Source organism: Planococcus sp. NCCP-2050, from assembly GCF_023708025.1.
In the GTDB taxonomy this organism is placed as follows: Bacteria; Bacillota; Bacilli; order Bacillales_A; family Planococcaceae; genus Planococcus.
In genome coordinates this window covers 115343-230685 of sequence record NZ_BRCX01000004.1, presented here as the reverse complement: position 1 = coordinate 230685, position 115343 = coordinate 115343, and the positions used below count along the sequence as shown (strand labels likewise).

Sequence of the window (115343 nt, the reverse complement as noted above, 5' to 3'; positions counted from 1 at the left end):
TAGGAGAAGAAAAAACCGAAATCCACGCATTTTATTCGCCTGGACATACGATCGGTTCGACTTCTTTCATCGTAGACGGCCAGTATTTAATGACGGGTGACATTCTGTTTATCGATTCCATTGGACGCCCGGACCTTGCAGGGCTTGCAGAAGATTGGGTGGGGGATTTAAGAGAATCCCTCTACAAGCGCTATCCGGAATTAGCGGACGAGTTAATCGTTCTTCCAGCTCATTTCATGATCATCGATGAGTTGAATGAAGACGGCAGCGTCTATAAAACATTGAGCACTTTGTTTAAAGAGAACCACGGATTGAATATAGAAGATGAACAAGCTTTCCGGAATATGGTGACCCGTCATCTGCCGCCGCAGCCGAATGCGTATCAGGAAATCCGCAAGACCAATATGGGAATCATTTCGCCGGCTGAAGAAGAGCAGCGGGAAATGGAAATCGGACCAAACCGCTGTGCTGTGCGGTAAACCATTGAACGAGGCAATAAAAAAATTGGAAAATGAAGGAGCGACTCACATGAATTCAGATAAAGTATTAGATGCAAAAGGCTTGGCATGCCCGATGCCGATTGTGAAAACAAGAAAAGAGATGAAAGAGCTGGCATCCGGTCAAATCTTAGAAATCCATGCAACGGATAAAGGGGCAAAAGCGGATATGGCAGCTTGGGCAAAATCAGGCGGCCATGACTTGCTCGAAGTCCAAGAAGAAGGCGGCTTGTTGAAATTCTGGATCAAAAAAGGCTAAAAGCTGAAGGGTATCGACTGATGCCCTTTTTCTTTTTGGCAAGGAGGAATTGGTATGAGTATAGATTTTATCATCGTCATTTTTTTCATCGGTTTTATTGGCTCGTTCATCTCTGGAATGGTCGGGATCGGGGGCTCGATCATCAAATACCCGATGCTGCTCTACATACCAGTGATGCTTGGCTATACGGCTTTCAGCGCCCATGAAGTATCCGGGATCAGCGCCATCCAAGTGTTTTTTGCGACGATCGCTGGAGTTTGGGCTTACCGGGGGAGCGGCTACATTAATAAGGCGCTGATCGCTTATATGGGGGGAGCCATTTTAGTCGGAAGTTTTATCGGCGGCTACGGCTCCACGCTATTGTCTGAACAAGCCATCAATATCGTTTATGCCATTTTGGCGACAATTGCCGTCATCATGATGTTCCTGCCCAAAAAAGGAGTCGACGACATTCCACTTGACCAAGTGGTGTTCCATAAAGGGCTTGCGGCTGGCCTTGCTTTGATCGTCGGAATTGCAGCGGGCATCGTCGGGGCAGCGGGTGCTTTTATCCTGGTGCCAATCATGCTTGTGGTGTTGAAAATACCGACGCGTATGACCATTGCGACTTCACTGGCGATTACCTTCATCTCGTCGATTGGCTCAACGGTGGGGAAAATTGTCACCGACCAGATTCTGTACGGACCGGCAGCCGTCATGATTGTGGCAAGCCTGATCGCCGCACCGCTTGGGGCGAAACTTGGACAGAAGATGAACACGAAATACCTGCAATGGATTTTGGCCTTGCTGATTTTAGGGACAGCGATCAAAATCTGGAGCGATATTCTCTAAAGGGCGCATGGCGTCGTGCGCATCAAAATTTGCTGGCCAGCGGCAAAGAAGCTATCCGTTTGTAGCAGTTTTTCATACCGTTGAAAATCATTTCTTCACATCTATCGTCAATTCTGCAAATGCTGTGAGCGAAGTAGATGATTGAGTCTACGTTAATGTACAAGAAGGCGTTCTTGTCTGTTGTGTCAATTATTTATTAATTACGCAGAATATTAGCTTGTTTGACAAATACAAAGGTTTTCATCAAATCGGGCCTTTTAAATATGCTATGATAAAGAAAGCGAAAAAGATGATGGAACAGCTATCATGCATAATAAATGGAGGTTTCCCGATGGACAATAATGATATTCTGATCAGGCTGCGCTACGCACTTGATATTAAAAATAATGATATGGTAAAAATTTTCAAAGAAGGCGGCATCGAGCTGTCGAAAGAAGACGTGCTGAAAGTATTGACGAAGACGCCGGAAAGCGAAGACGATGACATGGACAGCGTTTTGGATGCTTCTGAAAATGCTGACCATATCCGTGTCGACAACCGGATGTTGGAGTCCTTCTTGAACGGCTTGATTATCTTCAAACGGGGACGCCAAGAGCCGAAACCGGGGCAGCCAGCTGCGCCGCCAATGAGCAACGAGCCGGCAAACAATTTGCTGTTGAAGAAAGTGAAAATCGCTTTGCAATTGACGAGTGAAGACATGCTTGAACTGCTCGCACTTGCCGGCGTAACCGTTTCCAAAAGCGAGATGAGCGGCATTTTGCGAAAGCAAGGACATAAGAATTACAGCGTTTGCGGCGACCGCTATGCCCGCAACTTCCTAAAAGGGCTGGCAATCAAATATAGAAAATAATGCATGGATCCGCTTCTTAAATTGGAGGCGGATTTTTGATTTAGAGGATGGGAATTGGAGAGTTGGGAGTATTCGAGGTGAAGTTGGGAGTATTCATTCAGAAGTCGGGAGTATTCGAACGAAAGTCGAGCGTATTTCACAAGAAGTCGGGAGTAAACGAAAATGGTTTTCGGGCTGAAATCAAAAAGCTGGACAGCAAAAATGCCATCCAGCTTTCTTTTATTGCCACGGATAGGTTGCGAGCAGTTTGGCACTTAGTACCATGAAATCTTCCGCGGGCGATTGCTCTTTTTTCTCTGTCAACAAGTCGTTGCCAGCTGCAAAAAGCGCTTCTGTTGTAGGATAGGAGAGTGTGTTTTCAAGTTCGATGAACGTCACCGAGTTTTCGGTATAGCGGAACAGGAAATTTTGGTATTCGGTTTCGCTTGCCGCATGAAAGCTCGATGGAATGGTGTAGTCGATGTCGGCAGTGAGCACGCCGACGCGTTCATAGATAGCAAGCGGGCCAGCACTTTTCGCCAGATGCTGTTCTGCGCCTTCCACTAAGGCATTTGGATCTTTAGCAATCGAAGGGAAGAGGCGGTTCTCGAGCAACACGAAATAATTGCGTGGATCGTTGACATCAAGCAGGTATTTTTCGGACATACAGAAATTCCTCCTAAAAGCGGTGATTGACTCCCATGATAGCTGAAATGGGCCAAAAGGGAAACGAAGAGAAACTAAAACGGTTATTGTCTTTTTTAACAGAAAGTTCGTTTATTTCTGGTAAATCGCCTTGATTTTCCTTTCTAGACCAGTTACCCTTATAAAAAGCAAAATTGAATAAAGTGAATTCTTATCGAGAGAAGTCGAGGGACTGGCCCTATGACGCTTCAGCAACCAGCCGCAAGGTCAGGTGCTAAATCCAGCAGGCAAGCGATTGCCTGGGAGATGAAAAGGAACGAGTGTGAACTCATAAAGCCTTCTTTTTCATGGAGGGCTTTTTTTGTATATAGAGGAGGTTAAAATGATGGGGTTATTAGAAGAGTTGAAAACGAGAATTCTGACGGCGGACGGTGCGATGGGGACATTGCTGTATTCGTACGGCATCGAATATTGCAACGAGGAATTGAATTTGCAGCGGCCGGACATCATCGAAAGGATCCATGAAGAGTATATCCAGGCAGGTGCGGATATCATCCAAACGAACACCTACGGCGGAAATGCGCTGAAACTTGCGCGCTACGGGCTGGAGAGCCAAGTAAAGGAAATCAACGAAGCGGCGATTGCCATTGCAAAACGCGCTGTGGCACCGGGCGGGCAGTTTGTTTTCGGAACAATCGGCGGCATCCGCGGGATTCGGAAGAGTGATGCGACGCTTGAGGAAATTATCGCGATGGTGGACCAGCAATCTGGCTATCTCCTAAGCGGGGATCCGGATGCTTTATTGCTCGAGACCTATTATGATTTTGAGGAACTAGCAGCGACCGTTACCCATTTGCGGAAACGGACAGACGTGCCGCTCATTGCTCAAGTATCGATGCACGAACCGGGAATTTTACAGAACGGCATGGCGCTGAACGATGCCCTCCATCAACTCGAAGGACTTGGCGCCGACATTGTCGGCGTGAATTGCCGGTTAGGCCCTCACCATACCATTCAAGCACTGGAAGACGTAGTGCTGCCGAAGAAAGCCTTCCTCTCCGCTTATCCGAATGCAAGTTTATTGGATCTTGAAAATGGCCGCGTCGTCTACGAATCGGAAGCCGATTATTTCGGGCGCGCGGGACTGCTCTTAAGAGAAGAAGGAGCACGCCTTATCGGCGGTTGCTGCGGTACGACGCCGAAGCATATTGAAGCGTTGAAAAAACGCGTCGGCAATTTAAAGCCGAATACGGTAAAAGAAGTGGAGACGAAAAAACCGATCGTCATCCGGGAAGCGGAGTTATCCAATGAAGTGCCGCTCCATGAAAAAGCGAAGACGGAACGGACAATCATTGTGGAACTCGACACACCGAAGCATCTCGATGTCACTAAATTCCTGGAAGGGTCGAAGGCGTTGAATGCGGCAGGCGTGGACGCGGTCACCATGGCAGATAACTCACTTGCGTCTCCGCGTGTCAGCAATCTTGCCATGGGCTCGATCTTGAAACATCAGGAACAGATTCGCCCGCTTGCGCATATCACTTGCCGCGACCGGAATCTGATCGGTTTGCAATCGCATTTGATGGGATTGGACGCACTGGGCATCCGTGATATCCTGGCTGTAACGGGAGATCCGACAAAAGTGGGCGATTTCCCGGGAGCTACAAGCGTCTACGATGTCTCAAGCTTGGAATTGATCCAATTGATCAAAAAGCTCAACGAGGGGATTTCGTTTTCAGGGAAACCTCTGCAAAAGAAGGCGAACTTCTCGGTAGCTGCAGCATTCAATCCGAATGTACGGGTGCTTGACCGCGCAGTCGCAAGGCTTGAGAAGAAAATTGAAAGCGGAGCTGATTATTTTATTTCACAGCCGGTTTATACGAAAGAGAAAATCGTCGAAATCCATGAAGCGACGAAGCATCTGGAAACGCCGATTTTCCTTGGGGTCATGCCGCTGACAAGCATTCGCAGTGCAGAGTTTCTGCACAATGAAGTGCCGGGCATCAAACTGTCGGAAGAAGCGCTTGAGCGGATGCGGGCATGCGGCGAGGATAAGGAACGGGCAACCGCGGAAGGCATCCAAATTGCAAAAGAACTGATTGACACAGCGGCTGACTTGTTTAACGGAATCTATGTGATCACGCCGTTTTTCCGCTATGATATGTCAATTGAACTGATCCATTACATTCGGAAATTAGATCAACAGAAAGAGAGCGATCACAGCCATGTCCAAACAGCGAATTGAAGAACAGCTAGAAAAAAGAATTTTGATCATTGACGGAGCCATGGGGACGATGATCCAAAACGCCGACTTGTCTCCGGAAGATTTCGGGGGAGAAGAGTTCGACGGCTGCAATGAATACTTGAACATCGTAAAGCCGGAAGTCATCGAAGGCGTCCACGATGCGTATTTGCAAGCTGGCGCGGATATTCTCTGTACGAATACGTTCGGCGGAACGCCGGTCGTGCTGGATGAATACGGATTGGGCAAAAATGCGGCGGACATCAACCGGCGTGCCGTTGAAATTGCGAAGAAGAGTGCAGCGAAATTCGCGACGCCGGAATGGCCTCGGTTTGTCGCCGGAGCGATTGGGCCGACAACGAAAACCTTATCGGTGACAGGCGGCATCACATTCGATGAACTGAAAGAGAACTTCTACGTGCAGGCGAAAGCTTTAGTTGAAGGCGGCGCCGATTTGATTTTGCTGGAGACGAGCCAGGATATGCTGAATGTGAAAGCGGCGACGATCGGCATCAAGCAGGCATTTAAAGAAACGGGCGTTGAATTGCCGATCATGGTTTCCGGTACGATCGAACCGATGGGAACGACGCTTGCCGGGCAAAGCATTGAAGCGTTCTACATTTCCATTGAACACGTCAAACCGCTGTCGGTCGGCTTGAACTGTGCGACGGGTCCGGAATTTATGACGGACCACATCCGTTCGCTGGCAGAACTGTCGGACGGCTATGTCAGCTGCTATCCGAACGCCGGTTTGCCGGATGAAGAAGGGCATTACCACGAAACGCCGGAATCGTTGTCGAAAAAGCTGCGCGGCTTTGCAGAAAAAGGCTGGCTCAATGTCGTCGGCGGCTGCTGCGGGACGACGCCCGCCCATATCAAGGCGGTCAAAGAAGCGATGGAAGGGATAGCGCCGCGGAAACCGGAAGCCGTTTCGCATGGCCATGTCGTTTCCGGCATCGAACCGCTGCAATACGATGAAACGATGCGGCCGCTGTTTATCGGAGAGCGGACGAATGTCATCGGTTCCCGAAAGTTCAAGCGGCTGATTGTGGATGGCCAGTTCGAAGAAGCGGCAGAAATTGCGCGGGCACAAGTGAAGAACGGAGCACACGTTATCGACATCTGTCTCGCGAACCCGGACCGCGATGAACTGGAAGACATGGTGAATTTTATGCAGGAAGTCGTCAAGAAAGTGAAAGTTCCGCTTGTCATTGATTCGACGGACGAAGAAGTGATTGAAGCGGCGTTGAAATTTTCGCAAGGAAAAGCCATCATCAATTCGATCAATTTGGAAGATGGGTTGGAGCGTTTTGAGGCAGTGATGCCATTGGTGAAAAAATACGGAGCTTCGGTTGTGGTCGGAACCATCGACGAAAAAGGGATGGCAGTGACCCGTGAACGAAAGTTGGCCATTGCGGAACGCTCGTATGATTTATTGGTCAACGAATGGGGCTTGGCACCGGAAGACATCATTTTTGACCCGCTCGTCTTCCCGGTCGGAACCGGCGACCAGCAATACATCGGATCCGCGGTGGAAACGATTGAAGGCATCCGGCTGATCAAAGCGAAATTCCCGCGTACTTTGACGATTCTTGGCGTCAGCAATGTCTCATTCGGCTTGCCGCCGGTTGGCCGTGAAGTGTTGAACGCCGTGTACTTGTACCATTGCACCCAGGCCGGGCTCGATTATGCCATCGTCAACACGGAAAAACTGGAACGCTACGCGTCGATTCCGGAAAATGAAGTCCGCATGGCAAATGAGTTGCTGTTTACGACCACGGATGAAACCTTGGCTGACTTTACAGCATTCTACCGGGACAAGAAAAAAGAGAAGGCAGAAGACGATATCCCGAAAACAGTGGATGGACGGCTTGCCTATTACATTATCGAAGGAACAAAAGAAGGTTTGATTCCGGATCTTGAAAAAGCGCTGGATCTATACGACACGCCGCTTGATGTCATTAACGGGCCGTTGATGGAAGGGATGGCGGAAGTCGGGCGTTTGTTCAACGACAACCAATTGATCGTTGCGGAAGTGCTGCAAAGCGCCGGCGTTATGAAAGCGGCCGTTGCCTTCCTGGAAAAATATATGGAGAAAAAAGAGGATGACAGCGGCAAAGGCAAAATCGTTTTGGCAACCGTCAAAGGCGACGTGCACGATATCGGGAAAAACCTCGTTGAAATCATTTTGAGCAATAACGGGTTCAAAGTGGTCGATGTCGGCATCAAAGTGACGCCGGCCACGTTGATTGATGTCATCCGGAAAGAGAAGCCGGATATGGTGGGCTTGTCGGGTTTATTGGTCAAGTCGGCGAAACAGATGGTATTGACGGCCCAAGACTTTAAAGAAGCAGGCATTGATGTGCCGATTTTGGTCGGCGGCGCCGCCTTGTCGCGGCGCTTTACCGAAACGAAAATAGCGGCCGAATACGACGGGCCGGTCATTTACGCAAAAGATGCGATGCAGGGGCTCGACCTCGCCAATCGCTTGCAGAGCGGTGCGGGAAAAGCGGAATTGTTGAAAGAACTCGACGCCCAGCAGCAAAAACGGTTAGCTTCAGAGGCGGCCCGTGCGGCGAAGCCGGCCGTCGCAGTCGCGGAAAAGCCGGTCAAAACGGTGCGCGAAGACGTGCCGGTCTATGTGCCGCACGATCTGCGCCGGCATGTATGGAAAGATTATTCGGTGTCGCATTTGTATCCGTACGTCAATATGCGCACGTTGATCGGCCATCATCTCGGCTTGAAAGGCTTTAACGACAACACGTTGGCAAAAGGCGATCCGCGGGCAGTGGAGCTCCATGAACTGGCGACGGACTTTTTGCAATCCGGCTTGCTGAAGCCGTTCGGCATGTATCAATTTTTCCCGGCGCAATCGGACGGCGATGATGTCATCATTTACAGCCCGGCAGATGGGAAAACCGAAATTGAGCGCTTCACGTTCCCGCGCCAATCTTCTGCACCGTTTTTATGTTTGGCGGATTACTTGAAATCGGTCGACAGCGGCGAAATGGATTATGTCGCGTTCATGCAAGTGACAGCAGGGCACGGCGTACGAAATGAAGCGCAGCTTTTGAAAGAGCAAGGGAAGTTTCTTGAAAGCCATGCGCTGCAAGCGACCGCGCTGGAACTGGCCGAAGGCTTTGCAGAACGCATCCATCAGGAGATCCGCGACCAATGGGGCTTCCCGGATGCGACCGATTTCACGATGCGCGACCGTTTTGCCGCCAAATACCAGGGCCAGCGTTTTTCATTCGGCTATCCGGCATGTCCGAACCTGGAAGATCAGGCGAAATTATTCGGCTTGATCAAACCGGAAGACATCGGGGTCCAGTTGACGGAAGAATATATGATGGACCCAGAAGCTTCGGTGTCGGCGATTGTCTTTGCCCATCCGGACGCGCGTTATTTTGTAGTGGATTGAGTAAGTCGTTGAAGCGATGCGGCACGTGACAGGCGGAATTTCCGATTAAATGGAAAAAAGAGCGGCTCAGGATAGTCTGAGCCGCTCTTTTTACTGCATTTATTCGCGTTCTTTGTAAATAAAATAATCGAAATCTGCCGGCAATTGTTGGCCGGATGTATCTTGGCATTGCATGCCGACGAATGCGCCGGTAAAAAATCCGCCGCCTTGGATATAGTCATCAGACAGTTTATGCGAACCAAAGCGGATCGGAATCATGTGCCAGTCCTCTCCGTCGAACGAATAGGAATACTGATAAATGTCCGCATCGACATCGACGCGCATGTGCACGTATTCGACTTCATCCGGCACGACGATTTCGTCGCCTTGCAGCGGCTGGTCGTAGGCGAAATTATCGCAAACAGTCAAATCAAGGATGCGGCCTTTCTCTTCATGCCACGTAATTTGAAGAGCCGTCCAGTTTTCCGTGTTGTAATAGTTTACAAGGCCTGCTGCCTGCTGGAATGTATCGGGCTGGAATGCCACTTTCGTTTCCGCCGTAAAGTGGAAATGCTGCCAGCGTCTCGCGACAAAAGCTTGAGTAAATTTAGATGTCAACGACTCACGTCCGTGAATGCGCAAGTGGCCTGGATTTTCTTTCAGCGAAACGATTTCTTCGCCTAACGGAATGCGCAGCGTCTGGAAATGCGGGTTCAATGTTTCCGAATCGAAATCGTCTTTTTCCGGATAATCGCGATCCCACACCACTTCTTCGATGGCTGGCCCTTCGATTTGAAGTGAAGGTGCATTTCCGCCAACGACATATGGCCAATCGTTTTTCCATTCCACTCGCTGGATGGCTGTTTCGCGTCCAAGCGGGCAGTAGCCACGCGGGTCAAGCAAAGCTTGGCCTTTTCGGGAAAGCGGGCGCCCTGTCAAATGCACCAGGAACCATTCGTCCGTATGCGTTTGGACAATGGAAGCATGTCCCGATTTCTGCAGCGGATTTCTTGGCGAGAAGAAAGATGTGATCAACGGATTTTCCGGATGGACTTCATAAGGTCCGTGCAAATCTTTTGAACGGGCAATCGTAGCTTGGTGGTCATACTTCGTGCCGCCTTCAGCGGTCAATAAATAATAATATTCGCCGATTTTGTAAAGATGCGGCGCTTCAACTAATGCCACATCGGTTCCTTTGAAGATGATTTCGGATTTGCCGACTAATTTCTGTTCTTCAACGCTGTATTCCTGAAGCGCGATGCCGTAGAAATTATGATGGCCATGTCGGTGATCCCAATACATATTCACCAAGTATTTCTTGCCGGATTCATCGTGGAACAGGGAAGGGTCAAATCCCGAACTGTTCAAATAAATCGGTTCCGACCATTCGCCGTCAATCGTTTCGCAAGTGACGAGGTAGTTATGGCAATCTTTCCATTGGCCTTCTGTCACTTTTACATCTGTGAAAATCAGCCAGAACTTTCCGTCGCTGTATGAAAGGGCAGGTGCCCAGACGCCGCCGGAGTTCGGGTTGCCCATCATGTTCAATTGGCTAAGGCGGTTAAGCGGACGAGAGATCAAACGCCAGTTTTTCAAGTCCTTGGAATGGTAGATGCCGACACCTGGGAACCATTCAAAAGTGGAAACCGCGATGTAATAATCTTCTCCCACACGGCAAATGCTTGGATCCGGATTGAATCCAGTCAAAATCGGATTTTGGATAATAGCCATTTTTTCGTCACCCTTTTATGTAAGATTTTGTGGATATGCTGTAGAGGCGAAATAATGTAAGTGCTTTCAAAAACACGTGCCCAAACAGCAAAAACACAAAGATTTTTAAAATGATTTAAACGAAAATTAAAAATCTTCGGTTGTTATAAACGATCATACACTACTTAGTACGATTGGTAAACTAAGTGTGATGAAAGTTTATAACAACTTAAGAAAAAATGGCTTGCTGCGGCTGCATGCGGACACTCAAGAAATTCTCAATGGTAAAAGCAGCGACGCCAAGTGCTGTTGGCAGCGTATCAAGTTCCGAAAAGCCGATGATCAAATCGTTTTGCTGGAACCAAAGGGCTTGGTTTGCCACGCGTTCATTCAACGATTCGCTCAGCCAATTTTTGGCGGAAGCCATCCGGTTGCCGATCACCACTTGCTGCGGGTTAAAAGTGTTGACGATGTTGTTGATGCCGACGCCTAAATAATCGCCGCTTTTTTTGAAGAGGGCAATGGCTTCTTCGTTTCCAGATTCCGCAAGCTGGATCAAATGGGGCAAATCCAATTCTTCATCAGTGGAAGTAAATAAACCCGACTGCACCGCTGTATTGAGCAAAGCTTGTTCCGACGCGTATAATTCCCAGCATCCTTCATTTCCGCAGCGGCATTTTGGACCGTTTACTTGAATAGTCATGTGGCCAAGTTCGCCGGAAAATCCGTTAGACCCTTTATAGAGGGAACCGTTTAAGATCAAGCCGACGCCAATCCCGATGCCTGCGCTGACATAGATGATGTTTTCGCATTCCTGTCCCGCACCGAAACGCTTTTCGCCGTAAGCACCGGCATTCGCCTCGTTTTCGATAATGACGGGAAGCCCATACTTTTCTTCCAAGACCGATTTCAAGTCCAGGTTCCGCCACTTCAAGTTTGGCGCTAGCAAGATTTCTCCACTTTTATCAACGACTCCCGGTACACCGACGCCGATGCCAACTACGCCGTGAGGGCTTTCAGGTGCAGAAGCAATCAATGAATCAATGGTGGAAAACATTTTTTCTTTGATTTCTTCATAAGAAAGATTTTTAAAACTGCATTCTTTCTTCAATTGGATATTGCCGCTGAGATCCGTCAATACGCCAAGCAGGTAGTTGACGCCGATATCGATGCCGATTGCATAGCCGGCCAAATCGTTGAACAAAAGCATAACTGGTCGGCGGCCGCCGCTTGATTCGCCAGGGCCGGATTCATAGATCAATTGATCGTCCAGCAAATCGCTGACAAGGGAAGAAACGGTTCCTTTGTTTAGTCCGGTCTGGCTTGCGACAGCTGCCCGCGAAATCGGTGAATTGTTTTTGATCTTATCCAACACTAATGATTTATTGCCTTCTTTGACGACTTGATGGTTCCAGGTCTTAGTCACTTTTACATTCATCCTGCTCAGCTCTTTCTATCATTTTTAAGACTATTTTAACAGATACTTTGAAACGAAAGTAGTTTAATAAAAAACTTTGTTTAGCCACTAGACGAACATGGAAACCCTTGCTATAATGAAAACGCATACAACAATCTGAATATTGTTGTAATAGCACACAAAGTGGGGGGAAGAAAAAAATGAAAAGGAAGAAAACGCTTGCACTGCTATTGTCCGCTGCTATTTCATCGTTACTGCTAGTAGGGTGTTCAGATTCTGATGAGGCGTCATCGGGTTCAAGTAATGCAGACACTGAAATCAAATTTATGCACTTATGGCCAGAAGGTAGCTCCAAAAAGCATTATGACGTGGTAAACGATATTATTGCTGATTACGAAGCGGAAAACGAAGGCGTCAAAATAGATTTAGAAGTTTTAAGCAATGAGCAATACAAAGATAAATTGCGTGTCCTTTCAACATCAAAAGAATTGCCGGATGTAGGCCTTACATGGGCTGCTGGATTCCTTGAGCCTTATGTTGGCGGAAATATGTTCGCACCGTTGGATGATGTCATCGAGTCTGAACTATCAGATGCATTCGTACCAGGAACTGCCGAAGCCTATGCGCTTGACGGCACAACTTACGGATTGCCATTGGAATTGAACATTGTCAGCATTTATTACAATGAGAAGATGTTTAAGGATAACGGCATTGAAGTTCCAGAAACATACGAAGAATTGTTAGAAGCATCAAAAGCATTCCGTGACGAGGGCATTCAGCCGATTGCTCTAGGAAACAGAGATTCATGGACAGGTTCTATGTGGTATATGTACTTGGCTGACCGCATCGGCGGCGCTGATACATTGAACAAAGCAATCGACCGTTCAGGCAGCTTCGAAGATCCTGCCTTGATCGAAGCGGCTGCAGAAGTTCAAAACTTGGTAGACAGCGGGGCTTTTGTTGATGGATTCAACGGCCTTGCAGATGAAGAAGCGAAGAGCATGTTCATGAGCGAACAAGCGCCGATGTACATGATCGCAACTTGGGATCTTCCAAACTTCACAACAAATGAGGACGTTCCACAAGAATTCAGAGATTCTGTAAAATACATGAACTTCCCAACAGTTGACGGCCAAGGCGATATGAACAGCTTTGTCGGCGGCCCTGGAGTTGGCTTGTTCGTAGCAGAAGATTCAGATGTAAAAGAAGAAGCAAAAGACTTTTCTGCATACTTTGTTAAAGAGTGGGGCGAAAAAGCGGTTGAAGAAGCTGGCGTAATCCCAGCGACGAAAGTGGATGCTGCGTCAATGGATCTTCCACAAATGTATATCGATATCTTGGAAGAACTGAACCAAGCGAGCAACATCACAATGTTTGCGGATGTTCAATTGAGCCCGGAAGTGGCAACGGTCCACTTGGACGCAATTCAAGCGCTGTTCGGCAACGAAATGACGCCTGAAGAATTTGCGAAAGCCCACGAGGACGCTCTTTCGAAATAAAGAACGATAACAACGGTTTGCAAAGTTAGAGAAACAAGAAGGGGGCATATCCAGAATTCAGGATTGTCCCCTTCTACTTTATAAGATATGGGGTTGAATGTTATGAACAAAGTGATGTCCAATAAGCTTTATATCGCGTTCTATATTGCGCCCGCCTTTATATTGCTGATGGTCTTGATCTTTATCCCGCTGCTCCTGTCCGGCTACTACGGCTTGATGGACTGGGATGGAATCGGAGAAAAAACTTTTATTGGCCTGGACAATTATATAGAAGGAATCCAAGATAAACTATTTTGGAACAGTGCTCTGCATTCGTTCTTATTGGCCCTTTTCTCAGCATTAAGTTTAATCATCTATTTAGCTGTATCGATCATCCTGGCTTCAAAAATCAAAGGTGCGGACTTGCTTCGTAAAATCTACTTGATTCCGATGCTCTTGTCATCCGTTGCCATTGCCCAGTTGTGGGTAAAAGTCTACAACCCGTCAAACGGGATTTTGAATTCATTCCTTAGAACTATCGGAGTTGAAAATCCACCATCTTGGCTCGCAGATCCAAGCTTGGTTTTGTTTGCCATCTTCGTTCCGATCCTATGGCAATATGCAGGATTTTATATCCTGATTTACTATGCGGCATTGAAAAATATTCCGGAATCTTTGATTGAAGCTGCAAGAATTGATGGCGCGACGCCATTCCAGATCGCAATGCGCATCAAATTGCCATTGATCAAAGAAATCGTGAGTGTGACCATCGTCTTGGCGATTGTCGGTTCCTTGAAATACTTCGATTTGATTTATGTAATGACAGCCGGCGGACCGAACGGAGCCAGTGAAGTAATGGCTTCTTATATGTACAAATTGGCTTTCTCCAGCTATAACTTCGGCTACGGCAGTGCCATCGGATTCTTGTTGCTGATCATCACATTGATCGTTACGTTGATCATCCGCAAAGTAACCGAAACAAAAGAGAAGCTCGAATACTAAGAGGAGGTTTGTTTAATGAAACGCGTTGGATATTTCTTTCTTTACCTGGCTTTGATAGTAGTGGCATTATTTCAAATCCTCCCACTCATCTGGCTGTTCCTGTTCTCTTTGAAGAGCAACCAGGAAATCTTTGCAGGTTCACCGTTTTCTTTGCCGTCGGAGTTCAGATGGGAAAATTACCAGAAAGTCTGGGACGGGGGAATCGGCACTTATTTCTTCAATAGTGTGTGGATTACCATTGCAGCAATCGTCTTTACCGTGCTATTTGCAAGCATGGCGGCATTTGCATTGACGCGCATGAAGTGGAAACTAAGCGGCCTCGTGCTCGGGCTTTTCATGATTGGCTTGATGATTCCAATCCACTCAGCGTTGATCCCGCTCTACAGCATGTTCTTGAGCGTCGACATGATCGATAACCCGTGGTCAATTGTCATCACGTACACCGCGTATAATTTACCGATCACCTTAATGATCCTGCTCGGTTTCTATTACACCTTGCCGCACGAAGTCGAAGAAGCGGCAATCATCGATGGCTGTTCGATTCATCGTATGTTCTTCCGCATCATTTTGCCGATGACAACGCCGATCATGGCTACTACGGTCGTCATCAACATGATCTACAACTGGAACGAATTCGTTTTCGTCAACACCTTCATCAGCTCAGAGAAATACAAAACGCTGACAGTCGGGATCCAGAACTTCATCGGCCAATACATGACCGACTGGGGTGCAATCGGCGCGACGTTGATCATCAGCGTCTTGCCGATCATCATTGCCTTCATCTTCTTCAGCAATAAAGTTGTTGAAGGGATTTCATCAAGTGCGGTGAAGGGGTAAAAAGAAAAGCGGAAGCGCCTGGTCAGCTCCGACAGGCTTAAGGCAGAACACGAAGGGAATCCTGATTTCCGTAGTGGGCTGCCTTAAGACCCCGAGAAGCTGGCCATCGGAGTCTGGACACAAGAAAAGCTTCACCCAAGAGGAAAATCGATTTCCGCTTAGGTGAAGCTTTTTATTGTGGCAGCTCACTCGTGCTTTTCTCAGCTGTTTTATTGAAAGCGTTCAAAGAAATCCACATCGTGATGAAGGCATAGGAACTTGCGCCGAAGATGAACGCGAGTGCTGGCAATGCCTGCATGATCAGAAACAGCGGAACTAGGCAAAGCAGGATCAGCAAACTGTGAAGCGGATAGATCAGCATGATTAAAAATGCGTTTTTTAGCACTTGGGTGGCTTTGATATCAAAATGCACAAATGTCGGGAATAGATAAAACAGGAACAATAAAACCAAAAGCATGAAAGCGAACAAAGGAATCGATATCCAGGTTAGATGGGCAGCGTCTAAGGCTAACAAGTAGAAGACATCAGCGGCGATTAACGCGCCAAGCAGCCAAACAAACAGGCCCATCGCATTGCTTTTCACAAAATCTTTCCGGTAATAATCCCAAAACGTACGGAAAACGGGCACGTCCGTCTGGCCGCGCAGCCATTTTCGGCAAACGGAGAACATAGCTGTCGTAGCAGGGAACAGCCCTAAGATGACTGCGCCTGCTAATGTGAAAACAACCCACAATAAATTCAAATAGGCAAAACGGGTAATCCATTCGGTAATCTGGTAAACGGTATTTTTGGTGGAATTCATCTATGACCTTCCTTACATTCGATTTTATACAAAGCGACATCGATAAATAAAACTTACTTAAAAGCATACCTCAATTACTTGAATTGAACGAATAAATATTGCTGAAAAACTTCATAGATAAAAACTTTCACTTTTATTTTATTTAGAAAAGAGCGAAGCGATTTCATCATTGCCTGCAAATAGTCGAATCATTCTAAATAAAACTTTGTTTAACCAATAGACAAACTAATTGTAACTTGTTATAATATCAAATGAAAGCCTTTTCATTAAGGATAGACTCATTTAATTTTCAAATAAGCAGAACATCATACTTAGGAGGCAAAAAATTATGGCATATTTCGAGAACATTGACAAAATTAAATTTGAAGGTGCATCTTCAAAAAATCCATTCGCGTTTAAATTTTACAACCCGGAAGAAGTGATCGGCGGCAAGTCGATGGAAGAAATTCTTCGCTACGCGGTTTCTTACTGGCACACATTCACAATGGATGGATCTGATCCATTCGGCGCCGGTACAATGAACCGTCCATGGGATAAATTCAGCGGAATGGATTTGGCTAAAGCACGTGTAGATGCAAGTTTCGAATTCTATGAAAAAATGGACGTGCCATTCTTCTGCTTCCATGATATCGACATTGCACCAGAAGGCAGCAACTTAAGAGAATCGAACCAAAACTTAGACGTCATCGTTGCGATGATCAAAGATTACATGAAAGACAGCAAAGCGAAATTGCTTTGGAACACAGCCAATAACTTCACGCACCCGCGCTTTATCCACGGTGCTGCAACATCCAACCATGCAGACGTTTTCGCTTATTCAGCAGCTAAAGTGAAAAAAGGCTTGGAAATCGGTAAAGAACTTGGCGCCGAGAACTACGTGTTCTGGGGCGGCCGCGAAGGCTACGAAACATTATTGAACACAAACATGAAGCTTGAGCTTGATAACTTGGGCCGCTTCTACCATATGGCTGTTGATTACGCGAAAGAAATCGGCTTCGACGCACAATTCTTGATCGAGCCAAAACCAAAAGAGCCGACAACTCACCAGTACGACTATGATGTAGCGACTGGCCATGCATTTTTGCAAAGCTACGGTTTGGAAAATCACTTCAAATTCAATATTGAAGCAAACCACGCAACGCTTGCAGGCCATACATTCGAACACGAATTGCATTATGCACGCATCAACAACATGCTTGGATCCGTTGACGCGAACCAAGGCGATCCGCTTCTTGGATGGGATACAGATGAATTCCCGACAGATCTTTGGTCAACGACGCTTGCGATGTACGAAATCCTTAAAAATGGCGGACTTGGCAAAGGCGGCTTGAACTTTGATGCGAAAGTACGCCGTGGTTCATTCGAGCCTGAAGATTTGTTCCACGCACATATCGCGGGAATGGATGCATTTGCTGTTGGCTTGAAAGTTGCTCAGCAATTGATCGACGACAAAGTATTGGATTCCATCATGGAAGACCGCTACCAAACATACACAGAAGGAATCGGCCTCGACATCGTCGAAGGCAAAACAGATTTCCACAAATTAGAAGAGCATGCACTTGGCTTAACTGAAATCAAACAAACATCTGGCCGTCTTGAGCAGATCAAATCTACAATCAACCAGTACTTGCTGCAAGCTTTCGCTAAATAATAAGAGTCTGCTAACGCTAGGAGAGCTGTCGCTATGAAATATGTTATTGGAGTCGATCTTGGAACGAGTGCCGTGAAAATCCTGCTGGTCAACCAGAAAGGGGAAGTGGTGCACAGCGTTTCGAAATCGTATGCATTGATTCAAGAAAAAACAGGATACAGTGAGCAGAATCCGCACGACTGGGTGACTCAAACAACTTCCGGGTTGCTTGAGCTCCTCTCCGGTTTTGATGGAACTGCAGAAGACATTGAAGGCATCAGCTTCTCGGGGCAGATGCATGGCCTTGTGCTGCTTGACGAAAACAATGAAGTCTTGCGCCCGGCTATTTTATGGAACGATACAAGAACGACGGCTGAATGCCAGCAAATATACGATGTCGTAGGCAATGAACGACTGCTCGAAATTACGAAGAATCCGACGCTTGAAGGCTTCACGCTGCCGAAGATTCTTTGGGTCCAAAAGCACGAACCGGAAATTTTTGCGAAAGCGAAATCGTTCGTTTTGCCAAAAGATTATTTGCGCTTCAAGATGACCGGCAATTTGGAGATGGAATTCTCGGATGCTGCCGGCACTTTATTGCTCGATATCAGCAAAAAACAATGGAGTACAGAAATCTGTGAGCTTTTGAATATTGATCCAAACCTGTGCCCGCCGCTTATCTACTCGCATGACGAAGTGGGCACGGTCACGGCTGAATATGCAGAAGCTTCAGGGCTTGCACCGACCACCCGCGTTTTTGCTGGAGGTGCGGATAACGCATGCGGTGCAATCGGTTCCGGAATTCTGGAAGATGGCAAAACGCTTTGCAGTATCGGGACTTCCGGTGTTGTGTTATCTTATGAAGCAAGCAGCGACAAAGATTTTGGCGGCAAGGTCCATTACTTCAACCATTCGGCGCCGGACGTCTATTACACGATGGGTGTAACGCTTGCGGCCGGCTACAGTTTGACTTGGTTCAAGGAAACCTTTGCGGCGGATGAATCATTTGAAGATTTGCTTGCTGAAGTGGGTTCTGTTCCAGCTGGATCTAACGGTTTGCTGTTTACGCCGTATCTTGTCGGTGAACGCACACCTCATGCAGATGCGGCAATCCGTGCAAGTTTCATCGGGATGGATAGTTCCCATCGCCGAAAAGATTTTGCCCGGGCAGTATTGGAAGGCATTACATTCTCTTTAAATGAATCCATCGAGATTTTCCGCGAAAGCGGAAAAGAAATTGATACGATTGTGTCAATTGGCGGCGGGGCGCAGAACAAAGACTGGCTTCAAATGCAGGCAGATATTTTCAATGCGAAAATCGTCCGCCTGACAAGCGAACAAGGTCCGGGAATGGGTGCAGCCATGCTTGCTGCTTTCGGCAGTGGGTGGTTTGCTTCATTAAAAGAATGTGCGGATGTCTTCTTAAAAGAAGATTCGCAGTATGAACCGAATCCAGCGAATGTAGAAAGCTATCAAAAACTATTTTCTATTTATCAAGATATTTACGGACAAACAAAAGAGATGAACGAAAAGCTTTTGGCGTTCCGTAAATAGGCAATATAAATAAGAGTCTCAACTTTTGGGTTGGGGCTCTTCTTTGTAAGTATTTATAAAATAGAATGGGAGTGGCATAGATGGATTATCGGCAAATCGGCAAGACAGATTTAAAAGTGAGTGAACTTAGTTTTGGAACATGGGCAATTGGGGGCTCGTGGGGGAAGACGAATGACCAGGAATCGTTGAAAGCTTTGGAATATGCGATGGAGCAAGGCGTCAATTTCTTTGACACAGCTGACGTTTACGGCGATGGCCATAGCGAAGAGCTTCTTGCGAAAGCGACAAAAGGCAGACATGATGAAATCCATATCGCAACAAAATTCGGCCGCGCCGATGATTTTGCGGATCCAAAAAACTACACAATGGAAAGCGTCGCAGCATATTGCGAAAATAGCTTGAGACGTCTTGGGCGTGAACAAATTGACTTGTTCCAAATCCATTGTCCGGCTACCGATATTTTACGCGACGGCCGCGTGTTCGAAGTGTTGGACCGCTTAAAAGAACAAGGCAAAATCCGCTATTATGGCGTGAGTGTGGAAACGGTTGAAGAAGGGCTGATTTGCCTGGAAAACCCGAATGTCAGCAGTTTGCAGGTCATTTTTAATTTATTCCGCCAAAAGCCGATTGAGGAATTATTCCCGAAAGCGAAAGAGCAAGGTGTTGGAATTTTAGCGCGTGTGCCTTTAGCGAGCGGATTATTGACCGGGAAATTCAAAGTGGATGCCCAATTTGAACAAGACGATCACCGCAATTTCAACCGCAATGGCGATGCTTTCAATGTTGGGGAGACTTTTGCCGGACTGGAATTTGAAAAAGGGGTCGAATTGGCTGAAAATTTAAAATGGATTGCAGAAAATAGAGGAAATATGTCGCAAGCCGCGTTAAAATGGATATTAGAGCATGATGCTATTTCTTCTGTGATTCCTGGCTTTAAATCAGTTGCACAAGTGCAAGACAATCTGAAAGCAGTCGAGGCTGCACCTTATTCTGCAGAAGAAATGGACAAACTTGCAAGATTCTATAAAGAACAGGTGGCTTCTGAAATCAGAGGAGCATATTAAACAAAAGTAAGCGCTTTATCGGCTCGTACTGGAGCCTTTACACAATTTGGAGGGATGAAAATGGCTGGGTTAAACTTAGTGAATGTGAAAAAAGTCTACGATAAAGGGGTAGTGTCGGTTCAAGACTTTAATTTGGAGATCCGCGACAAGGAATTCTTGGTGCTCGTCGGACCGTCCGGCTGCGGGAAGTCCACGACTTTGCGTATGATTGCCGGGCTTGAAGACATCACGGAAGGCGATTTGTTCATTGGCGACAAGCGCGTCAACGACGTCTCGCCAAAAGACCGCGATATCGCGATGGTGTTCCAGAACTATGCGTTGTACCCTCATATGAACGTTTACGATAACATGGCGTTCAGCTTGAAATTGCGCAAACTGAAAAAAGCGGAAATCAAAGAACGCGTTGAGAACGCAGCGAAAATCTTGAACTTGGAAGATTATTTATACCGCAAACCAAAAGCCTTATCAGGTGGTCAGCGCCAGCGGGTAGCACTAGGCCGTGCAATCGTCCGAGATGCTGAAGTGTTCTTGATGGATGAGCCATTATCCAACTTGGATGCGAAGCTGCGTGTGCAAATGCGTGCGGAAATCCAGAAATTGCACCGCCGCTTGCAGACGACAACGGTTTACGTAACACACGACCAGACAGAAGCGATGACGATGGCGACTCGCCTTGTCGTTATGAAAGACGGTTTTATCCAGCAAGTCGGTACGCCGAAAGAAGTGTACGATTTGCCAAATAATATGTTTGTCGGCGGGTTTATCGGTTCGCCAGCCATGAACTTCTTCCACGGGAAATTGGAAGGCAACCAATTTGTCATGGGCGACCAGCGCTTATTGGTGCCAGAAGGCAAGCTTGCGGTATTGAAGGAAAATGGCTTTGGCGACAAAGAAGTGATCCTTGGCGTACGTCCGGAAGACATTCACGATGAGCCATTATTCCTTGACCACTCGCCGCACACGAAGATCAAAGCACCAATCGAAGTGGCGGAATTGATGGGCTCGGAAATCGTCTTGTATTCGCAAGTGAACGGCGAAAGCTTTGTGGCACGCGTCGATGCACGCTTCAACGTGGAAGCTGGCCAGACGATCGAAATGGCGATGGACTTGAACAAAGCCCATTTCTTCGATCCAGCAACAGAACTACGCATCAAATAATAAGCGATAGGCAAGAAGCGCAAAGCTGTCTTGAAATCCAAAGCCGCTACGGGACAGTCGATGCGCCCCTTAGCGGCTTTTTTAATGATTAAAAACCAAAGGAGATGATGGAATGGAAAAAATACGATGGGGCGTTTTAAGCACAGCAAATATTGGTAGAACCCAAGTCATACCGGCAATTTTCAGAGCGGAAAATGCGGAAATGTCCGCGATTTCGAGTAGAGGAGACCGTGTGTATGCTGCGGCAAGAGAGTTAGGGATTCCAAAAGCGTATGAGAGTTACGAAGCATTGTTGGATGATCCGGAAATTGACGCGGTGTATATCCCTCTGCCAAACAATCTACATAAAGAATGGGTCATCAAAGCGGCTGAAAAAGGCAAGCATGTGCTTTGCGAAAAACCGGCAGCGCTGTCGGCCCAAGAAGCGAAAGAAATGATTGAGGCATGTGAAGCGAATGGAGTGAAATTCATGGAAGCTTTCATGTATCAATTGCATCCGCAGCATGCCCGGGTAAAAGAAATCATTGCATCCGGCGAAATCGGCGATGTGAAGCTCATCAAATCCAGCCATTCGTTCTACTTGAACAACCGGGAAGCGGATATCCGGATGGATAAAGCGATGGGCGGCGGAAGCATTTATGATGTCGGTTCTTATTGCGTTCAAGTTATTCGCCATTTGACGGATTCAGAGCCTGTGAAAGTCCAAGCGATTGCCGAATTGGATGAGGCGACCGGAATCGATTTGACGTCGACGGTCTATATGAAAATGGACAATGGCGTCAAGGCGATGTTCGATTGCAGCTTTGATATGATCAACCGCAACGAGTATGAAGTCATCGGTACTGAAGGGAAGATCAAAGTGCCATTCGCTTTCCGCCCGGATATTAACGGGGGAATTGGAAAAGTCATTATCCAGAACAATGGCATGACCCGTGAAGAAAAGATTTACGGCGATATCTACCGGATGGAAATCGAGCAATTCTCACGGGCAATTCTAGACGGCGGGGAACCGGCCATCACGACAGAATCCACGCTAAAGAATATGGCCGTGTTAGATAAATGCTACGAATCGATCCAGAATACCTGAAACAAGGTGTTTTGGATTGAAAGTTCCCGCATGCTAAACTGGAATCATTAATTTAAAAAAGGCGGGACTGGCATGCTGGCATTGAATATTCTGGACTACTCACCAATCGATGAAGGAAAAATGGCGCGGGAAGCGCTGCTGGAGACAACAGAACTGGCACAGCTTGCAGAGCGCTCCGGCTACAGCCGGTTTTGGGTAGCGGAGCATCATAAAGTGGCATCGGTTGCCGGAAGTACACCGGAAATGCTGATGATGCATTTGGCGACTTCTACGTCGAAAATCCGGATCGGTTCGGGTGGTGTCATGCTTCCGCATTACAGCACTTATAAAGTGGCTGAAAATTTTCGTATGCTTGAAGCACTTCATCCGAACCGAATCGATCTTGGCATCGGTCGTTCGCGCAGTTACCAGGCAGTCAATAAAGCGCTGAATAGCATGCGTGAAAGAGCGGAGCCTTATGAAGAACAGCTAAACCAATTGAAAAACTATTTGGCCGATAAGAGTGAGTTGCCTGCGATGCCCATCACTGAAACAGCGCCCGAGTTGTGGCTGCTCGGAACAGCTGAAGGCAGCGCAGCCCTCGCGGCTGAAAAAGGCATGGCGTATTCCTATGCCCATTTTGCCCGGCCTTCTATCGATGGAGTGGAAATCATCGGGAAATACCGCAGCGAATTTAAAGCTTCACCGTTTTTGGTGCAGCCGAAAGTGATGATTGCTGTATTTGCTGTTGTTGCGGAAACAAAAGAACAAGCGGAAGAGATAGCAAAAGCCTTTGACCTTTGGCTTCTATTCGTCGAATCGAATACGCCTCCGCCTTATTATCCTTCGATCGAAACTGCTAAATTGCGGGGCTTCAGCACAAGGGAACAGCAAAAAGTACTGGAAAACCGCAAGCGTATGATTATTGGAAATGCTGATTTTGTGAAGGCAGAAATCGAAAGGATTGCGGAACTTTACAAGGCGGATGAAATTACCATTATCCCGAATGTGGCGGGAGCGGAAAATCGCATGAACGGCATTCGTTTATTGGCAGAAGCATTTGGATTGGCAAATGAATAAATTTTAAAGTTCTTTGAATCGCTGCGAAACTTTTCTGACTTCTTTTCGTATAAATTGATAACCTACGAAAAGCGAGGAGAATCGCGGATGAAAAAGAAAAGGGAAAAGAAAGACCGAACATGGGCATGGGAATTGATCGATTTAGCGGAATTGCTTTACCATGTTGTGCTCTTTATTCCGCGCACGGTTTTAAGAATTGCAAAAGATCTTTAAGCGAAAAGCTTCTGCCATCAACTTGGCAGAAGCTTTTTTGTTTTATAAATATGTAGAAAGAGTTAAATTGGATTATCCTAGTTTTAGGATTTTATAGAAGGGTAAAGAGAAGAGTGGCGAAAAAGATGCACGAAAGCAGCCAGCATTTTCATGGCTTTAACATTAGAAGATATTTTCAAAGATTCATCCAATACATTCTACCAATTGAAAAGAGGAGTGAAGGAAATGAAGACGGATTTTTCGAAAGTGTATATAAACGGCGAGTGGCGCGACGGTTCAAGCGACCAGATGATGGCGAATACAAATCCTTTCACTGGCGAGAATTTGATCGCGACGAAAGCAGCCAATAAAGACGATTTGGATGCGGCTTACAAGGCGGCAGCGGAAGCGCAAATCGAATGGGCGAAGGAATTGCCGCAGAACAAACGGGCGATTCTGGAGAAAACAGTGGAAGTCATGCAGGAAAACAAACAATTGATCATCGACTGGCTCGTAAAAGAAGCGGGCAGCACGGTCATTAAAGCGACAGTCGAATTCGGCGCAGCTTTGGATGTGGTGAAGCAGTCGATGGCTTATCCATTCCAGATGGAAGGGAAAATTTTGCCTTCCCAGCAGCCCGGAAAAGAAAACCGCATTTACCGCAACCCGATCGGCGTCATTGGGGTCATCAGCCCGTGGAATTTCCCGTTCCATTTAGCGATGCGGTCCATTGCACCGGCTCTTGCAACCGGAAATGGAGTCGTGGTGAAACCGGCAACGGATACACCGATTACCGGCGGTTTGATTTTCGCCAGCATTTTTGAAGCAGCTGGATTGCCGAAAGGACTATTGAATATCGTTGTCGGACGCGGCTCAGAAATCGGTGATGACGTTGTTAAGCACCCAATTCCGCGACTGATTTCCTTTACCGGCTCAACGGAAGTGGGTATGGGCATCGGAAAACTGGCAGGCGGCAATTTGAAGAAAACCGCTTTAGAACTGGGAGGCAATAACGTCTTTGTCGTACTGGATGATGCAGATATCGACCAAGCGGTGGATTCTGCGCTATTCGGCAAATTCTATCACCAAGGCCAGATCTGTATGGCTATCAACCGGATATTTGTCCATAAAGACAAATACGATGAATTCGCTGAGCTCTTTATCAAACATGCCGGAAAATTGAAATACGGCAATCCGGCAGAACAGGATACGAATGTCGGACCGCTGATCAACCGCAAGCAAGTCGACCGCATCTTGGAAGACTTGGAAGAGAGCGTCAAGCAAGGCGCAGAAATCCGCTTAGGCGGCAAGGCTGACGGCAACGTCCTTGAGCCGACGGTTGTCACTAACGTCACGAACGAAATGCCGCTCGCAGTCAATGAAATCTTTGGGCCGGTGGCAATCTTGATTCCGTTCGAAGACGACGACGATGCAGCGGAAATGGCCAATGCGCTGCCATACGGATTGAGCGGAGCTGTCCATTCTTCTAATTTAGAACACGGCGCAGCGTTTGCCCACAGAATCCATACGGGCATGATCCATGTCAATGACCAGCCGGTCAACGACGAATCGCATGTGCCATTCGGGGGAGAAAAGAACTCCGGGCTTGGCCGTTTCAACGGCGAATGGATCCTCGAAGAATTCACAACCTTAAAATGGATCTCCTTGCAGCATCAACGCCGGGACTACGGTCCGTTCATCAACCAATTGAAAGAATAAACGACAGGGACCTTTGCTTCGGCAGAGGTCCTTTTTTAGTTTCAGAAATAATACAACTAAATAGTTTAATAATATCTCCAAGAGGTGTATGAAATTCGGTAAAGAAGGAAGTGGAATGGACTTGCAGGGAAAAATGCCAGCAGCAACAGGCGGAGCATGGGGAATTGGCTTAGCCACAGCGAAAGTTTTTATCAGCAAAGTTTAAAACACATTTCTGGCCGAATTGAACTCCAAATAAAAAGAGAGGCTTTCACTGAAAGCCTCTCTTTTGCGTGGACTGCCAGTATTTCCGATTTCAAAGGCGAGGATTCAGCATGCGCAAACCGTTTAAAATCACAAGCAAGGTGCTGCCTTCATGGCCGATGACGCCAAAGGGAATGGAAAGGGACTGCATAAAATTCAAGAAAACAAGAATGACAATCACCCCGACTGAAAAATACATATTCTGCTTCACGATTTTTTCCATTTTTCGGGCAAGCCGAATCGAATAGACAATGCGGGATAAATCATTTTTCATCAAGATCACATCAGCAGTTTCCAATGCTACATCCGTTCCTTCACCCATCGCTATTCCGGTTGTAGCGGTTGCGAGGGCGGGAGCGTCATTGATGCCGTCGCCGGTCATCGCCATATTAGGGTAGTCCTTCATCCGTCTCTTCAATTCTTTTACTTTATCCCCGGGCATGCAGCCGCCAACGTAATCATCCACCCCGCTTTCTTCGGCAATCGCTTTGGCGGTTTTTACATTATCGCCCGTCAGCAAGATGCAAAAAATCCCTTCTTTTTGCAGTTCTTGAATAGTGCTTTTCGTATTCGGGCGGATGATATCCTTTAATGCAATGGCTGCAGCGATTCCTTGGTTATCGCGCACAAATGTCACAGTTTTTCCTTCATTCGCCAGACGTTCCAGCAAGTTTCCGTGAAAAATTTCGGCTTCCGACTCACCGACAAATGCGGGCTTGCCGACTTTTATTTCCTCGCCGGAAATTACCGCCTTCAATCCATTGCCCGGCACATCGGTTATTTGCAGACCGGAGAGCGGGACAATGCCTTTGGATTGAATAAATTCCGTAATGGCTTTTGCGAGCGGGTGGTTGGATTGCATTTCAATGCCGGCAACCTTTTCCAGTAGAGCGTTCTGTGAGATTCCTTCACGCAATACGAAGTCAGTTACTTGGGGCCGGCCCATGGTTAAGGTTCCCGTCTTATCAAATGCGATTGCCTGGACGGCGCTCAAGTTTTCCAGATGGACGCCGCCTTTGAAGATAATGCCGCTTTTGGCTCCGTTGGAAATGGCCGCTAGTGTAACGGGCATAATTGACGCCACTAGAGCACATGGCGAAGCCACCACGAGTAGGAGGATGGCCCGGTAGAACGTGGTATTCCAATCCCAGTCAAATAAGTAATGCGGCAGGAAAAGCATGAGTGAGAAGACGATCAAGACGATATTGACATAGTTTCCTTCAAAGCGCTCGACAAATTGCTGGGAAGGGGGCTTTTCATTTTGGGCAGACTGAACGAGGTCGATAATTTTCTGTACAAGCGTTTCAGAATTCGGTTTCGTCATCTCCATCGTAATCGCCCCGCTTAAATTGACTGTAGAGGCAAATAGTTCGTCTCCGGAATCTTTGGAAACCGGAATGGACTCTCCCCTGATTGAAGATTCATCGACAACCGTATGGCCAGTCAAAAGCCGTCCGTCTGCAGGAATGCGTTCGCCAGGCTTCACGACAAGCGTATCTCCCGCTTGGAGGGAAGAAATGCTGACCCGAGACGTGGTCTCGCCTTGTAAAAGCCAGGCTTCTTCAGGTTGGATTTCCATTAAAGCGGAAACTTCTTTCCGGCTTTTGTTCATGGTATAAGTTTCTAATGCACCGCTAAGCGAAAAAATGAAAATCAGAATCGCGCCCTCTGTCCAGTAGCCGATCAGCGAAGCACCGATGGCAGCGAGCACCATTAACAGCTCGACATTGGGTTTTCGGTTTTCAATGGTTTTTTGGATGCCGTATTTTGCTTTGGCATAGCCGCCGATAAAAAAGGCGAGCAGATAAACAGGTATCGAAAAACTTACGAATGCATTTTTCTCAAGCACATAAGCAAGTAGAATTAAAATTCCAGATAAACAGGCTGCGATCAATTCTATATGAGATTTCCATTCTTTCATACTAGCCGCTCCTTTAAATTTAGGGCTCTGGGTCGGGAAGGGATCATCCTAAGGAATAAGGGCTTAAGCTCTTTGAAATAAGAGAAGTCCAGTTTGCTTGAAAACAAGTTAACCGGACTTCAGTTTATTGCTTTATAGCTGTTCGCTTCTTTCTTCATCAGCTTCCACATTATCTTGGCGAACGACTAAGACATCGCAAGGGCTGCTTCGAACGATGTGCTGGGAAACGCTGCCGAGGAGAAAATGTTCAAATGCATTTAAACCTTGGGCTCCGCAGACGATCAAGTCGGCGCTAAGCTGTTTTGCATAATCCCGGGCAATAACTTTTTTAGGCGAGCCGGGAACAACGAATGTATGGGCTTCTTGGACTCCAGAATCCAGCGCCTTGGCTTTGTAACCCTCAAGAAGTTCTCTTCCATACTTGAATGCTTCATCTTCTATATGCGGTTCGTGAAGCTTGATAGCTGTGTAAGACCGGCTATCTACTACGTAAATAATATTCAGTACAGCGGTATTTCTCTTCGTGATGCCGATTGCTTTTTCAAAAGCGCGCTCCGCTTCGGCTGATCCATCGACGGCAACTAGAATGCTTTTGTATGCAAAATACATGTCAATTCCTCCCGTCATAAATTTGCTTAGCAAGTAGTTCTCTATACCGAAGGCAATCTCCTGCATATTAAGAGAATCATTCAAGCAATTGTAGGGAAAGAAATTTCGTTATTTTTGTATAGAGGCCTTTTTGATTATTTTTCAGAATTTATCCGCGATTGGTTGATTCTGAAAGCACTTTCATTTATAGTTTAACTAAACCGATTTACTAAACCGATTTATAAAGATAGATATAGTATACAAGAGAGGGGTAATATCTTGGCTAATCAATATAATGTTTTTACTTTAGGAGATGCATTGATCACGTTCAATCCTTCTGAAACTGGGCCGCTGCGCTATGTGCCTTCTTTCACCCGGAAAGTGGGCGGGGCTGAATTGAATTTTGCGATCGGCTGCGCACGCCTTGGTTTGAATATCAAATGGGCAAGCCGGCTGGGCGGAGACGAATTTGGACGGGTTATCTATAATTTTGCCCGCGGAGAAGGAGTCGATTTGTCGGAAGTCGAGTTTGTGGAGAACTATCCGACTTCCTTGAATTTTAAAGAGATCCGGGAAGATGGTTCCGGCAAGACGTTTTACTATCGCTATCAATCTCCGATCTTAACAATGGAGCCGAGCGATATAACCGAAGACATGTTTCAAGGGGTAGATTTGATTCACCTGACCGGCGTTTTCCTAGCGATTGATCCGAAAAACTTGGATATTGTAAAACGGGTGTTGGAAATCGCAGCTGAAAAGGATATCCGCATTTCATTTGACCCGAATATTCGATTGAAGCTTTGGACCTTGAACCAGGCAAAAGCCGCATATATGGAAATTCTGCCGTCAGTGGATATTTTGCTGACAGGCTTGGATGAAATCGAGATGATCATCGGTGAATCTACAGACCAAGCACTTGAACAATGTGCGAAAGACTTCAACATCGAACAACTTGTAATTAAAGACGGCGGCAACGGGGCGCGAGTTTACCAAAACGGCGCTTGGCATAAAAAAGAGGCGTTCCGGGTGAATCCGATTGATACAGTAGGCGCAGGGGACGGCTTTGACGCTGGCTATGTATACGCAACGCTTCATGGCTATTCGCCGGAAGAAGCGCTGGAATTTGCAAACGGCGTCGGAGCATTGGTTACAACGGTATCTGGCGACAACGAAGGGCTGCCTTATTTAGAAGAAGTGACGGCTTTGATCCGTAAAGAAAAAGTTGTAGAACGTTAAATAGAAGAGGAGCTGAAAAAATGTTAAAACATGAAGTGTTAGCAAATTTGACCAAAACGAAAGTCGTCGCAGTAATTCGCGGGACTAGTGCAGAAGAAGCGATTGAGTTGTCAAAAGCGGCAATCCAAGGAGGCATTCCCGCAATCGAATTGACGTATACGACACCTCAAGTGCAGAACGTCTTTGAAGCATTAAAAGAAGAAGATGTGCTTCTCGGTGCAGGGTCGGTCTTGGATCCGGAAACAGCGCGCCACGCCATTCTCGCCGGAGCAAAGTTCATCGTCAGCCCGCATTTCAATGAAGACATCGCACCCGTCTGCAACCGCTACGGCGTTCCGTATTTGCCTGGCTGCATGACAATCCGTGAAATGGTCAAAGCACTTGAATCCGGCAGCGACATCATCAAATTATTCCCGGCGAATAATTTCGAGCCGTCATTCATCAAATCAGTCAACGGCCCGCTTCCGCATGTACGGATCATGCCGACAGGAGGCATCAACTTAAACAATATCCAAGACTGGATTTCCGCTGGAGCAGTAGCAGTGGGTATCGGCAGCGATTTGAATAAAGCTTACGCAGCTGGCGGATTTGAAGCAGCTGTTGAACTAAGCAAACAATACATGGAAAAAAGTGCACAATAGAGGAGGAAACCCCGAATGAACATGACATTCCGTTGGTACGGCAAAGATAACGATACTGTTACCCTTGAAAATATCAAGCAAATTCCTGGTGTAAAAGGAATCGTCTGGGCATTGCATGATGTTCCGGCAGGAGAAGTGTGGACGAAAGAAGCGATCAAAGCGGAAGTGGATTATATCGAATCTTACGGTTTCCATACCGAAGTGGTGGAGAGCGTCAATGTCCACGAATCAATCAAACTCGGAAATGCAGACCGCGACCGCTATATTGAAAACTACAAAGAGTCGATCCGCAATTTGGCGGAAGTCGGCGTGAAAGTGATCTGCTATAACTTCATGCCGATCTTTGATTGGACGCGTACGGAAATGTTCCATCCGTTAGAAGACGGTTCAACGGCATTATTCTTCGAGAAATCGAAAGTAGAGAACTTGGACCCGCAGGAATTGGTGCGTACCGTGAACGAAGCGTCGAATCTGACATTGCCAGGCTGGGAGCCGGAAAAACTTGACCGTTTGAGTGAATTGTTCGAAGCTTATAAAGAGATTGATGAAGCGCAGCTGTGGGAGAATTTGGCTTATTTCCTGAAAGCGATCTTGCCGACTGCTGAAGAAGCAGGGATTAAAATGGCCATCCATCCGGATGATCCGCCGTATACGATTTTCGGATTGCCGCGCATCATCACGGGTGAACAAAGCTATGAAAAACTGATCGAGATTTCCGATTCAGCATCCAATGCGTTTACGATGTGCACCGGATCCATGGGAGCAAGCCTATCCAATAATATGGTGGAAGTGGCGAGAAAATATGCGAAGCGTGCGCCATTTGCGCATATCCGCAACGTCAAAGTTTATGACAACGGAGACTTTACGGAAACTTCGCATTATACGCAAGACGGATCGATTGATATTAAAGGCGTCGTAAAAGAATTGCATGAACAGGATTATGGCGGTTATGTGCGTCCAGACCACGGCCGCCACATTTGGGGCGAAGTTTGCCGACCGGGATATGGATTGTATGACCGTGCACTCGGAATTATGTACTTGCTTGGTTTGTGGGATGCTTACGAAACAAAAAGAACGGAGGATGCAAAATGATTCCAATCCATGAAAATTTAAAAGGCCGTACAGCGGTTATTACAGGTGGCAGCGGTGTACTCTGTTCAGAAATGGCACGCGAACTGGCTCGCCACGGCGTGAAAGTGGCGATTTTAAACCGGACAGCTGAAAAAGGAGCAGACGTGGCAGCGGAAATTAACGCTGCAGGCGGAGAAGCATTGGCTGTAGCGGCGAATGTCTTGGACCGTGCTTCTTTGGAAAAAGCAAAAACCGAAATTCTGGAAGCTTTCGGCAAAATTGATATTTTGATCAATGGCGCAGGAGGAAACCATCCGGACGCGATTACAGGGCCGGAAACTTACGATGAATCGGCAGAAGGAAAATCGTTCTTCGACTTGGAAGAAGAAGGCTTCTCAAATGTTTTCTCGGTTAACTTCACCGGAACATTCCTTGCAAGCCAAGTATTCGGCAAAGAATTGTTGAAGAGCGAGTCACCGGCAATCGTCAACTTGTCTTCGATGAGTTCGTATGCGCCGATGACCAAAGTACCTGCATACAGTGCGGCAAAAGCATCGATCAACAATTTCACAATGTGGATGGCGGTTCATTTTGCGGAAACGGGCTTGCGCGTCAACTCAATCGCACCGGGCTTCTTCTTGACAACGCAAAACCGTGATTTGCTGCTCGATCCAGAAGGCAATCCGACATCGCGTTCAAAGAAAATCCTGACAGCGACGCCGATGAAGAAATTCGGCCAGCCGGAAGATTTATTGGGGGCACTATTATTCTTAGTGGATGAATCGTATTCATCATTTGTTACCGGTACGACTTTAGCGGTCGATGGCGGCTTCATGGCTTACTCAGGAGTTTGATGGGTCCATGAAAACCGTGACCATCGCAGAAGTGGCGGAACATGCAAAAGTATCCAAAAGCACCGTTTCGCAGTATTTGAATAAACGCTATGAATACATGAGCGAAAACACTCGGAAACGGATTGAAGCGTCAATCGAAGAATTGAACTATCATCCGAATGTCATTGCGAGAAGCTTAAAGCAGAAGTCGACATTTACAGTCGGTGTGATCGTTGCAAATATCCTTCACAGTTTTTCAACGCAGATTCTCCGGACGATTGAAAATAATTTCAATGGGCAAGGGTTCCATACGATTATTTGCAATGCGGATGACGAACCCGAAAAAGAGCGGAATTACATTGAAATGCTCTTAGCAAAGCAAGTCGACGGTTTGATTATCTTCCCGACCGGCGGGAATTTGGATTTATATGAACAAATGAAGAAAAGAGATTTTCCGGTCGTCTTCATGGACCGGAAAATTGAAGGATTGGATATTGAGACGGTCATGCTTGATAATCATCGTGCAGCTGAACTGGCGGTCCGCAAATTCGCTGAAAGCGGCTATTCAAGAGTTTCCATCGTGACGACTTCGATTATCCGAAATACGAGCCCTCGGGTCGAACGGATTGAAGGGTATCGAAAAGCGATAGAAGAAGTTAACCTGACAGCCGACCCGGCTTATATCCAAACAGCTGATGCGGAAAAGATCCAGGAAGTGCTGAAAGATTTATTCGCCTTGCAAGAGCCGCCGGAAGCAATTCTAGCCGGCAATGATATCGTCTTGATCGAGGTGCTGAAATTCATGAAAGAGCAGCAGCTGCATATACCAAAAGATGTCGCAGTCATCGGCATTGATGAAGTGCCGTTTGCGAGCTTCTATTCACCGCCGCTTACGATTGTTTCGCAGCCGACGATTGAAATGGGGAACTTGGCAGCTGAGCTTTTGTTGAAGCAGATCAACGGAACTTCGGAAAAAGAAAGTCCGGTTGTGCACCGGCTTCAACCAAGCCTGATCGATCGGGATTCTTGTTGAAGAAAGAGATAGACTGGAATCCAGTCGCATTAAAATAGCCTGCCGGCTTTTACCGGCAGGCTATTTATGTGTTGAAGAAGCTACTAAGAAGCGCTCATAAATATCGTCTCAATTGTTTTGCGCCATATCTCTTTCGAATTTTCTAGCACCGGCGCGGTTCCGGACTGAGCGGAGCAATAAGACGAGTGGTCTTCTCGGCTTATTGTGGGAGCGCTGTCCATAGCGCCGAAGTGCGATCATTAGAAATAGATGCTTTAATTCAGCCCGTTTTCAATAGACTGAGAGCAAGAGTGCAGGCTATTTTTCTTAACCCGTAAATACTTGGTCGTACGGATAGCGGAAATGGTCTTTCTTCGGTTTCATTAAGATGAAAAACAAAGTGAGCGGACCAATTCGGCCAACGAACATCACGAGGCTTAAAAGAATTTCGCCGAGATCGGATAATTGTGCCGTGATTCCCATGGAAAGCCCCACTGTCCCGAATGCGGATACAACTTCAAACACTAAAGGCAGAAAAGGGATTTTCTCTGTCACGGTCAGCAAGAAAGAAAACAATAGCACGAGCAGAAGGCTGATGGTTGTGATGGCGAGCGACCGGACGATGGTTTCGATCCGTATTGTACGGCCAAAGATCTCCGGTTCTTTTTGTGAGCGCAAAAAAGCATAAGTCGATAACAGTACGACGATAAAAGTGGTCAGCTTGATCCCGGATGCCGTCGAAGCACTGCCCGCACCGATGAACATTAATACCATCGTGAATAACAAGGTCGGATCTTCCAATGTCCCGTAATCGAAAACATTGAATCCTGCGGTCCTCGGAGTTACGGCTGCAAAATAGGAAGACAGGATTTTTTCTCCCCACGCCTTTCCGCCAAGCGATTCCGGATTGCCAAACTCCAATGCGAGAATGATCAAGGTTGCGCTTAGATTCAAGGCGACTGTACCCCATATCATCAATTTTGTATGGAGCGACCAGGAGCGCAAAGATTTTTTTTGATAAATGTCGACGACTACGGTAAACCCTAAGCCCCCAAGGATAAACAAGCTGGACAACAGCACCAGGACAAAAGGATCATTGCCGAAGCTCATCAAGTTATCGGGAAACAAAGAAAAGCCGGCATTGTTGAAAGCGGATATAACGTGAAACACGCTTAAATTCACGGCTTTCTGAAAGCCATAGTCCGGCAGCCAATAAATTGTCAGCAGTACAATGGCGATCGCTTCCACACTTAAAGCGAAAGTGAGGATCATTTTGACCAGTTTGACAATCCCGCCAATGGAGTTTTGAGAGAAAGATTCTTGCAGGTAGATCCGGTTTTGGAGGCCGATTTTCCGCCGCAGCAAAATCAGGATCGCTACTGCAAAAGTCATCAGCCCGATACCGCCGCACTGGATCAGTAAGAGCAAGACAATTTCACCGAACAGGGTCAACGTGGTGCCAGGGTCAAATACGCTAAGTCCAGTGACAGTAGTGGCCGATGTGGCAGTAAACAAAGCGTCTGTCCAGGAAATCGGTGCAGTTGTAGCAATCGGCAGCTTTAATAGCAGGGTCCCTAACGTGATTAAAAACAAAAAGCTGCTAGCAATGACGATGGGTGGAGAGACTTTAACTTGCTTTTTTTTGGATGGCTTCACAATGGCACTTCCTATAGATAAGAGTGAAATAATAGCTAACTGTATGCCTGTTTTTTGAAGCTGTCAATAGAATTTTTTTGTCTCGAAAACCTCGAAATTTTCTCTAGAAAAAAGAATTATTCCATTAAATAAAAAATAGTATTGAAAACGCATACATATAAGAATAGAATTGGTATAGACATCTATACATTTTGACATCATAGAGACAGCTAAAAACCAATAAGAAGGGTGGAATTAATTTGTTCAGTTTTCTGCAAAAAATCGGGAAGTCGTTAATGTTCCCAATTGCAACATTGCCTGCAGCCGCTTTGCTTCTGCGTTTAGGGCAAGATGATCTCTTCGGCATTCCGTTCCTGTCAGCGGCAGGAGCCGGGATTATCGACAACTTGGCCATCATTTTTGCGATCGGGATCGCTTTCGGGCTTGCCCATGACAGCAACGGGGGAGCCGCGCTTGCCGGTGCCGTTGCGTATCTCGTCCTAACATCAGCCATTGTCACGATCAATGAGTCCATCAATATGGGCGTTTTTGCCGGAATTCTCTCGGGGATTGTCGGCGGTCTCTTATACAATAAATTCTATAACGTGAAATTCCCAACTTGGCTCGCCTTCTTCGGCGGCCGGCGTTTCGTTCCGATTGTCACCGCGGCAACCATGACCTTACTTGCCGGGATTTTAGGCTATGCATGGCCGCCGGTACAAGATTTGATTGACGGCGCTGGCGACTGGATCTTGAATGCCGGCATGTTCGGCGTAGGGGCTTACGGTTTCTTGAACCGTTTGCTATTGCCGACAGGTTTGCACCATGTCATCAACACGATTGTCTGGTTTGACTTCGGTACATTTACAGATGCAACAGGTGAAGTCGTCCGCGGAGAGATCAACCGTTTCCTGAAAGGGGACCCGACAGCTGGGCCATTCCTTTCCGGCTTCTTCCCTATCATGATGTTCGGCTTGCCAGCAGCTTGTCTGGCGATGTATGCAGCTGCTAAAAAAGAGCGCAAAGCCCTAATCGGCGGAATGCTCTTCAGTATCGGATTCACGTCATTCCTAACAGGGATCACAGAGCCGATCGAATTCTCGTTCATGTTCTTATCTCCATTATTATATGTAGTCCATGCTTTATTGACCGGCGTATCGATGATGGTCGCTTATGCACTGGATGTCCATCACGGCTTCGGCTTCTCGGCCGGCGCCATCGATTATGTCCTGAACTACGGGCTTGCCCAGAATCCGCTTGTCTTACTTGTGATGGGCCTTGTCGTAGGTGTTATTTACTTCTTCATTTTCTATTTCTTGATCATCAAACTGGACTTGAAAACACCAGGGCGTGAAGATGAAGACGAAGAAAACGGCAATGCAGATACAGGCAATAATGGAATCGACATCCGCGCTTACCACACGATCAACGCACTTGGCGGCAGCGATAACATCCAAACCGTCGATTATTGCACGACGCGTTTGCGCCTGACAGTTAAAGACGCAGACAAAGTGAACGAAAAAGAATTGAAGCGCCACGGCGCAATGGGCTTGATGAAAGTCAATAAAACCAATGTTCAGGTAGTCATCGGAACAGCTGTTGAGTTCTTGGCGGATGCCATGAAGAGCCGTTTGGCAAAAGGAAATCCAACTCCTGAAAATCTGGATGCGCCGATTGAAAAATTGCCGGCGGAAGCAGAACTTCCGAAAGTCATCATCGACAAAGATTTCTTTATGCCGATCGATGGGAAAATCATTCCATTGTCTGAAGTACCGGATGATGTCTTTGCAAAAGAAATGATGGGACCGGGATTTGGTATCGTTCCTTCAGGAAACACGCTTCATTCACCGATTGACGGAAAAGTCGTTACGGTCTTCCCGACAAAACACGCCATCGGCATCCAAACGGATACAGGAGTCGAACTTCTTATTCATGTGGGGCTGGATACGGTAAAATTAAAAGGTGAAGGGTTTGAAACTTTAGTCGAGCAAGGGCAGCTGGTCCAAGCAGGAGATGCGTTATTGAAACTCGATCTTGCTTATCTTGAAGCCAATGCACCGTCTATTGTCACGCCGGTCATTTTTACGAACTTAACCGGACAAAAATTACAGATGCTAAAAGACGGCAATCAGAAGCAGGGAACTGCGTCTATTCTAAAAGTCGAATAAATAAGAAACCGTCTAACCAGGAACTCGGATCTCGAGTTTCCTGGTTTTTCATAAGGAGCGGATAAAAATGAAGAAGACCATGAAAATCTCGCATGTATGGATTGCCGATGCCGTAAATGAAAGCTTTATGGGCGACATTTTTATAGAAGGAAGAGAGATAACGGAAATGGCGCCTGAGATAGCGCGTCCTGCCGATATTGAAATCGACGGCAGCGGAAAGAATTGGACAGTGGCTCCCGGATTTATCGACGTACACATTCACGGATCTGCCGGGCATGATGTCATGGATGCGACGCCGGAAGCGATCAACGGGCTTGCGGCATCGTTGCCAAAAGAAGGGACGACGAGTTTTCTGGCGACGACGATGACACAATCGGACGAAGCCATTTCAGAAGCGTTGGAGAATATCAGCACGTTTGAAGCAGAGGAAAAGCAGGCAGAAATGCTCGGCGTCCATTTGGAAGGGCCGTTCATTTCGCCGAAGCAGCCAGGCGCGCAGCCTGCTGAATTCATCACGCTGCCATCCGCTTCGCTTTTCAATAAATGGCAAGTGCTCAGCGGCAAACGCATCAAAATGATTACGATGGCCCCGGAAATCGAAGGCGGCTTCGCTTTTGTCAAACAATTGAAATCAGCAGGCATCATTGCCTCGATGGGCCATTCAGACGCGAGCTATGAGGAAATGCAGCAGGCGATTGGAGCAGGCGCGAGCCACATCACGCATTTATATAATCAAATGAGTGCGTTTCACCACCGCGACCCAGGTGTTGTCGGAACAGCTTTGCTAGAAGAAAAATTGACGGTGGAACTGATCGCGGATTTTATTCACAGCCATCCGAAATCGGTTGAAATGGCTTATCGGCTGAAAGGGGCGGACCGGCTTATATTGATCACCGACGCGATGCGGGCAAAAGGATTGCCGAACGGAGTCTATGACTTGGCGGGACAAGACGTCCACGTAACAGAAACCGGGGCGCGGCTTGAGAGCGGCGCTTTGGCCGGAAGCATCTTGACGATGGATACCGCAGTGCGCAATGTGCGCTCCGTGACGAATTGCAGCATTTCGGATCTGGTGGCGATGACTTCTGCAAATGCCGCAAAAGAGTTGGGGCTAACGCAAAAAGGGAAAATCGAAGCCGGAAGAGATGCAGACCTCGTCATTTTAGATGAGGAGTTGAACGTTCGCACGACAATTTGCAGGGGGACTATTGCTTTTGCAAAGGAGGAATTGTAATGAACACAATTGTAGTTGAAAATTACGCAGAAATGAGCAGGCGCGTTGCAGAAATTTTGGAACAGCAAATTGCTGAAAATCCGCGTTCGGTATTGGGGCTTGCGACAGGTTCGACACCGCTCGGGCTGTATGAGCGAATGGTGGAAGGCCATCAGCAGCGCGGCATTTCCTATGAACATGTCCAAACCTTCAACCTGGATGAATACAGAGGGCTGAACAAAAACCATCCGAACAGCTACCGGATTTTCATGATTGAAAACTTGTTCAAGCATTTGGACATCCCGATGAGCCATACGTATATCCCGAACGGCCAGGCGCATTCCGTTGAAGAGGAATGCTTGCGCTATGAAGCATTGATTGACCGGATTGGGCCGATTGATTTGCAGGTTCTTGGGATGGGGACAAACGGACACATCGGTTTCAATGAGCCCGGAACGGCTGAAGAAAGCCTGACGCATATCATCGAATTGGATGAATCGACCCGCAAGAACAATGCGCGCTTTTTCGAATCGCCCGAAGATGTGCCGACCCATGCGATTACGATGGGCATCGCTTCGATTATGAAAAGCAAGAAGATCCTGCTGCTCGCTTCCGGTGAGAAAAAAGCCCAAGCGGTGAAAACCTTATTGGACAAAAACATCAGCGAGGATTTTCCGGCTTCATTTTTATGGAAGCATGCCGATGTCACGTTAATCGCAGACCGCGAAGCCTATCAGTTGGTTGAGGCAGAAGGGCTGTGAACGAATTGCTCGACAAGCAATCCCCTATTCCAATCTACATTCAAATCGAAGAACAATTGAGGGCGCGTATTAAGGCCGGAGAATTCGAAGCCGGCACTGCGATTCCGTCAGAACGCGAGTTGACGGAAAGCTTCGGTGTCAGCCGTATGACTTTGCGTCAAGCCGTCACGAATCTAGTCAATGACGGCCTGCTCTACCGTGAAAAGGGCCGCGGCACATTTGTGGCCATACCGAAAGTGGAACAGCCGCTGAACGGGCTTACAAGCTTCACAGAAGATATGAAAGCCAGAGGCATGGCGCCGAGCAACCAACTCATCGAGTTCAAGGAAATCGAACCGGAAGCGGATATTGCCGGGGAACTTGGGCTCCAGGGTGGGGAAAAAGTATTTTCAGTCAAGCGGATCCGCTACGCCGATGACAAGCCGATGGCCATCGAACGGACATTTTTGCCCGTAAAACTTTTCCCGCAATTGACAGAAGAAGCGCTAAAAGGCTCACTTTATTCTATAATAGAAGAGCAACAGCTAAGGATCGGCCATGCTTCGCAGCGAATGGAAGCCGCTTTAGTGAAAAAGGAAGATGCGGAACTTTTGAAAATTGGCATGCCTTCCCCAGTGCTATGCATTGAGCGCCTCAGCTATTTAGGGGATGGGATTCCATTCGAACTGGTTCGAAGCATCTACCGGGCGGATCGCTATAAATTCATCACCGATATTAAACGATAAAGAGGAGATTAGAAAATGATTGAAAAAAGTTACACGATTACAAGCGATGAAGGGCTTCACGCACGACCAGCAGCAAAATTAGTGGCAAGTGTTTCGTCATTTGCATCAGATGTCAAATTGGAATTCAAAGACAAGCAAGTGAACATGAAATCGATTATGGGCGTCATGTCTTTAGGGATTTCGAAAGGAAAAGAAATCAAAGTCATTGCAGATGGAGCAGACGAGGAACGCGTCATCGAAACTGTCGATGAACTGATGAAAAATGAAGGCTTAGGAGCTTAAAAAATCTCCTTAAAAAGTCAACAGAACCAAGCAGCAGATCCAACCTTTGAAAAAAGGTACAGGGTCTGCTGCTTTTTTATTCGCTGATGATTTCCAGTGATGAGAAATCCTTACAGTCCAATTTTGCACAAACGGAAAGGGCGACATTTGGTCTCTACATAAACAGGAGAAGAAGTTAGAATAGAAGTAATTAATAATTCTGAACAAAAAGCGGGATCGGTATTGAACTTTAAGGAAGGAGGTAAAATCATGGCCTTGGATCAGCGAAGCACCGCGATATTGGCATATTTATCTCAATCACCGAGTTATGTCACACCTCAAGAACTCATGGAAAAGTTTAAAATCTCCAAGCGCACAGCCTACTACGATATTGAAAAAATCAATGGGTGGCTAGAAGAAAATAAACTGCCGCGCATTGAACATATCCGTTCAGCTGGATTTCATCTCAAGAAAGAAACAGCTGAGGAAATACCGGAACGGTTGAACCACATGCCGAAATGGCATTATGAGTACTCGCCTAAAGAACGGAAAGCGTGGCTGGCATTGTACTTGATGGCAAGGAGCCAGGCCTTGTATCTCGAAAATTTAATGGAAAAGGTTAGGGTCAGCCGCAACACGGTGATTGAAGACCTGAAAGAGCTGAAGAAAGAATTGCAGAACTTCGAATTGGAATTGCAATTTGAAAGAGCAGGAGGCTATCAGATCAAAGGAAAAGAAGAAGACAAACGGAAAGTGATTGTCTACTACCTCCAGCAATTATTGCCAAAGCAAAGCTGGCAATCCTTGCTGCTTCAACTTCCGATTTTATTCAATGAACAGCAGGAAGAAATGGATCCGTTCATTTTCGAGAAAATGAAAGCGATCAAAGAAATTGCGATAGAAAGCGAAAAAGAATTGAACATCCGCTACACCGATGATTTCTTGCATAGCCTTACGCTCAGGCTATTGTTGTTCGGCAAAAGGCTGACAAGCGGCAAGGAAATTGTAGTGGATCCAATCGAAAAAGAGGTATTGCGCAAGACAAATGAATACCGGGCAGCGCAAGGGATAGCGGGAAAGTTATCAAAGCTGTTTGAAATCGCCTTTCCGGAAGATGAAGTTTTCTACATCACGAAGCATTTGCTGAGTTCGAGAATCCAATTCGCAGCCAGCCTTTTTGAAAATAACAGCCGGCATCTGATGAAAGTGCTGGCGGAGACCGTTTCCCATATGGTTTCGGATTTTCAACGATACGCCTGTATTTTCTTTGAAAATCGCGATGAAGTCGAGAATGGCCTTTTCTTGCACATAAAGTCTGCTTATTACCGCGTACTGTATGGATTAGAAGTCGATAGCCACTTAGCGAATTCCATCCAGGAAAAGTATCCAGATACATTCCGGATCACCAAAAAAATAATCGATCATCTTCAGAACATTACCGGCAAAAAGGTCAATGATGAAGAAATTGCGTTAATCGCAATCCATTTCGGGGGATGGCTGGAAAAAATGGGGAAAAAGCCGGTCAGCCGGAAATCGGTTTTGCTCGTATGCAATAACGGAATTGGAACATCCCGATTGCTCCAGCATCAGCTGGAAGGGTTATTTTCAACAGTGGACGTCGTCGATTGTGTTTCGCTGCGGGATTTCGAAAACAATTCCTATGAAGTGGATTTTGTCATTTCGACCATTCCGCTTGAAGAAAAAGGAAAACCGGTATTTGTGGTCAGCCCCATCCTGACAGAAATTGAAAAAGAGAAGCTGCTCAAAAAAGTAAATGCATTTATTGGTGTAAAGCCGGTGAAGGCGCATTCGGTTGAAGCGCTGTTATCGATCATTGAGAGCCATGCAGATATCCGAGACCGGAAAAACCTGCAAAGGGGATTGCGTGAGTACCTATATCAGAATCCAACATCTTCCCGCAAGGAAGAAAAGCCGAATTTGAGCAACTTGCTGAAGATTCAGCACATCCAAACGCTGGAAAGTGTATCGGATTGGCGAAAAGCCATTCAAATCGCAGCCGCTCCTCTCGTTGAAAATCGTTTCATCGAAACTGATTATGTCGATGCCATGATTGACGTTCTGGATAAAACCGGACCGTACGTAGTCGTTTCTCCACTGATCGCGATCCCGCATGCAAGACCACAAGACGGGGTCAATCAGTTGGGTATGAGCCTGCTGCAGCTGAAAAACAGCATCTCTTTCTCGGAAAAAGGAACCCATCCCGTGAAATTGCTCATTGTGCTTGCAGCGGTGGACGGTGACAGCCACTTGAAAGCTCTCGGAGAACTGACAAAAATATTGAACGATAAAAAGTTGAAGGACCAGCTTATCGCTGCAGAATCAGCCGAAAAAATCTATGAATTGATCCAGATGCATGCACAATGATGGATTGGATCTTACACAGAAAGGGTTATGGATATGAAATTCCTTGAAGAAAAACTAGTGGCGCTGGATATTCCTGCAGAGACGCCGGAAGCTGCTATTAAAGCTGCAGGCGACTTGTTGGTTGCAGGAAATTTGGTCGAATCGGGATATGTCGAAGCGATGGTCGAATCGTACCGGAAAAACGGGCCGTATTTTGTCCTTGCACCGCAAATCGCTTTGCCGCATGCAAGGCCGGAAGATGGAGTAAAAGAAGCATCAGTCGCTTTTGTCCGGCTAAAAGACCCGGTTGTTTTTGGCAGTGCAGCGAACGATCCGGTTTCCTTGGTCTTCGCTCTCGGAGCATCAACGAGTGATGAGCATTTACTGGTGATGAAGGAATTGGTCATGTTATTGAACAATCCGGAAAAAGTTGAGCGCTTAAAAAATATTAACAGCTACGAAGAACTTAAAATCGTGTTAGGGAGGAATTAAAATGAAAATTTTATGTGTATGCGGATTGGGTCAAGGAACGAGTTTGATTTTGCGAATGAACGTTGAGCAAGCTTTGGGAGAGAAAGGAATTATGGCTGACGTGGAACACATTGATTTGTCGTCGGCTACCAGCATGAGCGCAGATTACATCATCACAAGCAACGAACTGGCAGAAAGCTTACAAGACCACCCAGCGAAAGTGATTATCGTCAATAATTACTTTGATATGGACGAGATCAATGCAGCGATAGAAAACAACATACCTGCATAAAAAGAGAGCCACTTCTATTTTAATCAGATAAAGGGGATGAATGAGAATGGATGCTATTTTTTGGATTTCAAATAACGTGTTTGGCACACCGGCCATTTTGCTCGGCATCATCGTATTGATCGGGTTGCTGCTGCAGAAGAAAACAGCGAGCCAGCGAGTAAGCGGGACCTTTAAAGCCATCATCGGCTTTTTGATCATCAGTGCCGGCGCAAATATTATCGTCGGGGCTTTGACCGTCTTTGAACCGCTTTGGAAAGAAGTGTTCAATTTATCCGGGGAAACCTTGGGAGAGTATATGGGGCAAGAACTCTTCAACTCCGAATACGGCAGTGCGGTCACACTAGCGATGACCATCGGTTTCTTGATCAATGTCTTGCTCGCCCGGTTCACTCGCCTGAAATACATTTATTTGACAGGGCATATGATGTTCTGGACCACCACGATTTTTGCCGGGATTGCGGTTCACGCTGCGCCGGATGTCTCTTTCTTTAAACTGGTCATTTTCCTTTCGGTGATCATGGGGATTTATTGGACTGTCCAGCCGGCTTTGGTTCAGCCTTTCGTCCGGAAAATTGTGGGCAACGACAATATCGCCCTAGGCCATACTTCGGCATCCGTCGGTTTGCTTGCAGCTTTCGGCGGAAAGCTTTGGGGCAATAAAGAAAATGATTCAGAAAAGATCAAACTGCCGAAAGGCCTTGAATTCTTAAGAGATTCAAACGTAATCACGGCACTTACAATGGGGTTACTATTCTTAACGGGTGCTATTATCATTTCGTTTAAAGATACACCGGGCGCAGCAGAACTAGTTGCGAGTTCCGGCAATCAAAGCTTCATTGTCTATGCCATTATCCAGTCGTTCACGTTCACAGCCGGGATTGCGGTCGTATTGACGGGTGTCCGGATGTTCATCGGTGAAATTGTTCCGGCATTTAAAGGAATTGCGACGAAAATCGTGCCAGGTGCAAGACCGGCACTAGACAACCCGATCCTTTTCCCATATGCACCGAATGCGGTTATTTTAGGATTCCTTGGATCGTTCGTAGGGGCTTTGCTTTGGTTGGTGGTATTAGGAAATACGGTCGGCTACATTTTTGTGCCGACGATGATCGTGCTCTTCTTCCACTCTGCCACTGCGGGAGTTTTCGGGAACTTAACAGGCGGCGTTAGAGGAGCAGTCATGGGCGGTTTCGTCACGGCAACGGTTGTCGCTTGGGGGCAATACATTACAGTGAAAATGCTTTTATCCGATACGATTCCGGATACAGCGATGTGGGCAGCCGATTCGGATATGTTCATCCTCGGGCCAATCATCCGATTGCTGGCGCAACTGCTATTATAAGAAAATCACAAACTGAGGGAATGGAGGGCGAAATATGAGTTTTATCCGTACGCTTCGCGGCGATATCACACCGGAAGAACTGGGTTTTACTTATTCCCACGAACACATTGTCTGCCGCCCGGCTTACTGGGCAGAACGGGAAGCCGATGATTTGCTGCTGGATGATAAAGAAAAGTCCAAGCTGGATGTAGCGGATTTCAAGAATTACGGCGGACATTCAATTGTCGATGCAACCGCGATCGATTACGGCCGGGACGTCGAAGCGGTAAAGGAAATATCAGAGGAGCTGGATGTCCATATTGTGGGCACTGCCGGATTCAACAAAAGCTTCCTATGGGATGCGTCTATCAAAGATAGCTTAAAACCGATCCTTGGCGATTACCGGACGTATAACGACTGGATTGAAGCCAAAAGCATCAATGAACTCACGGAGTTTGTCATCGGGGAAGTCGAAGAAGGACTGGAAGGCACGCCCTATAAAGCGGGGCAAGTGAAATTCGGCACCGGCTATAACCGGATCACGCCGCTTGAAGAAAAAACCTTGCGTGCTGTTGCAAGGGCGCATCTGGAAACAAAAGCGCCTTTGCATTCCCATACAGAAGCGGGAACAATGGGGCTTGAACAGATCGAATTGCTGAAGTCAGAAGGCGTCAACCTGTCGTTCATGAGTTTTGGCCATATGGACCGGAACCCTGACCCTTATTACCACGAGCAAATTGCCAGCACCGGCGCGTACCTCAGCTTTGACGGCATCGCGAAAATCAAATATGCGCCTGAAAGTACACGGATTGCCTGTATATTGGAGCTCGTGAAAAAGGGGTATGAAAACCAGATTTTAGTGAGCGGGGATACGGCACGGAAAAGCTATTATAAACATTACGATTACGGGCTTGGCCTGGAGTACATTATCGCGAAATGGGTGCCTCGGTTTGTGGATGACGCAAACAAGCAAGGCTATGATGGAGAAGCGCTTGTAAAAAAATTCTTTATTGAAAATCCTGCACGCTGTTTTACATTTAATCGGTAGGAGGCGGAAGGCTTTGAATTTCCAACAGGAAAATTCGTTTGAAGTGAAAGAAAAAATTATAGCCAGTAAAGTCGCGATATTGCCGATTGGCGCAGTCGAAGCCCACGGACCCCATTTGCCACTGGGTACGGATAATTATTTAGCTGAACGCCTGGCAGCGCGGGTGGCGGAAAGAACGGGCGCATTCGTTTTGCCGACGATGCCTTACGGGCAAGTCTGGAGCTTGAAGAATTTCCCCGGCAGCATCAATGTCAGCAACGAATCCTTGATTGGGCTGCTAGTCGATATCGGCACGAGCTTGCATCATCAAGGGTTTCAAGTGTTCGCAATGATCAATGGGCATTTGGGAAATGCCGTAGCTTTAAAAGAAGCGGCAAGGAAATTGGCTGAAACTGTGCCGGGCTTGAAAGTTCTTTATTTATTTTATCCGGGCGTGAAAGAAGCGACAGAACGCGTCCGCGAAACACCGTCCTCGCATTCAAGCTATTTTCATGCGTGCGAAATTGAAACCTCGTACATGCTGTATTTAGCGGATGAATATGTGGACATGTCAAAAGCCATCACCGACATCCCAACAATTCCGATGATGGCAGATGTGACGCCGACTCCATGGGAAGAATTTACGAAGACAGCAGTACTCGGGGATGCGAAACTCGCGACAAAAGAAAAAGGGCAACAGATTATTGAAGTGGCGATTTCAAATATGGTCCGGTTGATAGAAGAGGCGCAAGTGAATGCGAATGTGTAAGATTGAATGGAGAAGTTGAGGAGCTGATGTGAAATGTTAAGTGCTTATTTCGAACGCGCCAAAGAAAGGCTCGAGTTAGTCGAAAAAAATGAAAGCGAACGGTTAAAGCAAGCCGCGCAGAAAGTGGCGGATGTCATTCAAGCAGGCGGCATCATCCAATTATTCGGCTGCGGGCATTCGCATATTTTGACCGAAGAAGTTTTCTACCGGGCAGGCGGCCTTGTGCCGATCAAGCCGATTTTTGTAGAACCGCTCATGCTGCATGAAGGAGCTGTCCGGTCTTCGCAATTGGAACGGAAAAACGGATTTGCCGATACGTTCCTGGAGGACCAGGATTTCAGGCCGGAAGATGTCGTCTTTGTCTTGTCCACATCAGGCCGCAACCCCGTGCCGGTGGATGTAGCAGAAGCCGCTCGAAAAAAAGGGGCTTTTGTCATTGGGATCACTTCCAAGGAATATTCGCAAAGCCAAACTTCGCGCCATGTGAGCGGAAATTATTTATTCGACTCGGTGGATCTTGTCATTGATAATTATTCAGTTGTGGGCGATGCCGTATTGAACTACGACAAAGTCAAAGTTCCATTCGGGCCGACTTCTACGGTTGTCGGTGCAGTCATCTTGAATGCCATCTTCGCTGAAGCGATCCAGCTGATGGCAGATAGCGGCTTTGAACCACCGATTTTCCTTAGCGGAAATGTTGACGGAGCTGACAAGCACAACCAGCTGTTGATTGATCAGTACCGGGAACGGATTGAATTATTGAGATAAACTAAAACCCCGAACCTTTTGCAGGTTCGGGGTTTTAGAATGGGCGCTTACGCAACACTGCGGCAAGCTTCAGCGCATTTGAAGCAAGCTTCCGCACATCTTTGGCAATGGTCGTGGTCATGTTTCTGGCATTCTGTTCCGCATGCTTCGCAAATTGTCGCGCATACTGCCGCCAGTTCAGCAACGAAAGGCGAATTGCGGGTAATCGCATGTTCTAAGTATGCACAGATATCTGCGCATTCCCGGTCCAGCCGAATGCAAGGGACCATCATTTTTACGTCTTCTTCTTGCAAGCAAGCATCGAAGCAATGGTTGCAAGCAGCGGCGCAGTCGTGCAGCGCCTTGATCAATTCTGCATGTTGTTCGTGTGCCATAGTGAAAACCTCCATTTTTGTATTTTGGGATTCAGTTTGTAGATTTCCCTTTTGAAGCAGCTTTAAACGAAAATCAGTTGAAATAGGCTGGACGCAAATAAACAGGCTCTGAACGCAAATAAAAAAATTTAAGCGCAAATAAACTGGCGATGAACGCAAATAAAAAACTTTGAACGCAAATAAACGGAGGTTAAGCGCAAATAAAAAATATCCCCCTTCAAGCTAAGCATTATGCTAAGATATAGAATAATCCAAAAAGGGGAGAGATTTTCCATGTTTATACATAAGATTGATGAAGACTTATCGCTGAAAGTAGTGGAAATGCGGGATGCCGAACGAATTTTCGAGCTGACCGACAATTCACGGGAACATTTGAAAGCATGGCTGCCATGGCTCGACTTCACTACGGAATTAAAGGATACACAAGACTTCATTAAATCCGGCAGCAGCAATTTTATCGAAGGGAAGAGCCTAAACACCGCGATTCTCTTTAAAGGCGAAATTGTCGGAGTGGCGGGTTTCAATAATATCAACCCGGCGAATAAAACCGCTTATATCGGCTACTGGATCGGCAAAGACTACCAAGGGCACGGCATCATGACGCGGGCGGCAAAAGCATTGACGGATTATGCTTTTGCGGAATTGAAGCTTAATAAAGTGGAAATCCGGGCAGCTGTTGGAAATGCGAAAAGCCGCAGCATTCCGGAACGCCTTGGCTATGTGCAGGAAGGGACAATCCGGCAAGCAGAATGGCTATATGACCATTATGTCGACCATGTCGTCTACGGCGTATTGGCTGAAGAATGGAATAAAGAATAACAGGGATAACGGCTCTCACAAAGCCGTTATTTTTTATTTAAAAAAGATACTAGAAAAATCTGAAAAGAGTAGAATGAAGATACATAAACCACTCATCTTTAGAAATGGGGTGCTTCTGGTGTCCATTGAAATTGATGTGAAAGGAGTCAGCAAAAGCTACGGAAAAGCAAAGGTGCTGCAAGACATTGATCTCCAAATTCAACAAGGGCAGATTTACGGGTTGATAGGACCATCAGGTTCGGGAAAGACAACACTCGTCAAATTGATCGTCGGCATTGATTCTGCAGATGAAGGAAGTGTAGAGGTATTCGGCAAAAAGATGCCGAATCTGGACTTGCTCAAGGACATCGGCTACATGGCTCAATCAGATGCGCTGTATCTTGAACTCACGGGATATGAAAATCTGGCTTTTTTCGCCTCGCTTTATCCAATGAAAAAAACAGAAATGAAAAAGCGGATTGCGTATGCCGCAGAACTCGTCAAATTGACAGACGAGCTGAAAAAGAAAGTGTCGGCTTATTCCGGCGGGATGAAGCGCCGGTTGTCGCTCGCCATAGCTCTTGTCCATGATCCGAAGATCTTGATTTTGGACGAACCGACAGTGGGCATCGATCCAGAGCTAAGGCTATCCATCTGGAATGAATTGATGTATCTGAAAAATGAGCATGAAAAAACCATCTTAATCACGACCCACGTAATGGACGAAGCAGAGAAATGTGATATTGTCGCAATGGTCCGAAACGGTGCACTCATCAAAAGCGGTTCACCTGCTGACTTAAAAGCGGCATACGGCGCCAGTCAATTGGAACAAGTCTTTTTGCAGGCGGGGAGGGAGCAGTCATGAGAGTTCAAGCGCTTATAAAACGCATCATCAAACAGATGCTGCGCGACAAAAGAACCTTGGCGCTATTGTTTTTTGCTCCTCTCATTGTTCTGACGCTGATGTATTTCTTCTTTAACGGGAATGGCAATGAAGCGGAGATGGGAATCGTCGATGTCGACAAGCGGCTGGTCGCTTTGCTGGAAGAACGCGATATCCACATAGAATATGTTGAAGCCGCAGATTCGCAAACCGTTATTGAAGCAGAGCTCGATGGATTATTGGCAGGTGAAAACGATGCGCTGAAACTGACTTTATTGAATGACGACCCGTCCGTTGCGAGAGCGATTTTGGTACAAGTGAACCAGGCGCTTCTCATGCAAAATGCTGCAATTGGCGGGAATGCGCCGTCCTTGGAAACCGACTATATTTACGGCAGAGAAGACACCGAATTTTTCGATGTCCTGAGCCCCGTGCTGATCGGATTTTTCGTCTTTTTCTTCGTGTTTCTGATCTCCGGAATCGGTCTTTTGAAAGAACGGACGTCCGGAACCCTTGAACGGCTCATGGCGACACCCATCCGCAGATGGGAATTGGTAGCCGCTTATTTAGCGGGATTCGGCTTATTCGCCATCATTCAAACGGTTATTGTCGTAAGCTTTTCGGTCGTTATACTGGATGTTGTTTTAGTAGGCTCTATCTGGCATGTTATATTGACCAACCTGCTATTGGCACTCGTCGCTTTATCGCTCGGAACCTTATTGTCTTCTTTCGCTTCATCAGAGTTCCAAATGGTGCAATTCATCCCGGTTGTCGTCATCCCGCAAATTTTCTTCGCCGGTATTTTTCCGGTAGAAGGCATGGCGGAATGGCTGCAGGGAATCGGGCAAATCATGCCCATCTATTACGCAGCGGATGCACTGAAAAGCGTGATGTACAAAGGGCTAGGTCTCGTTGACATTAGCCGCGACTTGTTGGCATTATGTATTTTTGCTCTTGTGTTCATCGTGTTAAATGTTTTTGCGCTTAAAAAGCACCGGAAATTATAAGCGGATAGGAAAAGGACTTGCGGCACCCAAGAAAGCGGGTGCTGCAAGTCCTTTGTTTTAAATTCCGAATAAAGTCAAGATAATCCAAGAAGAGGCATAGAACACCATGAACTGGACTCCTGCACCAATGCCGAGTATGCGATTCAATAATCCGCCGACTGCAGCTACGGTGAAGGTCAAAACAATTCCGACGAGCTGGGCTTCGTGGAAGGCAAGAAGGCAAGCAAGACCGATGAACATGGCTACGATTGCTTCTTGGCTGACAAATTTCAATACAATGACTGAAGCTTTTCGTGCGTAGTTCATGGAGAACGGATAAGCGATCAACGAAGCGATGATCAACCCGATTGCTCCATACAAGAAAAAGTCCCAAGAAGTCATATACGTATGCAAGTTATTGATCGGATCTACTGTAAAGACCGGCGGCGCATTGAATAACGGCGAACCTGGGCCCAATGCTACAGGACTTAGCGGGATGCCGAATGCAATCAATGGAATGATGACTTCAGCGATATAAGTAGATTCCGTAACTCCGTTCATAACAGTCAAACTGGTAGTGGATTTCTTATAGGCACCTTTTGTCCGGGAACCGACGATTTCACCCATCAACGCCGTCATCCCTACTGGACTGAACACAAAAGTCAGTGATGAAATGAAAGTTGTAATGGAAGTGAAAATTTGCTGTCTGCCTGTCAAAATCTTAAACGGATTCGGGAAATAGCCTTTCCAAGATTTTGTCTCAGGAGCCAGATGGTATTCTTTCGGCCGATCTCGTTCGATCGACTTTTTCGCGCTCGAAGAAGTTGCGAACAGAAGATCCGCAAAGATCGGCCCGATTGCAATTCCGAGGAAGAAACTGATCGACAAGTGCTTATCTAAAACCGTAAAACTCAATAAGTCCAAACTTTTAATAAAGAACGCAAATGGAATGATCATTAATACGCTGACCCATTTCCCTTTAGAGAAATAAGCGATTAAAATAGCGGCTAATGTAAAGATGATACCGGTAGAAGATTTGAAGAAATCAGCAAATTGGCCTAAAAACTGACCAAGCAATACCGCTGTCGGCAATGCGATAAAAGCACCGATAATCCCGCCTGAAATCATTTTGCGGAGGGCGATATGCGGCATTCCCATTCTTCGAAGCGTCGTGGCATGATCCAGTAAAGGAACAGCTGTCGTATCTCCTGGAATTCCCATTAATGCTGTTGGAACAGCATGTGTTAAATGTTTTGCGAGAACTGCCGCCATGAAAAAGGAAAAAACGGCAGCCGGCGGAGCACCGAGCAAGATGACTAATAGGGTAAGTGGCACCATGATGGCTGTCTCGTCTGTACCGGATATAAGCCCGATTAATGAAAATACAATTGCGCCAAGCAAGGCAAATAGCATAGCTGTTAGGAGTAAGCTCATTTTTTCGATTCGCCTCCAATGCTGCGGAAGCTTTCCAGAACGCCTAATTCTTCGAGTTCCTTGCGCGTAATCGGATCATTTTCAATCAATGCCCATTCCTCTTCGGGATCTAGCTGCAGGTCTTCGAAAACTTCCCGCATGCTTTCAGAAGAAGTTTCTTCCTCCACTAAAATCCGTTGAGGCTTGAAAAGCGCAGAACAGAGCAGAAGCGAGATGACACTGCCGCCAATGCCAATTAATAGGGAATAGGAAGGCACCATACTTTCGCTGGCAAACGAAGGCAGCAGCCAGAGTCCAAGATTGTATCCGCCTAGACTAATGGCAACGCTGATTATAATCGCAAACAATAGCTGATTGGGCTTGATCGTATCGCCCAAAATTTCTAAATAGGATTTAGTTTCTTTTACAGGCTGTGCCAACTTATTCACCTCTTTGAATGGATTGCGTAATCTCCAGGATACGGTCATATCGTAGATCTTTTTCTTGAACCGCTTGAGCGACAATACGGTCGATGTCAGCCGTATCGGCTCCTGCCATGACTGCTAAGTTTCTTGCATGAAGCGACATATGGCCGCGCTGAATTCCTTCAGCTGATAAAGCGCGAAGACTTGCGGCATTTTCGGCAAGGCCGACTGCTGCGATGCAGCCCGCTAATTCTTCGGCTGATGAAATATCCATGATTTTCAATGCTGCTTGCGCAACAGGATGTGTTTTAGTCGCTCCACCGATAATACCGACAGCCATTGGCAATTCGATTGATCCAGAAAGGTTGCCGTCTTTATCAATTTCCCATTTCGTCAATGATTTGTAGCGTCCTGAGACAGAAGCATATGCATGGGCACCAGCTTCAACGGCGCGCGTATCATTGCCGGTAGCAAGTACGACGGCAGAAATGCCATTCATTACTCCTTTGTTATGAGTAGCTGCACGATATGGATCGGCATCAGCAAACTCGAAAGCGCTTACAATGTTTTCCACTACTTCTTTCCCGCCCATAGCTTCAGCCGAGAAGACAGCGCGGGCTCTTGCCAAGCGGCGATCTGCCAGATTTGAAATGATTTTGCAGACGACTCTTCCGCCCGTAATGCTTTCGATTGTCGGTGCGACGAATTCCGCCATCGTGTTGACTGCATTTGCGCCCATGGCGTCTTTTGTATCCACAATCAGGTGAATAACCAGCATCATGTGATTAGTTGTAGGAATAATATGAACCTCTAAATCGATGGCCCCGCCGCCAAATGAAACCAATGTCGGATCTTTTTCATTGCATAAATCAAGAAGTTCTTGTTTGTGCTCAAAGATTTTCGCACGGGCTGCAAAAGGGTCGGCAATATCCAGCACTTGAATTTGGCCACGCATAATTGTGCCGCTGAGTGATGTGAAAAAACCGCCTTCGTTGTATGCTGCTCTGGCCGCATTGCTAGCTGCGGCTACAACAGAGGGCTCCTCTGTAGCCATCGGAATGAATTTATCTTGTCCATTTATTTTAAAGTTTGCTGCAATTCCAACCGGGATAGCAATTTGGCCGATTACATTCTCAATCATGGCATCTGCTAAATCCATGGACATAGCTTGTTCCCCAGATAGGTAGGAAAGTTCCTTTTCTGTTAATCCCCGTTCTTTCGTGACAATCTCCCGTCTTTCTTCAACAGAAAGCTTATAAAAGCCAGAAATTCTGCTAGACATGTGTTCCACCCCTTACTTTGTATATTCATATTCAACTTAGTTGAATATGAATATACAAAGGTTACATTAAAAACAAATGCTTGTAAATACCAAAAAACTTTATTTTCGGAAAACTAAATAGTTGGTCTAAATGAGAAAATAAAAAGCCAGCCCAGAAAATAAGGCTGGTAAAGCAGAGGAGTTATTTAGATAAAGACACTTAGTACTTTGGCTTCCCCTTCTTCATCGTTTAAGAAAATGTGCGGAACGCTTCCATCAAAATAAGCGCTATCGCCTTCAGTCAGAACATGCAATTGACCGTCATAAGAGAGCTTGATAGAACCAGACAGTACATAGATGAATTCATCTTCCATATGAGTAAAAGGCTCGACGTGTTCCGCCTCAGGGAGGACGGTAATAATCACAGGTTCAATTTTGCTGAAATGCGGACGGTTGGCTAACGCTTCATACATATAGCCGATTTCAGCATTTCCCATTTTTAAAGAACGGCTGGATTTTTTGACAATGGATAACTGCTTTTCTGAATTGGATTCCAAAAACCAGGATAGAGGGGCTTCCAGGACCTGAGCAATTTTGGATAATGTCGCAATTGCGGGAGAGGCTTGGCCATTTTCAATTTTGGAAATATGGCTTTTCGTCAAATTGCATAATTCTGCTAAGTCCTGCTGCGTATAAGATTTTGTTAAGCGGGCTTCTTTCACCCTTTTACCGAGTAACTCAAGATGAATAATAATCTCCTCCAGTAGTTGAAGTTTCATATGGATTGAAAATAAGTCCGTTACGTCTCAGTATATCTAATTTTTCCTCTGAATTCCTGTTAAACTTACTTTACTAGGGGAAATAGGAGGGGAACACAATGTTCGCATATTACAGCAGTTTATCTTCAGAAGTGTACGATTTGGATAAGCCGATTGGCCACTCATTCGGAGACGTAGAATATTATACAGAGCGATTAAAAGGATGTAAGGGGCCGATCCTGGAGCCGGCAACGGGCACGGGAAGGATTCTGATTCCTTTGCTTGAACAAGGATTTCAGGTTGAAGGTTTTGATATCTCAACAGAAATGCTGGAGCATTGCAAACGGAATTGCGCAGAGAGAGGACTCGCGCCGAAACTGTCGATTGAACGGATGGAAGCGTTCAAAACGGATACACGCTACGAAGCCATTATTATTCCGACAGGCACTTTCCTTTTACTGCATGAGCGGGAATCGTCTATCCGGGCGCTGCAGAATTTTTACGATCATTTACAAGATGGCGGCCGGCTGATCGTCGATTTGATTTTTGAAACGGATATGGAGCTTGGAAAAGTTTCCGAACGGTTTTGGGAAAGCCCGAACGGCGACGTACTGACAGTCGAGCATCGAAAAGTGAAAATCGATTGGATCCATCAATATTCTGTAGCGCATAACCGCTATGAACGATGGAGAGACGGGAAACTTGTGGAAAGTGAATTGGAACGGATGCCGATCCGCTGGTACGGGGTAGAAGAATTCAAGGCAGTTCTTGAAAAAATCGGATTCACGGGCATTACCGTGTCAGCTAATTACCAATATGGTGAAAAACCGACAAACGGCAATCAACTGCTAAGCTTTGAAGCAATAGCAAATAAATGAGAAAACAGGCTAGGAACAGAGGTTCCAGCCTGTTTTTTGTCGTATTTTGTAGAAAATAAGGGATTTTAACTTCTAAAAAAACACTTATTAATGGTAGTATAGGCTTATCTGCTCTGTTACAAATGAGTGGGATGTTATAAGATTTTTACACTAAATGATAAAAAATACAGCAGAGAAATAACAGATTAGCTTAATGGATTGGAGCATGAATAAATGCAGAGAGAACAGACGCGTTATTCGCGGCTTGCACATATAACGAAGATGATCAATACCAAATTAGAGCTCCGGGAATTGCTGGAGCATGTAGTCACGGCTATTTCAGAAGAAATTGTCCAGTGTGATTCTGTCGGAATTTATTTGCCGGAAGAGAACGGCGATTTTAGAGGCTTCGTTGGGAAGCCAAAATACATCAACGGCATGACGCTGGATATGCACGTGGTCGATATGGAATATGACCGCTTGGCAAAAGAAGTGGTGGAAACGAAGAAATCGATTTACATACCGGATACATCTGTCGACAACCGGCCGGATCCGCGGGCCGTTGCAGGATTCCAGATTAAATCGCTTTTGGGCCTTCCAATTATGTATGAAGATGAATTGTACGGCCTCGTGTTTTTGTTCGACTACGGCATTCCGATGAATTTGACGGAAGAAGAAATTCAGTCGGTTGAGGCGTACGTCAATATGGCAGGCGTAGCCATTCGCAACGCCAAAAACATGAACCGAAAAGAAAACCTGTTGAATGAAAAGCAGCTATTGCTGGATTTCACGCGCGAATTGTCGATGTGCGCCACGATGCCGGAAGTGTTGGATAAATGCTTTTCTTACGTGGGCACGGTGCTGAACAATTCAAATGTCGGTGTGCATTTGCTGGATCCGTCTGTCGAAGAGAAAATCAAGCCGGCAAATCTGAGCAAGAACAGCGATTGGACAGAAGAAGAGTGGCTGGAAACGCATGAAAAAGCGAAAATGGATGCTTCGAGTGACCCTGTTTTCCTGGAAGTAGTCCGGACCAAAAAGCCCCTGCTTATCCCGAATGTCCATGAAGATGACCGGCCGAACCACGAAATTTGCAAGAACTTCGGCATTAAAGGCATGTTCATGATTCCCCTTGTTTCAATGGGGAAAGTGCTCGGGGCTTTGGCAATCGTAGAATTAGAAGCTGAGCGATTGTATTTCCGGGAAGCGGATATCCAGCTTGCCCAATCGATTGCAGACGCAACAGCTGCTACCTTGTCAAATTTGATTTATATGGAAAAGCAGGAAATGCTCATTGAAACGAGAACATCTGAACTCACGTTGAAGAACTTGGAGTTGGAGCGGGTAGTCGGAGAATTGGGGAATCTGAGCCGCGAAAAAGAATTGATCTTGAATTCTGCCGGAGAAGGGATTTTCGGTTTGGATCTTCACGGCCATATCACATTCTGCAACCCGGCAAGCGAATCGATGCTCGGCTACATGCCCGGAGAATTGATCGGAAAACGAGTCACAGCGATTTTCGGCCATTATGAAAAGACGCTTTCTGACGGTTCCTATTCCACTCAAAACGAACAATTCATTAAAAAGGACCAATCCAATTTAGCTGTGGAATATGTGATTTCCTCAATCAACGAAGGCGATAAGCGGATCGGGGAAGTCGTCACATTTAAAGACATTACAGAACGCCAGAAACTGGAAGAAGAAATCAAGCATCTAGCCTATTACGACAGTTTAACCGATTTGCCGAACCGTGTTTTATTGAACGACCAGTTGAAGAAATGGCTGTCGGAAGCGGAAGAAAGCGGCAAAAAACTGGCACTCATGTATTTGGATTTGGACCGTTTCAAAATGATCAACGACAGTCTTGGCCATAGTTACGGCGATATATTGCTCAAAGAAACCGCAACGCGCTTGAGAACCAATATCCCAGACTGTGCACTTGTATCACGGCAAGGCGGAGATGAATTCATGATCATCTTGCCGGAAATGGCCGCTAAAAAAGACATCTATCCGATTTTAAAGCAAGTCATCGAGTCGTTTACCGCGCCTTTCTCATTGAAGGAAAACGAAATCTATATCAAGGCAAGCATCGGCATCAGCATGTATCCGGAAGATGGTGAGACCGCGGAAGAACTGATTAAAAATGCGGATTCTGCCATGTATAAATCGAAAGAGATGTCCGGATCGTATTTCCACTTTTTCAAGAGCGAAATGAACAATCGCAACTTGGAGAGCATCTACATCGAGAATTCCTTGTATAAAGCTTTGGACCTTGAAGAAATGGCGATCTACTACCAGCCGCAAATCGATGGGCGCACCCAAACAATCACCGGAGCAGAAGCGCTTCTCAGATGGAACCATTCGAAACTTGGCATGATTTCGCCGGTCGACTTTATTCCGCTCGCAGAAGAGACAGGCTTGATCGTCCCAATCGGCAAATGGGTATTGGAAAATGCCTGCAAACAGCTGAAGCAGTGGAAGAGAGATGGGCATGATCAACTAACGATGTCAGTTAACCTGTCGGGACGCCAGTTTGAAGAAGCAGACCTTGTGCCGATGATCCAAGAGATTTTGGAGGACTTGGAGCTGGATCCAAGCTGCCTGCATATCGAATTGACCGAGAACCAGATCATCAAGAATACGGAAGTGGCGATCGAGAAGATGAAGCAATTGAAAGAGCTCGGCGTCAAAATTTCCATCGATGATTTCGGGACGGGCTATTCGTCCCTTGGCTATTTGAAGGATTTCCCGTTGGACACGTTGAAAATTGACCGTTCGTTCATCATGGACGTGACGGAAAATGCAGCGGATGCGGCGATTACAAATACGATCATCACGCTGGCCCAAAACTTGAACTTGAGCGTCGTTGCTGAAGGTGTGGAAACGGCTGAACAATTAGCCTTCCTGCTTTCAAAAGACTGCCACATCATGCAAGGCTTCTATTTCAGCCGGCCGATTGAAGCGGCAGCGCTTGAAGAAAAGTACTTGATGAAGAACAAATAATAAGAATTTGTTCCGCTCACTGCCTCCAGTAATTGAAGGCGGTGAGTTTTTTATTTTTCGCCTCTGCTTCTGTTTCTTCCTGGACTCTTTCGATTCTCTGCATTTTTCACAGCTTGAGAGGGTATGGAAGCCGTAAAGAGGAAAAGGAATTAAAGGAGTGGGAAAGGTATGGCATTCGATTACGATTTGGATTATGAAAATTTAGACCTCCGCAAGCACCCGGAACTCTACCGTGTCGGAAAAGGTGAGCAAGGAGTGCTGCTCGTCCAGCCTTATAAAAATGAAATTTTGCCGCATTGGCGATTCAAGACGCCGGCGATTGCCCAGGAATCATGCGACAAGATTTCGGAGATGTTCGAAGAGTACCGGGAAAAAGATGATTTTGTCGGCATGGACATGGCACGGAAATTCATCCAGATGGGCTATACGCGTGCACGCCGCTATACCAACTACAAAGGCGGCCGGAAATACAACGAAGACGGCAGCATCAAGGAACGGCAGATCGACCCGGAAAAAGCGGAATCGGCTGCGATTTTCAAAAAACGCTGGGATGAAATCCGGGAAGATGAAGATTACTTGAAACGCAAAAAAGAGCATCAAAAAAAGTATGGGTGATTAGGGTATAATAGGAATCATTAATACGGCAACTATCGTCTACTAAAGTAAGAAGATAATGGAAACGGGGTCATGGCATGGGAAAGAAAGTTGTATTAGCTGGAGGCACTGGATTTATTGGCCAATACCTGGAAAAACGCTTTAAAGAGCAGGGCTACGAAGTGCATATCATCTCGAGGCAATCGAACCAGATTTTATGGAACGACCACCGGGGAATCGTTGCAGCGCTTGAAGGGGCGGAATTGATCGTCAATTTAGCTGGCAAGTCCGTCAATTGCCGCTACAATGCCAAAAACAAAAAACAGATCATGGATTCGCGCATCAAAACGACAAAGCTCCTCGGAAATGCGGTTGCAGCTTGTGAAAATCCGCCGCCGCTTTGGATCAATGCAAGTACGGCAACGATTTATCGCCATGCGGAAGATCGTCCAATGACAGAAGACGCCGGCGAAATTGGCGAAGGGTTTTCGGTAGAAGTCGGCAAAGCATGGGAACAGGCTTTTTTTGATTTCCGTTTAAACCAAACCCGCCAAGTGGCGCTCCGGATTTCAATTGTCCTTGGAGCGGACGGGGGCGTGATGGGACCTTACAAGAACATGGTGCGTTTTGGACTGGGCGGCAAGCAAGGGCCGGGCAAGCAAATGTTCAGCTGGATCCATATCGAAGATTTATACCGGATGCTGGTTTTCCTTCAACAGCACGCGGAAATCGAAGGGCCGGTCAACGCGGCGACGCCGTATCCTGTAACGAACCGTGAATTGATGGAGCAAATGCGGAAATCGATGAACCGCCGAATCGGGCTGCCGGCGCCGAAGTTTATCTTAAGCACAGGCGCTGTGGTAATCGGCACGGAGACGGAACTGATTTTGAAGAGCCGCTGGGTGCTGCCGGAGAAACTCCAAAAAGCGGGCTTCGAATTCGAGTACGACACAATCGACAAAGCATTGGCGGAGATCAACCAGAAAAAGAAAAAGCTTGAACCGCAAACGAAATAAGTGAGAAGAGAGCATCCTGTGCCGGGATGCTTTTTTTCGTGGGATGAGTTGGGCGCAAAATAAAAACTCAGCGCAAGCGGCAGAACGCTTGCGCCAAGTCTTCGTCAAAGCTTCAACTTCATGCCTTCGTGCGTCGCGGAAAAACCGAGCTGTTCATAAAAATGCAGCGCTTCGGGACGTTTTTTATCGGTTGTCAGCTGGACAAGATGGCAGCCGCGCGTTTTAGCGCGTGTAATGGCGTAGCCGATCAATTGGCTGCCGATGCCTTGTCCCCGGACAGATGACGCCGTCCGGACGCCCTCGATCGTGGCGCGCCAACCGCCTTGATACGTGAGGTAAGGGGTGAACGTCACTTGCTGGACGCCGACAATTTCTTCGTCTAGACAAGCAAGGATCAATTCATTATTCGGATCGCTGTCGATTGCTGAAAATGCATCGTAGTAACTCTTAGGCAAAGGGGATTCAAAGCGCTCACGCTCGCTGCCAAGCTTGTCATCTGCGAGCATCTCAACAATCTTTTCCACATCCTCTAACCGTGCATTCCGAAACTCAATTTCCATTCCGATCGCCTCCTTTTTCCATCATCCTACCTCTACCAATAAGATAAGTGAATTCGGAAGGTAAGAAGGAAGTCTATAAGATTTTCTTATATCTCCAATGCACGCCTTTAGTTTCCCGTGGCAATTGCATAGAAGATTTTACCCGCTTCAATTGCGCCACAATGATGATGGAGATGATGACCAGCAAGAACCACGAACTGATTTTGCCGATATGGACGAGCGACCAAGCGGCTTGTTGATCCGGATATTGCCAAGCACCGAGGAAAGTCGTAATGTTCTCAGCAATCCAAATGAAAAAGCCGATTAGCAGAAACGACAGGATCATCGGCATTTTGTAGACGGCTTTATTCACCTCGAACGTCACAAATGTCCGGAAGAAAATGAAAAACAGCAAAACTTTCAAAACCCAACGGATATCGTAAGTGAAATGGTGGGTGAAGAAATTCAGATAGATCAACCCGCTGATGGTGACCGTATAGAAAGGCGTGGGCCAGCCGTATATATGGAGATCCATCCGCCGCCATGCTTGGCAAATATAGCTCGCGACGCTGGCGTACATGAATCCGCTGTAAAGGGGAACACCGAAAACCTTGCTGTAGGCCTCTTCCGGATACGCCCAGGAACCCATATGGACTTTGAAAATTTCCAGGGCGAGGCCGATCACGTGGAAAACACAGATCACTTTGAATTCATCGATCGTCTCCAGTTTGGAAACGAGCATGAAAATCTGAGCGCCAATGCAGATGAGTAGAATAAAATCATAGCGCGGCACATAGGGGATATCGATCCATTTGGACAGCGCCAGTGCACCGAAAATGATAACAGGAAACACACAGGACAGCGCCTGCAAATAACCGAAGCGCAGGAAATTCTTCATCACGCACCTCTTTTCCTATGAATGGCTTTGGAGTTAAAGACGAAAAAAATCATGCCGAGTTGCCTGTTTTTCGGGTATAGAACGTTAGATTGAAAAAGAGGAGGAAACAAGATGCCAAAAATTACAGTCAACGGCTTGGATTTGGTTTACGAAGAAACGGGGCAAGGCGAACCGCTCGTCTTGATCCACGGCCTCGGTTCAAGCCACGCCATGTTCAAAGAGGAAATGGAACAGTTCAACTCGTCGTTCCGCGTCATTGCCTACGACGCGAGAGGGCATGGCCAGTCGGGCAAGCCGGCAAAATATACCCTGAATGACCATGTTGAAGATCTGCGTGCCTTATTGGATGAGCTGAAAATCGACAAGGCGCATATTCTCGGCGTCTCGATGGGCAGCTACATCGCCCAAGGATTTGTGCTTGCGCATCCGGAACGTGTCCAAAAACTCATCTTGGTCGTTTCCAAATCGAACGGCAAAACTTCTTCGACCCAGGAATTGATCGAGCGCTACCAAGACGAAATTGACGGCATGGATGAACTTGAAACGATGGCTCACTTATCGAAATACATGTTCCACAATTTAAAAGCGGTCGGCAGATGGCAAGCAGATCTTGCGAAACTGGAAAAGCCGCTGTCATTGACCGAACAAGCTGCCGCGAATAAAGCACTCGAAGGCTTTGAATTCCGGGCTTCGCTTCCCACTGTTGCAGCGGAAACCTTGATTATCAGCGGACGCCATGATGGTTTGAATCCGCCTGAGCGCGGGAAAGAAATCGCTTCGCTTATTGCCAATTCGCGCTTTTTGGAGTTCGAGGAATCGGGCCATGCGCCAAACGTCGAGGAACCGGAGCGATTTGTGCAGGTGATCCGTGAGTTTTTGGGAGCTTAACGTAAGCGTGAAAAGCGTCATCAGCGGGCAAAAGGGGTATAGTAGAAGAACAACAAAAGCCTCCTTTGGGCTTGAGAAAGAAAGGGAGATCTGATGACGAAGCGAACCGAACGGACTCTAACTGGCTGGAATTTTGACAATAGCTATGCTCGTCTGCCGCAAGCTTTTTTCACGAAACTGAAGCCCGATCCGGTCGCAGCGCCGGAACTGGTTTTGTTCAATAAAACCTTGGCAGAAGAGCTTGGATTAGATGGGGAAATGCTGCAAACAGAAGAAGGAACCGCAATTTTCGCCGGCAATGAAATTCCGGAAGGCGCTGCGCCGCTTGCCCAAGCTTACGCAGGCCATCAATTCGGCAATTTGACGATGCTCGGCGACGGGCGTGCGGTACTGCTCGGGGAACAGCTTACACCGAACGGCCGCCGTTTTGATATCCAATTGAAAGGCGCAGGGCGTACGCCGTATTCAAGAGGCGGCGATGGCCGTGCCGCGCTCGGTCCGATGCTTCGTGAATACATCATCAGCGAATCGATGCATGCGCTTGGCATCCCGACAACGCGGAGTCTCGCCGTCGTTTCAACAGGAGAAGAGATCCGCCGTGAAACCCGTTTGCCGGGTGCGGTTTTGACGCGCATTGCAGCAAGCCATCTGCGTTTTGGAACGTTTCAATACGCGGCAAGCCGCGGCAACCTGGAAGAATTCAAGCAGCTTGCCGACTACGCCGTCGAGCGCCATTATCCGCATATTGAAGCGGGCAAAGATCGGTATTTGACGTTTTTCAAAGAAGTGGCTGAACGCCATGCGAAGCTCGTTTCAAAATGGCAGCTTGTCGGATTTATCCACGGCGTCATGAACACCGACAATATGACGATCAGCGGCGAAACAATTGATTACGGGCCGTGTGCGTTCATGAACGAATACGATCCGGCAACGGTTTTTAGCTCGATCGACCAGCAAGCCCGCTACGCGTTCGGCAATCAGCCGCAAATCACAGGCTGGAATTTGGCGCGGTTTGCGGAAACGCTCGTGCCGTTCCTGCATGAAGACAAAGAGAAAGCGATCGAGTTGGCACAAGGCGTACTGAAAGATTTTATTGAATCCTATTATGCGCATTGGTTGAACGGCATGCGGGCAAAACTTGGATTGTTCGGAGAAGAAGCGGAAGATGAGACGCTGATCGGGGAGCTATTGTCCTGGATGCATGAAAACGGCGCCGATTACACGAACACTTTCCGTTCGCTCACGCTTGGCCAAACAAGCGGTGAGGGTTTATTCGGAGCACCTAAATTTGAAGCATGGCGTGCGAAATGGCAAGCGCGGCTGGCCCGCCAAGAAGAAGGGACGGATGCATCAGAAGTCCTGATGCGCCGCAGCAATCCGTCCATCATTCCGCGCAATCACCGCGTCGAAGAAGCACTCGATGCTGCTGTACAAAACGGCGACTACAGCGTGTTGGAAAAGTTGCTGGACGTGCTCGCCGATCCTTACGCTTACAGCGAAGAGCAAGAAGAGTACACGAAATTGCCGCCGGAAGACGATGCACCTTATCAGACCTTCTGCGGAACGTGAACAGAAAAAAGACCATTCGCTGGGCGAATGGTCTTTTTGTATGGGGTTATTTGGAAGCTATAGCTGAACGAAAATAAACGCGGGCTAAGCGCAAATAAACTTCCGTTAAGCGCAAATAAACTTCCGTTAAGCGCAAATAAACTTCCGTTAAGCGCAAATAAACTCAGGTTGAACGCAAATAAATGCAGTTTAAGCGCAAATAAATGATCTCACTTGAATCGCTGCACAATCGGACGCAAGCGGAAGCCGAAAATTCCGGCGAGCACAGCCAAGATGAGGTCTTTTGGCAGCGGCACGGCCATCCATGCCCAAGCAAGCTGATACGTGAAGCCTTCTGGAGCAGCGAACCACAATTTATAGGCTGCGTACATCCAGTTCGTGCCGATCAAATAATTCACCGCTGTGCCGACTAAGGCAGCAGCGATAAAGCCTGTACGCGACGGGAATTTCTTCACGACCATGCCTGCGATAAATGCGACAAATACGAATGATACGATAAAGCCGAATGTCGGCGAAATCAAGGTATCCATGCCGCCGGAAAATCCAGCAAAGACAGGAACGCCTGCCAACCCGATAAATGCGTAGACGATCATTGAAATGGCGCCCATGCGACTGCCGAGCAAAATGCCGGCGAGAATGGCGAAGAATGTCTGCAGCGTGATCGGCACCCCTCCGATAATTAAAAATGCTGAGATATTCGCACCGATGGCCATCAATGCTGAGAACATGGCGATATGGATTAATTGCAAAGTTTTCGAATGATTAGCCGTTCTCGATGTTGTGGTTGTCGTCATAATTTCTTTCCATCTCCCTTTGGCACTTGGTTTAATCCGGTAAATCTATTTTCAGTATAATCAAGCAAAATATTTGAGTCAACTAAATTTTTAATTAGGTTAACACATAAAAATGCTTCATCTATCTTTTTTCGCACTAAGCTTTTATTTCATCCTCCTGCAAAATTCGCAATTCCAAAATATTCGCGCATTATGTTAGAATAACGAAAACTTAAGGGAAGAGGGATAGAATGGGAGAATGGTGGAAGAAATCGGTTGTGTATCAAATTTATCCGCGCAGTTTTATGGATTCAAACGGCGACGGGATCGGAGATTTGCAGGGGATCAATCAGAAGCTGGATTATTTAGCAGGGCTGGGTGTCGACATTTTATGGCTGTCGCCGATCTACGATTCGCCGAATGACGACAACGGCTACGACATCCGCGATTACCAAAAAATCATGGAAGAGTTCGGGACGATGGAAGATTTCGAAGAGCTGCTTGCAAACGTCCATCAGCGCGGCATGAAGCTCGTCATGGACTTGGTCGTCAACCACACGTCCGATGAACATGAATGGTTTACGAACCATCCCGAATATTACATATGGCGAGACGAACCGAATAATTGGCGGTCGATTTTCAGCGGGCCGGCGTGGGAATACGATGAGCGCCGTGAACAATATTATCTGCATTTATTCTCCAAAAAGCAGCCTGATTTAAACTGGGACAATCCGGTGGTCCGCGAAGAAGTGTACCGCATGATGCGCTGGTGGCTCGACAAAGGCATCGACGGTTTCCGTATGGACGTCATCAATATGATTTCAAAGGACCAAAGGTTTCCGGATGCGATCGACGGCAACAGCGAGCCGTATTTCCTCAACGGACCGAATGTCCATAGCTATCTGAAGGAAATGAATGAACAAGTGCTGTCGCATTATGACATCGTCACGGTCGGCGAGACGCCAGGGGCCACGACGGAAGATGCCAAGCGCTACACCGCCGCGGACAATAAAGAATTGAATATGATTTTCACGTTTGAACACATGAACTTGGACCAGCATTCCGGCGAGAAATGGGATTTCAAGCCGCTTGAACTGACGGACCTGAAAAAGAATCTGGAAAAATGGCAGCTGGCCCTGCAAGAAGAAGGATGGAACAGCCTGTACTGGAATAACCACGACCAGCCGCGCGTCGTCTCGCGCTTTGGCAATGACGGAAAGTACCGCATCGCATCAGCGAAGATGCTCGCCACTTGCCTGCATTTCATGCAAGGGACCCCCTATATCTATCAAGGCGAAGAACTCGGCATGACCAATGTGCAATTTGAGTCGATCGGCGATTACCGCGATATCGAAACGCTGAACATGTATAAGGAAAAACGCGAACAAGGCGTGCCGGAAGAAGACATTTTGAAAAGCATCCACGTAAAAGGACGCGACAATGCCCGTACCCCGATGCAATGGTCGGATGCACCAAATGCAGGATTCACGACAGGGACGCCGTGGCTGCAAGTAAATCCGAATTATCCGGAGATCAATGCGGGCCATATCACCGATGAGGAGTCCATTTATGCTTATTACCGTTTGCTGATTTCATTCCGCAAAACGCTCGATATCATCACGGACGGCGATTTCACTTTGCTGCACCGGGAAGATCCGGAGCTGTTCGCCTACAACCGGAAAGCGGGCGAAGAGAAGCTCACCGTATTCTGCAACTTCTCGGAAAGTACGAGGCGCGTTGGTTTGCCGGAAGGCGAGCGATTGATCGGCAACTACAAGCAGCTTGAAGAAAATGGCGAACTGGTTCTGCGTCCTTACGAAGCTTGTGCGTTTTTGAAAAAAGGATCGACGCTTTCCGAAAATCAGGTATGATGGAATTAATTCAGACGGAATTCAGGAGGAATTTATGAGAAAAGTATTGGGCGTAGATATCGGCGGAACGAAAATCCGCATGGGGGTCATTGATGAAACCGGGAAAGTCGAAGTGGACGAGCAAGTGCCGACGCTATTCCCGCTGTACGAATACTTGGAGCAGCAAGTGCTCGGCATGTTGGCGCGGCATCCGGAAATCGATGCGATCGGCATCGGAACGCACGGCTTTGTCGATCCGAAAGCAGGCCGCATCATTTATTCCGCTGAAACTTTGCCTGGCTGGACCGGCACGAATTTAAAAGAGCAGATGGAACGAGCGACAGGCAGACGGGTCGAAGTGGAAAATGATGCGAATAGTGCCGCGCTCGCTGAAGCGAAGTTCGGTGCTGCAAAAGGCTATAGCCGTGTTCTTTGCTTGACGCTCGGCACAGGGCTTGGCGGCGGCGTCATTTGGGACGGTAAGCTGTTGAGCGGCGGGCCGCACGGGGGAGCAGCAGAAGTCGGACACATGATTCTGCATCCGCACGGCGCATTATGTGCTTGCGGACGCCATGGCTGTTTCGAGCAATACGTGTCCGGCACGGGGCTTCGCCGGCGCATCAAAGAAGCGGGGCTTAACATCGCGCCTCAGGATCTATTCGTTGAGGCGGCAACCAATCCGGAGGCAGAGGCAGTCGTCGAAGGCTTCACGGAAGATTTGGCGCTCGTCCTCAGTACGATGCAGGCGATGCTGGATATGGAAGTGGTCGTCATTGGGGGCGGCGTTTCAGAGTCAGCCGGCCTTTGGTGGGATTCGTTGATGAAGCATATGGAACCGCTTCTTTTAAACCCGCTGGAAGTGAAAGTGGCCCAGTTTGAAAACGAAGCCGGCATTTTAGGCGCAGCATTATTAGTGCTCGATCAAGCGTAAAATAAAATCGTAGCGCAATGAAAAATTTTTAAATTTGCATATTGTGCAAACGTTTTCATTGTGTTACGATTCTTTTAATCAATAACGGAAGCGCTCAAAAAGTTCGTTTCCATTTTTTATTTGCCACTTCGTGCAATCGTTTGCACAAACTAAAACAAAGGGGGATTTACACATGAAGGAATTTAAGTTCAGCAAAGGGTTGCTCGCATCATTGCTTTTGACGACAGGGATTTTGGCAGCATGCGGAAACGGGGAAGATGCTTCTTCTTCGGACGAAGATAAAGTCACGGTTGATGTTTTCCAATTCAAAGTTGAGTTCAAAGACCAGTTTGAAGATGTGGTCGCTTTATACGAAAAAGAAAACCCGGACGTTAACATTGATATTACAACAGTCGGCGGCGGGGAAGATTACGGCGCAGCACTTCGTTCGCGCTTTGCTTCAGGCAACGAACCGGCAATCTTCAATATCGGGGGACCGCAGGACGTTGCGGATTGGAAAGACAATTTAACGGATCTGACAGATACAGATGCAGCTGGCGCGGCGCTTGATGGAACGCTTGACGGGGTGACGGTCGAATCCGAAGTTCTTGGATTGCCTTATAACCAGGAAGGCTACGGTTTCATCTACAATACGCGTTTGTTTGAAGAAGCAGGAATCGATCCAGCTTCAATCACGGATTTTGCAAGCTTGGAAGAAGCAGTGAAGACGCTTGATTCGAAAAAAGACGAACTTGGGCTTGATGCGGTATTCGCATTGCCAGGGAAAGAAGCTTGGGTGACGGGGCTTCACTTATCCAATACATTCATCGCACCTGAATTCGAGCACAATGTACTCGATGCATTCGATGCACCAAAAGTGGAATTCGAATACGGCGATGCATTCAAAAAGATTTTAGATCTGCAAAACGATTATTCAGCACAGCCGACAGTGAGCTTGGACTATTCGCAGCAAGTGGAAGAATTGTTCTCGCTTGAGCGTGTCGCGATTATCCAGCAAGGAAACTGGGTTTACGGTTCAATCGCTGGCATCGACCAGGAACTTGCAGACAGCGGCGTTGGCTTGATGCCGATTCCGGTTGATGGCTACGACGAAGGCGGACTTCCAGTCGGCGTTCCAATGTATTGGGGCGTAAACTCGAACCAGGACGACGAAGTTGTGGAAGCGTCTAAAGACTTCTTGAACTGGCTGTACACTTCGGATGCAGGGAAAAATGCGGTACTCGAAGACTTTAAATTCATCCCGGCTTACGAAGGCTACGATACAACAAAAATCACAGATCCAATGTCTAAAGCAATCTATGAAGCAGCTGAATCCGGCAACACGATCGGCTGGGTATTCATGGGCTATCCAACTGGATGGGGCGAAGATGTTCTTGGCGCCAATATCCAGAAATACTTGAGCGATGAAGCGGACTGGGAAGAAGTCGTGGATTCTGCTAAAAAAGCTTGGGAAACTGAACGCAGCAAATAACTCAGTTGGCGCTTCTGTCCAACTGGCCAACCGAGCAAAGCAGCCTGCGTGCTGCTTTGCTTTCTCTTTACCGCTTTTCTCCAATGAAAGGATGTGCTGACCAAAATGCGCACAAAAGATATTTCCTACTGGCTGTTCCTGGCTCCGGTGTTGATTGCTCTATTCTTAGTGGTTGTCGTGCCGATGCTATTGGGCGTCTATTATTCATTCACTTCTTGGAACGGCATTGTCACAGGTGATTTTGTCGGACTTCAGAATTACATCGATTTGTTCAAAGACGAGCGTTTCATGGACGCACTTTGGTTTACTACGAAATTCTCGATTGTCTCCGTCATTTTGATCAACGTCATCGGCTTGTCGCTTGCGTTGCTTGTCACTTCTTACTTAAAGACCAGCAAATTGCTGCGGACGATTTTCTTCATGCCGAACTTGATCGGCGGCTTGATCCTCGGATTCATCTGGCAGTTTATCTTCATTAAAGTATTTGCGAGCGTCGGTGAAATGATCGGCATGGAAAGCCTGCAAGGCTGGCTTTCAACAACCGAAACCGGATTTTGGGGACTGGTCATTTTGATGAGCTGGCAAATGGCCGGCTACATCATGGTCATCTACATCGCTTACTTGGAAGGCATGCCGAAAGAATTGCTTGAGGCGTCAGAAATTGACGGAGCTTCAACAGTCCAGCGCTTCCGCTTTATCGTGTTCCCGCTGGTTGCACCGGGTTTCACAGTCAGCATGTTCCTGACCTTATCAAATGCGTTCAAGCTATACGACCAAAACTTGTCGCTGACTGGCGGCGGACCGTTCAACTCAACGGAAATGGTCGCAATGGAAATCTTCAAAACGGCGTTTACACAAAATGATTTTGCTTTTGCGCAAGCGAAAGCGGTCGTGTTCTTCATCATCGTCGCGATTATCGCTCTCCTGCAAGTTTATTTCAATAAACGCAAGGAGGTCGAAATGTAATGCGCAAAAAAAGAAATTACAAATTAGAGATCCTCGGGATTTTCCTCGCTTTGATTTGGCTGGCGCCATTTTACTTGATGATCGTCAACTCGTTCAAATCGAAACGTGAAATCTTCACCAACACGATCAGTTTGCCGGAATCGTGGAATCTGGACAATTACATAGAGGCATTCCAGGAACTCGATTTTCTTCGGACTTTATTCAACTCCTTGCTTATCACGATTTCGAGTGTGGTCTTGATCATCATCTTTTCAGCAATGGCGGCATATGCACTGTCCCGCGTGAAAAGCAAAATCAGCACCATTCTTTTCTTCACCTTTGTAGCAGCGATGCTGATTCCGTTCCAATCGGTGATGATTCCACTTGTGACGGTATTTGGACGATTTGAAATGCTGAACCAGGGCGGATTGATTTTCATGTATATCGGTTTTGGGGCAAGTCTTTCGATTTTCCTGTATCATGGAGCATTGAACAATATCCCGAAATCATTGGATGAAGCGGCGACGATTGACGGAGCGAACCGCTTCCAGGTGTTCTGGTTTATCATCTTCCCGATTTTAAAGCCAATCACGGTAACGGTCGCAATCCTCAACATTATCTGGATTTGGAACGATTACCTCTTGCCTTCCCTGGTCATCAATACGCCAGGCAGCGAGACGATTCCGCTTAAGATGTTCTTCTTCTTCGGTGAATATACGAAGCAATGGCATTTGGCAATGGCTGGTTTGACCTTGGCAATCGTGCCTGTCATCATCTTCTATTTCTTCGCCCAGCGGTCAATCATCAAAGGGGTATCAGATGGAGCGGTGAAATAAGGAGGTGCGGTCATGGCGATTACGATTAAGGATGTAGCAAAGCGCGCGGCGGTGTCTCCGGCCACGGTTTCACGGGTCATTGCGGACAATCCGCGCATCAGCGAAAAAACGAAAAAGAAAGTACGGGAAGCGATGGAAGAGCTCGGATATTTTCCGAATTTCCAAGCCCGAAATTTAGTGGCCCAACGGAGTCAAACCCTTGGCGTTATTATGGCGAACTCTGCTACACTGGCTTTTCAGAATCCTTTTTTTCCGGAAGTTCTCCGGGGAATTTCGGTCAGCGCGCACAATAGCCAATTCGGCCTTTATTTGTCGACAGGCGCAACCGAACAGGAAGTTCTGGAAGAAGTGAAAGCGATGGCGCAAGGGAAAAAAGTGGATGGCATCATCTTGCTTTACTCGCGCATCGGCGACAAAGTCATGGAGTATTTGAACGATAGCGGCTTGCCATTTTCCATGGTCGGCCGCCCTTATAAAAATGCGCATCAGATTTCATACGTCGATAACGATAACGTCAAAAACGCCCGCGATGTGGTCGAGTATTTTATCGGACTTGGGCATAAGCGAATCGCTTTTGTCGCTGGCGAAAACGATTTTGTCGTTTCCATCGACCGTTTGGAAGGCTATAAACAAGCGCTAGCCGCACATTCATTGGATTTTGACTCTCGGTACATTGTCACACAGGAAATGATGCAAGGCCATGGACCAAAAGCGATTCTCCAGTTAATGAAGCTTTCCGAGCCGCCGACAGCAATCGTCACGCACGATGATTTGGTGGCCTACGAAGTGATCGGCTATTTGGAGGACCTTGAAATCAATGTGCCTGGCGATGTATCGATTATTGGGTTCAATAATCATACATTATCGGAACATTTAAAGCCGCCGCTCAGTTCCGTCGACATTTCCATTTACGACTTGGGGCTTGAAGCGGCGAATTTAGCCATAGAAAAAATAATGGACAAGACAGCACCTGCGAAACAAGTCGTCGTCTCGTCGCGGTTGATTGAACGCGGATCGTGCCAAAGTCTTTGAAAGGGATTTAATTATGAATAAGAAATGGTGGAAAGAAGCAGTCGCATACCAAGTGTATCCGCGGAGTTTTATGGATTCGGATGGCGATGGCATCGGAGATTTGAATGGCATCACAAGCAAATTGGATTATTTGAAAGACTTGGGCATCGATGTGATCTGGATTTGTCCGATGTACAAATCGCCGAATGACGATAACGGCTACGACATCAGCGATTACCAGGACGTTTTGGAAGAGTTCGGGACGATGGAAGATTTCGACCGCTTGCTTGAAGAAGTGCATGCACGCGGCATGAAGCTGATCATCGATTTGGTCATCAACCATACGAGCGATGAGCATCCTTGGTTTACCGAATCGCGGTCGTCGAAAGACAATCCGAAACGCGACTGGTACATCTGGCGCGACGAACCGACAAACTGGGAAAGCATTTTCGGCGGTCCGGCATGGGAATTTGATGAAAGGACAGGGCAATATTATTTGCACCTTTTCTCGAAAAAACAGCCGGATTTAAACTGGGAAAACCCGGAAGTCCGAAGAGCTTTATTCGATATGGTCAATTGGTGGCTCGATAAAGGTGTTGACGGGTATCGTGTAGATGCCATCAGCCACATCAAAAAAGACTTCACCAATATGCCGAATGCAGAAGGCAAAGAATATGTGCCGGCTTGGGAAAAGATGATGAATGTAAACGGCATCCAGCCGCTGCTTGCGGAACTCCGCGATGAGACTTTTGCAAAATACGACATCATGACCGTCGGTGAAGCGAATGGCGTCCAAGCGAAGGATATCGAAGAATGGGTCAGCGAAGAAGAAGGCAAATTCAATATGGTCTTCCAGTTTGAAGATATGGGCCTTTGGAACACCGAACTTGAAAATGGCATCAATGTGCGCGGCGTGAAAGAAGTGCTGACACGCTGGCAAAAAGGCGTAGAAGGCATCGGCTGGAATGCGCTGTTCATTGAAAACCACGACCGTCCGCGCATCGTCTCGACTTGGGGCAATGACAAGGACTACTGGCGCGAAAGTGCGACGGCTCTCGCGTGCATGTATTTCTTCATGCAAGGGACGCCGTTCATCTACCAAGGCCAGGAAATTGGCATGACCAATGCGCCGTTCAATGAAATCGAACATTATAACGATGTGAAAACCCATAATCTTTATTTCTATAACCGCGCAAACGGCATGGACCACGATTCTGTCATGACCTTGATCAAAGCGACAAGCCGCGATCATTCCCGCACACCGATGCAATGGAATGCAAGCGAGCATGCCGGATTCTCGACAGCCCGTCCATGGCTCGGCGTCAATCCGAACTACGATTGGCTGAACGTGGAAGCGCAGCAACAAGATCCGCGCTCCATCCTTTCGTTCTATAAACAGATGATCTGGATGCGCAAGCATATGGACGTGCTGGTATACGGCAGCTACGAGCTTGTCGAGCTCGGCCATGAATCGGTTTATGCGTATCTCCGGGAAGATGAGAACGATAAAGTGCTCGTCGTTTCAAACCTCGGCCAGCATGCTTGCCTATGGGATGAGCCGGAAGACGCAAACTTGCTGCTTGCGAACTATTCTCATATTGAACCGCAGCAATTGCTCCCTTACGAAGCACGTGTCTACAAACTAATCAAATGATTCCAGCACCCGGCAGCCTCTCAAACAGGCTGTCGGGTTTTGTTTTCTTCTTATAGAAATATTGGTAATATAAAGAAAAGAATTTGTTAGGAGGTTCAATATGAAGAAAATCTTGTTCGGCTTCTTGGTTTTATTCCTCATAGCCGTGCTTGCGGGCTGCCAGGAAAAAACGACGCCGGAAGAGCGATTGGCCGAATACATAAGCCATTGGAATAAAGGCGAATTCGCCGATATGTATAACGACTATTTAAATGCCGGAACGAAAGAAGCTTTTCCAGCGGAAGAATTTGTCGACCGGCAAGAAAAGCTCCAAGAGGACCTTGGCATAGATAAGATGGAAGTCACCTACGAAAAACCGGCAGAAGATGCCGAGTGGGACCCTGAAAAACCAGCGGACTTCCCGATCCATGTGAAAATGGAAACGATGGCGGGTCCGGTAGAATTTGATAAAACAATCACGCTGTTAAATGAAACACGGGGCGACGAAGAGGGGTGGTTCGTGGAATGGGACCAGTCGTTCATTTTCCCGGAACTCGAACGCGATGACGAAATCGGCTTTACCCGGATTCCGGCATACCGCGGTGAAATTGTGGACCGCGACGGCTTAGTGCTGGCGAAAAACGGCACGGGCTACAGCATCGGCATCGTGCCGGAGAAATTAACGGATCCGTCGAAGAAAACGGAAATCGCTAAACTGCTCGGAACAACCGTCGAAGCGATTGATGCGGAATTGAACCAGTCATGGGTCAAACCTGAATTATTCGTGCCAATCGGCAAAACCGCCGCGACGAATGGCGCTTTAATCGATAAATTGGTCGCCATTCCTGGAGTGGGCGCACGCACGATTGAAATGCGCGAATATCCATACGGTCCAGCCATGGCGCATCTCACCGGCTATACGGGCGCCATCTCAGCGGAGCAGTTAGAAGAGCTGAAAGACAAAGGCTATACCGAAACCGATCAGATCGGCCGCCGCGGCTTGGAAAGTTTGCTTGAAGACCGCCTGCGCGGAACGGACGGCATGCAGATTTACATCAAGAAACCGCAGGAAAACGCAGAGCCGGTCATTATTGCGGAACAGGAACCGGTAGAAGGCGAGACGGTGAAGCTGACGATTAACGCTTCGCTTCAAAAAGCGGCCTACGATTCCATGAAGGGCGAAACGGGCTCAGCCGCTTCAGTCGATCCAAAAACGGGAGAAGTGCTGGCACTTGTCAGTTCGCCCGCCTATGACCCGAACGAATTTGTCACCGGCATAAGCGGCGCCCGCTATAAAGCATTGGAAGAGGATGCGAAAAACCCGCTCTTCAACCGCTTTGCCCAAAGCTATGCACCGGGTTCGACGATGAAACCGATCACGGCGGCGATTGGCATGGAAGCGGGAACGTTGAAGCCGGAAGAAGGTTTGACAATCAACGGCCAAACGTGGCAAAAAGAAGAGTCATGGGGTTCTTACCGGGTTTCGCGCCTTCACCCGGATGTGCCAAACCCGATTGATTTGAATAAATCCTTGGTTTACTCGGACAATATTTACTACGCGCAGCAAGCACTCAGAATGGGGCGTGAAACGTTTACTGAAGGCTTGAAGAAATTCGGCTTCGGGGAAACCGTGCCATTGGAAGCGATGGAATTGACGCCTTCGCAAATTTCCAATGACGGCAGCATCGGTTCAGAAGGCCAGCTAGCGGATACTTCGTTCGGGCAAGGCCAGATGCTCGCAAACATTCTGCATCTCGCAATGATGTATGAACCGTTCGTGACGGACGGCACCATGTTGAAGCCGACGCTCTTATTCGATGAAGAAGACGGGCAAGTATGGAAAGAAGGATTGATGAGCGCAGATACGGCAGCAACGCTTCGCACAGCGATGCGAAACGTCGTCGTCGATGGCTACGCACAGTCAGCGAATCTCGATAATATCCCGCTTGCCGGCAAAACCGGAACCGCCGAATTGAAAGCGGCCGGCGAAGCACGCGGCAAAGAAAATGGATTCTTCGTTTCTTTCAACACGAAAGATCCGAAATTCATCTTAGCGATGATGGTTGAAAACGTCGAAGACAATGGCGGCAGCGACTACGTCGCAGCAATGGCTGCAGAAGTCTATAAATTGATGGCGACGAGCCGTTAAGCAAATAAATGAAGGAACTGCCACGCGGCGGTTCCTTTTTTTATGGGTGGAAGTTGATTTCGAGGTGTTGAAGATTGATTTCGCAGCGTGCAAAGTTGATTTCGAGATGTACAAGGTTGATTTCACGGACCAATGAGTTGATTTCATCTTTCAGAAGATCAAAGCCTCAAGCTCAATCCGTTGACTATCCACAAATTTAGCAGTATATTAAATAAACCAAAACGAACAGTTCCGAAATGAACAGTTTAATTTCGGAGAGAAAGAGGCGACGAAATGATCCAGCAAGATGAGAAGTTTTTAAAGTCGGCGCAGCTATTGTGCTCATTTGCCGGGATTCACCGGAACATGCTTCGCTATGTCCAGAAGACAGCAGTGGACCACGGCTTGTCAATGCCACAATATACAATATTTATGACGCTCGCGCGGACGACCGAAATGACCCAGAAAAAGATCGGGAAGAAGACCATGCTTCCGAAAAGCACCTTGAGCCAAGCGGTTGATGGGTTGGTGCGTGATGGCTTGATCGACCGGGAACAAGTGGAAGGCAACCGGCGGGAAACGCTGTTGTCGCTGAGTCCGCTTGGCGCCGAATTAATCGAGAAAATTCATCAGCATGAAGGCGGCGTCCATCAAGTGTTTCAGGAAATCACAGAGTCGCTGTCAGAGGAGCAATACGAAAAATTGCTGGAAGTCCATCAGCACATCAATGAAAAATTAGCGAATAAACAACAAGAGGAGCGGCATAAATGCTGAAAATATTAAAGAACTTAGCACCTTATAAATGGCTGGTCGCAGCCGTTGTGGTGTTGATATTCGGGCAGTCGATGGCGGATTTGTTCTTGCCGACCTTGATGGCTGATATCATCGACAACGGGGTAGTCAAAGGAAATATTCCTTATATTTGGGAAATCGGCGCATGGATGCTGCTTATCTCGGCTCTTGGAGCTGTAGCAGCGATAGCCGCCAGTTTTTATTCATCCAAAGCAGCAATGGGCATGGGGCGCGATTTGCGCCGCAAAGTATTCAATCATGTAGAAAAATTCTCTTTGCAGGAATTTGACGAAGTCGGAACGGCATCGCTTATTACGCGGACGACGAACGACATCACGCAAATCCAGCAAGTGGTCATCATGCTCTTGCGGATGGTCATCAGTGCACCGATCATGCTGACAGGCGGATTGATCATGGCGATTTCAAAAGACGCGAAATTGTCGCTGGTCATCGTCGCCGCAATGCCGGTATTGGTCGGCGCAATTCTGCTCATTTTGAAAAAAGGGGTGCCGCTTTTCCAGGAAGTCCAGAAACGCTTGGACCGTTTGAACTTGGTGCTCCGCGAGAACTTGACGGGCATCCGTGTGGTGCGCGCGTTCAACCGGGAAAGGGAAGAAAAAGCCCGGCTCCAAAAAGCGAACCGCGATTTGACCGATGTGTCGATCCGGGTCAATAAAATCATGGCATTCATGATGCCGATCATGATGCTCGTCATGAACTTGACCGTTGTCGGCGTCATTTGGTTCGGCGGCATCCGCATCGACAACGGCGGCATGCAGATCGGTGATTTGATGGCGTATATCCAATACGTCATGATGATCATGTTCGCACTCGTCATGGCATCGATGATGTTCATGATGGTGCCGCGCGCAGCTGTTTCAGCGAAGCGGATCAATGAAGTATTGGACATGAAACCGGCGTTCCAGGATTTGGGCAATGAAAAAGCGGATCGCGAACGCGGTACGCTGGAATTCGACAACGTCACATTCAGCTACCCGGGTGCAGAAGAACCGGCACTCAGCAACATCAGTTTTAAAGCGAAACCGGGTGAAATCACGGCGATCATCGGCGGAACCGGCTCCGGCAAGTCAACGCTGATCAATTTGATTCCGCGCTTCTATGATATTTCAGAAGGGGCGATTCGCGTCAACGGTGTGGACATCCGCCAAGCGACGCAAGATGAAGTCCGTTCGAAACTCGGCTTTGTGCCGCAGAAAGCCATTCTGTTCACCGGCTCAATTGCGGACAATATCCGCTTTGGCAAGCCCGATGCAACACCAGCAGAACTCGAGCACGCGGCATCGATTGCGCAAGCGAACGAGTTCATCAGCGGTTTAAAAGAAGGATATGATACGGACATCGAACAAGGCGGCTCGAATTTATCAGGCGGCCAGAAACAGCGGCTCGCAATCGCCCGTGCGCTTGTACGGAAACCGGATATTTATATATTTGACGACAGCTTCTCTGCCCTTGATTTCAAGACCGACGCGAAACTCCGTGCGGCATTGAAAGACGAAACGAAAGATGCAACCGTGTTATTGGTTGCCCAGCGCGTTAGCACAGTCGTCGATGCTGACCGCATCATCGTCCTTGAAAAAGGGCGAATGGCCGGCATGGGCACTCACGAAGAATTGATGAAAAACAACGAAGTCTACCGAGAAATCGCGTATTCCCAGCTGTCAGAGGAGGAAATCGCATGAGTAATGGAAAACGGCCTCAAGGCGGGCGCCCCGGCGGCGGACATCCGGGCGGACCACCCGGCATGTCGATGCCCGGTGAAAAACCGAAGAACTTCAAAGCGACATTCAAGCGTTTATTGCGCTACTTAAAACCGCGCCAAAACCGGCTCATCGCCGTATTTATTGCGGCGATCCTATCGACGGTCTTCATGATCGTCGGCCCGAAAATCATGGGGATGGCCATCACGGAATTGTTTGAAGGGGCATACAATAAGCTGACGGGATCCGGCACCGGCATCGATTTCGGCACCATCGGCCAGATTTTGCTGCTGCTCGCTGGGCTCTATGTATTCAGCAGTTTGTTCAACTACATCCAGCAATACATCATGTCGACGGTGGCACAAGATACGGTTTATGACCTCCGCCAAGATGTGAATAAAAAATTGGAAAAGCTGCCGCTCAATTATTTCGACAGCCGGCCGAACGGGGAAATCCTTAGCCGCATGACGAATGACATCGATACGATCGGCAGCACCTTGCAGCAAAGTTTGACGCAGTTCATCACTTCCGTTGTGACGCTGGTCGGAATCATCATCATGATGCTGACGATCAGTCCATGGCTGACATTGATCGCCTTCGTTTCTTTGCCTTTATCGCTATTTGTCATCCAGCCGATTTTAAAACGGTCGCAAAAGCAATTCGCGAACCAGCAAAAATCGCTTGGTGAACTGAACGGCCATATCGAAGAAATGTACACCGGCCATTCCGTGGTGAAAGCTTTCGGCCACGAGAAAAAAGCGGTGGAGCAATTCGATGAAGTCAATGAAGAATTGTATGAAGCGGGCCGCAGAGCCCAGTTCATCTCCGGGATCATTCAGCCGTTGATGACTTTGATCGGGAACTTCAGCTACGTCGTCATCAGTGTAGTCGGCGGGATTCTCGTTACGCAGCGTGCAATTTCAATCGGGGATATCCAAGCATTCATTACGTACTCGAAACAGTTTACGCAGCCGATCATGCAGACGGCGAATATCGCGAACATCATTCAATCGACCGTTGCCGCAGCAGAACGCGTCTTCGAACTATTGGATGAACAAGAAGAACAGAAAGACAGCACAGCGCTGCACTTGGAGCGTGCAAAAGGCGAAGTTGTTTTCGAAAACGTCGACTTCGGCTACGGCGAAGAGTTGCTGATCGAGAACATGAACATCCAAGTTGCACCCGGGCAGACAGTTGCCATCGTTGGTCCGACGGGTGCCGGCAAAACGACCTTGATCAATTTGCTGATGCGTTTCTACGAATTGAACGACGGCAAAATCGAAATCGACGGCCTCGATACACGGGACATGTCGCGCAATGAATTACGGCAAAACTTCGGCATGGTGCTGCAGGATACATGGCTCTTCAACGGCACGATCCGCGACAATATCGCATACGGCAAAAACGGTGCAACCGAAGAAGAAATCGTTGCTGCAGCGGATGCTGCGCACGCCGATCATTTCATCCGAACCTTACCGGACGGCTACGATACCGTATTGAATGAAGAAGCATCGAATATCTCGCAAGGCCAAAAGCAATTATTGACGATTGCGAGAGCGATTCTTGCTGATCCACCAATCATGATTTTGGATGAGGCAACATCGAGCGTCGATACGCGGACGGAAATCTTCATCCAAAAAGCGATGAACCGCTTGATGGAAGGCCGCACAAGTTTCGTGATCGCCCACCGTCTGTCGACCATCAAAGACGCCGATCTGATCTTGGTCATGGACAAAGGGAATGTGATCGAACAAGGAACACATACCGAATTGCTCGAACAAGACGGCTTCTACGCTGATTTGTACAACAGCCAGTTTGCTGAGAAAGTGGCGATATAAGTGGAGAGACCCCTTGCGCAGTTGATGCGTGAGGGGTTTTTTGTGAGTGGGATGATTTCGAAGGGGAGTGGGGTGATTTCAGCTGGAGTTTGGGTGACTTCGCAGCAGGAAAGGTTGATTTCGAGTGAGTTTGGGGTGACTTCGCAAAGTTAGGGGGAACTCATCGTAGTTATAGAGCAACTCATCCACTTTTGAGGGAAACTCAAAAAAGTTTGCGAGCAACTCGCCAAGAAAATCAAAAGATCAATTTGAAAAAGCCATCGCCAAAGCGATGGCTTCCTTTTAAGAGATTGGCTGTTTTTCGCTCGCGAAAAACAGCCGCTTTTAGGCATACAGCGGGTTTTTGCAAACAAACTGGCGGATTCCGCAAACAAACTCCAATATTGCGCAAATAACCATGCGTATTGCGCAAACAAAAGCAGTTATTCCGCAAACAAAGTCTAAAATCCCGCAAACAACCCAAACTCCGCCGTCATCCAAACCGCTCTCAAACAAAAAAAGGCATGAAGAGGATCAATCCTCTCCATGTCTTATGTATCGCTTCTCAAAGCAAGTTACATCAATGAAACGCCGCCAGCATTTCTGCCAGCAAGTAAGCAGCGAGTTTCGCAGTCTTGCCGTGTTCATCGAGTTCCGGATTGACTTCGCATAAATCGAAGCTGATGATCTTTTCATTCGCGACGATATGCCAAAGCAATTGCCGCACGATTGCCGGCTCCAACCCGAAAGGCGACGGAGCCATGACACCAGGTGCGTACAAGGAAGACAAGGCATTCATCGACAAGCTTAAGAAAACCGCGTCGTGTTCATGGCAGAACGCATCGATGACGGATTGGGCTTGCTGGATATTGCCCATCGCAAACTCTTCAGCCAAGACAAAGCGGGCGCCCAATGCTTCTGCTTTATTGAACATGGTGCGGGTATTTGCGAGCGGCTGGATACCGAGTGCAAGCAGGCTGCTGTTTTCATCAGCTTCAAGAATTTGGCGGAACATCGAGCTTGCAGTCGGCGGTTCCGCCTCGCGCAAATCGAAATGCGCATCGATGGTGATGATGCCGATTTTGGCATCTGGTCCCGCAAATCGCCGAACGCCTAGGTAGTGGCCGTATGCCGTTTCGTGGCCGCCTCCTAAAATGATCGGAATCGTCGATTTCAGTAGGCGTTCAACATGTTCGCCGAGTTCGCGCTGCGCCTTTTCCATCGCATCGCCTTTGCACATCACGGCACCGACATCGATTGTTTGGCGGTCGCCGAGGTGGTAAGGGAGATCCGCAAGGTGGCGGCGGATTTCGTTCGAAGCTTCTGCTGCCCCGGGTTTGCCGCCGAGGCGCCGTACGCCTTCGTCGCATTCAAAGCCGAGAATGGCAAAAGGCGAGCCTTCTGCCGGTACTTCATCCGTGCCAAGAAATTCGACGGCCTGGTGAAAATAAAAACTGTGGCGGTCAGTTTTACTGTCGATGCGTCCATGCCAAAAATGTGATTTCGGTAATTTATACAAATCCAACACCCCCGGGTTAATGGAATTTTGTCATTTAGAAAAGCTTTTTCACTTCTTATTCTTTATTGTAATGAATTTTTGATTTCTTTGCTCAAAAAAATCCCCTCAGAAAGAGAAATCTGAGGGGATTACGTATTTTATTCTTTTTCTGTCACGAACGTTACGACCAAGAACAGGAAGAACGCGATCAGCAGCAAGCTGCCGCCGACGATAAAGTAAATCATGACAAAGGTTTCATTCCAATTGAACGGGTTTAAATTATACAGCCACATGCCGCTTGTCAGCATGAACGCACCGGCCATAGCGAAGATGCTGTGGATGGTGACAAGCTTTTTAAAGCGCACTGTGTAGACGCGGTAGAAAATGCCCCACGCAAAAACCGATAGCCAGCCGACGAGTAGAATATGGGCGTGGATCGGTCGAAGGGAATAGTCCATTTCCCCAGCCATCATCGAACCTAAAAACGTACCGAACAGCCCGAAGACTGCTGCAAATTGAATTAATCGTAAACTCCAAACTTTTTCCATCTTAAATTCCTCCTATCAAATTTCATCTAACGCGAAGCGGATCGTGAACGTGCTGCCGACACCGACTTCACTGTTAACGTCAACCACTCCATGATGCAAAGCGACAATCTGTTGGACAATGGATAGCCCAAGTCCCGTGCCGTCTTTTTTGCGGGCGGCATCGACCCTGTAAAAGCGGTCGAACAGCTGGCCGATTGCCGGTTCGCTGATTCCGATGCCGCTGTCTTTAAACTCCACAACCACTTCCTGCTCGAATGATTGCAAGGTGATTTCAATGCTGCCACCGGGTTTATTGTACTTAATGGCATTGGTCAATAAATTCTCCCAGACGTTTTCGAGCAGTTCAGCATCCCCAAAGAACGAGAGGGGGGCGAGCTTATAAGAAATGTCGATGTCTTCTTCTTCCAGGCGCCAGCGGTATTTCTGGACGACGCGCTTCAATTGTTCATCGAGCGGGAACGCTTTTTGTTTCATCGGATACGCGCCTTGGTCAAGTGAAGTGAGCAGCAGCAATTGCCGCGTCAAACTCGATAGCCGCTTCGCTTCCTGGTCGATGATGGCGGTGTAGGCGAGCCGGTCGCTTTCCGGCAGGTTCGGCGACGCCAGCAGATCCGCATAGCCCTGGATGTTCATAAGCGGCGACTGGAAATCGTGCGACACATTGCTGATAAATGATTTGCGCGCGAGATCGTTGTGCTTCAATTGCGTCTGCATCAAGTTAAAGCTCTCCGACAATTGGCCGATTTCATCGTTTCGCTGGATATCCAGCGGGTAATTGTAGTTTTCCTGCGCGATGTGTTTGGTCGCTTCGGTCAATTGGACAATCGGGCGTGTCAATTGCCGGGCGAGCCAAATCATGCCGGCAATGCTGACGATCGCAATGGCCAAGACAAAAGCGATCAACACCGAATGGATATCAGCACCGACCAATTTTGTATCTGGACGGATAAAGAGCCCATACGCGTCACCTTCAAAAGTGAAAGGCACCCCGACGGTATTATGAAGCTGGTTGGTAAAATGGGCAATCATGAAAATCCTGCTGGACACATTGTCGAGGCCCTTATAAATTTCGCCATCCGTCAAGACGCGCCCGGCTTCCTCCGGCAATTCGGTATTGTCAAAAGCGTCTCCGTAAAAGGTCTTTTGCCCAGTACTGTCAACGATGGCGATTTGATAGCCGAGATTCGACACGGATTCCAGGTAGCTGTTAAAACTGTCGTGTGAATGCGGCGCCATATTCAGGCTGGAGACAATTTCTTCTGCAATATCAAGATTCTGCTCAGTTGCCTGTTCTTTCATAACCGTCAAATAGAAGGCGTTTGCCAATGTAAAGCCGATCAAAACGGCAACCAGTAATATGAACAGAGTCGCAACGATAAATTGGCGGTATAAAGTTTTCATTTCGGCGCCTCGAGCTTATAGCCGATGCCGCGAAGCGTATGGATTTCAACATCGGCTCCGTAGCGTTTCAGCCGGTCGCGGATGCGGTTGATATGCGTATTCAAGGTCATTTCGTTGCCATCATGGTCTTCGCCCCAGACATATTCCATCAAAAGGGGGCGCGGCGTTGCCTGATTGGCACGCGACACGAGAAGCGACAGCAATTCGAACTCCTTCAGCGGCAAGATCAAAGTTTCATGGCCAATCGCCACTTCAAAATTGCGGCGGTTGATCGACACATTGCCGGCCTGCAAGTTTTCCTGCACCGCACGTTCAGAACGCCGAAGCACAACCGCTACCCGGAACAGCAATTCTTTCGGCTCAAACGGTTTCACCATATAATCTTCGGTACCCGATAAAAAGCCTTTTTCCTTGTCTTCCAACTGGCCTTTCGCGGTCAATAAAATCACCGGAATCGACAAGTCCTGCGTCAGGATCCGGGTCAATTCAAAGCCGTCCATGCCGGGCATCATCACGTCGACAATCGCCAAATCGACCTGGACTTCCTCCAACAGCAATAAGGCTTCTGCCGCATCATTGGCGCGGAACACCATATAGCCTTCTTTTTCAAGGTGAATCACGACCAATTGCTGGATATATAAGTCGTCGTCAACGACTAGTATTTTCATTGAGAATCCTCCTGTCAGTAAAAAGTCCGGCGCATACGTCGGCCGGACTCTTCTATTATGAAGGGTTTACTTATCTTTTTCAAAAAACAATATCAACGCTGGAAGCAGCATGCCGCGCACTAAGAACGTATCGATCAAAATACCGATCGAAACCATGAAGCCGAAAACGAACAAATCGGCGATAGGCATCGTCGTCAAAGCGGCGAATGTAGCGGCCAAGATGATGCCGGCAGAAGAAATGACGCCGCCGGTATTCCGAATGGCGATTTCAAGGGCATCTTTGACTTTATGCATTTTGCGTTCTTCCATGAAGCGCGAGACCAAAATGATGTTGTAATCGATGCCAAGCGCGACCAGGAAGATGAACGCATATACCGGAACGCGGGTGCTGATTGCATCAAAGCCGAATAGCACATCGACAAGGAAAATCCCGAGCCCAAGTGCCGATACATAAGACAAGAGAATCGTTGCCATCATGTAAATCGGCATTTTCCACGAACGGGTCAAGGCGAACAACAGCACGAGGATCAATAAAGTCTCGAGTATGACAATCTTATAAATGTCGCTGTTATTTACTTCACGTTCATCCACGAGTTTCGGTGTGATGCCGCCGAAATACGTATCGCCGTCAATAGACGCGTCTTCAAGCAAGGCGTCGCTGTTGCCGCGCAATTGCTCAACGAAATCAAGCGCTTCGCTCGAATACGGGTTGAGTGACAAGGCAACGCTGTATTTCACAGCAGTGCCGTCTTCCGTCTGGCCGGACAAACGGGCCGACGCAACTTCGTCATAAGCCGTCAATTGTTCAGAAAGGGCAGCAGTTGCTTCTTCTGAAATCGGTTCATCGCTTTCCACCAATAAAGTGGACGGGGCGATTTCGCCTTTATCGAAATTCTGTTCAACAATTTCATAGCCGACACGGGAAGGCATGTCTTCAGGGAATGACTTCACCGTATCGAATTCAAAATCCAGGTTCAGCACATTCAAAGCTGAAATGATCATCAAGACAGCGACAAGTCCGCCGGAAAGCAGGGGTTTATTGACCACGAATTTTGCGACCGGTCCCCAGATGCCGTGCTTCACTTCTTTTGCTTGGCCGTATTTCGGCACTTTCGGCCAGAACGCTTTGCGGCCGAATAGCGTGAAGAGCGCCGGGATCAACGTAATAGACGCAATCATGATGATGAATACAGCGGTTCCGAAGATCGGTGCAAAGTTCGCGTAATCGCGGAAGTCTGCAAAGAACAAGATCAACATCGCTGCAAGAACGGTACCGCCGGCGAAGAACACCGGTTCACCCGTTGCGCGCATTGAGTGTTTCATCGCTTCGTATTTACTTTCATAATGATTCAGTTCCTCGCGGAAGCGCGAGAAGACGAATAGCGAGTAGTCGATGACTGCCGCAAAGAGCAAGATGCTCATGATCGATGTCGTTTGGCTCGTCAATTCAAGTCCGGCAGATCCCATAAACGCCAATGTCTGGTTCACGACCTGGTACACAATGATAGTCGCGAGCAGCGGGATGAACGCGAGTAACGGCGAACGGTAAATCACGATCAACAGGACCAAAATGATCAACACCGTCGCGATCAATAAAACAAAATCCGCTTCTTCAAATAATTTCACCGTGTCGCCGGCAATTCCAGCAGGCCCGGTGATGTAGAATTCCATATTGTCATAGCCAGCAGCAATGTCGCTGCCGATGTCAGAAGCTTCGTCGTTGATTTCCGCGAAGTCCGCACTGCCGAGTCCGGCTTCAAGCGTCATCGGGATGATCATCGTCGATTTGTCTTCAGAGAAAAATCCTTCAAGAGCAGGAGGCGGCAATTGGCTAATGTCGACAATCGAGTCGACGCCTTCCAGGTTTGCCTCAGTGATGCCCGCAAGGATTTCCTTAGTGGCTTCGGGATCCACTTCGCCTTCGCTATTATGGAAGACTAAAATTCCCGGTGTCCCTTGGTCATTCGGGAAGTATTCCTTCAGTTTGTTGTCGGCGATGATCGATTCCGCATCATCCGGCAGCGATTGGAAATTCGCTACTTTGTAGTCGTTGAGGCGCGGGCCCATACTGAGTCCGAGCATCAAGACCACCCAAAAGATCAAGGTGATCGTCATCCCTTTTTTCGTCGAGACCCAATCCGTGATCGGGTTCAAAAATTTGTTCATCTTATGACACTCCTTTTCCAGTTTAAGAATAATACCTTCCATAGCATAGCCGACCAATATAAATTGAATATCAATTTTTCGTGGCGAGAATTTGAATAATAAAAGAAAGAATATTGTGTATAATATCGCTTTAAAAGTGGTATAATTTGAATGAATTAGAAAGTATGTTCGGTTTTGTGGAGTCGATTTTGAAAGGGAGCGATTAGAGTGGAGAAAGTTTTATTCGTGGTGCTTGAAGAATATGCGGATTGGGAAGCGGCATCCGTTGCGGCAGCATTGAACGAAAAGCCGGAACAAGGGGAAAAGAAGTATGAAGTGAAAACCGTATCGCTGACGAAAGAGCCGGTGACTTCCATCGGCGGCTTCCGGACATTGCCGGACTACGCACTCGATGAAGTGGAAGATGATTTTGCCGGATTGATTTTGATCGGCGGAAATTCGTGGCGGAAAGAAGAAAGCAAACCGGTCATCGAGCTGGTGCAAAAAGCGTTGGATGCAGATAAAGTCGTCGGGGCGATTTGCGACGGAACGGTCTTTCTCGGCATGAACGGCATTTTAAATAGCGGCGACCACACGAGCAATTATTTGCCGGAGCTGCAGGAAGCAGCAGGTGAAAATTACACAGGCGAAGGCCGCTACCTTGAACAGCAGGCTGTGCGTGACGGCAACCTCATCACAGCGAACGGCTCCGCCTATCTGGAGTTCGGAAAAGAAGTTTTAACGGCACTCGAATCGGCGCCGCAAGAAGAAATCGACGAATGGTATGATTTCTTCAAAAAAGGCTATTACGAATTTTACGCAAGCAAATAAGGGTTTATTCGCATGCAAAAGCATCCTTTTGAAGGGTGCTTTTACAGTGTGTTGAAAAAGACAGAAACTAACTTAAGTTTCATTAAAGAATCTGATATTCCGCAAAACAGCTACGCTTTCCAGCGGGCTCACGCCCAATCCTCCTCGTTCGCTGCGCTCTCTGCGGTGTATCGGTCGACTCGCTAAGCCGCAGGAGTCTACGCTGTTTTGCTCCATATCTCTAGCACCGGTGCGGTTCCGGACTGGGCGGAGCAATAAGACGAGTGGTCTTCTCGGCTTATTGTGGGAGCCTTGTCCATAGCGCCGAAGTGCGGTTTATAGAAGCGGAAGCTCTAATTCAACGAGTTTCTTGACAACCTGCAAAAGCATCCTTTTGAAGGGTGCTTTTTTGTCTGTCTGGGGGAGTCGGGAGTATTCAGGTGAAAGTTGGGAGAATCACAATAGAAGTTGGGAGTATTCAAGCGAAAGTCGGGAGTATTTCATAACAAGTTGGGAGTAAATCAACTTCAAGATTCATCACAAAAAAAATAAGCGCGGTAAAAGCTTATTCTCACTAAGGATGTTTGAAATAATCTATATATGAGTATATACTAATATATACATATAGAAGAATCACCCGACAGAAAGCGAGGCGGAAAAGATGAAAGAAACCAACGACACAGCAGCGCTCGAACCTCATAACGATTTGGACGAGGAGACATTATTCGTCGTGTCCCAGACTTTTAAAGCACTCGGCGACCCGACGCGGATCCGCATTTTGAATCTGTTATTCCAGCGTGAATATGCGGTCAATGACATTGCTGAAACTTTGCAGCTTCGCCAGTCGACGGTCTCGCATCAGCTGCGCTTCCTGAAGAATTTGCGGCTCGTGAAATACCGGCGGGAAGGCACGACTTTGTATTACTCACAGGACGATGATCACGTCATGAGCCTGCTCAAGATGACAATCGATCACGCCAGCCATAATTGAGATGAAAAATAAACGGCAGCGGGGAGGTTTTTCAGTTGGCGCATAACCACGAACACGGGCATGACCATACGCACGGAGCAAATAAAAAAGCATTGGTCATCAGCTTTATCATCATCACCACCTATATGGTAGTCGAAGCCATCGGGGGTTATTTGACGAACAGTTTGGCGCTGCTTGCGGATGCGGGGCATATGCTGAGCGATTCGATTTCGATGGGCATCGCGATTCTTGCATTTACGCTGGGCGAGAAAGTAGCGGATTACAGCAAAACCTACGGCTATAAACGCTTTGAAATTCTGGCAGCGGTTTTTAACGGCGTCACGCTTGTGCTGATTGCGCTTTATATTTTCTATGAAGCGTACCACCGCTTTGCGAATCCGCCTGAAGTGGCGTCCGGCGGCATGCTTGCGATCGCTTTTGTCGGGCTGCTCGTCAATGTCATTGTTGCCTGGATCTTGATGCGCGGCGGCGACACTGAAGAGAATCTAAATGTACGCGCCGCTTTCCTCCACGTCCTTGGCGATTTGCTTGGTTCAGTCGGAGCGGTAGCGGCAGCGCTTCTCATTATGTTCTTTGGCTGGGGCTGGGCGGATCCGCTTGCGAGTGTCATCGTCGCAATCCTTGTGTTGATCAGCGGCTGGCGCGTGACAAAAGATGCAATCCATATCTTGATGGAAGGCACGCCGAAAAGCATTGATCTCGATGACATCATCCAGACGATGGAAGCTGTGCCGGGGGTGGAAAGCATCCATGACCTACATGCTTGGTGCATCACCAGCGGACACAATGCCTTGTCTTGCCATGCGGTCGTCGACGGTGAGCTGTCGGTGCAAGACAGCCAGAAAATTCTCCGGACGATTGAACACGAACTCGCTCATAAAGGAATCGGCCATGTGACCATCCAAATGGAAAACCGAAGCCATCCGCATGAAAATGAATTATTGTGCAAAAGCGAAGGCGAAGCCGTCCATCATGCACATTAATTCCATCAGAAAAAAAACGCGTGGACCAGGAAATCTCCTGATCCACGCGTTTTTGTGTTGTTCAGCGGAGCGCTTGATGCGCCAAATGCTCGTCTTCTTTTTTTACATAGAAATCGTATTGCGCATTATTGGTTTCAGCAGCGCGGACAAAAGGAATATCGCTGCCAGTCGACCCTAAGGAACTTGCATTTATTTTCCGCACGGCATCAAAAGATACGCCGTGCGTCTGGAGCTGATCGGCGGCACGGAAATACATATCGTGGCCGAACGCAGTGTGAACCAAACATTTCTTTTCGAAAAAGAGAAATCGGACCAGTCCCATGATGGAAAACCCCTTCCTGAAACAGCTTTATCCATTATACGGCTGAACCTGGAAAAGGTTTCTCTTTAAATGAAGGTCTCTTCTTCCGGCTGGCCAAGCTTATCGGTCAATGTCCGGTAAATATCCTCAAAATGCTTGCCTTCATACCACATCTCGTTATACGCAGCGGAGCGGATGAGGGCTTCTTTGTCCGCTTTCACGACTTCAATCTGGACGGTATTGCTGCGCCCCGTTTCGTCGATTTCCCGGCGTTTCTCTTCGATGAAAGCGGCGGAGTTCGGCGGCTCGTATTCTTTGAAAGCCTCTACCACTTCATTGAAAACCGTAATCGTGTCTTCCTCGCTTCGAAACAGCCAGAAATAATCTTTCTTTTCCTGCGCTAAACGCAAGTTCAATTGATAATGCATATGCGTTCCTCCTCGGGTCATGAAATCTGCAATGTAGTCATTCTATACCCGAAACGGCAGCGGTGAACCCTTGTTCTTCAGAATAGAAGAGGTTAATAAAAACAATTTAATCTTTTGTTTTCTGCTCGAGCATCGATTTTTACTGCTTAAGCAAGAAGCTAAAAATTCCGATTCGATGACATAATCTTATGAAAAGATGGTACTATGTCTGTAGATTATCGAAGCAGGCAAGGGATGGCGGCTTCGGGAGAAAAGTTTCAAATCGATCGTATGCGAAGGGGGCAGATTCATGGGGGAAGTGTGCAAAGTTCTCATTGTCGATGATGAAATGCTCATTAGGCAAGGAATCATCAATTACATTGATTGGGAGCAAGAGGGATTTCAAATTGTAGCGGAAGCATCAAACGGCAAAGAAGCATTGCAGATGATGGCGGAGTTTTCTCCGCATATCGTCATCACGGACATCGTCATGCCGATCATGGACGGCATCGATTTAGTGAGGGAAGGAAAGAACGCATTTCCGGATATTGAATTTATTGTTTTGAGCAGTTTCGAAAACTTCGATTATGTGCGTTCCACGTTTCAGAACGGAGTTGCCGATTATATATTGAAGCCGAAGTTGAACGGAGAAGAGTTACTGGGCAGTTTGAACAAAATCGTGGACCGGATTCCAGGCCTTCAGCACACAGCCGCTTTGATAGAGCCGAATCGCTCTGTTGAAGAAATGTTGGAGCACCTTATCCTCGGATACGACTCGGCGGTGGATAAAGCGAATTTGTCTGGCGTCTTCACCAATAGCCAATTTGCATTGATCGAAATCCATGCAAAGAATGTAGATCAACATAAATTAAAAGGCCTGCTCGAGCATCTTCTTCCAGAAGGAACGGCCGTGTTTTTAGCAGCTTCCAGTGAAACGGATGCAAAGATGTTGCTTAATTTCAGTCCGCATCAGTTCGGGGACATCAAAAAGGCCATTGCCAATGAAGCGGCTAAACGCAACGCAGTATCGTGGTTGGTCTGTGAACCGTTCCAGGCGATTGATGAGTTGAAGAAAGTTCACGATGAAAGTTTAAAGAAAATGGAGAAATATCTTTTTTACCTGCCGGACCAGACCCTATTCCTCTACGATGAACTGCCGGCAGAAAAAGCGAAACAAGCGAATTTCGATTTGAACCATTTTATCGAGTTGGTGAAAGATCGTCTATTCAACCCAGCCTTTGACTATCTGAAAAGCCACATCGAGTATCTGGCGGGGCGATACAGCAACGACAGTTTTGAATTCAAATCGTTTTTAGGCAATATCATCTTCAATAGTATCGTCTTATTGGATAGCTTGAAATACGATACCCAAGAGCTCGAACGGAATAAATACAGTTATTTCACGAATATCAACGAAGCGGAAAATGTAAAGGCGGCGGTGGATGAATTTCACCGGTTTTTAGAAGAAGTGCGGAAAATCATGATGGTCCACGGAGGATCCGATGAACAGGCCAATAATCTGGACAAGATTCTTTCCTATATTGAACAGCATTACACAGAGCCGCTCCGGCTGTCGGAAATCGCCACCCATTTCCACTTTAACGCGTCGTATTTGTCCTCTTATTTCAGTATGCACCACAAAGAAGGCTTCAGCGAATACTTGAACCGCATCCGGATCAAGAAATCGATGGAATTGCTGGAACATAGTCCGGTCACCATCTCGAACATCAGCGGCATGGTGGGCTATTCGGATCATAGCTATTATTGCAAAGTGTTCAAGCGCATTACGGGGATGTCTCCGGGAGCTTACCGAAAGGAGTACCATGCCGACCATGAAAATGAAGCAAAAGGCCTCGCGCATCTTAAGAAATAACAGCCTCTTCATCAAGATGTTTTTAATCATGGTCGTCAGCATCGTGGCAGTTTCGCTCTTGATCACTTTCAGTTCGATCCGCATGTCTTCCGATTTGTTCATGGACACTTTCAGCATCTCCAATACGAAAGCGCTGGAGCAGATCGAAACGCGCTTTGAAGATTATAGTTTTGCCATCGTCAGCGCTACAAACGAAGTGCAGAATAACGGCACCATCAAAAGGGTGTTGACGCAAGAAAACGAAAGCGCCATCGAAACGTCGAAATCCTATCACGACATCAGCCGGCAGATTGAGCGCATTTATCCGACAGTGGAATCCTATGACACCAATATGATCGTGCTTGGTGAAAATGAGCGGCTCTACAATATGAATTATTCGAATTGGCCGGTTTCCTGGGAAGTGCTGCGAAACCATCCGATTACAAAGCGGACGATAGAGGAGCCCAACCGGCTGCTTTACCAGTTCATGCCGTCCACTTCCTTCAATGACAAGCCGATGATTGTCGCGACAAAAGCGCTGATGGAAAGGTCGACCGGCGAAATTTACGGCGTGCTTTACTTTCCCATCCGCGAAGAGGATTGGAAGCGGCTTTACGAAGGCTACACGAGTACGGAAAACGAAGTGCTGCTGGTCAACCAAGACGGGAAAATCGTTTCGAGCAATAAAGATAGTATGATCGGCGATCTTGAACCGGAGCTGTTAACGCTGGCCCAAGAAGTCGAAACGGAAGAATTGGATTTAAGGGAAGTCGAGTTTCTTGAAACGAATTATTTGCTGATGTCGCAGTATTTGCCGACTTACGATCTGTATTTGGTTAACTTGGTCGACAAAGGTGCCGTCCTGGCCAATTTGATCAATACGAAAGAAATTCTGCTTATCAGCCTCGGGATTGTTTTACTGGCCGTTGTCATCGTGTTCATCATTTCGCGGAGAATGACAAACTCGATTAGCCGCCTAGTCAAGCAGATTTCATCCATGGCGAAACACGATTTTAACCGGCCAGTCGCAGAAACCGGCGGCTACGAAGCGAAGAAAATCGCCAACGCTTTCAACTCGATGCTCAGCGAACTGCAGGAATATGTCGACTTGGTGGTGCAAGCACAGCAAAAGCAGCGCAGTGCAGAACTCATGGCGCTTCAGCATCAGATCAATCCGCATTTTCTGTACAATACCTTGGCCTCGGTGAAATTCATGGTCCAGCAAGGCAAAAAGGAAAAAGCGACAGACATGATCCATGCGTTGATTTCTTTATTGCAAAACGCCTTGAGCAATGTGGATCAGACCATCACGGTCGAGCAGGAAATAGCGGATCTGAAAAATTACGTACTCATCAATCAGGCCCGGTACGGCGACGGCATCAAAGTGAATTTCTTCGTTTCGCCGGATTGCCTGGACTGCCAGGTGCCAAAACTGATTCTTCAGCCCTTCATCGAAAATGCGTTCTTCCATGCGTTCAATGAGAAAAAAGAGGGCTTTGTCCAAATTTTGGTTTCCCAAAAACGGGGCAGCCTGTTATGTGAAATTGTCGATAACGGCGACGGCATGGAAATGAAAGGCGACCACACAAAAGAAGATATTAAAGAGAAACGCCATTTGTTCAGCGGGATTGGCATCCGCAATGTCCATGAACGCATCCAAATGATTTATGGAGGACAGTATGGCGTAGAAATATCGAGCGAAAAAGGCGAAGGCACAAAAGTCAAAGTGGAATTGCCGGTCCAGAAGCTGGATACTTCCGTGAAATCCAATGAAATTACCAGTATCTAAGAATAGTCCAAGAAGTATTCAGTGAAGTTTGAACTATCTAAAAATTTTCGGATAAACACCTAAAGATTGTGCTAACAATCTTTTTTTTTATGTCGTTATACTGTATGAAAGGTGCAAAGTTAAGCGCTTACAAAAAGGGGGATATTAAATGAAGAAGTTTTATCTTATGCTCGTATTGCTCGTCGGATTGGCAGTTTTGGCAGCTTGTTCTTCAGGGGATGAAGAAGGAAACAGCGGAAGCGGATCAGAAGGTTCTTCAGGTACAGACAGCATTACTGCTTGGGCTTGGGATCCAGCATTCAATATTGCAGCTCTTGAAAAAGCAAAAGAAGCTTACGACGGCGACGTTGAAGTGAATATCATTGAAAATGCACAAGACGATATTATTCAAAAACTCAACACAGGGCTTAGCTCAGGTACGACAAAAGGGATGCCGAATATCGTCCTGATTGAAGATTACCGTGCACAAAGTTTCTTGCAGGCGTATCCGGATGCATTCCATCCGTTGACGGACGTGATCAACTCGGATGACTTTGCAGACTATAAAATTGCAACAACAAGCTTTGACGGCGAACAATACGGATTGCCATTCGATTCTGGCGTAGCTGGATTGTATGTCCGCACAGATTATCTTGAAGAAGCGGGCTATACACCAGAAGATCTTACGAACATCACGTGGGATGAATACATCGAAATCGGGAAAGCGGTAAAAGAAGCAACAGGCAAGAACATGCTGACATTGGATCCGAACGATTTGGGCCAAATCCGCATGATGATCCAGACAAACGGTTCATGGTACGTAGATGAAGACGGTTCTACACCAAACCTTGAAGGCAACGAATCACTTGCGAAAGCATTTGAAACGTACAAAAAGATGATGGATGCAGATATCGGCAAAATCGTTTCTGACTGGAGCCAGTTTGTCGGAGCATTCAACAGCGGCGATGTAGCCAGCGTTCCAACAGGAAACTGGATTACGCCAAGCATCAAGCAAGCTGAAGACCAATCAGGAAAATGGGCAGTCGTGCCGATGCCTCGCCTTGATATGGAAGGCGCAGTCAATGCCTCGAACTTAGGCGGCAGCTCATGGTATGTCTTGAACGTAGATGGCAAAGAAGAAGCGGCAGACTTCATGCTGCAAACATTCGGTTCAAATGCGGATCTTTACCAAACATTAGTAAAAGACATTGGAGCTCTTGGAACTTACTCAGCAGCAGCTGAAGGCGATGCTTATGCAGTAGAAGATGAATTCTTCGGCGGACAGCAGCTCCTAACAGATCTATCAACATGGACAGATGAAATTCCAGGCGTTAACTACGGTCTTCACACATACGCGATCGAAGACATTTTAGTAACGGGAATGCAGGATTATTTGAACGGCACAGAGCTGGCAATCGTACTTGAAAACGTACAATCTCAAGCAGAAGCGCAGCTGAAATAAGCGAAGGAAAACAAACAAAGCCTTGAGTTGCCGCTAACGGATTGGTAGGAGTGCTTTCCCACTTGCCAGCCAATGCGCAGCTCAAGCTTTTTTTATAGGAGGAATGAGAAGTATGAACCAGCCATCATCAGAAAAAAGCAAACTGGATCTCCCGGTAAGCTTGCGCTACAAAGAGACCAAACGCGAAAAAACAGGTGTGTTCTTCAAGAAAAAAGTCGGTTGGTTGTTTGTTATTGTCTCCGTCATCGCCATCACCATCTTCAACTTCTACCCTATGGTCCAAGCTTTTCTCTTATCATTCCAATCCGGAATGGGCGGCAATCTCGAATATACGGGGTTGGACAACTGGCAGCGATTATTCAGTGATCCAACATTTATCGCAGCGCTAACCAATACATCAATTTATCTCTTGATCCAAGTTCCCTTGATGATTGTATTGGCGTTAATTTTCTCGGTTCTGTTAAATGATCCTAAATTGAAATTCAGAGGCTTTTTTAGAATCGCGATTTTCTTGCCGTGCGTCACTTCACTCGTGGCCTATTCGGTCATCTTCAAATACCTTTTCGGTGTAGATGGCATCATCAACCAGTTCTTGCTGAATTTTGGCTTTATCTCTGAAACCATCAACTTTCTGGCTGATCCTTTCTGGGCAAAAGTGGTCATCATCCTTGCGATTACGTGGAGATGGACAGGCTATAACATGATTTTCTATTTGGCGGCTTTGCAGAATGTCGACAAATCGATTTACGAAGCAGCAAGAATCGATGGAGCGAATGCGTTCCAGCAATTTTTCCAAATCACCATTCCGATGCTGAAGCCGATCATTTTGTTCACGTCGATCACTTCGACGATCGGGACATTGCAGATTTTCGATGAAATCGTCAATATCACAAACGGCGGACCTGGAAATGCGACAATTTCCATTTCGCAGTACATCTATAACCTTTCCTTCGAATACACGCCGGACTTCGGATACGCTTCAACCGTATCGTACGTCATCGTAATTCTCGTTGTGATTCTTTCCATTATTCAATTCAGAGTGGCAGGTGAGAAGAAATGAAAAATTTGAAAAGAATCTTTATCTACACGTTCCTAAGCCTGGCAGCGATCGTTTCCATTTTTCCGTTTCTTTGGATGCTCGTCAGCATCACCAATAAATCAGTCGATGTGACGCAAGGGCGTTTGATCCCTGGCACTCATTTGATCGAAAACATGAAGACTTTATTCGCCACGGTGGATATCGTACCGGCTTTGGCAAACTCCGCAATTATCGCCGTCATCACGACCGTATTGACGCTATTGCTAGCATCGCTTGCCGGCTACGGATTTGAAATCCACCGCAGCAAAGGAAAAGACATCGTCTTCAATATTTTGCTCTTGTCGATGATGATTCCTTTTGCAGCGATCATGGTGCCGCTTTACCGTATGTTCGGCAGCATCAGCGACACAGCGCCGCTGATCGGCATCGATTCGCTTGGTGCAGTTATTTTACCGACGGCGACCACCGCGTTCTTCATCTTTTTCTTCCGCCAGAACACCAAAATGTTCCCGAAAGATTTGGTGGAAGCAGGAAGAATCGACGGCTTGAGTGAAATCGGTGTCTTTTTCCGAATTTACATGCCGACGATGAAAACAACATATGCCGCAGCGGCAATCATTACGTTCATGAACAGCTGGAACAATTATTTATGGCCATTGGTCATTTTGCAGTCACCGGAAAAACGCACCATCCCGCTTTTGATCTCCAATTTGGGATCAAGCTATTCACCGGACTACGGCGTCATCATGTCCGCAATCGTCATCGCGACTTTGCCGACAGCGCTCGTATTCTTCCTCATGCAGAAGCATTTTGTTGCCGGCATGATGGGATCGGTGAAAGGTTAAGTTGAGTTGTAAATACCGATATTTTTTAAGTTTTACAGTAAGTAAAAAATACATTTGCTTTTATTGACTGGTTTGCTTAGCGCCGTGGCGCCCGGAGCGGTCAATAAGCGAATGAATGATCAATGAGCAGGAGGTATATTGTGCCGATTTTATACAACAATGCCACACGGGAATTTCATCTGCAAACCGAAAAGACCAGCTATATTCTGTCGATCCTGCAAAACGGCCAGCTTGGCCAGCTTTACTACGGCAAAAAGCTGCGCCACCGGGAGTCGTTTGAGCGCTTGTTCCACATTGAAGAAATGCCGAATACTGCCTGCACCACTGAAGGGGATCCGGTATTTTCGCTAGATCTGCTCAAGCAGGAATATCCGGCTTTTGGTACGACCGATTTCCGGGAACCCGCTTATCAAGTGCTGCAGGAAAACGGCAGCCGCATCACGGATTTTGTCTACAAAAAGCACGCCATCTTCAAAGGCAAAAAGAAACTCGATGGTTTGCCTGCAACGTATGCAGAAGACGATGCGGAAGCGACGACTTTGGAAATCACTTTATACGACGAGGGAATCGATTTAGAACTTTGCCTATCGTATACGGTTTTCGAAGAATTGGATGCGATTGCAAGATCCGTAAAATTTACGAACCACGGGGTGCTGAAAGTGAATCTGGCAAGAGCGTTGAGTGCCAGCCTGGATTTGCCGGATGCCAATTTTGAATTGGTGCAGCTATCGGGCGCTTGGGTGAGAGAACGGCATGTGAAAATGCGCAAACTTGTGCCCGGCCTCCAAAGCATCGCGAGCACAAGAGGAACGAGCAGTGCCCAGCAAAACCCCTTCCTTGCATTAAAGAGGCCGGAAACGACCGAACATCACGGCGAAGTTTACGGCGTGAGCCTCGTCTATAGCGGAAATTTCCTGGCACAAGTGGAAGTGGACCATTACGGCGTGAGCCGCCTGATGATCGGCATCAACCCATTCGATTTCAACTGGCTGCTGGAAAGCGGCGAAACCTTCCAGACTCCGGAAGCGGTTTTGGTTTATTCGGCGGAAGGTTTGAACGGCATGAGCCAGACTTATCACCGGCTTTACCGGACGCGGTTGGCGCGCGGGAAATGGCGCGACCGGGAACGTCCGGTGCTGATCAACAATTGGGAAGCGACTTATTGGGATTTTGAAGAGAAGAAAATTTTTGAACTTGCCCAGTCATCCAAGGAATTGGGTGTGGAATTATTTGTTCTGGATGATGGATGGTTTGGCAAACGCGACGACGATACGACGTCGCTCGGCGATTGGATAGAAGACAAGCGTAAATTGCCGAACGGCATCACCAAACTGGCGAAAGACATCACAAGTTTAGGCATGGAATTCGGCTTGTGGTTCGAGCCTGAAATGGTCTCAAAAGCGAGTGAGCTGTACCGGACACATCCGGACTGGGTGCTGCATGTACCCAATCGCCGGATGTCGCACGGACGCAATCAACTGGTGCTCGATTTTTCACGCCAGGAAGTGGTGGACCATATCCATGATTTGATGGCAAAGGTGCTGCAGGAAGCGCCGATTTCATATGTGAAATGGGACATGAACCGCTATATGACGGAAGTCGGCTCGTTGGAATTGCCGTCAGACCGCCAGCGGGAAGTTACCCATCGCTATATCCTCGGTGTCTACTCTTTATATGAACGTTTGACGTCGGAATTTCCGCATGTGCTGTTCGAGTCTTGTGCAGGAGGCGGGAGCCGGTTTGACCCGGGCATGCTCCATTACGCGCCGCAAGGCTGGACGAGCGATGATACGGATGCGGTGGAACGCTTGAAGATCCAATATGGAACCTCCATGGTCTACCCGATTTCTTCAATGGGGGCGCATGTCTCTGCCGTTCCGAACCATCAAGTGGGACGTGTGACGAGCTTGGAAACGCGGGCGAATACCGCTTACTTTGGTGCATTCGGCTATGAACTCGACGTCACGAAAATGACAGGCGAAGAAAAAGAACAAGTAAAGCAGCAAATCGTTTTCTATAAGGAAAACCGGAAGCTGATCCAGCAAGGGCAGTTTTACCGGATCGAAAGCCCTTTTGCAGAAGATGGCAATGAAACGAGCTGGATGGTCGTGTCAGACGACCAGCAGGAAGCGCTACTCGGTTATTACCAAGTATTGGCCCGTCCGAATCCAGGCTATAGCCGCATTTTCTTCAAGGGCTTGAATCCGGAATTTGAGTACGCGATTGACGGGATTGAAGATACATTTTACGGCGATGAATTGATGGAAGCCGGTCTGCAATTGAACCGCTACCGAAAACAAGCCCATCCGGCTGATTTTTCTTCCACTCTCTTCAAGCTGAAGCAAATTTAACGAAAACATACATAGGAGGCGTCGAATTGCTGACTGTTAAAAACGATTCTTTTTATCTGAATGAACAGCCGTTCCAGATCTTATCCGGCGGCATCCATTATTTCCGGACAGTGCCGGAGCAATGGGAAGACCGGCTCCAGAAATTGAAGGCGCTCGGATTGAATACGGTCGAGACTTATATTCCGTGGAATTTCCATGAACCGAAAAAAGGCGAATTCAATTTCAAGGGAATGGCGGATATCGAACGCTTTATCGAACTTGCCCATAAACTGGGCTTGTATGTCATCTTGCGGCCGGCGCCTTATATTTGCGCCGAATGGGAAATGGGTGGCTTGCCTTCCTGGCTAATGAAAGAAAAGGGCCTCGTCATGAGAAGCAGCCATTTCGCATTTCTGAAGCATGTGGACGAGTATTTCGCTGAGCTGCTGCCGAAATTCAAAAAGCATCTGCTCCAAAACGGGGGACCGGTCATTGCGATGCAGATCGAAAACGAATACGGAGCTTACGGCAACGATCTGGAGTATTTGGCGTTTTACCGTGACCAATATGAAAAACACGGACTCGATACGTTTTTATTCACTTCTGACGGACCGGATTTCATCACGCAAGGTTCGATTCCGGACGTTACAACAACGCTGAACTTCGGTTCGCGCGTGGACGAATCGTTCGATGCGCTGGAAGCTTTCAAATCGGGATCGCCGAAAATGGTGGCTGAGTTTTGGATTGGCTGGTTCGACTACTGGACCGGCGAACATACCGTGCGCAGCGGCGACGATGTGGCAGCAGTATTCAAGGAAATCATGGAAAAGAACATTTCCGTCAATTTCTATATGTTCCACGGCGGCACCAATTTCGGCTTTATGAACGGCGCTAACCATTACGACATCTACTACCCGACGATCACAAGCTACGACTACGACAGCTTGCTGACAGAAGGCGGAGCAATTACTGAGAAATACAAGGCAGTGAAAAAGGTTTTGAGTGAGTTTACTGAAGTGCCGGCGGATTTCGAGGAAACGGTTTCTGCCAAAGATTATGGGACGGTAACAGTAAGCGAAAGCGTCAGTTTGTTTGATGTCCTCGATTCCATCAGCGAAAAAGTGGAGCATATCGTACCGCTTCCGATGGAGGATATCGGCCAAGCATACGGCTATACCCTTTACCGCACAACGGTCAACCGCCAAGGGGAGTTGAAATTCAACTCGGGCAATATCCGCGACCGGAGTTCCATTTATGTAAACGGACGCTTCGCCGCGAAAACCTATATCAACGATGAAGACAAAACAGTGACATTGGATTTCCCGGAAAAAGTGAATACCCTCGAAATCTTCGTTGAGAATATGGGACGCGCCAACTATGGTGAACACTTGACCGATCCGAAAGGCTTGATTAAAAACTTATGGCTCGGCGAACAGTATTTCTTCCACTGGGAAATGTTCAAAGTGGAAATGGACCGCTTGCCGGCAGATTACCAGCTGAGTGGCAGCGACCGCTACCCGAAATTCTTCCGCGGATCGTTCGATGCGGCAGAAGGGTTGGATACATATGTCGACACGGCCGGCTTCACTAAAGGCAATGTCTTCATTAACGGCTTTAATCTCGGACGCTACTGGAACGAAGCGGGGCCGCAGCAGCGCCTGTATTTGCCGGGACCGCTTCTGAAAAAAGAAAACAACGAAATCGTCGTATTGGAACTGGAAAATACGGCGACCGACAAAATCCAATTGCTCGCTCAGCCGAAGCTTAGCTGACAGGATTGATCATAGAAGGGACGGAATCGAATGATTAACAGGAAATTACCGAAAATCTGGCACGGCGGGGACTACAACCCCGAACAATGGGACGGGAAAGAAATCTGGGATGAAGATGTACGCATGTTCAAACTGGCGGGAATCGACGTCGCAACGTTGAACGTCTTTTCATGGGCGCTCAATCAATCCGATGAAGAGACGTACAATTTCGACTGGCTCGATGACAAAATCAACCGCTTGTACGAAAATGGCATCTATACGTGTTTAGCGACGAGCACAGCGGCGCATCCTGCCTGGATGGCGAAGAAATATCCGGACGTGCTGCGCGTGGATTTCTACGGACGCAAGCGGAAATTCGGAAGCCGCCACAATTCATGCCCGAACAGCCCGACCTACCGCGAATACTCAGAGAAGATCGCTGAGAAATTGGCCGAACGCTATAAAGACCACCCGGCTGTCCTCATTTGGCACGTATCGAATGAATACGGCGGCTATTGCTATTGCGATAATTGCCAAGACGCATTCCGCGGCTGGCTAAGCGATAAATACGGAACACTGGAGAAGTTGAACAAAGCCTGGAACACAGGTTTCTGGGGACATACCTTTTACGAGTGGGACGAAATCGTCGCACCGAACATCTTGAGCGAAGAACGCGAAAACAACGAATCCGATTTCCAAGGCATCTCGCTCGATTACCGCCGCTTCCAGTCGGACAGTTTATTGGACTGCTACAAACTGGAATACAACGCAATTCGCAAACACATTGCAGAGACGCCGATTACAACCAATTTGATGGGCACGTATCCGATGCTCGATTATTTCAAATGGGCAAAAGAAATGGACGTGGTGTCGTGGGACAACTACCCGGCGATCGATACGCCGTTCAGCTACACAGCGATGACACATGATTTGATGCGCGGACTGAAAAGCGGGCAGCCCTTCATGCTGATGGAGCAGACGCCGAGCCAGCAAAACTGGCAGCCGTACAATTCGCTGAAGCGTCCAGGCGTCATGCGCTTATGGAGCTACCAGGCAATCGGCCGCGGTGCAGACACCATTCTCTATTTCCAATTGCGCCGTTCTGTCGGTGCTTGCGAGAAATACCACGGAGCGGTCATCGAGCACGTCGGCCACGAAAATACCCGTGTGTTCAATGAAGTCGCGCAATTAGGCCAGGAATTGAATCAATTAGGCGATACGCTGCTCGATGCACGCGTCAACGCCAAAGTGGCGATCGTCTTTGACTGGGAAAACCGCTGGGCGACGGAACTGTCAAGCGGCCCGTCCGTTTCGCTCGACTACGTCAACGAAGTCCATAAATACTACGATGCGCTTTATAAACTCAATGTCCAAGTCGACATGATCGGCGTCGAAGAAGATTTGAGCCACTACGATGTCGTCATTGCGCCGGTGCTTTACATGGTGAAAGAAGGCTATGCAGCGAAAGTGGAGCAATTTGTCCAAAACGGCGGCACGTTCCTGACGACGTTCTTCAGCGGCATCGTCAACGAAACGGATATCGTAACGCTTGGCGGCTACCCGGGGGAACTTCGCAACGTGCTCGGCATTTGGGCAGAAGAAATCGATGCGCTGCATCCGGACGTCACCAACCAGATCGTCTTGAAAGATGCCCGCGGGAAAATGAGCGGCAGCTATTCGTGCAACTTGCTGTTTGATTTGATCCATACGGAAGGTGCTGAAGCAGTCGCGGAATACGGCTCCGATTTCTATAAAGGCATGCCGGTCCTGACCGTCAACCAATTCGGAAAAGGGAAAGCATGGTACGTCGCTTCTAGCCCGGACGCAGAATTCCTGGTCGACTTCCTGGAGACTGTCTGCGAAGAAGCAGGCGTCGAGCCGCTTCTTGCTGTACCGGAAGGCGTAGAAACGACTGAACGCGTGAAAGACGGGCAGACCTACTTGTTCGTGTTGAACCATAACAACGAAGAAGCAACGATCGAATTGAAAGACAGCCAGTACAAAGAAGTGCTGACAGATGAACAAGTGAGCGGCAACCTCGTACTGAAAGAAAAAGGAGTGTTGATTTTAGCGAAAGTGTAAAAAGATTCGTCCCAAAAATAATTTGGGACGACACAGACTGCAGACAAATTCGATTGAATCGAGTTTGTCTGCAGTTTTTTTAATGGCTTGAAGCCGTTAAACCGCTCCGGTCGCTTAGGGGACGGCTCCCGCAAGAAGCCAGGAAAAGCGCCTGTCTTCTTGCTTCGCCCACCCCATGGACGCGCCTTCGCTCAGTTTCTTGTTGGACGGAGAAAGCAATGGACATATTCGATTCTTTTGTCTGCGGTCTACGATCGAGTTTGTCTGCAGTTTTTTTAATGGCTTGAAGCCGTTAAACCGCTCCGGTCGCTTAGGGGACGGCTCCCGCAAGAAGCCAGGAAGAGCGCCTGTCTTCTTGCTTCGCCCACCCCATGGACGCGCCTTCGCTCAGTTTCTTGTTAAACGGAGAAAGCAAGGGACGTATTCGATTCTTTTATCGGCTTTCTCCTATCAAAATCTCTCCATACAAAAAACCGGACGAGGGGGGTGTCCGGTTTTTATGTGCTGTGTCTATGAAATTGAATCGCTGCTTATTCTTGTTGCGATTATTTGATGCGCAGCTCGGATTCGATGTCGAAGAAATGCGCTTTGTTCATATCGAAGGCCATGTCGATTGTTTGCCCGGCTTGTACGTTAAAGCGGGCATCCACACGTGCCACAAAATCCTGTTCGTTCACTTTCGAGTAAAGGACGATTTCCGATCCCATCAATTCCGCCACTTCCACATAAGCTTTGATTTTCGTATGCGGAGAATGTTCAAGGAACAACGGCTCATCGTGAATATCTTCCGGACGGATGCCGAGCACGATTTCTTTGCCGACGTAGCCTTGGTCACGCAGCGTAGACAGTTTGCCTTCAGGCACCAACACTTTGATGCCTTCCATTTCAAATGAATCCCCGACGATTTTTCCGCGCAGGAAGTTCATGGATGGCGACCCGATAAAGCCGCCGACGAACATATTGTCCGGCAAATCGTACACTTCTTTCGGTGTGCCGACTTGCTGGATAAAGCCGTCTTTCATGACGACAAGGCGCGTCGCCATCGTCATCGCTTCGGTTTGGTCATGCGTTACGTAGATCGTTGTCGTCTGCAAGCGGCGGTGAAGTTTTTGAATTTCCGTACGCATCTGCACTCGCAGTTTCGCATCCAAGTTCGATAACGGCTCATCCATCAAGAACACTTCAGCGTCGCGCACAATGGCACGCCCAAGAGCGACACGCTGGCGCTGACCGCCTGATAAGGCTTTCGGTTTCCGGTTCAAGTATTCATCAAGGCCGAGAATTTTCGAAGCGTTCGCTACGCGTGATTTGATTTCGTCTTTTTTCATCTTGCGGAGTTTCAGGCTGAACGCCATATTGTCATAGACGCTCATATGTGGGTAAAGTGCGTAGTTCTGGAAAACCATCGCGATATCGCGGTCTTTCGGCGATACGTCGTTGACGCGTCGGTCACCGATGTACAAGTCGCCGTCTGTGATGTCTTCAAGGCCGGCGATCATGCGGAGCGTTGTGGATTTTCCGCAGCCGGAAGGGCCGACGAGCACGAGGAACTCTTTATCGCGGATCTCCAGATTAAAATCCTTTACAGAGACCACGCCTTTTTCATATTCTTTTCGGATATTCACTAAATTCAAACCTGCCATTTGAGTCCCTCCAATTTGTGTAAGTGCTTTCATTTATTAAATAAAGCATACCGCAGGGGAGGGAAATGGTGAATGGCAAGGATGCACAAAATTCTGTGAAACCTTCGTGCACATTTGCCAGCGACCCGAAACCTGCGGCGCCGATTTAGTTGTTCAAGGCATCAATAAAGCGGTTGAAGGCTCTTTCGTCTTTTAACACACCGGCGTCTTCAAGGACCCGTACGAATTTCTTGCCGAGTTCTTCCCGCAGAACCGCATCCGCATCTTCCGGACGCTGAAGCGTGCCGTACTGCACTTTTAGCTGTTCCGCCCATTCAAGATGGGGAGGCGCGACCGCGTTCGTATTGCCAAGCAGAAACTGTTGGATTTCCGCGAGTTCTTCTTTCAGGCGAGGCGGCAGAACCGCAAGCCCCATCACTTCAATCAAGCCGATATTCTCCTTCTTGATGTGGTGGACATCCTCGTGCGGGTGGAAGATGCCGGATGGATGGGCTTCCGACGTCCGGTTGTTTCGCAGCACCAAATCGATTTCAAACAGCTCGCCGCGTTTTCTCGCAATCGGCGTGATCGTATTATGCGGAACGTCTCCTGTGAAAGCGAGCACTTCTGCTTGTTCATCCGAGTAGATGCGCCATGTCTGCAAAATCTCATCCGCTGCGTTCACGAGCGGATTGATCGCTGCCGCTTTCAACCGGATCACAGATAAGGGCCATTTCACCACCGAAGCCGTGATTTCAGGATAGGCAGCCAAGTTAAATCTAAAAGCATCTTCCGCCCGGGTCATGGCGAATTCATAGCGGCCTGCCTGATAATGGTCGTGGCTTAAAATCGAGCCGCCGACAATCGGCAGATCGGCGTTCGATCCGACAAAATAATGCGGAAAGCGTTCAGTAAAAGCGAGCAGCCGTTCAAAGCCGGAGCGGTCGATTTTCATATCGCGGTGTTCCTCGGAAAGCAGGATGCTATGCTCGTTGTAGTAGACATAAGGCGAATATTGCAAATACCAATTCTCACCCCGAAGCGGAATTTTCACAATCCGGTGGTTGGCGCGGGCCGGGTAGCCGATCCGCCCGACATAGCCTTCGTTTTCCTTGCACAATAGGCATTTCGGGTAGCTGAGTGTCTGCTTCATCTCGCGTTCCCGTTTGATTTGCATCGGATCTTTTTCAGGCTTCGACAAGTTGATCGTGATGTCCATTTGGCCGTAAGGCGTTGCCGTTTGGTATGAAATGTTCTTCCGGATCCGGTTCATCTGGATGTAGTTGCTATTCTGGCTCAATTCATAAAAATAATCGGTCGCCGCAATAGGGGACTCCGCATATTTTTCATTGAACGCCGCATTGATGGCAGAAGGCCTCGCGACGAAGCAATTCATGATATTGGCCGACAGCATTTCCTTGTCGTCCAGCATATCCAGAATCACACCTTGTTCGACTGCGTAAGCGACCAAATCTTCAAGAAGGTTCGGGATGGTGTCTTCTGCCGCTTCAATCGTCTCTTCCGGAAACGATTCGAGGCCGAGCAGATGCATCACTTGATTGCGCGCGTAATCCTGATCTTCCGGTTCGATCAATTCGGCTTCTATCGTTTTCCGGATAAGTCCGGCAAGTGTTTCATAAACCATGTTTACACGTCCTTTTCGTAGCCGGCGGGATGCGTCGAATGCCAGTTCCACGCATCTCCAATGATTTTTTCGACGGAAGTATGGACCGGATTCCAGCCGAGCACGCTGCGTGCTTTATCGGAGCTCGCAATCAGCGTTCCCGGATCTCCAGCTCTGCGTGCGCCGATTTTCACCGGGATGTCTTTGTCGGTCACGGTCCGTGCAGCATCGATCATTTCCTTCACCGAAAAACCTTGGCTGCTGCCAAGATTGAACACGTCGCTTTCGCCGCCGGTTCGCAAATACGAAAGTGCCAATAAATGCGCCTGGATCAAATCCTCAACGTGCACATAATCACGGATGCACGTTCCGTCCGCTGTATCGTAGTCGTCGCCGAATACCGTGATGTCGCTTCTCTGGCCAAGCGCCGTCTGCAGAATAAGCGGCACGAGATGCGATTCGGGCCGGTGGTCTTCACCAATCTCCGCTGATTCGCGTGCGCCTGCTACATTGAAATAGCGCAAAGAAACAAATTTCAACCCGTGGGCAAGTGCCGTCCATTTCATCATCTTCTCCATCGTCAGCTTTGTTTCACCGTACGTATTGCCAGGGTTCGTCGGCATCGATTCAGTGATCGGCACCGCTTCCGGCTCACCGTACGTGGCAGCAGTGGAAGAAAAGACGATTTTCTTCACACCGTGGTCGACCATCGCCTTCAATAAAACCTGCGTGCCGTACACATTGTTATCAAAATACTTGAGCGGGTTCTCCATCGATTCCCCGACAAGCGAGTTCGCCGCAAAATGCAGCACTTCATCAATCGCTTCTTTTTCAAATACCGAATTCAGAAATGCGGCATCCCGGATATCGCCTTCATAAAAGACAGCTTTCGGATGGACCGCTTCCCGGTGGCCCGTCTCCAAATTATCCACCACAACAACTTCCATTCCTTCATCAATCAATTGATAGACGGCATGAGAACCGATATAGCCGGCTCCGCCCAATACTAGTATCCGCATCATCAAAACTCCTCTGTCAGTTCTTTTGCACCGTCGGAAATTTTCGCTTCATAAAATGAAGGGGCATAACCGAATGCTTCGGTATATTTTTGTGTGAGCTGTTCTTTGAAGTTCTCCACTTGCGCTTGATGGACGATGGCGATGGCGCATCCACCAAAACCGGCACCAGTCATGCGTGCCCCAATCACGCCAGGGAAATGCCAAGCCGTCTCGGCGATGGCGTCGAGTTCTGCACCTGTCACTTCGTAGTCGTCCCGAAGCGAGATGTGGGATTCGTTCATCAGCTTGCCGAACTTTTGAAGATTGCCGCGTTCGAGTTCTTCTAAGGCAAGCAAGGTCCGTTCATTTTCATAGACCGCATGCTTCGCGCGTTTCACATTCGTCTCGTCTTGGATCAAATGCTTCACTTTTTCAAATTGCTCCGACGTCAATTCGCCGAGGCTCGTGACCGAAACTTCGGTGCGGATATCTGCCAGTGCCTGTTCACATTCCGCCCGCCGTTCGTTGTATTTCGAGCCGGCCAATGTCCGCTGCTTGTTGGAATTGATGATGACAATTTCGTGTTCGCCTAAATCCACCGGGGCATAGCGGAAATCGAGCGTTTGGCAATCCAGCAGCATAGCAAAGTCTTTTTTCCCTTTGCCGATCGCAAACTGGTCCATGATGCCGCTATTGACGCCGATATAGTCGTTCTCAACCTTTTGCCCCAGCTGAATCATCTTCAAACGGTCGATCGCGAAGTCGAATAAACCCTCGAGCACCACGCCAGTCGCCATTTCAATGGAAGCGGAAGAAGAGAGGCCGGCGCCGTTCGGAATGTTTCCGGAAAACAGGACATCCATTCCGCAGGGGAGAGGAAAGCCGTTTTCGCTGAAAAGATGAATCATGCCTTTCGGGAAGTTCGCCCAGCTGTGATCCGGATTGTGGGAAAGATCGGAAAGCTCGCATTCAATGACGCCTTCTTCCGGAAAGTTCAGCGAGTAGAACCGCAATTTCTGGTCGCTGCGTTTTTTTGCAGCGGCATAGGTACCAAAGGAGATAGCTGCCGGAAAAACATGTCCGCCGTTGTAATCCGTATGTTCGCCGATCAAATTGATGCGCCCGGGGGCAAAAAAGAAACGCGGCGGATCCGCCGTTTCGAAGACTTCGTTAAACGTTTGGGACAATTGCTGCTGATTCATCTTCTTCCACTCCAATACTTTATAAATTAATTTAATTAACATGAGTATAAAGGAATTTGGTAAACTATTCAATAAGAAGATTGAAAATTAAAAACCATAGGAAACGAATGATACGGAGGAACCTTTATGCGCCATGGCAGCTTTCAATGGATGAAGTCAATGAACAAATCGATCATCCTCAATAAAATCAGAAAAGACGGACCGATATCCCGAGCGCAGATTGCGCGGGAAACGAATTTGACGCCGCCGACAGTCAGCAGCAATGTCAAAGAATTGCTCGAACAGAAAATCGTTGAAGAGCGAGACATTGGCGAATCGCAAGGCGGCCGGAAACCGACGATGCTTGTCATCAATGACCAGGCTTTCTGCATCATCGGCGTGGATGCGGGACCGAAGAACATCCAATGCATCGTCTCGGATTTGGCGGGCAAGATTCTGAAAAGAAGTGAAATCAAACTCGAATTGCCGGTCGACAACACTCAATTCATCGACGCGTTGAAAAAAGGCATCTCCATGTGCTTGGACGGAATTCCGAAATCGGAAAACGAAGTGATCGGCATCGGAATCGCCATGCATGGTGTCGTCGATGTGGAAAAAGGCATGTCATTGTATGCCCCGAACCTTGGCTTGTCGGATATCCCGATCAAAGAAGAGTTGGAAAAGGCATTCGGTTTGGAAGTGAAAGTGGAAAACGATGCACGGGCGATGGCGCTCGGCGAATTTTGGTTCGGCAATCACGGCGATGTGAAAAGCATGCTTGCGGTGAATATCGGAAGAGGCGTCGGCGCGGGCCTCATCATTGATGGCAAATTGTATCACGGCTCTTCCGACATTGCCGGAGAAATCGGCCATATGACGATTGATTTGCACGGAGAAATCTGCGAATGCGGAAACCGGGGATGCCTACAAACCTTTGTCACCGGACCCGCTATTGCGCGAAAAGTAAAAGCGCAGGCAAATCCGCTGACCGCGGAAACGATCTATGAACTGGCGGTCGGAGGAAATGAAGACTACGCGAGCATCTTGGCTGAATCCGGGCGAGCGATGGGCATCGGACTGACAAACCTCATCCATATCATCAATCCGGAAAAAATCGTTTTAGGCGGCGGCGTTTCAAAAGCTGAGAAGTTTTTACTTCCCGCCATCCGCGAAACGATTGAGAAATCTGCGCTCACTGCGTCAGCGAGCCGGACCCGGGTAGAAGTGACGAAACTCGGCGACGATGCGACGCTAATCGGAGCCATTACTTTATTGCTTGTGGATGTTTTTGAACTGGCGTGAACCCAGGCAGAAACGAAAATTCCGTCGAAGAAAGAGGTGTTTCCATGACTGATCAATTGAAGAAAATCTACTCTTCCTTGATTCGCTACGAAGAAAGAGGGCGTGAAGTGGACGGCGCCTATCACTGGTTCATGACAGCGGACAATGACATCATCGGTATTCACGAAAGCGAAGTGGACGATAAAAACCTGGCCGTGCTCACCGCTTTCTTGAAGCCTTACCATAACGAATTTCCGGAGATGACCGCAGAAGAATTGAAATGGAGGCAGGCAATCGACGCTGGCTTCGCTGCAGAAGATTCAGAAACGGTGAATCCGTACCGCTTTGTTTACTTTTCCATCAAGGAAAACCAGATCAGCCCGAAAATCTTCAAAGAAGCGGTCCATGATTTATTTCCCGGAAGCGTTCCGATTTTATGGGAGAACGGCCACGAAGGCATTTTGATCGAGCATACGGAAATCGGCAGTGACAACATCATCTACGAAGAAATCATCGATGTGTTGATGAGCGATTTGTACATCAAAATCAATTTCCTGGTCGGCCCATTCAAAGAAGGGATGGAGAAAGCCGCAAGCTACCACGCCTTTATGAAAACGGCGGCCGCATCAATTTTTGCCCATTCCGATAAAGCGGTGGCGAACCTCAGCGACGCCGTGCCGTATATGCTGATCGAAGGGGCGGATAACAGCCAGCATCACATCATCCGCGAAATGATTTTGCAGGACTACGCAGAAGACGAAGAGACCTTGAAAATGATCGACGTGTTCACGCGTTACAATTTGAATGTCTCAGAAACCGCGAAAGCTTTGCATCTCCACCGCAACAGCCTGCAATACCGCTTGGACCGTTTTGCGGAAAATACAGGCATCGATATCCGGAAATTCCACCACGCCATGGCCGTCTATCTGGCGATGCTCGCAACGCCTTCCAAATAGCAGGAAATTCGGTTTAGCTTGTAGAAATAAAAGCTAACTGAACAGCTAGCGTTAAGTTAAAAGGAGGGCAGGAGAAGTGAAGAAAGTTGTCTATTTGAGTGCTGCTTTACTGTTGCTGTCGGGATGCAGGGAGGAAGAAGACGGACCGTTCATGAACGCGAACAACCAAGCGACCGAAATCCCGGCTACTGAAACGGAAGAGGAGGAAACCGATATGGATTCTGAACCGACTCAAGAACCTTCAGTTTTGTCTGCGTATTCCACAGAACAAATCGAATACGCGCGCGTCTGGCTGCAGCTCGGTGCAAACCAGGAAATCGACGGCTTGTATGTGAATAAAATTCCGGAAGGCACGCCGTTAAATCCAGACGATGAAACGAGCGCCGCTTATCCGGAAGACATCATCCAACTGGCAGGGTCCCGCCTCGTGGATGGTTCTGTCACATATAGCGGCAACGGCGATGGCACGGTCAATCTATACAATGTGCCGCTCCGCTGGGACGGCGAGTATCCGGCAGGCGAAGAGTTTTATACGGAAATCATCGAGAATACAGAGCTTGTTGCAATTGACCCGGGAGATGACGAAGAAGTCATCCGGTTGATCGAGCTATTGCAGGATCAGCCGTGAGTATGGAAACGGAATCGCGTTTTAAACGATGCAGCGCCATTGCAGCCGGCTATCGCCATAGCGCGGCGCTGAAAGCAGACGGAACGGTGCTTGCGACAGGAGACAATAAACATGGCCAATGCGAAGTCGATGCTTGGCGCAATATCATTTCCGTTGCAGCAGGAAGCGCCCATACCGGAAGCTCGCATACCGTCGGTTTAACATCCGATGGCTCGGTTTTAGCGGTTGGATGGAATCAATACGGCCAATGCGAAACAGGTGAATGGCGAGAAATGGCGTCCATAGCGGCAGGTTGGCGCCGGACAATTGGCGTAAGAAAAGACGGAACGGTGCTTGCGATTGGCAGGAATAACGAAGGGCAATGCGAAGTCGGCGATTGGCGAGAAATTGTTGCCGTTTCAGCAGGCGACTGGCATACTATCGGCCTTAGGAGAGACGGAACAGCCATCGCTGCTGGAAATAATCGCTACGGGCAAAGCAAGGTGTCCGACTGGCACGACTTGGTTGCGGTCTCTGCCGGCTACCTTCATACTGCCGGATTAAAGTCAGACGGAACGGTTCTTGCAACCGGGTTGAACGGAGACGGGCAATGCGATGTGAGTGATTGGCGCGATATCCTTGCAGTTTCTTCAGGAAGCCATCATACGCTTGGCTTGAAATCGGATGGCACAGTTGTAGCCGCTGGCCGAAACAGGGATGGCCAATGCGACATCCATCAGTGGCGGGATATCCGGGAAATTGCTGTCGGCAATGCCCATACGCTTGGATTGAAAACGGACGGAACCGTAATCGCTGCGGGCCGGAATAGTGAAGGGCAATGCAACGTGAATGGTTGGGTCATTCTGGCAGATGAATAGGCAACTGAAAACGGGCTCCATAAAAAAGGAGGGCACTGAATGAAGATGTTTTTCCACTACAACTGGATGGTCAGAGAAGATTGGTACCGCTGGTGCGAAGGGCTGACGGATGAAGAGCTCTTGCAAAGACGGACAGGCGGGCAAGGCAGCATCTTGAAAACCCTTTTCCATATAGCCGACGTCGAATGGAGCTGGATCCGTCTGCTCGAAGGGAAAGACGATTTCCAGGAAGACTTTGAAGTCTACAATAGCTTACGGAAGGTCCGCGAACTTGATGCAAAATTCCGGCCGGAAGTCGAAGCCTTTGTCGCGAACTGGGATGACAGCATGGAACACCGGATATTAAAGTCTGAAGCGAGAGACGGATCCCTTGATATCGATCAATGGGGAGAAGTGATGCGGCATATCATCGCGCACGAAATCCACCACATCGGACAATTGTCCATCTGGGCACGAGAGATGGGGAAAGAGCCGGTGAGTGCGAATCTGGTGGGGCGTGGACTTGCGGAAACTAAATAAGAAGAGAGAAAGCCCGTTCGGATGAGTTGATCCGGACGGGCTTTCCTTATTAACTGAATAGATTAATCGAAGTAAGAATGATCGGCATTGCAAAGACGTCAATCAGGAACGCACCAACGATCGGTACGACGAGGTAGGCTTTTTGCGAATGGCCGTATTTCGAGACGATGGCGTCCATATTGGCCATGGCATTCGGTGTCGCACCGAGTCCATGTCCCGTGAATCCGCCGACCATAACCGCTGCGTCGTAGTTTTTGCCAAGCAGACGGAACAGCACGAAAATGCCGAACAAAACGATGAAGACCACTTGCGCCAAAATGATAATGAAGAGCGGCAACGCCAGGTTCGCAACATCCCATAACTGGATGCTCATCAACGCCATCGATAGGAAAATACTCAAGGTAATATCGCCGATGATGCCGATGGTCCGCATCTCGATCAAGTTGCCGTTCAACCGGTCCAGGATGTTGCGGACGATGACCGCTACGAACATCGCACTGACGTAGTTCGGCAAGGCAAAGTCGGTCAAGTTCGTGAACGCCGTACCGACGTAAGATCCGGCAGCCATACAGAAACCGATGATGAACAACTGGATCATGAACGTTCTTGACGTGATCGGAGCCAACACAGAAGAGACCGCTGATTTCTGCGGAGCTGCCTCTTCCAGTTCTGCATCTTCTGTTGACTTCAAATTGTATTTATTGATCAAGTATTTGACGACCGGTCCGCCGACCAAACCGCCGGCAACGAGGCCGACTGTTGCAGCGGCAAGACCGATTGACAAGGCACCGTCAACGCCGAGCTCTTCAATCGTCGTACCAAAGGCAGTCGCAGCTCCGTGGCCGCCTTCCATCGAAACCGCACCGACCATAACGCCGATCAACGGGTCCAAGTTTAGGAGAGAAGCAAGCGAGATGCCGATGACGCTTTGCACGAGTGCCAGGAATCCACATGCGAGCCAGTAGATGACGAGCAGCTTGCCGCCGAGTTTAATGAGGGCGAAGCTCGCACCTAAGCCGACTGTCGTGAAGAACGTCAACATGAACAAGCCTTGAAGCGATGTATCGAGCACGATTTCGACAAGTCCCGTACCGCGCAGCACCGTCAAAATGATAGCGAGAAGCAAACCGCCGACAACAGGCGCCGGAATACAGTATTTATCGAGAATCTTGATTTTTGAATTTAAATACGAGCCGACCATGAAGACGGCCAAAGCAAGAAAGATCGTGGTGACTTGGTCAAGTTCGAGAATCATCGTTCCACTCCTTTATGTCCGATTCGTGATGGAAACTGTCCATGACTTCTGTAACGAAATAAGCGGCCAGTTTCACCGTCTTTTCCTGAATATCGAGATCGGGATTCACTTCCGAAATATCAAAGCTCAAGAGCTTTTGCTTGGAGGCCACATGCCGCAGCAATTGGCGTACGACGAGCGGATCCAAGCCGAACGGTGAAGGGGCACTGACGCCAGGGGCAGCAGATGCCGCAAGCGAATCGGTGCACAAAGTCAGAAGTAAATAATCATACTGGCTGCTGAAAGCATCAATGACTGCAGTCATTTCCGGCAAGTTATGGAGTGTCAGGATCTCCGCGAGTATGTAGGCGCAATTCAGTTCATCGGCTTTCTTGAACAAGGCCTTCGTATTGCCGAACGGCTGGATGCCGAGTACGAGGTAGCCGGCATGAGGATCGCTTTCAAGAATTTGCCGGAACATCGTGCCGGACGACGGCTGTTCCGATTCCCGCATATCAAAATGCGCATCGATGTTGATCAGGCCGAGTTTTGCATCCGGTCCGATAAATTCCCGCACACCGAGGTAATGGCCATACAGCGTTTCGTGGCCGCCCCCTAAAATAATCGGGGTCAAGGATTTAGTCAATAACACATTCACGTGGCTGCCGAGTTCCGCTTGCGCTTGTTCCAAGTTTTCCCCTTCACAGACAACGTTTCCGACGTCAACGGTTGGAACCGAACATTGGATGTTGTAAGGAATCGGCGCCAAGGCTTTGCGAATGGCATCCGGTGCTTTTTTGGCACCGAGGCGGCCTTTGTTTCTGCGGACGCCTTCTTCCGATTCAAAGCCGATCAGCGAAAAGCCGTTTTCTTTATCGGCCAATTCATCGACGCTTGAATGCTTGACGACTTGATGGAAACGGAAGGTCGCAGGATCCGTTTCGCTGTCGACGCGGCCCGTCCATAAAGCTTTATTTGGTAGTGTATACATGCGAGCACCTCAAATTCCTTTATTAGTTTTTTCAGAACTATATGTATTTTTATTGTAAAAGAGTTATTCTATTATTACTAATACCAAAAATTGATGATTCCATAGTTTGAAACTATAAAGGAGAGCGCTTACATGAATATGACTCATTTAAGATATTATATTACGCTTGTTGAACAAGCATCATTCACAAAAGCAGCGAACGAACTGCTTATTGCGCAGCCGTCTCTCAGCATGGCGATCAAAAAGCTCGAAACTGAACTCGAATTAAAGCTGCTCGACCGCAGCAAACGCGATCTCTCATTGACGAAAGAAGGGGAGATCCTCTACGAAGAAGCGAAAAAACTGATGAACCACGTGAACTATGTCGAAGGTGAAATGAAGCGGCTGAAAGACCAAGGTCCGATGGAACTCGCCATCGGCATCATCGAATCCGCCAAGTTCTGGATCCCTAAAATCCTGAAAGCCATCAAAGACGAATACCCGGGCGTCCGCATCGAAATCGTCGAAGTGCTCGGGCTCGACGATGTCCATAAAGCCTTGAACAATTACGACATCCATTTCGCCATCACAAACCAGCTCGTGTCGAAGCAGGAAGTCAATGTCCTTCCTATATATAAGGAAAACTTTGTCGCATTGCTCCCGACCGGCCATCCGCTCACCAAAAAAGCACAGCTCGACGTCATCGATTTGATCAGCGAATCGTTCATCATCTTCAAGGAAGGCTTTCAAACCCGCCAAGACATCCTGAACGCATTCCGCCAAGCCGGCAGCAAGCCAAACATCCAGTTTGAAGTCGAACGCTTCGAGACCGCCATTAGCTTTGTCGAAGAAGGGCTCGGTGTCACCCTCGTGCCGGAGAATTACATCAAATCGTTCCAGAACAACCGCTATGAAGTGCGAGAACTGAACGACCATAACGTCACGCGCACCGTTTTCCTCGCACACGATACGAGAAGGTATTTGCCGCCGCTCGTGAACCGGTCGATTGAGTTGATTCGGGGGTTTTTTGAGGAGAGAGAAGATAATAAAGAATGAAAAAGCAGCGTGATTCTTCTACGGAAATGAAGAAACACGCTGCTTTATTGTATTTAAAGAATTGCTTCCGCAATCATTTTATCAAGCTTCCCGATGTCCACTTTTTTCGCTTTAAACAATCATATTATCCGACCCGGCTCCTATCGCATCTTTAAATAGCTTCTGCAACAATTCAGCAATAACTGCCACTACAATGCTGGCGAAAGAACCGAGAATCCCCAACATGATAATGTGCGTAATGTCTTCACCCTTGAACAGAGCAATCGTCGCCAATTCACCAAGTACAATAAAAACGATAACCGCATAGGCACAATACCGGATGATCTTCAGCGACTTCACTGCCAACTCCGAAAACGTCTGGTTTCGGTCGATATAAATTAATAATCTGAAAGCCTGATATATAGCAATAAAAACGGGGAGGAAGAATACATAAGCTGACATCAAAAACGGATATTGCAGATAAGCAGTTTCGGGATGCAGCTCCGCATCTCGCGCAGCCATCCCTGGTAACCCAAATACACACAAGACAAGTACCGCACCAGCAATCAGCAGCAGAACCACTTTCAGGAAGAGCGTCAAAGCTTGCTTGCGTGTCATAGGAAACACTCCAATCAATTGTAATTGAGTTGAATATAAC

100 protein-coding genes and 1 riboswitch (1 of these 101 cut by a window edge) are annotated in these 115343 nt (G+C 47.7%); of the genes, 71 read left to right on the top strand and 29 right to left on the bottom strand.

Features of this window, described 5'->3' with window-relative positions; genetic code table 11:
• The 4 genes from NFU07_RS14110 to NFU07_RS14095 form a co-directional block, all read left to right on the top strand.
• A protein-coding gene (locus NFU07_RS14110) for an MBL fold metallo-hydrolase (RefSeq protein WP_251479143.1) crosses the window boundary here: on the top strand, positions 1-479 show its 3' end. It extends 649 nt beyond the left edge of the window; only the last 479 of its 1128 coding nucleotides appear in the window; its start codon lies off the left edge, out of view; it ends in the stop codon at positions 477-479.
• Positions 480-528: 49 nt separating this feature from the next.
• On the top strand, positions 529-756 hold the full coding sequence (locus tag NFU07_RS14105) for a sulfurtransferase TusA family protein (protein ID WP_251479141.1): 228 nt from the start codon (positions 529-531) through the stop codon (positions 754-756).
• 54 nt (positions 757-810) lie between these two features.
• Positions 811-1587: a sulfite exporter TauE/SafE family protein gene (locus tag NFU07_RS14100; protein ID WP_235198235.1), complete on the top strand. Its 777-nt coding sequence runs from the start codon at positions 811-813 to the stop codon at positions 1585-1587.
• Positions 1588-1918: 331 nt separating this feature from the next.
• Positions 1919-2437, top strand: coding sequence for a YehS family protein (locus NFU07_RS14095; protein ID WP_251479139.1), 519 nt, complete (start codon positions 1919-1921; stop codon positions 2435-2437).
• A gap of 219 nt (positions 2438-2656) precedes the next feature.
• Here the strand turns inward: NFU07_RS14095 and NFU07_RS14090 are convergent, their stop codons facing one another.
• Positions 2657-3082: a hypothetical protein gene (locus NFU07_RS14090; RefSeq protein ID WP_251479137.1), complete on the bottom strand. Its 426-nt coding sequence runs from the start codon at positions 3080-3082 to the stop codon at positions 2657-2659.
• A 187-nt stretch (positions 3083-3269) separates the two neighbouring features.
• Positions 3270-3374: riboswitch (SAM riboswitch) on the top strand.
• Positions 3375-3446: 72 nt separating this feature from the next.
• Here NFU07_RS14090 and NFU07_RS14085 point away from each other — a divergent pair.
• Complete coding sequence (locus NFU07_RS14085; RefSeq protein ID WP_251479136.1) at positions 3447-5306, top strand: bifunctional homocysteine S-methyltransferase/methylenetetrahydrofolate reductase; 1860 nt, start codon at positions 3447-3449, stop codon at positions 5304-5306.
• Positions 5287-8724 carry a methionine synthase gene (gene metH / locus NFU07_RS14080; protein ID WP_251479134.1) on the top strand — a complete coding sequence of 1146 codons (3438 nt, stop codon included), beginning with the start codon at positions 5287-5289 and terminating at the stop codon, positions 8722-8724. Before NFU07_RS14085 ends, metH begins: the two co-directional genes overlap by 20 nt.
• 99 nt (positions 8725-8823) lie before the next feature.
• Here metH and NFU07_RS14075 read toward each other — a convergent pair whose 3' ends face one another.
• Both NFU07_RS14075 and NFU07_RS14070 read right to left on the bottom strand, forming a co-directional pair.
• Positions 8824-10434 (bottom strand): glycoside hydrolase family 43 protein, encoded by a 1611-nt coding sequence (locus NFU07_RS14075; protein ID WP_251479132.1) that lies wholly within the window; start codon positions 10432-10434, stop codon positions 8824-8826.
• A 208-nt stretch (positions 10435-10642) separates the two neighbouring features.
• Positions 10643-11851 carry an ROK family protein gene (locus NFU07_RS14070; RefSeq protein ID WP_251479130.1) on the bottom strand — a complete coding sequence of 403 codons (1209 nt, stop codon included), beginning with the start codon at positions 11849-11851 and terminating at the stop codon, positions 10643-10645.
• A gap of 179 nt (positions 11852-12030) precedes the next feature.
• Between NFU07_RS14070 and NFU07_RS14065 the strand changes: the two genes are divergently transcribed.
• From NFU07_RS14065 to NFU07_RS14055, 3 genes are all read left to right on the top strand, one after another.
• Positions 12031-13329: an extracellular solute-binding protein gene (locus tag NFU07_RS14065; protein WP_235198241.1), complete on the top strand. Its 1299-nt coding sequence runs from the start codon at positions 12031-12033 to the stop codon at positions 13327-13329.
• A 102-nt stretch (positions 13330-13431) separates the two neighbouring features.
• Complete coding sequence (locus NFU07_RS14060; protein ID WP_052653055.1) at positions 13432-14310, top strand: carbohydrate ABC transporter permease; 879 nt, start codon at positions 13432-13434, stop codon at positions 14308-14310.
• A 15-nt stretch (positions 14311-14325) separates the two neighbouring features.
• Positions 14326-15147, top strand: a complete 822-nt coding sequence (locus tag NFU07_RS14055) for a carbohydrate ABC transporter permease (protein ID WP_251479128.1) — start codon at positions 14326-14328, stop codon at positions 15145-15147.
• A gap of 172 nt (positions 15148-15319) precedes the next feature.
• Here NFU07_RS14055 and NFU07_RS14050 read toward each other — a convergent pair whose 3' ends face one another.
• Positions 15320-15949 carry a YesL family protein gene (locus tag NFU07_RS14050; RefSeq protein WP_251479127.1) on the bottom strand — a complete coding sequence of 210 codons (630 nt, stop codon included), beginning with the start codon at positions 15947-15949 and terminating at the stop codon, positions 15320-15322.
• A gap of 328 nt (positions 15950-16277) precedes the next feature.
• Here NFU07_RS14050 and xylA point away from each other — a divergent pair, with 328 nt between their 5' ends.
• The 8 genes from xylA to NFU07_RS14015 all read left to right on the top strand — a co-directional run bounded on the left by xylA (position 16278) and on the right by NFU07_RS14015 (position 25412).
• Positions 16278-17600, top strand: a complete 1323-nt coding sequence (gene xylA, locus NFU07_RS14045; protein ID WP_251479125.1) for a xylose isomerase — start codon at positions 16278-16280, stop codon at positions 17598-17600.
• Positions 17601-17633: 33 nt separating this feature from the next.
• Positions 17634-19133: a xylulokinase gene (gene xylB / locus NFU07_RS14040; RefSeq protein ID WP_251479123.1), complete on the top strand. Its 1500-nt coding sequence runs from the start codon at positions 17634-17636 to the stop codon at positions 19131-19133.
• Between the two features lie 80 nt (positions 19134-19213).
• A complete protein-coding gene (locus tag NFU07_RS14035) occupies positions 19214-20197 on the top strand; it encodes an aldo/keto reductase (protein ID WP_251479122.1) in 984 nt (327 codons plus the stop codon).
• 60 nt (positions 20198-20257) lie between these two features.
• Positions 20258-21355 (top strand): ABC transporter ATP-binding protein, encoded by a 1098-nt coding sequence (locus NFU07_RS14030; protein ID WP_251479120.1) that lies wholly within the window; start codon positions 20258-20260, stop codon positions 21353-21355.
• 112 nt (positions 21356-21467) lie between these two features.
• Positions 21468-22442 (top strand): Gfo/Idh/MocA family protein, encoded by a 975-nt coding sequence (locus NFU07_RS14025; protein WP_251479118.1) that lies wholly within the window; start codon positions 21468-21470, stop codon positions 22440-22442.
• A 72-nt stretch (positions 22443-22514) separates the two neighbouring features.
• Positions 22515-23501, top strand: a complete 987-nt coding sequence (locus tag NFU07_RS14020) for an LLM class flavin-dependent oxidoreductase (protein ID WP_251479117.1) — start codon at positions 22515-22517, stop codon at positions 23499-23501.
• A gap of 87 nt (positions 23502-23588) precedes the next feature.
• Positions 23589-23714 (top strand): hypothetical protein, encoded by a 126-nt coding sequence (locus tag NFU07_RS17710; protein ID WP_285835971.1) that lies wholly within the window; start codon positions 23589-23591, stop codon positions 23712-23714.
• A gap of 225 nt (positions 23715-23939) precedes the next feature.
• Positions 23940-25412, top strand: a complete 1473-nt coding sequence (locus tag NFU07_RS14015) for an aldehyde dehydrogenase family protein (protein ID WP_251479115.1) — start codon at positions 23940-23942, stop codon at positions 25410-25412.
• 295 nt (positions 25413-25707) lie between these two features.
• On the opposite strand, the gene NFU07_RS14010 is transcribed toward NFU07_RS14015, so the two are convergent.
• Together NFU07_RS14010 and NFU07_RS14005 are read right to left on the bottom strand one after the other, a co-directional pair.
• Entirely contained in the window at positions 25708-27576 is a 1869-nt protein-coding gene (locus tag NFU07_RS14010; RefSeq protein WP_251479114.1) for a heavy metal translocating P-type ATPase, read from the bottom strand.
• A 132-nt stretch (positions 27577-27708) separates the two neighbouring features.
• Entirely contained in the window at positions 27709-28185 is a 477-nt protein-coding gene (locus NFU07_RS14005) for a universal stress protein (protein ID WP_251479112.1), read from the bottom strand.
• A 258-nt stretch (positions 28186-28443) separates the two neighbouring features.
• Between NFU07_RS14005 and NFU07_RS14000 the strand changes: the two genes are divergently transcribed.
• From NFU07_RS14000 to NFU07_RS13980, 5 genes are read left to right on the top strand one after another with little or no spacing between them, the layout of a single operon-like run.
• Positions 28444-29400 (top strand): sugar kinase, encoded by a 957-nt coding sequence (locus NFU07_RS14000; protein ID WP_251479110.1) that lies wholly within the window; start codon positions 28444-28446, stop codon positions 29398-29400.
• Between the two features lie 20 nt (positions 29401-29420).
• Positions 29421-30041 (top strand): bifunctional 2-keto-4-hydroxyglutarate aldolase/2-keto-3-deoxy-6-phosphogluconate aldolase, encoded by a 621-nt coding sequence (locus NFU07_RS13995; protein WP_235198250.1) that lies wholly within the window; start codon positions 29421-29423, stop codon positions 30039-30041.
• 15 nt (positions 30042-30056) lie between these two features.
• Positions 30057-31133 carry a mannonate dehydratase gene (gene uxuA / locus NFU07_RS13990; protein ID WP_251479108.1) on the top strand — a complete coding sequence of 359 codons (1077 nt, stop codon included), beginning with the start codon at positions 30057-30059 and terminating at the stop codon, positions 31131-31133.
• Positions 31130-31966, top strand: coding sequence for an SDR family oxidoreductase (locus tag NFU07_RS13985; protein ID WP_235198252.1), 837 nt, complete (start codon positions 31130-31132; stop codon positions 31964-31966). Before uxuA ends, NFU07_RS13985 begins: the two co-directional genes overlap by 4 nt.
• 7 nt (positions 31967-31973) lie before the next feature.
• Positions 31974-32978 carry a LacI family DNA-binding transcriptional regulator gene (locus NFU07_RS13980; protein WP_251479106.1) on the top strand — a complete coding sequence of 335 codons (1005 nt, stop codon included), beginning with the start codon at positions 31974-31976 and terminating at the stop codon, positions 32976-32978.
• A gap of 306 nt (positions 32979-33284) precedes the next feature.
• Here the strand turns inward: NFU07_RS13980 and NFU07_RS13975 are convergent, their stop codons facing one another.
• Positions 33285-34613 carry a TrkH family potassium uptake protein gene (locus NFU07_RS13975; protein ID WP_251479104.1) on the bottom strand — a complete coding sequence of 443 codons (1329 nt, stop codon included), beginning with the start codon at positions 34611-34613 and terminating at the stop codon, positions 33285-33287.
• Positions 34614-34852: 239 nt separating this feature from the next.
• Between NFU07_RS13975 and nagE the strand changes: the two genes are divergently transcribed.
• The 12 genes from nagE (at position 34853) to NFU07_RS13915 (ending at position 46732) form a co-directional block, all read left to right on the top strand.
• On the top strand, positions 34853-36760 hold the full coding sequence (nagE, locus tag NFU07_RS13970; protein WP_251479101.1) for an N-acetylglucosamine-specific PTS transporter subunit IIBC: 1908 nt from the start codon (positions 34853-34855) through the stop codon (positions 36758-36760).
• A gap of 67 nt (positions 36761-36827) precedes the next feature.
• Positions 36828-37994 (top strand): N-acetylglucosamine-6-phosphate deacetylase, encoded by a 1167-nt coding sequence (gene nagA / locus NFU07_RS13965; protein WP_251479099.1) that lies wholly within the window; start codon positions 36828-36830, stop codon positions 37992-37994.
• Positions 37994-38734 (top strand): glucosamine-6-phosphate deaminase, encoded by a 741-nt coding sequence (nagB, locus tag NFU07_RS13960; RefSeq protein ID WP_251479097.1) that lies wholly within the window; start codon positions 37994-37996, stop codon positions 38732-38734. Before nagA ends, nagB begins: the two co-directional genes overlap by 1 nt.
• A gap of 5 nt (positions 38735-38739) precedes the next feature.
• Entirely contained in the window at positions 38740-39459 is a 720-nt protein-coding gene (locus NFU07_RS13955; RefSeq protein WP_251479198.1) for a GntR family transcriptional regulator, read from the top strand.
• A gap of 15 nt (positions 39460-39474) precedes the next feature.
• Complete coding sequence (locus tag NFU07_RS13950) at positions 39475-39741, top strand: phosphocarrier protein HPr (protein WP_285835970.1); 267 nt, start codon at positions 39475-39477, stop codon at positions 39739-39741.
• A gap of 249 nt (positions 39742-39990) precedes the next feature.
• Positions 39991-42105, top strand: coding sequence for a BglG family transcription antiterminator (locus NFU07_RS13945; protein ID WP_251479095.1), 2115 nt, complete (start codon positions 39991-39993; stop codon positions 42103-42105).
• Between the two features lie 33 nt (positions 42106-42138).
• Positions 42139-42576, top strand: coding sequence for a PTS sugar transporter subunit IIA (locus tag NFU07_RS13940; protein ID WP_251479093.1), 438 nt, complete (start codon positions 42139-42141; stop codon positions 42574-42576).
• A gap of 1 nt (position 42577) precedes the next feature.
• Entirely contained in the window at positions 42578-42847 is a 270-nt protein-coding gene (locus NFU07_RS13935) for a PTS sugar transporter subunit IIB (protein WP_235198259.1), read from the top strand.
• A gap of 46 nt (positions 42848-42893) precedes the next feature.
• Positions 42894-44189, top strand: coding sequence for a PTS ascorbate transporter subunit IIC (locus NFU07_RS13930; RefSeq protein ID WP_251479091.1), 1296 nt, complete (start codon positions 42894-42896; stop codon positions 44187-44189).
• Between the two features lie 34 nt (positions 44190-44223).
• Positions 44224-45216 carry a phosphotriesterase family protein gene (locus NFU07_RS13925; RefSeq protein ID WP_251479089.1) on the top strand — a complete coding sequence of 331 codons (993 nt, stop codon included), beginning with the start codon at positions 44224-44226 and terminating at the stop codon, positions 45214-45216.
• A 13-nt stretch (positions 45217-45229) separates the two neighbouring features.
• Positions 45230-45964 (top strand): creatininase family protein, encoded by a 735-nt coding sequence (locus NFU07_RS13920; protein WP_251479087.1) that lies wholly within the window; start codon positions 45230-45232, stop codon positions 45962-45964.
• Between the two features lie 33 nt (positions 45965-45997).
• The gene (locus NFU07_RS13915; protein WP_251479085.1) at positions 45998-46732 is read left to right on the top strand and encodes an SIS domain-containing protein; all 735 of its coding nucleotides are present in this window, start codon (positions 45998-46000) and stop codon (positions 46730-46732) included.
• A gap of 47 nt (positions 46733-46779) precedes the next feature.
• Here NFU07_RS13915 and NFU07_RS13910 read toward each other — a convergent pair whose 3' ends face one another.
• Complete coding sequence (locus tag NFU07_RS13910; RefSeq protein WP_251479084.1) at positions 46780-47106, bottom strand: four-helix bundle copper-binding protein; 327 nt, start codon at positions 47104-47106, stop codon at positions 46780-46782.
• A gap of 273 nt (positions 47107-47379) precedes the next feature.
• Between NFU07_RS13910 and NFU07_RS13905 the strand changes: the two genes are divergently transcribed.
• The 3 genes from NFU07_RS13905 to NFU07_RS13895 all read left to right on the top strand — a co-directional run bounded on the left by NFU07_RS13905 (position 47380) and on the right by NFU07_RS13895 (position 49794).
• Positions 47380-47925 carry a GNAT family N-acetyltransferase gene (locus NFU07_RS13905; protein ID WP_251479083.1) on the top strand — a complete coding sequence of 182 codons (546 nt, stop codon included), beginning with the start codon at positions 47380-47382 and terminating at the stop codon, positions 47923-47925.
• 118 nt (positions 47926-48043) lie between these two features.
• Positions 48044-48769, top strand: coding sequence for an ABC transporter ATP-binding protein (locus NFU07_RS13900; RefSeq protein ID WP_251479082.1), 726 nt, complete (start codon positions 48044-48046; stop codon positions 48767-48769).
• The gene (locus NFU07_RS13895) at positions 48766-49794 is read left to right on the top strand and encodes an ABC transporter permease (RefSeq protein WP_251479081.1); all 1029 of its coding nucleotides are present in this window, start codon (positions 48766-48768) and stop codon (positions 49792-49794) included. Before NFU07_RS13900 ends, NFU07_RS13895 begins: the two co-directional genes overlap by 4 nt.
• A gap of 57 nt (positions 49795-49851) precedes the next feature.
• Here the strand turns inward: NFU07_RS13895 and NFU07_RS13890 are convergent, their stop codons facing one another.
• The 4 genes from NFU07_RS13890 to NFU07_RS13875 all read right to left on the bottom strand — a co-directional run bounded on the left by NFU07_RS13890 (position 49852) and on the right by NFU07_RS13875 (position 53651).
• Complete coding sequence (locus NFU07_RS13890; protein ID WP_251479079.1) at positions 49852-51207, bottom strand: tripartite tricarboxylate transporter permease; 1356 nt, start codon at positions 51205-51207, stop codon at positions 49852-49854.
• A complete protein-coding gene (locus tag NFU07_RS13885) occupies positions 51204-51626 on the bottom strand; it encodes a hypothetical protein (RefSeq protein ID WP_246809713.1) in 423 nt (140 codons plus the stop codon). The genes NFU07_RS13890 and NFU07_RS13885 overlap by 4 nt, the downstream gene beginning before the upstream one ends.
• A gap of 1 nt (position 51627) precedes the next feature.
• Entirely contained in the window at positions 51628-52893 is a 1266-nt protein-coding gene (locus NFU07_RS13880; RefSeq protein ID WP_251479077.1) for a hydroxymethylglutaryl-CoA reductase, degradative, read from the bottom strand.
• Between the two features lie 185 nt (positions 52894-53078).
• The gene (locus NFU07_RS13875) at positions 53079-53651 is read right to left on the bottom strand and encodes a helix-turn-helix domain-containing protein (RefSeq protein WP_251479075.1); all 573 of its coding nucleotides are present in this window, start codon (positions 53649-53651) and stop codon (positions 53079-53081) included.
• A 98-nt stretch (positions 53652-53749) separates the two neighbouring features.
• Between NFU07_RS13875 and NFU07_RS13870 the strand changes: the two genes are divergently transcribed.
• The 4 genes from NFU07_RS13870 (at position 53750) to NFU07_RS13855 (ending at position 59100) form a co-directional block, all read left to right on the top strand.
• Positions 53750-54508 (top strand): class I SAM-dependent methyltransferase, encoded by a 759-nt coding sequence (locus NFU07_RS13870; RefSeq protein ID WP_251479073.1) that lies wholly within the window; start codon positions 53750-53752, stop codon positions 54506-54508.
• 213 nt (positions 54509-54721) lie between these two features.
• Positions 54722-57490: a sensor domain-containing phosphodiesterase gene (locus NFU07_RS13865; protein WP_251479071.1), complete on the top strand. Its 2769-nt coding sequence runs from the start codon at positions 54722-54724 to the stop codon at positions 57488-57490.
• Positions 57491-57658: 168 nt separating this feature from the next.
• On the top strand, positions 57659-58105 hold the full coding sequence (locus NFU07_RS13860) for a DUF4385 domain-containing protein (RefSeq protein WP_235198274.1): 447 nt from the start codon (positions 57659-57661) through the stop codon (positions 58103-58105).
• 77 nt (positions 58106-58182) lie between these two features.
• Positions 58183-59100, top strand: coding sequence for a TIGR01777 family oxidoreductase (locus NFU07_RS13855; RefSeq protein WP_251479069.1), 918 nt, complete (start codon positions 58183-58185; stop codon positions 59098-59100).
• Between the two features lie 104 nt (positions 59101-59204).
• Here NFU07_RS13855 and NFU07_RS13850 read toward each other — a convergent pair whose 3' ends face one another.
• Together NFU07_RS13850 and NFU07_RS13845 are read right to left on the bottom strand one after the other, a co-directional pair.
• On the bottom strand, positions 59205-59660 hold the full coding sequence (locus tag NFU07_RS13850) for a GNAT family N-acetyltransferase (RefSeq protein ID WP_251479067.1): 456 nt from the start codon (positions 59658-59660) through the stop codon (positions 59205-59207).
• Positions 59661-59733: 73 nt separating this feature from the next.
• Positions 59734-60537, bottom strand: coding sequence for a DUF817 domain-containing protein (locus tag NFU07_RS13845; RefSeq protein ID WP_251479065.1), 804 nt, complete (start codon positions 60535-60537; stop codon positions 59734-59736).
• A 111-nt stretch (positions 60538-60648) separates the two neighbouring features.
• Here NFU07_RS13845 and NFU07_RS13840 point away from each other — a divergent pair, with 111 nt between their 5' ends.
• On the top strand, positions 60649-61425 hold the full coding sequence (locus tag NFU07_RS13840; RefSeq protein WP_251479063.1) for an alpha/beta fold hydrolase: 777 nt from the start codon (positions 60649-60651) through the stop codon (positions 61423-61425).
• Positions 61426-61518: 93 nt separating this feature from the next.
• Positions 61519-62994 (top strand): protein adenylyltransferase SelO, encoded by a 1476-nt coding sequence (locus NFU07_RS13835; protein ID WP_251479061.1) that lies wholly within the window; start codon positions 61519-61521, stop codon positions 62992-62994.
• Positions 62995-63203: 209 nt separating this feature from the next.
• Here the strand turns inward: NFU07_RS13835 and NFU07_RS13830 are convergent, their stop codons facing one another.
• On the bottom strand, positions 63204-63788 hold the full coding sequence (locus tag NFU07_RS13830) for a biotin transporter BioY (protein WP_251479059.1): 585 nt from the start codon (positions 63786-63788) through the stop codon (positions 63204-63206).
• Positions 63789-64018: 230 nt separating this feature from the next.
• Here NFU07_RS13830 and NFU07_RS13825 point away from each other — a divergent pair, with 230 nt between their 5' ends.
• From NFU07_RS13825 to NFU07_RS13775, 11 genes are all read left to right on the top strand, one after another.
• Positions 64019-65638, top strand: a complete 1620-nt coding sequence (locus NFU07_RS13825; protein ID WP_251479057.1) for a glycoside hydrolase family 13 protein — start codon at positions 64019-64021, stop codon at positions 65636-65638.
• A gap of 34 nt (positions 65639-65672) precedes the next feature.
• Positions 65673-66548 (top strand): ROK family protein, encoded by an 876-nt coding sequence (locus NFU07_RS13820; RefSeq protein ID WP_251479055.1) that lies wholly within the window; start codon positions 65673-65675, stop codon positions 66546-66548.
• Positions 66549-66720: 172 nt separating this feature from the next.
• Positions 66721-68019: an ABC transporter substrate-binding protein gene (locus tag NFU07_RS13815; protein WP_251479053.1), complete on the top strand. Its 1299-nt coding sequence runs from the start codon at positions 66721-66723 to the stop codon at positions 68017-68019.
• A gap of 105 nt (positions 68020-68124) precedes the next feature.
• On the top strand, positions 68125-68985 hold the full coding sequence (locus NFU07_RS13810; RefSeq protein ID WP_235198283.1) for a carbohydrate ABC transporter permease: 861 nt from the start codon (positions 68125-68127) through the stop codon (positions 68983-68985).
• Entirely contained in the window at positions 68985-69800 is an 816-nt protein-coding gene (locus tag NFU07_RS13805) for a carbohydrate ABC transporter permease (RefSeq protein ID WP_251479050.1), read from the top strand. Before NFU07_RS13810 ends, NFU07_RS13805 begins: the two co-directional genes overlap by 1 nt.
• A 12-nt stretch (positions 69801-69812) precedes the next feature.
• Positions 69813-70832: a LacI family DNA-binding transcriptional regulator gene (locus NFU07_RS13800; protein WP_251479048.1), complete on the top strand. Its 1020-nt coding sequence runs from the start codon at positions 69813-69815 to the stop codon at positions 70830-70832.
• Positions 70833-70845: 13 nt separating this feature from the next.
• A complete protein-coding gene (locus tag NFU07_RS13795) occupies positions 70846-72465 on the top strand; it encodes a glycoside hydrolase family 13 protein (RefSeq protein ID WP_251479046.1) in 1620 nt (539 codons plus the stop codon).
• A gap of 100 nt (positions 72466-72565) precedes the next feature.
• Positions 72566-74593: a penicillin-binding transpeptidase domain-containing protein gene (locus tag NFU07_RS13790; protein ID WP_251479044.1), complete on the top strand. Its 2028-nt coding sequence runs from the start codon at positions 72566-72568 to the stop codon at positions 74591-74593.
• A gap of 273 nt (positions 74594-74866) precedes the next feature.
• A complete protein-coding gene (locus NFU07_RS13785; protein ID WP_251479042.1) occupies positions 74867-75346 on the top strand; it encodes a MarR family winged helix-turn-helix transcriptional regulator in 480 nt (159 codons plus the stop codon).
• On the top strand, positions 75340-77064 hold the full coding sequence (locus NFU07_RS13780) for an ABC transporter ATP-binding protein (protein ID WP_251479040.1): 1725 nt from the start codon (positions 75340-75342) through the stop codon (positions 77062-77064). Before NFU07_RS13785 ends, NFU07_RS13780 begins: the two co-directional genes overlap by 7 nt.
• Positions 77061-78920, top strand: a complete 1860-nt coding sequence (locus NFU07_RS13775; RefSeq protein WP_251479038.1) for an ABC transporter ATP-binding protein — start codon at positions 77061-77063, stop codon at positions 78918-78920. The genes NFU07_RS13780 and NFU07_RS13775 overlap by 4 nt, the downstream gene beginning before the upstream one ends.
• Positions 78921-79479: 559 nt before the next feature.
• Here the strand turns inward: NFU07_RS13775 and hutG (NFU07_RS13770) are convergent.
• The 5 genes from hutG (NFU07_RS13770) to NFU07_RS13750 form a co-directional block, all read right to left on the bottom strand.
• Complete coding sequence (gene hutG, locus NFU07_RS13770; RefSeq protein WP_251479036.1) at positions 79480-80418, bottom strand: formimidoylglutamase; 939 nt, start codon at positions 80416-80418, stop codon at positions 79480-79482.
• A 137-nt stretch (positions 80419-80555) separates the two neighbouring features.
• Positions 80556-80945, bottom strand: coding sequence for a hypothetical protein (locus NFU07_RS13765; protein WP_235198291.1), 390 nt, complete (start codon positions 80943-80945; stop codon positions 80556-80558).
• Between the two features lie 15 nt (positions 80946-80960).
• Complete coding sequence (locus NFU07_RS13760) at positions 80961-82346, bottom strand: sensor histidine kinase (protein ID WP_251479034.1); 1386 nt, start codon at positions 82344-82346, stop codon at positions 80961-80963.
• On the bottom strand, positions 82343-83014 hold the full coding sequence (locus NFU07_RS13755) for a response regulator transcription factor (RefSeq protein WP_251479032.1): 672 nt from the start codon (positions 83012-83014) through the stop codon (positions 82343-82345). Before NFU07_RS13755 ends, NFU07_RS13760 begins: the two co-directional genes overlap by 4 nt.
• 66 nt (positions 83015-83080) lie before the next feature.
• Positions 83081-85180, bottom strand: a complete 2100-nt coding sequence (locus NFU07_RS13750) for an MMPL family transporter (protein ID WP_251479030.1) — start codon at positions 85178-85180, stop codon at positions 83081-83083.
• 207 nt (positions 85181-85387) lie between these two features.
• On the opposite strand from NFU07_RS13750, the gene NFU07_RS13745 reads away from it, so the two are divergent.
• The 3 genes from NFU07_RS13745 (at position 85388) to NFU07_RS13735 (ending at position 87943) form a co-directional block, all read left to right on the top strand.
• Positions 85388-85990, top strand: coding sequence for a type 1 glutamine amidotransferase family protein (locus NFU07_RS13745; RefSeq protein ID WP_309296781.1), 603 nt, complete (start codon positions 85388-85390; stop codon positions 85988-85990).
• Between the two features lie 640 nt (positions 85991-86630).
• A complete protein-coding gene (locus tag NFU07_RS13740; protein ID WP_235198295.1) occupies positions 86631-86960 on the top strand; it encodes an ArsR/SmtB family transcription factor in 330 nt (109 codons plus the stop codon).
• Positions 86961-86995: 35 nt separating this feature from the next.
• Complete coding sequence (locus tag NFU07_RS13735) at positions 86996-87943, top strand: cation diffusion facilitator family transporter (RefSeq protein WP_251479028.1); 948 nt, start codon at positions 86996-86998, stop codon at positions 87941-87943.
• A gap of 61 nt (positions 87944-88004) precedes the next feature.
• Here NFU07_RS13735 and NFU07_RS13730 read toward each other — a convergent pair whose 3' ends face one another.
• Both NFU07_RS13730 and NFU07_RS13725 read right to left on the bottom strand, forming a co-directional pair.
• Positions 88005-88265 (bottom strand): hypothetical protein, encoded by a 261-nt coding sequence (locus tag NFU07_RS13730; RefSeq protein ID WP_251479026.1) that lies wholly within the window; start codon positions 88263-88265, stop codon positions 88005-88007.
• A 65-nt stretch (positions 88266-88330) separates the two neighbouring features.
• Entirely contained in the window at positions 88331-88672 is a 342-nt protein-coding gene (locus NFU07_RS13725) for a hypothetical protein (RefSeq protein WP_251479024.1), read from the bottom strand.
• 289 nt (positions 88673-88961) lie between these two features.
• Here NFU07_RS13725 and NFU07_RS13720 point away from each other — a divergent pair, with 289 nt between their 5' ends.
• The 8 genes from NFU07_RS13720 (at position 88962) to NFU07_RS13685 (ending at position 101780) form a co-directional block, all read left to right on the top strand.
• Complete coding sequence (locus NFU07_RS13720) at positions 88962-90524, top strand: response regulator transcription factor (RefSeq protein ID WP_251479022.1); 1563 nt, start codon at positions 88962-88964, stop codon at positions 90522-90524.
• On the top strand, positions 90484-92292 hold the full coding sequence (locus tag NFU07_RS13715; RefSeq protein WP_251479020.1) for a sensor histidine kinase: 1809 nt from the start codon (positions 90484-90486) through the stop codon (positions 92290-92292). The genes NFU07_RS13720 and NFU07_RS13715 overlap by 41 nt, the downstream gene beginning before the upstream one ends.
• 148 nt (positions 92293-92440) lie before the next feature.
• On the top strand, positions 92441-93733 hold the full coding sequence (locus NFU07_RS13710; RefSeq protein ID WP_251479018.1) for an ABC transporter substrate-binding protein: 1293 nt from the start codon (positions 92441-92443) through the stop codon (positions 93731-93733).
• Between the two features lie 112 nt (positions 93734-93845).
• Positions 93846-94793: a carbohydrate ABC transporter permease gene (locus NFU07_RS13705; RefSeq protein WP_251479017.1), complete on the top strand. Its 948-nt coding sequence runs from the start codon at positions 93846-93848 to the stop codon at positions 94791-94793.
• Positions 94790-95617 (top strand): carbohydrate ABC transporter permease, encoded by an 828-nt coding sequence (locus NFU07_RS13700; RefSeq protein ID WP_251479015.1) that lies wholly within the window; start codon positions 94790-94792, stop codon positions 95615-95617. Before NFU07_RS13705 ends, NFU07_RS13700 begins: the two co-directional genes overlap by 4 nt.
• A 140-nt stretch (positions 95618-95757) precedes the next feature.
• A complete protein-coding gene (locus NFU07_RS13695; protein ID WP_251479013.1) occupies positions 95758-97968 on the top strand; it encodes an alpha-galactosidase in 2211 nt (736 codons plus the stop codon).
• 26 nt (positions 97969-97994) lie between these two features.
• Complete coding sequence (locus NFU07_RS13690; protein ID WP_251479011.1) at positions 97995-99719, top strand: glycoside hydrolase family 35 protein; 1725 nt, start codon at positions 97995-97997, stop codon at positions 99717-99719.
• 30 nt (positions 99720-99749) lie between these two features.
• Complete coding sequence (locus NFU07_RS13685) at positions 99750-101780, top strand: beta-galactosidase (RefSeq protein ID WP_251479009.1); 2031 nt, start codon at positions 99750-99752, stop codon at positions 101778-101780.
• 545 nt (positions 101781-102325) lie between these two features.
• Here NFU07_RS13685 and NFU07_RS13680 read toward each other — a convergent pair.
• From NFU07_RS13680 to NFU07_RS13665, 4 genes are all read right to left on the bottom strand, one after another.
• Entirely contained in the window at positions 102326-103423 is a 1098-nt protein-coding gene (locus NFU07_RS13680; RefSeq protein ID WP_251479007.1) for an ABC transporter ATP-binding protein, read from the bottom strand.
• Between the two features lie 145 nt (positions 103424-103568).
• Positions 103569-105047: a UDP-glucose--hexose-1-phosphate uridylyltransferase gene (gene galT / locus NFU07_RS13675; RefSeq protein WP_251479005.1), complete on the bottom strand. Its 1479-nt coding sequence runs from the start codon at positions 105045-105047 to the stop codon at positions 103569-103571.
• Between the two features lie 2 nt (positions 105048-105049).
• Entirely contained in the window at positions 105050-106045 is a 996-nt protein-coding gene (gene galE / locus NFU07_RS13670) for a UDP-glucose 4-epimerase GalE (protein ID WP_251479003.1), read from the bottom strand.
• A gap of 2 nt (positions 106046-106047) precedes the next feature.
• Complete coding sequence (locus NFU07_RS13665; RefSeq protein WP_251479002.1) at positions 106048-107226, bottom strand: galactokinase; 1179 nt, start codon at positions 107224-107226, stop codon at positions 106048-106050.
• Between the two features lie 126 nt (positions 107227-107352).
• On the opposite strand from NFU07_RS13665, the gene NFU07_RS13660 reads away from it, so the two are divergent.
• From NFU07_RS13660 to NFU07_RS13640, 5 genes are all read left to right on the top strand, one after another.
• Positions 107353-108507 (top strand): ROK family transcriptional regulator, encoded by a 1155-nt coding sequence (locus NFU07_RS13660; RefSeq protein ID WP_251479000.1) that lies wholly within the window; start codon positions 107353-107355, stop codon positions 108505-108507.
• A gap of 44 nt (positions 108508-108551) precedes the next feature.
• Positions 108552-109442: a PucR family transcriptional regulator gene (locus tag NFU07_RS13655; protein ID WP_251478997.1), complete on the top strand. Its 891-nt coding sequence runs from the start codon at positions 108552-108554 to the stop codon at positions 109440-109442.
• Between the two features lie 76 nt (positions 109443-109518).
• Complete coding sequence (locus NFU07_RS13650) at positions 109519-110070, top strand: hypothetical protein (RefSeq protein WP_251478996.1); 552 nt, start codon at positions 109519-109521, stop codon at positions 110068-110070.
• A 2-nt stretch (positions 110071-110072) separates the two neighbouring features.
• Entirely contained in the window at positions 110073-110927 is an 855-nt protein-coding gene (locus tag NFU07_RS13645; RefSeq protein ID WP_251479192.1) for an RCC1 domain-containing protein, read from the top strand.
• A gap of 39 nt (positions 110928-110966) precedes the next feature.
• Positions 110967-111446 carry a DinB family protein gene (locus NFU07_RS13640; protein ID WP_251478994.1) on the top strand — a complete coding sequence of 160 codons (480 nt, stop codon included), beginning with the start codon at positions 110967-110969 and terminating at the stop codon, positions 111444-111446.
• A 49-nt stretch (positions 111447-111495) separates the two neighbouring features.
• Here the strand turns inward: NFU07_RS13640 and gltS are convergent, their stop codons facing one another.
• Together gltS and hutG (NFU07_RS13630) are read right to left on the bottom strand one after the other, a co-directional pair.
• The gene (gltS, locus tag NFU07_RS13635) at positions 111496-112701 is read right to left on the bottom strand and encodes a sodium/glutamate symporter (protein ID WP_251478992.1); all 1206 of its coding nucleotides are present in this window, start codon (positions 112699-112701) and stop codon (positions 111496-111498) included.
• Positions 112685-113671, bottom strand: a complete 987-nt coding sequence (gene hutG / locus NFU07_RS13630) for a formimidoylglutamase (protein ID WP_251478990.1) — start codon at positions 113669-113671, stop codon at positions 112685-112687. Before hutG (NFU07_RS13630) ends, gltS begins: the two co-directional genes overlap by 17 nt.
• A 132-nt stretch (positions 113672-113803) precedes the next feature.
• On the opposite strand from hutG (NFU07_RS13630), the gene NFU07_RS13625 reads away from it, so the two are divergent.
• On the top strand, positions 113804-114706 hold the full coding sequence (locus tag NFU07_RS13625) for a LysR family transcriptional regulator (RefSeq protein ID WP_251478989.1): 903 nt from the start codon (positions 113804-113806) through the stop codon (positions 114704-114706).
• Positions 114707-114817: 111 nt separating this feature from the next.
• Here NFU07_RS13625 and NFU07_RS13620 read toward each other — a convergent pair whose 3' ends face one another.
• The gene (locus NFU07_RS13620; protein ID WP_251478987.1) at positions 114818-115303 is read right to left on the bottom strand and encodes a DUF2975 domain-containing protein; all 486 of its coding nucleotides are present in this window, start codon (positions 115301-115303) and stop codon (positions 114818-114820) included.
• Positions 115304-115343: the final 40 nt, after the last annotated feature.

Coding starts and splice junctions, on each gene's coding strand:
- NFU07_RS14085 (WP_251479136.1), top strand. CDS start 3,447: ATGGGGTTATTAGAAGAGTTGAAAACGAGAATTCTGACGGCGGACGGT.
- NFU07_RS13660 (WP_251479000.1), top strand. CDS start 107,353: ATGCGCCATGGCAGCTTTCAATGGATGAAGTCAATGAACAAATCGATC.
- NFU07_RS13980 (WP_251479106.1), top strand. CDS start 31,974: ATGAAAACCGTGACCATCGCAGAAGTGGCGGAACATGCAAAAGTATCC.
- NFU07_RS13895 (WP_251479081.1), top strand. CDS start 48,766: ATGAGAGTTCAAGCGCTTATAAAACGCATCATCAAACAGATGCTGCGC.
- NFU07_RS13790 (WP_251479044.1), top strand. CDS start 72,566: ATGAAGAAAATCTTGTTCGGCTTCTTGGTTTTATTCCTCATAGCCGTG.
- NFU07_RS13995 (WP_235198250.1), top strand. CDS start 29,421: ATGTTAAAACATGAAGTGTTAGCAAATTTGACCAAAACGAAAGTCGTC.
- xylB (WP_251479123.1), top strand. CDS start 17,634: ATGAAATATGTTATTGGAGTCGATCTTGGAACGAGTGCCGTGAAAATC.
- NFU07_RS13835 (WP_251479061.1), top strand. CDS start 61,519: ATGACGAAGCGAACCGAACGGACTCTAACTGGCTGGAATTTTGACAAT.
- NFU07_RS13760 (WP_251479034.1), bottom strand. CDS start 82,346: ATGAAAACTTTATACCGCCAATTTATCGTTGCGACTCTGTTCATATTA.
- NFU07_RS13890 (WP_251479079.1), bottom strand. CDS start 51,207: ATGAGCTTACTCCTAACAGCTATGCTATTTGCCTTGCTTGGCGCAATT.
- uxuA (WP_251479108.1), top strand. CDS start 30,057: ATGAACATGACATTCCGTTGGTACGGCAAAGATAACGATACTGTTACC.
- NFU07_RS14095 (WP_251479139.1), top strand. CDS start 1,919: ATGGACAATAATGATATTCTGATCAGGCTGCGCTACGCACTTGATATT.
- NFU07_RS17710 (WP_285835971.1), top strand. CDS start 23,589: ATGAAAAAGAAAAGGGAAAAGAAAGACCGAACATGGGCATGGGAATTG.
- NFU07_RS14015 (WP_251479115.1), top strand. CDS start 23,940: ATGAAGACGGATTTTTCGAAAGTGTATATAAACGGCGAGTGGCGCGAC.
- hutG (WP_251478990.1), bottom strand. CDS start 113,671: ATGTATACACTACCAAATAAAGCTTTATGGACGGGCCGCGTCGACAGC.
- NFU07_RS13850 (WP_251479067.1), bottom strand. CDS start 59,660: ATGGAAATTGAGTTTCGGAATGCACGGTTAGAGGATGTGGAAAAGATT.
- NFU07_RS14030 (WP_251479120.1), top strand. CDS start 20,258: ATGGCTGGGTTAAACTTAGTGAATGTGAAAAAAGTCTACGATAAAGGG.
- NFU07_RS13700 (WP_251479015.1), top strand. CDS start 94,790: ATGAAAAATTTGAAAAGAATCTTTATCTACACGTTCCTAAGCCTGGCA.
- NFU07_RS13775 (WP_251479038.1), top strand. CDS start 77,061: ATGAGTAATGGAAAACGGCCTCAAGGCGGGCGCCCCGGCGGCGGACAT.
- NFU07_RS14050 (WP_251479127.1), bottom strand. CDS start 15,949: ATGAATTCCACCAAAAATACCGTTTACCAGATTACCGAATGGATTACC.
- NFU07_RS13880 (WP_251479077.1), bottom strand. CDS start 52,893: ATGTCTAGCAGAATTTCTGGCTTTTATAAGCTTTCTGTTGAAGAAAGA.
- NFU07_RS14005 (WP_251479112.1), bottom strand. CDS start 28,185: ATGTATTTTGCATACAAAAGCATTCTAGTTGCCGTCGATGGATCAGCC.
- NFU07_RS13840 (WP_251479063.1), top strand. CDS start 60,649: ATGCCAAAAATTACAGTCAACGGCTTGGATTTGGTTTACGAAGAAACG.
- NFU07_RS13865 (WP_251479071.1), top strand. CDS start 54,722: ATGCAGAGAGAACAGACGCGTTATTCGCGGCTTGCACATATAACGAAG.
- galE (WP_251479003.1), bottom strand. CDS start 106,045: ATGCGGATACTAGTATTGGGCGGAGCCGGCTATATCGGTTCTCATGCC.
- nagA (WP_251479099.1), top strand. CDS start 36,828: ATGAAGAAGACCATGAAAATCTCGCATGTATGGATTGCCGATGCCGTA.
- NFU07_RS13985 (WP_235198252.1), top strand. CDS start 31,130: ATGATTCCAATCCATGAAAATTTAAAAGGCCGTACAGCGGTTATTACA.
- NFU07_RS14035 (WP_251479122.1), top strand. CDS start 19,214: ATGGATTATCGGCAAATCGGCAAGACAGATTTAAAAGTGAGTGAACTT.
- NFU07_RS13720 (WP_251479022.1), top strand. CDS start 88,962: ATGGGGGAAGTGTGCAAAGTTCTCATTGTCGATGATGAAATGCTCATT.
- NFU07_RS13640 (WP_251478994.1), top strand. CDS start 110,967: ATGAAGATGTTTTTCCACTACAACTGGATGGTCAGAGAAGATTGGTAC.
- NFU07_RS13915 (WP_251479085.1), top strand. CDS start 45,998: ATGTTAAGTGCTTATTTCGAACGCGCCAAAGAAAGGCTCGAGTTAGTC.
- NFU07_RS13795 (WP_251479046.1), top strand. CDS start 70,846: ATGAATAAGAAATGGTGGAAAGAAGCAGTCGCATACCAAGTGTATCCG.
- NFU07_RS13765 (WP_235198291.1), bottom strand. CDS start 80,945: ATGGAAAAAGTTTGGAGTTTACGATTAATTCAATTTGCAGCAGTCTTC.
- NFU07_RS13810 (WP_235198283.1), top strand. CDS start 68,125: ATGCGCACAAAAGATATTTCCTACTGGCTGTTCCTGGCTCCGGTGTTG.
- NFU07_RS13665 (WP_251479002.1), bottom strand. CDS start 107,226: ATGAATCAGCAGCAATTGTCCCAAACGTTTAACGAAGTCTTCGAAACG.
- NFU07_RS14025 (WP_251479118.1), top strand. CDS start 21,468: ATGGAAAAAATACGATGGGGCGTTTTAAGCACAGCAAATATTGGTAGA.
- NFU07_RS13830 (WP_251479059.1), bottom strand. CDS start 63,788: ATGACGACAACCACAACATCGAGAACGGCTAATCATTCGAAAACTTTG.
- NFU07_RS14065 (WP_235198241.1), top strand. CDS start 12,031: ATGAAAAGGAAGAAAACGCTTGCACTGCTATTGTCCGCTGCTATTTCA.
- xylA (WP_251479125.1), top strand. CDS start 16,278: ATGGCATATTTCGAGAACATTGACAAAATTAAATTTGAAGGTGCATCT.
- NFU07_RS13855 (WP_251479069.1), top strand. CDS start 58,183: ATGGGAAAGAAAGTTGTATTAGCTGGAGGCACTGGATTTATTGGCCAA.
- NFU07_RS14060 (WP_052653055.1), top strand. CDS start 13,432: ATGAACAAAGTGATGTCCAATAAGCTTTATATCGCGTTCTATATTGCG.
- nagB (WP_251479097.1), top strand. CDS start 37,994: ATGAACACAATTGTAGTTGAAAATTACGCAGAAATGAGCAGGCGCGTT.
- NFU07_RS13725 (WP_251479024.1), bottom strand. CDS start 88,672: ATGCATTATCAATTGAACTTGCGTTTAGCGCAGGAAAAGAAAGATTAT.
- NFU07_RS13870 (WP_251479073.1), top strand. CDS start 53,750: ATGTTCGCATATTACAGCAGTTTATCTTCAGAAGTGTACGATTTGGAT.
- NFU07_RS13845 (WP_251479065.1), bottom strand. CDS start 60,537: ATGAAGAATTTCCTGCGCTTCGGTTATTTGCAGGCGCTGTCCTGTGTG.
- galT (WP_251479005.1), bottom strand. CDS start 105,047: ATGGTTTATGAAACACTTGCCGGACTTATCCGGAAAACGATAGAAGCC.
- metH (WP_251479134.1), top strand. CDS start 5,287: ATGTCCAAACAGCGAATTGAAGAACAGCTAGAAAAAAGAATTTTGATC.
- NFU07_RS14100 (WP_235198235.1), top strand. CDS start 811: ATGAGTATAGATTTTATCATCGTCATTTTTTTCATCGGTTTTATTGGC.
- NFU07_RS13680 (WP_251479007.1), bottom strand. CDS start 103,423: ATGGCAGGTTTGAATTTAGTGAATATCCGAAAAGAATATGAAAAAGGC.
- NFU07_RS14070 (WP_251479130.1), bottom strand. CDS start 11,851: ATGAATGTAAAAGTGACTAAGACCTGGAACCATCAAGTCGTCAAAGAA.
- NFU07_RS13935 (WP_235198259.1), top strand. CDS start 42,578: ATGAAAATTTTATGTGTATGCGGATTGGGTCAAGGAACGAGTTTGATT.
- NFU07_RS13825 (WP_251479057.1), top strand. CDS start 64,019: ATGGGAGAATGGTGGAAGAAATCGGTTGTGTATCAAATTTATCCGCGC.
- NFU07_RS13755 (WP_251479032.1), bottom strand. CDS start 83,014: ATGAAAATACTAGTCGTTGACGACGACTTATATATCCAGCAATTGGTC.
- NFU07_RS13800 (WP_251479048.1), top strand. CDS start 69,813: ATGGCGATTACGATTAAGGATGTAGCAAAGCGCGCGGCGGTGTCTCCG.
- NFU07_RS13710 (WP_251479018.1), top strand. CDS start 92,441: ATGAAGAAGTTTTATCTTATGCTCGTATTGCTCGTCGGATTGGCAGTT.
- NFU07_RS14075 (WP_251479132.1), bottom strand. CDS start 10,434: ATGGCTATTATCCAAAATCCGATTTTGACTGGATTCAATCCGGATCCA.
- NFU07_RS13685 (WP_251479009.1), top strand. CDS start 99,750: ATGATTAACAGGAAATTACCGAAAATCTGGCACGGCGGGGACTACAAC.
- NFU07_RS14105 (WP_251479141.1), top strand. CDS start 529: ATGAATTCAGATAAAGTATTAGATGCAAAAGGCTTGGCATGCCCGATG.
- NFU07_RS13905 (WP_251479083.1), top strand. CDS start 47,380: ATGTTTATACATAAGATTGATGAAGACTTATCGCTGAAAGTAGTGGAA.
- NFU07_RS13910 (WP_251479084.1), bottom strand. CDS start 47,106: ATGGCACACGAACAACATGCAGAATTGATCAAGGCGCTGCACGACTGC.
- NFU07_RS13820 (WP_251479055.1), top strand. CDS start 65,673: ATGAGAAAAGTATTGGGCGTAGATATCGGCGGAACGAAAATCCGCATG.
- NFU07_RS13815 (WP_251479053.1), top strand. CDS start 66,721: ATGAAGGAATTTAAGTTCAGCAAAGGGTTGCTCGCATCATTGCTTTTG.
- NFU07_RS13655 (WP_251478997.1), top strand. CDS start 108,552: ATGACTGATCAATTGAAGAAAATCTACTCTTCCTTGATTCGCTACGAA.
- NFU07_RS13785 (WP_251479042.1), top strand. CDS start 74,867: ATGATCCAGCAAGATGAGAAGTTTTTAAAGTCGGCGCAGCTATTGTGC.
- NFU07_RS14010 (WP_251479114.1), bottom strand. CDS start 27,576: ATGAAAGAATGGAAATCTCATATAGAATTGATCGCAGCCTGTTTATCT.
- NFU07_RS13930 (WP_251479091.1), top strand. CDS start 42,894: ATGGATGCTATTTTTTGGATTTCAAATAACGTGTTTGGCACACCGGCC.
- NFU07_RS13945 (WP_251479095.1), top strand. CDS start 39,991: ATGGCCTTGGATCAGCGAAGCACCGCGATATTGGCATATTTATCTCAA.
- NFU07_RS14020 (WP_251479117.1), top strand. CDS start 22,515: ATGCTGGCATTGAATATTCTGGACTACTCACCAATCGATGAAGGAAAA.
- NFU07_RS14090 (WP_251479137.1), bottom strand. CDS start 3,082: ATGTCCGAAAAATACCTGCTTGATGTCAACGATCCACGCAATTATTTC.
- NFU07_RS14055 (WP_251479128.1), top strand. CDS start 14,326: ATGAAACGCGTTGGATATTTCTTTCTTTACCTGGCTTTGATAGTAGTG.
- NFU07_RS13780 (WP_251479040.1), top strand. CDS start 75,340: ATGCTGAAAATATTAAAGAACTTAGCACCTTATAAATGGCTGGTCGCA.
- NFU07_RS13860 (WP_235198274.1), top strand. CDS start 57,659: ATGGCATTCGATTACGATTTGGATTATGAAAATTTAGACCTCCGCAAG.
- NFU07_RS13950 (WP_285835970.1), top strand. CDS start 39,475: ATGATTGAAAAAAGTTACACGATTACAAGCGATGAAGGGCTTCACGCA.
- NFU07_RS13925 (WP_251479089.1), top strand. CDS start 44,224: ATGAGTTTTATCCGTACGCTTCGCGGCGATATCACACCGGAAGAACTG.
- NFU07_RS13730 (WP_251479026.1), bottom strand. CDS start 88,265: ATGGGACTGGTCCGATTTCTCTTTTTCGAAAAGAAATGTTTGGTTCAC.
- NFU07_RS13625 (WP_251478989.1), top strand. CDS start 113,804: ATGAATATGACTCATTTAAGATATTATATTACGCTTGTTGAACAAGCA.
- NFU07_RS13875 (WP_251479075.1), bottom strand. CDS start 53,651: ATGAAACTTCAACTACTGGAGGAGATTATTATTCATCTTGAGTTACTC.
- NFU07_RS13705 (WP_251479017.1), top strand. CDS start 93,846: ATGAACCAGCCATCATCAGAAAAAAGCAAACTGGATCTCCCGGTAAGC.
- NFU07_RS13740 (WP_235198295.1), top strand. CDS start 86,631: ATGAAAGAAACCAACGACACAGCAGCGCTCGAACCTCATAACGATTTG.
- NFU07_RS13645 (WP_251479192.1), top strand. CDS start 110,073: ATGGAAACGGAATCGCGTTTTAAACGATGCAGCGCCATTGCAGCCGGC.
- NFU07_RS13940 (WP_251479093.1), top strand. CDS start 42,139: ATGAAATTCCTTGAAGAAAAACTAGTGGCGCTGGATATTCCTGCAGAG.
- NFU07_RS13805 (WP_251479050.1), top strand. CDS start 68,985: ATGCGCAAAAAAAGAAATTACAAATTAGAGATCCTCGGGATTTTCCTC.
- gltS (WP_251478992.1), bottom strand. CDS start 112,701: ATGATTCTCGAACTTGACCAAGTCACCACGATCTTTCTTGCTTTGGCC.
- NFU07_RS13620 (WP_251478987.1), bottom strand. CDS start 115,303: ATGACACGCAAGCAAGCTTTGACGCTCTTCCTGAAAGTGGTTCTGCTG.
- NFU07_RS13750 (WP_251479030.1), bottom strand. CDS start 85,180: ATGAACAAATTTTTGAACCCGATCACGGATTGGGTCTCGACGAAAAAA.
- NFU07_RS13715 (WP_251479020.1), top strand. CDS start 90,484: ATGAAAATGAAGCAAAAGGCCTCGCGCATCTTAAGAAATAACAGCCTC.